This is a genomic window from Nocardia sp. NBC_01499 (genome assembly GCF_045040275.1).
GTDB lineage: Bacteria > Actinomycetota > Actinomycetes > Mycobacteriales > Mycobacteriaceae > Nocardia.
This window is the reverse complement of record NZ_CP109426.1, coordinates 3,852,848-3,968,190: the sequence shown is the minus strand read 5'-3', so window position 1 is coordinate 3,968,190 and position 115,343 is coordinate 3,852,848. Positions and strand designations below refer to the sequence as shown.

Below are 115,343 nucleotides of genomic sequence, written 5' to 3'. Positions count from 1 at the left end.
GCGCGATCCTGTTGGCCGGCGGACTGATCACGGCCGTGCTCGCAGTAGCCGCGGTGATCGCTACCGCCGCGGTTTCGGTGGTCGGGTTCGTGCTCGCCGCGGTGCTGACGCTGCCCTTCCTGATCTTCGGACCGTTCGCAGTGGTGGTGTCGACGGCACTGTCGCCGATCATCGCGCTCGCGCTGCTCGCGGTCTGGTCGCCGGTGCTGGTGGCGGGTCTCGTTGTCGCGGCGCTCGGCATCGGCATCGGCCTGTTCGGACTCGTCGGGCTGCCGGTGCTCGCGGCGATCATCGGGGTCTCGGTGGTGGCCATCACCACGGCGCTCGCGGTCACGTTGTTCGTCGGCAGCCTGCTGCTCGACTTCGCCACGCTCGGCGTCGCCACGGCGGTGCTCGCGCCGCTGATCGCTTTGGCCGGGCTCGGCGCGCTGGCGCTGCTCGCCCTCCCGGTGCTCGCGCTGCTCGCCGTGCCGGTGCTCGGCCTTGCCGCGCTCGGTGCGCTGGCTCTGGTCGCGCTGCCGGTGCTGGCCGTGGTCGCGCTGCCGGTGCTCGGGCTCGCCGCGCTCGGTGCGCTTGCGGCCGTTGCCATTCCGGTGATCGCGGTGCTGGCGCTGCCGGTACTGGCACTGCTCGCCCTGGTGGCGTTGCCGCTGCTGGCGCTGGCCGGGTTGGCCGCGCTGGCAGCGACCTTCGTCGGCGGCGCGGTCGCCGGCGCAACGGCGCTCGCGATTGCGGTGCTCGGCGTCCTCGGGATCGGCGCCACACTGGCGCTGCTGGCGATCGTGCCGCTGCTGGCCCTTGCCGCGGTGGGTGCGCTCGCACTGCTCGCGCTGCCGGTGCTGCTGATCGGTGGTGCATTGGCCGCAGTGGTCGGTGTGCCGCTGGCGGTGCTGGGTGCGATTGCGCTGCTTGCATTGCCGGTCGTGCTGATCGGTGGTGCGCTGGCCGGATTGGCCGCCCTGATCGGTGTGCCGCTGGCCGCGCTCGGTGCGATTGCGTTGCCGGTGCTGTTGATCGGAGGTGCGCTGCTCGGATTGGCCGCCTTGGTCGGCGTGCCATTGGCCGCACTCGGAGCCGTTGCGCTGCTTGCCCTTCCGGTGCTGCTGATCGGTGGTGCGTTGGCCGCGATCGTCGGCATTCCGCTCGCGGCGCTCGGCGCGCTTGCCCTTCCGGTCTTGCTGGTCGGCGGTGCGCTTGCCGCGCTGGTCGGCGTGCCGGTGCTCCTGGCCGGTGGCGCGTTGGCTGGACTCGCCGCCCTGATCGGTGTGCCGCTGGCGGCCGTGGGTGCGCTTGCCCTGCTCGCGTTGCCGGTGCTGTTGATCGGTGGCGGGTTGGCGGCGATCGTCGGCATCCCGCTCGCGGTCGGAGCGCTTGCGTTGCTTGCACTTCCGGTGTTGCTCGTCGGTGGTGCGTTGGCTGGGCTGGTCGCGTTGGTTGGTGTGCCGCTGGCCGCGGTGGGTGCGCTCGCGCTGCTAGCGCTTCCCGTCCTGCTGGTCGGTGGTGCGTTGGCCGGGCTCGCCGCGTTGATTGGTGTGCCGCTGGCCGCGGTGGGTGCGCTTGCCCTGCTTGCGCTTCCGGTGCTGTTGATCGGTGGCGGGTTGGCGGCGATCGTCGGCATTCCGCTCGCGGCGGTCGGAGCGCTTGCCCTGCTTGCCCTTCCGGTGCTGCTCGCCGGTGGTGCGCTGGCCGCGCTGATCGGCGTGCCATTGGCGGCGGTCGGTGCGCTTGCGTTGCTTGCGCTCCCGGTCCTGCTGGTCGGTGGTGCGTTGGCCGGGCTCGCCGCGTTGATTGGTGTGCCGCTGGCGGCGGTGGGTGCGCTTGCGTTGCTTGCGCTTCCGGTACTACTGGCCGGTGGAGCGCTGGCGGCGCTGATCGGTGTACCGCTGGCGGTGGCGGGTGCGCTTGCGCTGCTTGCCCTTCCGGTGTTGCTTGCCGGTGGCGCGTTTGCCGCGGTGGTTGGTCTGCCGCTGGCCGCGCTCGGGCTGTTCGCGCTGATCGAGATCCCGAAGTTGCTGATCGGTGGGGCGATTGCCGCCGCGGCCGCGGCCGTGCTGGCGCCCTTTGCCGCGGTCGGTGTGGCCGCGCTGATTGCCGCACCACTGGTCGGGCTCGCGGCGCTGATCGGTGCGCCGCTGGCCGCAGTCGGCGCTGCCGCGCTGGTCGCGCTTGCCGTCGCGATTGCCGTGCTGCTCACCCCGGGTGCGCGCGTCGGCATCATCTCCGGCATCCGGGCGGCACTGGATCGCAATGGGCCGCTTGGTGCTTCGGGTGGCGGGACGGCGTCGACCGGAACGCAGTTCCTCGACGACATCCCCGACGATCCGAGCCTGGAACAGCTCGCGGCCTCGCTGCAGAAGCTGCTCGCGCCACTACCGAGCCAGCCCGCGGCCGCGCCGGTCGCGTTCGCGGAGCTGCCCTACACCGGAAAGGGGGCTGCCGAAGCGGTGGCGCACGATCGCGCCTCGCGGCTCGTCAGCATCTCATTGTGACGAACGCTGCACTGTGACGAATCCTGCTCTGTGTCAAGCCATCTAGCGAAGGAGATCAGACATGACGAACACAACGGAAACCCTGCACCTCGAGTACCTCTACGGCCCGCAGTGGCAGGACGCCATCCGCATCATCGAGCGTTCCGGCCAGCTGAGCGCCGACGAACGGGAGAAGCTGAACGCGTCGGCCAAAAAGCTGATACAGGACAAGGTTTCGTCCCTGTCCAACGGCTCCGGCCTCGAAGGCGGTCTCAGCGGGCTACTTGCCGGGCTCGGCATGGGCGCGAATGCCCAATCGGCGGCATCGCATCCGCTGAACATCGCGGCCGCGACGGCCAAGGCGTTCGGGCGGTCCCGCAACGTACAGCTCGCGGGCATGATCGCCGGTCAGGCCGTGTCCCCGACCGCGGCGAGCAGCCCAGGCGACCTCAGCGGACTGCTCGACTCGTTCAGCTCGATCGGCGCGGTGACCGTGGTCGGTCAGGCCGTCACCGCCTCGGTGCTGAGCGACCTGGTCGGCCAGGGCGAATTCACCAAGGCCGTCTATGACGAGCTGATGCAGCCGTGGAGCAGCAATATCGACATGTAATCCGCGACGAGTACGGAAAGGGTTGGCACCATGTTCGATTCGCGAAACATCGGTTCCGGTGGCGTCGCCACCGATGCGCTCGGTGGTCTGCTCGACGTCCGATCCGCGCCCATCGCGTTCGGCTACTACGAACGCGATGAGGTCGCCGTGGCCGCCGGGGTCGAGTGGAACACCCGCTCCCGCACCGTCCCGATCGGGTGGTGGAACCGGCACCGGCACGTACAGGCAGGGTTCGGCATGGCGATCGTCATGACACTCGCCTTCGTGCCAGCGGTGCAGAACGCGATCCTCACGGCGCTGACCCATGCCGGATAACTCGCGCATGCGGCCGTCACGCCGAGGAGCGTCCCTCGGCGTGACGGCCATGACCGTGCTCTTGCTGCTCGCCGCCGCGCTGCTGAGCGCGTGCTCGAGCACCGGGTCGAACGACGCGCTCCGCAGCCGCGTCGCCAACGCGGACACCGCGGACTGCGCCCTCGGCGGCCAGGCCGTCGCCGGCCTGCGCGACACCTTCCGCAAGCTGTCCGAGCAACTCGACGGGCTCGGCCCGGCCGCCTCCCGAGGCGACCTGAACGAGGTGAAAACCCGTGTCACCCAGGGCATATGGCTGTCCAACCAGGTCTCGACGACCATCAACCCGGTGGTCGACCGGATGGGGTCACCGTTGATCGGCAGCGCCTACCGCGATGTCGCGACGGCGGGCGGCCAGCTGCACAACTCGCTGTCCGACTTCGCCACCGTCCTCGACAACGGCAACCCGGCCCAACCGGTCGCCGACTCGGTCACCGCGGCCCTGACCTCCCTCAATTCGTCCATGGACCGGATGCGCCGCACCTGCCCCGCCGTCTTCGCGGAACCGAAGGGCCCGACCTACGGCCCACCGCTCAGCGCCCGCTGAGGTGAATCAGGCTCCCGTCGAACGCCTTTCGAAGAGCCGATCCCTGGCGACCGAGAGGGCACGGGAGACCGCGCCGGTGAGGACCCCGTCGTCGCCGAGCGTGCTGGCGACGATGCGGGGGTGCAGCGGGCCGAGTTCGGCCATCCGGCGCCCGATCGCCTCGCCGAGCAGGTCGAGATTGTTGCCGATGCCGCCGCTGAGCACGACGAGTTCCGGGTCGAGGATCGAGGCGACGGCGGTGACGAGCGCGCCGATCCGGCGCCCCTCGGATTCGACCACCGCGATGGCGCGCGGGTCGCCTGCGGCGGCCTTGGTGAAGATCTCCTTGGCGGAGGCGCCGGTCAGTCCGGCCTGCTCGGCCGCGCGGGCGACTCCGCCTGCGGCGGCGACGGTTTCGGTCAGGCCGCGCTCGCGGGCGTCGAGCAGGGGAGCGTCGACCTCGGTGGCGGGCAGGAACGAAACCTCGCCCGCCGCACCGGTATTGCCGACGTAGAGCTCACCGTTGATCACGATGCCCATGCCGACGCCGGTGCCGATCGAGATGAGCACGAAGTTGCGCACGCCCGCTCCCGCGCCGTAGGTGAGCTCGCCGACGGCCGCGAGATTGATGTCGTTCTCGATGGTCGACTCGACTTCTAGGGCGTCGCGCAGCTGTCCGACGAGTCCGGCGCGGCCCCAGCCGGGCAGGTTCTGGGCGTAGTCGAGGCGACCGGTACTCGGGTTGAGCACGCCGGGACTGCCGATGACCGCGTAATGCACTGACGACCAGTCGATTCCGGCCTCACTCGCGACCTCGTCGGCCAGCGTGCGCACCCGCCGGACCAGATCGGGGGCCGAACGGGCGGTGTTGCGCACATCGCGGCGGCCGATGAACTCGCCGCGCAGGTCGGCGATGGCGAGGCGAATCCAGTTGCGGCCGATGTCGACACCCGCCACCACACCGGCGCGTACATTCACGTCGTAGAGCGCGGTTGTCGGCCCGGGTCGGCCACTCAGTGACCCGACCAGCCGCACGAGCCCCGCCTGCTCCAAACCCGAAAGTGCCGCCGACACGGTCGGTTTCGACAATCCGCTGGCCTTGGCGAGCTCGCCGCGCGAGGCGGGCCCGCTGACCCGCAGGTAGTCGAGCAGCAGCCGCTCGTTCATCGTCCGAAGGAGCTGGGGATTGCCGACCCTACTCATCAATCCTCCTGCTCGTACCACTGGACACCTCCGTGTTAGTAAACTACCTTTCTTACCAACGCTCAACCGGGCGCTCTCGCTCTCCTCTCGGCACGGTGACCTCATGCGTCGAATTCAGCTCCTCACCGCGGCGGCGGCCGCACTCGTCCTGGCGGCAGGCTGTAGCTCCGGCGACAGCACCAAAGACGCGAAATCGGGCGGCGACACCCCGACGATCGCGCTGCTGCTCCCGGAATCCAAGACCACCCGCTACGAAGCCTTCGATCGCCCGCTGTTCGAGGCGAAGGTCAAGCAGCTCTGCGACAAATGCAAGGTGCTCTACTTCAATGCCGATCAAGACGCGGCAAAACAGCAGGGCCAGTTCGAATCCGCGCTCACTCAGGGCGCCGACGTCATCGTGTTCGACGCGGTCAACGCTGATGCCGTTGCGCCGCAGGTGAATACGGCGCGGCAGAAGAAGATCCCGGTGATCGCCTACGACCGGTTGATCTCCGGTATCAGCTACGAGTACTACGTGTCGTTCGACAATGTGAAGGTCGGCAAGGTGCAGGGCGAGGCCTTGCTCGCCGAGCTGAACAAGCGCGGCACCACCGACAAGGGTCAAGTCGTGGTGATCAACGGATCGCCGACCGACCCGAGCGCGGGCGACTACAAGAAGGGCGCGCACGAGGCGCTGGACGGCAAGGTGAAGATCGGGCGCGAATTCGACACTCCCGACTGGTCTCCCGACAAGGCGCAGCAGCAGATGGAACAGGCCATCACCGCGCTGGGCAAGGACGCGATCGTCGGCGTGTACTCCGCCAACGACGGCATGGCCGGCGGCGCGATCGCGGCGCTGAAACGGGCCGGTTACGCCACGCTGCCGCCGCTGACCGGTCAGGACGCGGAACTCGCAGGCGTGCAACGGATTCTGACCGGCGAGCAGACCATGACCATCTACCTGGACTACCGGGCCCAGGCGGAGCAGGCGGCCGAACTCGCGGTGTCGCTCACGAAGGGCGAAAAGCCTACGGCGCCAGCGAAAACCAACAACGGCGCGACCGACATCCCGTCGTACCTGCTCGACGCGATCGCGGTCGGCAAGGACAACGTCAAGGACACCATCATCAAGGACGGCCTATACACCGTCGCCGATATCTGCACGCCCGATGTGGCGGCGGCATGCCAGGCCGCAGGTATCAAATGACAGCTCCCACAACGGTTCTCTCGGCGCGCGGCCTGACCAAGCGCTACGGTGCGGTACAGGCGCTCGATGGCGCGGACCTCGAGGTGCGCGCCGGTGAGGTGGTCGCGTTGGTCGGCGACAACGGCGCGGGCAAATCGACACTGGTGAAAGCGATCTCGGGCGTGACCGTCGCCGACGAGGGCGAAATCGTCTTCGCCGGTGCGACGGTGCGGATCACCCGTCCGCAGGACGCCCAGGCCCTCGGCATCACGACGGTGTTCCAGGATCTCGCGCTGTGCGACAACCTCGATGTCGTCGCCAACCTGCATCTCGGTGCCGAGACAAGGATTTGCACCGTGCTCGACGAGATCGAGATGGAGCGCAGCGCGCGCGACCTGCTCGCCTCGCTCGACGTGCGGATCAAGGACGTCCGCTCCCCGGTCTCCGCGCTGTCCGGCGGGCAGCGGCAGTCGGTCGCCATCGCACGGGCGCTGCTCGGGCGGCCGCGGATGGTGATTCTCGACGAGCCGACCGCGGCGCTCGGCGTCGAACAGACCGCGCAGGTGCTCGCGTTGATCGGCCGGCTGCGCGAGCGTGGGCTCGGGGTGCTGCTGATATCGCACAACCTGGTCGACGTGCGGTCGGTCAGTGATCGCGTTGTCGTGCTGCGGCTCGGCCGTAATGCTGGTGAGTTCGAGACCGCTACAGCGACTCAAGAAGATATCGTGGCAGCGATCACGGGAGCAGCTGTATGAGTGACGTCGTTATGAAAAGACCTGTCTGGCAGGGAAACCAGGGGCGTGGCTTAGCCGCCGCGGCAATGGATCGGCTACGCCGCGGCGAAGTCGGATCGGTACCGGTGGCGATCGGTCTCGTGATCATCGGCATCGTGTTCTATCGGCTCAACGCCCACTTTCTTTCTGCGGAGAATCTCACCAACCTGGCCTTGCAGATGGCCGCGACCGGAACGATCGCGCTCGGCATCGTGCTCGTGCTGCTGCTCGGCGAGATCGACCTCTCCGCGGGCTCGGTCAGCGGCTTGACGGCCGTGGTGATGACGCTGCTCTACGTGCGCCACGGCTGGAACGTCGTGCTCGCGGTGCTCGCCGCCATCGCCGTCGGCGCCGCGATCGGCCTGCTGCACGGGCTGATGCGCACGATGCTGAGCATGCCGTCGTTCGTCGTGACGCTGGCCGGGCTGATCGGCTGGCAGGGCATGATGCTGTATCTGCTCGGCAAGGAAGGCACCGTCAACCTGCCGTTCGATCGCGGCATCGCCACGATCAGCGATACCTGGCTACCGTCGTTGCTCGGCTGGCTGCTCGTGGTGTTGCTCGCGGGCGGGCACCTGGTCGCGAGCCTGATCACCCGGCATCAGCGGGTGCACGCCGGCCTCGACGCCACCGCGCCGGTCTGGATCGTGGTGCGTTCCGGCGGCCTCGCCGTCCTGCTCGGCGCCACCGTCGTCGTGCTGAATTCCGATCGCGGCGTTCCGCTGACCTTGGTGATCTTCGGCGGACTCGTCCTCGCGCTCGACCTGATCCTGCGGCGAACGGTTTTCGGCCGCCGCATGTACGCGGTCGGCGGCAATGCCGAGGCGGCCAGGCGGGCAGGCATCAACGTCACCCGGATCCGTATCTACGCCTTCGTCGGCTGCTCCGCGCTGGCCACCATCGGCGGCATCCTCGCGGCGTCGCGGTTGGTCGCGGTCAATCAGAGTTCCGGCGGCAGCGACATCCTGCTCAACGCCATCGCCGCCGCCGTGATCGGCGGAACCAGCCTGTTCGGCGGTCGAGGTCGCGCATACGCCGCCCTGCTGGGAATTCTTGTGATCCAATCGATTACGAACGGAATGCTGTTGCTCAACGTGGACTCCTCGGTGCGCTTCATGGTCACCGGCGCCGTGCTCGCGATCTCGGTCGCCATCGACTCGGTCGCGCGCCGCGGCGCCGAGGGAGCGCGCTGAGGTTGAGGCGATCTCACGATCGCCTGTCGGAGGGCGCCTGGGCGCGGAGGGGTTGTCTCGCGTCCAGGCGGTCCGCGATCGAATAGCTACTGAGCAGGGGTTCTCATCGCAAGACGGAGGCTGTGCTGGTTCCGGTCGAAGTGTTCGAAGAACTGACTGCGGAGAGAGTTCGGGTGCTGGAAGCGGGTTGGCTCATCGACTGGTCCGGGTTGGATGCGGATGAGAATGCCCACGCGTCCATGGCGGCGCTGCGTGGCGATACCCGACCGACGTCGGCACTTTTTCAATCGCTGGTTCGTCCGGCCTGACGCATCGCACGGAGTTTTGCTGGGACGTCGCGTCGTGGCCGGTGCTTGCCAAGGGCCTCTACGGCTGACGCGCTCGCCGACCGCAGCCGTGTGATCTAGGTCATCCTACGTAGTACGCTGCGGTCGGCATAGGGTGCGCTAAGGTTGGCTGAACAGATGCAGATATGCGCATACATGGCGGTGACGAAAGCGGGCGGCTAATGGGACATGAACACGAGCACGGGCACAGCCACGGCAACGGCAGCCATGGACACTCACACGGTGTGTCCGGTGATGCCGATCGCCGCTGGCTGACGGTCGCGCTGGCACTGATCGCCGGATTCATGATGGTCGAGGTCGTGATCGGCCTGCTGGCGAATTCGCTGGCCCTGCTCTCGGATGCGGCGCACATGCTGACCGACGCGGCGTCGATCGTGTTGGCGCTCACCGCGATTCGGCTCGCCGCCCGCCCCGCGCGCGGCAAATACACCTACGGCTTCAAACGGGCCGAGATCCTGTCCGCGCAGGCCAACGGCATCACGCTGCTGGTGCTCGCGGGATGGCTCACCTATGAGGCGATTCGCCGCCTGCTCGATCCGCCGGAGGTGACCGGTGGGCTGGTTGTCGCCACCGCGCTCGTCGGCATCGTGGTGAATGTGGCCGCGGCGTGGGCGATCAGCAAGGCAAACCGCTCCAGCCTCAATGTGGAGGGCGCGTTCCAGCACGTGCTCAACGACCTGTACGGCTTCATCGCGACCGCCGTCGCCGGAATCGTCGTGCTCGTCACCGGATTCGCCCGCGCGGACGCGATCGCCACGCTGGTCGTCGTCGCGCTGATGGTGAAGGCGGGCCTCGGGCTCGTCCGCGAATCGGGCCGCATCTTCCTCGAAGCCGCACCGGCGGGCGTGGATCCGGACGCGCTCGGCCGCCGCCTGGTAGAGATGCCCGGCATCGACGAGGTGCACGACCTGCACGTCTGGCAGATCACCTCCGGCAACGTCGCACTGTCCGCACACGTGCTCGTCCAGCCGGGCGCCGACTGCCACGGCCTACGCCAGCAGATCGAACGCCTCCTCGACCACGACTACGAAATCACCCACACCACCCTGCAGGTCGACCACTCCCAGTTGGTCTCCGCCGCCGCAAGCCCAAGCGCCGACCGCCTCCTCCCGGTACTCGAGGAACACTGCGACGAGTCCCACGGCCCAGTCCACCGCGAACGGCCAGGCGTCGACCACGCCCACGGTTAGCGAAATCCGCACCCGTACACGGGATCCGCACTCGCTCTAGGCACCCCGCAATGGGTGCGGACTCCGAGTGCGGGTGCGGATCCGGGGGATGGGCCCGGAATCCGCAACCGTGGTACCGCTGGCTGGCCTGCCTCGCTAACCCACAGGGCGTGCATACCTTTCACAGGGGATACAACCTGGTGAAGGGTATGCATGCTCTGTGAATCCCCTTCTATACCACCAGTTTTCATCACACCTGGGCTTTCGAAACGCAACCACAGCCAGATGACCACGCTGGAACCCCCACACCGCGCACCTGACGTGCACCTAAAGCCGGGTACGGCACACGACGCGCTCAGCACTACTCGATCATTCCCTGGGACGGGTACACCCACCGAGTGAGTACAGCTAAAGACTCCCAACGTAACCAGTCCAGCGAAACTGAAGACCTACCCAGGTTTTCCTGTGAGTAGTGTGGGCGCGCCGCCTGCCGTACCCGGCTTTAGGCGCACGTCGAGTGCGTGGAGTCGAGTTTCCGAGGTGGTCATCTGGCTGTGGTGGCGTGTCGAGCATTTTCAAGATCAAGCGAGTCAAATGGTCGCTGTCCGAGATCTTTTAGCGACCATTTGACTCGCCTCAACTAAGTGCGGGCATCGAGGCGAGTTGAATGGTTGCTATCTAAGATCTTTTAGCGACCGTATGACTCGCTTCGATGCTGCCACCGCGAGGCAGGTGCGCGGTGCCCGAGTTCCCCGGGGTCATCTGGTTGTGGTGGCGTTGCGGGCATTTCAAGTTCAGGTGAGTCATATGGTTGCTGGTGAAGATCGTTTAGCGACCAATTGACTCGCCTCGATGTTCGCGACGGCGGGGGAGTGCGGGCGGTCAATAGGCCTGTGAAGTGGCCCCGTCAGCCGGTATCGCCGAATCCGCACTCTGACTCGGGATTCGCACTCGGAATAGGGCGCTAAAGTCGGTGCGGATTCCGAGTTAGGGTGCGGATTTCGCTGAGGGTAGGCGGGGGAAGGGGTGTTCGGCTTCTAGGAGGTAGGCGAGTTCGAGGAGGGGGCGTTCGTTGCCGTGGGTGCCTGCGAACTGGACGCCTATGGGTAGGCCGGTGGGGGTGAGGCCGGCGGGGATGGTGATCGAGGGGGTGCCGGTGATGTTGTTGATCGGCGTGAAGGATACGTAGGTGCGCAGGCGGTCCAGCAGGTCGTCGAAGGGCACGGTGGGGCTGAGGTAGCCGAGTTCTGGGGTCTCGCGGCCTAGTGTGGGGAGTAGGACGGCGTCGTAATTCCCAAGGGCGCGTTGGTAAGTGGCGGCTGCTGCGCGTAGTCGGTACAGCATTACGGGGGCGCGCCATGCGCTGCGGAGGAAGTAGCGGCGTAGGCCGAGGGTGAGGTCGTCGAGTCGGGCGGAGTCGAAGTGGCGGTCTGCCAGCTTTCCGGTCGAGGCGGCGAAGGTAGCTAGTAGGCCCCAGTACTGCAGGAATGCCGTTTCCAGTGTGTCATCGAATGGCATCGGCACCGGCTCGATGTGGTGCCCATGGGATTCCAGTGTGGCAGCGACCTTTTCGACGGCGTCCCGGATCGGACCCGCGGGCACGGGGCCGCCGATATTGTCCAGCAACAGCGCGATCCGCAGCGGCTTCGATCCGGGCCCTGCCACGTAACCGATCGTCGGCAGCGCGGGATTGGACCAATACTGTTCCACCGCAGCGGTATACGCCGCGGTATCGCGCACCGTCCTGGTCAGCACGCCTTCGCTGATGATATTGACCGGCAGTTTGCGTGCCATCGCCGAATCGATGTGGCGGCCCCGGCTCGGCTTCAACCCGACCAGCCCGGCGCAGGCCGCCGGAATGCGGATCGATCCGCCGCCGTCGTTGCCGTGCGCGATCGGCACCACCCCCGACGCGACGAGCGCGGCGGACCCGCCGGACGATCCGCCCACCGAATAGCCGGTGTGCCAAGGGTTTCGGGTCGGACGGGCGAAGGGCGGCTCGGTGGTCGCGTTGAACCCGAACTCGGGCAGCGTGCTCTTGCCGAGCACCGTCATTCCGGCACTGAGGAATTGGCGGGCATACGCGCCGTGCTCGCGCGCCGGTTTGGCCCGGAACGCCTGGGTGCCATGGTTGGTCGGCATCCCGACGAGGTCGGCATTGTCCTTCATGAACGTCGGAACCCCGTAGAACCGGCCGGTCCGCTCGGCGGGCAGCAGCGGCTTGTCGTAACTCTCGTACGCGACCGCCGCTAACTCCTCGACCCGGCGCGCGCGTTCCACCGCCGCCGCGGCGAGCTCGCGCGGACTGCGTTCCCCGCTGCGCACCAGCTCAGCGAGCGCGACCGCGTCGTGCTCGCCGAGCGCGTCGTCGGCGAAGGAATGGATGCGGGTGGTCTGCGCGGCGTCGGTCACCCCTCGAATCTAGCGGCGTGGGCGGGCGACGGGCCGACTGTCCAGTGGCGGCCGTCACGCGCATACGGTGGAACGGCAACCCCGCTTGACGCACAGGAAGGAAGTCAATGGTCCAGTCGGTCTCCGACCCGCTGCCGCCGCAGGGCCGCATCGGCGCACTGCTGTTCGCGCTTCCGCCTGCGGGACGGCGCTGGAGCCCAGGGCTGCGGTCCGCAGTGGCCTTCGCCCTGCCCGCCGCGGTGGTCGTCGCGACAGGTCACCCGGAGCAGGCGTTGTTCGTACTCTTCGGCGCCTTCGCGGTGATGTACGGGGAGCGCAGGGCCTATCGCATGCGGGCAGGGGTGGTGCTCACCGCCGGCCTCGCGCTGCTCGCGTCCTGTGGCGTCGGCGCCATGCTCGGCCACGGGCTGTCCGGTGGGCTCGGCGCATCTCTGCTCACGGTGGCCACGCTGACGCTCGTCGCGGTGGTCGCCGTCTACGCGATCGACGCGCTGCGACTCGGCCCGCCGGGCGCCCTGCTCTTCGTGATCGCCTGCGGCGGCGCCATGATGGCCGCCGAGGCGGGCATATCGACCGCGGCGCTGTTGTCCTGCACGGCATTCGGCGTCGGCGCCTCGGTGCTGGCCTCGATGGCCGGTGTGCTGCGCGATCGACGCAAGCCGGAACGGGTCGCCGTCGAGGCCGCGATTCGCGCCGTCGACACCTACCTGTCCGCGCGGGCCGAGGGACGACCCGCCATCGATCTGCGGCATCAGGCGGGCGGCGCGGTCGCGGAGGCATGGGCCGCGGTCTATGACGCGGGACTGCCGAGCAGAGCACCGGATTCGGAATTGCTGGCCACCCTGGTCGCGGCCCGGCGCAGGCTGGCCGGTCCGGCCTACGACGACACCAACGACCTGGTCGTCGACCCGCTGATCTCGTTCGTCCGCCCCGGCGTCTGGTTCCGGCTGCGCCGATCACTGTCGTTCGATTCGCACTCCACCATCAGCGCCTTCCGCGTCGGCGTCGCCTGCCTGGCCGCCGGGGGACTCAGCGCGCTGCTCGGCCAGGACCGGCCGCACTGGGCGGTGTTCACCGCGCTGATGGTGTTGCAGATCGGCCCAGACCGGGTGCGCGGCAAGGTCCGCGGCATCCACCGCTTCGTCGGAACGATCGCCGGATTGGTGCTGTTCGGCGTGGTGCACCAGCTCGCGTTCACCGGTTACGCCCTGATCGTGCTGGTGGCCGCGCTGCTGTTCTGCATGGAGCTGTTCGTGCCACGCAACTACGCGCTTGCCGCGATCTTCATCACGCCGATCGCGCTGCTCGCGGTGGGCAAGACCCCGGACGGCGCGGTCGCGCCTCTGATCCGAGATCGCTTCATCGAGACCGTGATCGGTGTCGGCGTCGCGGTGCTCGTCCCGCACGTCGTTGTGCCGCGCGCGCACCGGCGCACCTTCCGCTGGATCGAGATTCGGGTCTGCGCCGTCGCTCGTGCGCTGCTGGAACTCTCACGGACCGAGCCAGCCGGTGCCTCCGCGGTCGCGTTGACCCAGCAGTTGCAATTCGAACTGGTCGGGGTCGCCCGCACCGGAATCGACTCGGCCACCGAGGATCCGAAGTGGACCGGCGCGCACTGGCCCGCCCACGCCGCCACCGCCCACCTAGGCTACGACCTGCTCGCCGCCTACTGGGAACTGCCACCCGGCGCGCTGCTAGCCGACCCGGACCGCTGGGACGCGGAATTCGACGCACTGACGCCCCTTTCCGACAGCCGGTAGCGAGTGCTTACTCCTGCTAGCGTTCGGGCATGCAGGACAGTGTGACAGTGCGAATGGCCGCGCCCGCCGACAAGATCTGGGAGCTGGTCAGCGATATCACGAATACCGGGCGGTTCAGTCCGGAGACCTTCGCCGCCGAATGGCTCGGCGGCGCTACCGGACCCGCCGTCGGGGTGAAGTTCCGCGGGCACGTCAACCGCAACGGCTGGGGCCTGAAGTACTGGACGGTGTGCCGGATCATCGCGTGCGAGCCGGGCCGTGAATTCGCGTTCACGGTGTACGGCCCCGGCGGGGTGCCGGTCAATACCTGGACCTATCGGTTCGAGCCGGTCGAGGGCGGCACCGATGTCACCGAGTCGTTCCAGCTACACGACCACCCGGTGCTGCGGGTGTACTCGCTGCTGGCCGGTCGGGCGCGCACCAAGACGAACGTCGAGGGGATGCGGGAGACGTTGAACCGGATCAAGGCAGTCGTCGAATAACCGATCAGTTCACGCAGGGGATCGTGCTGCCGATCGTCGTCGTGACGGGCTTGCCGGAGTCGGGAGCGGGATCGCCCGTCGTGGTGGGCGTGGTCGATGTCGAGGTTGACGTGGAGGTCGAGGTCGACGTCGTCGGAGAGCTCGAGGTCAACTCGGTGGGCATCGTGAAGTCGCTGCCGATGATGACCTGGATGTGGCCCGCCGTCACGTTCGGCGACGCGGTCGGCGTGAGTCCGCCGAGCGTCTCGGCCAACTGGGTGGCGTCCGCCTCGGCGCCCGTGCCGTAGGCCACCGTGGTCGTCACGGTGGTGCTGCCGAGATTGCCGACTTCGCCCTCGCGATAGCCGCGGCTGGTCAGCGCGGTGGACAGTTTTCCGGCAACGCCGGGCCCGCTGCCCGCGTTCTTCACATCGACTGTGCTGGTCGGCGGGTGGGCCGGTGTGCTACTCGGCGCCGCGATCCCGAACGCGGCCCGCACTTCCTTCTTGATGGCGGCCGGATCGACGATGTTGACGTCCTGATCGTTGATCGTGTCGTAGCGCAAAACCGGCAGCGTCCGGAACTCGACCGACATCGAGCCGGCACCGCCCAGGTTCTGGGCGAATTCGAGCAGGTCCCAGTTGTCGGAGAGCACCACGTCCTGATGCGCCACCTTCATCAGGTCGGAAAGCTTGGTCACGTTGGTCAGCGTGCCGGAATCCTTGAGCGACTTGGCGACCGAGGTGAGGTAGGCCTGCTGCCGGTGTGTCCGGTCGAGGTCGCCGTTGTCGAGGCCGTGCCGCTGGCGGACGAAGGCGAGCGCGTCGGAACCGTTGAGGTGCTGCGGCCCGGCCGGGAACTTGGCGCCGGAGTAGTAGCTGTCGTCGACGGCCTTGTTGAGGCACACGTCGACGCCGCCGATTGCCTCGGCCAGGTGATAGAACCCGACGAGGGCGATCTCGGCGAACCGGTCGATCGGCACGCCGGTCAGGTTGCGGACCGCGGACACGATGGACGCCCGTCCCGCCTCGCGGCCCGTGCGTTCCAGGGTGACCTGGTCCTTCTCGCCATTGGCGATGAGCTTGGCTTCCGCGGCCGCCTTCTTCAGGCCGTACGCCTCCTTGATCTTCACGTGGTCGTAGCCGGGGATGCCGGAGACCGCAACGTAGTCGTCGCGCGGGATGGAGAACGCGACGATCTTCTGCATATCCGCGGGGATGTGCAACAGGATCAGCGAGTTGGCGTTGTAGCCGCCCTCGTCGCCGTCGCCCGCGTGCAGCTGGTCGAGGATGTCCTTCGGCAGGTTGTTGCCGTTTTGATCCTTCCTGGTGTCCAGGCCGATCAGCAGGATGTTTAGGTCGCCACCGAGCGAGTGGGGCGCGTCGGCGCCGATCGCCTCGGAGCGGTTGAACCCGTTGTTGAAGTCGATCTTGGCCGACCAGGCGAACCCGGTACCGGAGAGCACGGCCAGGGCGGTGACGGAGACGACGATCCGAACCGCGATCTTCGCCGCTCGGCGGCCCCGACGCGGTTTCTCCGCTACCCGGCGGCGTTGTTTCGGCGCGACACGTTTCGGCTCGGCACGCCGATGACGTGCGTGGCGCGCTGGCGGGTCGGTGACCCGGGCGAATTCGACAGTGTCGTCATCGTGCATCGCCGCGGACTGTGTGCCCTGCGCCTTCCTCGGCACTCGTTCCACGGATCGTTCCTCGCCGTCTCGTTCCTTGTCCGACCCGTTCGAGAGTACGCACGCGCGCGCAATACCCAGATCATCGCGGGTTATATAAGCACCTTTCGCGGCCGCGTGCGAGCCGTCGCGGCGGCGCTGTCACGGCTCGCCGCTCAACGCCTGGCCGTGATCGCCGCACCCACTCTAGGCTCGAGATCATGTCTGCTCCCGTGCTTCTCGTGCTCGGCGCCGGTCCCGGTGTCGGATTGGCCGTTGCCCGACTCTTCGCCGCCGACGGTTACGCCGTGTTCCTGGCCTGTCGGCTGCCGGAGGAGGCCGAGCCGCTTGCCGAACAGTTACGCGGCGAGGGTTTCGACGCGGAGGGGGTCGGCGTCGACCTGTCCGATCCGGCTGACATCGCCGGCGTGGTGACCGCGGTGGGTAAGCAGCACGGCCGGATCGACGTGCTGCATTTCAACCCGAGCATGTTCCGGCAGTCGGATCCGCTGCAGTTGTCGGTGCCGGAACTGATCGAGGACTTCACCATCGGCGCCGCCGCGCTGCTGCCCGCGGTCCAGGCGGCCATGCCGTACTTCGCCGAGGGCGCGCGGGTGCTGGTCACCGGGAGCGCGGCCGCGGACAAGCCGTGGAATCAGGCAGCCTCGCTCGGCGTGCAGAAGGCGGCCGTCCGCAATCTGGTCACCAGCTTGGATACCACGTTGGCGCCCAAGGGTATTCGGGCCGTCGCGGTGCAGATCAACGGCGTGCTCGGCGAGGGCGCGTTCACCAGGGAACGGGTCGCCGAGGCGCTGCACGCCGCCGCGACCCGGCCACTTGACGAGTGGACGCCGCACACGTCGTACGACGGCTAGCGGGGCAGGATCGTGGCGAACTCGATCGGCATGTGCGCCGGGCCGCGCAGATTCACGTGTTCGCGATAGACCGGCGGATCGGTGGACAGCCGCGGTGCTTCGACGCGTTGCGCGAACCGAGTGAGCGCCACCCGCGCCTCGAGCCGGGCCAGCGGGGCGCCTAGGCAGAAGTGGGCGCCGAGTCCGAAGGCCAGGTGCCGGTTGTCGCGCGACGGGTCGAAGCGGTCCGGGTCGGGGAACGCCGCGGGATCGCGCTGTGCCGCGGCGATCAGCATCACCACCAGATCGCCGCGCTCGACGGCGAACCCGCCCACCGTCAGATCGTCGGCGGCGATGCGCGGAATCAACTGTACCGGCGGATCGAAGCGCAGCGTCTCCTCGATAAAACCCTGTGCCCGTTCGGGATTCGCGCGTAGCGCGGCGAGCTCGTCGGGGCGGCGCAGCAGCGCGAGGGTCGCGTTGGCGATGAGGTTGACCGTTGTCTCGTGCCCGGCGACGAGCAGCAGCGCGCAGGTGGCGATCAACTCCTCGTGGGTGAGCTTGTCCCCGGCGTCCTCCGCCGCGAGCAGCTCCGAGAGCAGGTCGGGTCCAGGCGCGGCGCGGCGGTGTTCGGTCAGCTGCTCGAAGTAGGCGCTGAGTTCGGTTCCGGCGCGCTGTAATTCGGCGGGGTCGGCGCGGAACTCGGCGGCCTGCCGCGAGGTCGGATCCAATGTGCGCGACAGCAGCGACGACCAACGGCTCAGCCGCGCTTCGTCTTCCAGCGGCACGCCGAGCAGTTCGCAGATGACGGTCACCGGCAGCGGATAGGCGAACTCGGTGACCGCGTCGAATGTCGCTGCCGCCGAGTGCTTGTCGAGAATGTCGTCGACGAGCTCGGTGATTCGCGGTTCGAGCCGCTGCACCACGCGCGGGGTGAAGGCCTTCGACACCAGCCGCCGCAGCCGGGTGTGGTCCGGCGGATCGAGGAACAGAAACGACGGCTTTGCCTGCGCCGCAGTGGTTTTCGTCGCGTCGAAGATCGGCATCGAGCCGAGTTGCAGCTTGGCCAGCGACTGGTTGACGCTCACTCTCGGATCGCGCAGCACGGCCGTGCAGTCGGCGTGGCTGGTCACCACGACGACCGGCGCCGTGCCGATTCGGAACGGCCCTGCCTCGCGTATCCGCGCGAACAGCGGATAGGGATCCGGCCGCACCGCGGGGTCGAGCAACCGGACGTAGTCGGCGATCGGCTGTGCTGCTGACGTCATCGAACTCCCACCTGAAGGGTCCGGCTGCGCTCGGACAAGTAGTATTATTCCGATACTGACGGTAGGAATGCAATACCGATGACGAATGCGAAGATATCCGGATGACCATCCGACGCCCGGCCGATGATTCGGTGACCCGTGTCGTCGAGCTGCTCGGCGACCGGTGGACCATCCTTGTCATCGCCGAGGCGTTCTTCGGCGTGCGCCGGTTCAGCGATTTCGCCCGCAATATCGGCATCACCAACCGCAACCTGCTCACCAGCCGCCTGCGCATGCTGATCGACGCGGGCATCTTCGCCCGCACCGACGAGGGCGGCGGCCGCGTCGATTACCACCTCACCGCCGCGGGCCGCGAGCTCTACCCGATCATCATCGCCATGTCGGCGTGGGGCGACCGCCACCTGGCCGAGCCGGACGGACCGCCGCTCATCCTCGAACACCGCACCTGCGGCCACGCGATCACGCCACTGCTGGTGTGCGAGCACTGCCGCACCGAACTGGACCCCCGCGACGTCGAACCGCGCCCCGGCCCCGGCTTCCGTCCGCCGCCCACCGCGGAGGCGGCGAGCTGAACGCCGCGCGCAATGCCAGCTGCCCGTCGTAAACCGTTGGTGTCACGAAGGTTTCGCGGGACTCGACCAGCGCGCCCACGCGCTCGGCCAGCGTGCAGCTGGCCACGTTGCGCCGAACCGGAGCAACCAGCCGGACCAGACCGGTCGCGGCCAGAGCTGGCTCGCCTACTTCAGCGCGCTGCCCGCCTGCCACTTATCCCACGACAGACCCCAGTCACCGTTCTGCCAGACGTCGAGCGGCGCGCCACCGGTGTTGCGGACCTCGACCACATCGCCGGGGACGGCGAAGTCGAAGAACCAGCGCGCGTTGTCCGGGCTGAGGTTCAGGCAGCCGTGTGAGGTGTCGGTATTGCCCTGCGCCCACACCGTGGACGCCAGCTCGTGCAGGTAGATGCCGTCGGTGCTGATCCGGGTCGCCCAGTTGATGGATTCCTTGTAGCCGAGCCGGGAGTTGACCGGCAGCCCGAAGGTGGACGAGTCCATGACCACCGGGTTGGCCTTGCTCATCACCGTGTAGACGCCGGGCTGGGTCCAGAACGTGATCGTCTTGCCGCCGACGTTCTCGCTGCCGCCCATGCCCATCGAGGTCGGCATGGAACGGATCATCTTGCCGTCCTCGAAGACCTGGACCTGCTTGGTGTTGTCGTCGGCGATCGAGACGTGCGAGGCGCCGATGGTGAACGAGGCCTTGGTGTCCTCCTGGCCGTACAGGCCGCCGCCGAGGTCGACCGCGTAGATGTTGGCCGAGACGGTCACCTTCGTGCCCGACGGGTAGTACTCCTTCGGCCGCCAGTGCACGTGCCGGTCGTCGAGCCAGTACCACGAGCCTTCCAGCGGGGGAGTCGTGGTGACCTGTAGCCGCTTCTCGGCCAGCGCCCGGTCGGGCACGTCCTCATCGAAGTGGGCGGCGATGACGGCACCGACGCCGAAGGTGCCGCCGTCGAGCAGCCCGCCGCCGGTGGTCTCGAAATAGACCTTGGTCTGGTTGTTCGGCGTCAGCGTGGAGAACTTCGAGGTCAGCGGGCCGCTGCGGCCGGTGATCGTGAGGCCCTCGGCGGTGATGGTGTAGCTGTGGCCGTAGCCGACCGGCTCGGTGGGCTTCCACGCCGTCTTGTCCGGCGTGAAGATGCCCTCGATGGGCTTGCCCTTCTCATTGGTCATGGTGACCGTGGTCAACATGCCGTCACCCGCGGTCACCTGAACCGGAGCCGTTGGATCGACATCCTTCGCGCCCGCCGCCGGGGTGATGGAGATAGCGGGGGGCGCCGGGTCGGCCGCTCCCGGCTTCTTCGACTCCGACGCTGAACAACCGGCAACCACCAGTGCGGTTACCAGGATGACTATCCCGGCAACACTGGATCGGAAGCGGCGACTCGACATGATTTCTCCTGTGTTCGCCGTGCGCTTCCCGCTGCGCACCCTCGACTTACTGTCCCGCTCAGCAGTTTAGCGGCCCGTGGGCGCAGGTTTGCCCGCGCGGGACGGTCGTCAGTCGCTCGGCCCGAACAGAAAGTTGATGGCCAACTGCTGGGCTGCTTGTTCGCCGAGGAATGGCTGGAGAATGACGTACAGAATCGTCGACATCGGATGGCTCCGATCAGGTAGTGCGGTACTTCTTTCGCCCCCGAGGGGTTCGCCGAGCTCGGCTTCGGTGACGTGGCTCGACCGTCACGCGAACACCTCAAGGCTATGGCCGTCCTCACCGATCGGCAAACAGGCTCGCGGCGCTGCCGGTGACAACGGGGCCGCTGACCAGTGGCGAGCACCACAGCGGATTCGCGTAATACTCATTGACGGCTCATGTTTGCTCATGATTTGCTGACTCATCTTCGAGTGATCGACCGGCGCGATAGGAAGGCTTGTGATGATCAGCATGACAACCGCTCCGCAGGACCGCAGACGTTTGGGCACCCGGAGCAACGGCACCACCGGACTACCTGACGCCGCCGTCGAACGTGCCGCGATCGAACGCTTCTACGAACTCCTTTTCCTCCAGGACCATGAGCAGATCCTGGACCTGGTCACCGCGGACGTGCGATTCCACGCACCGTGGCAGCTACCCGGCCTGCCGGACACCATCGAGGGCCGTGACGATTTAGGCGAAAGCATGCTCTGGTGGAGCACCGAACTGTGGCAGCCGGGCAGCCTGTGCCGCATCGCCGTGCGCCCGTTCGCCGCGCCGCACTGCTGGTTCGCCAATATCGAGGGCGATTTCACTGCGCTGGAGAGCCAACGCGCCTACCACGCAACGTTTCTCAGTGAGATCCGCTTTCACGACGGGCAGATCGCCGAGGTACAGCAGCATCACAACACGCTCAACCAGATCATCGCGTTGGGCGCTGATGTGCCCGGCATCAATGTCCCCGGCTACGGACCGGGCTCGCACCGCGGCTACTCGAGCGACCAGGGCGAGGCCGTCGCCTGACTCACCGTGCGGCGGGATGCGGCGCGTTGATCCGGAACGAGTCGGCCGAGGCGTAATTCCAGTCCTCGCGCCAGGCCGCCGGGGTATCGGCGAGAAGCTCACCGGGAGTGAGCCATTCGTAGAGTTCGGCGTAGGAGCGCACGCTGGTGGCCGAAACTCGTTTGCGAAGCATATGTGGCGTCAGCTCGCTCGGGTGCTGGACGCCGAGCGTGGCCATCAGCCCGACGGCCTGCGCGACCACCGCCTCGTGATAGCGCTTGACCCGAATGCTCTTCTCGGACACGTCGAGTGCGCGGGCGCGCTTGGGGTCCTGCGTGGCAACGCCGACCGGACACTTGTTGGTGTGGCAGACCATGGCCTGGATGCAGCCGACCGCCATCATCATGGCCCGCGCGGAGTTGGTGAAGTCGGCGCCCTGGATGAGGCGGATGACGATATCGCTTGCGGTGGCGACCTTTCCGCTGGCGCCGAGGGTGATCCGGTCGCGAAGCCCGGTGCCGACGAGCGCGTTGTGCACGGTCATCAGCCCATCGGTGAGCGGAAGGCCGACATGGTCCTCGTATTCCAGTGGGGCGGCGGCGGTTCCGCCCTCGGCGCCGTCGACGGTGATGAAATCCGGTGTGACGCCTTCGGCCACCATCGCCTTGCAGAAGGCGAGCACGTCGATGCGTGAGCCGACACAGAGTTTGAAGCCGACGGGTTTACCGCCGGACAGCTCGCGCAGGCGCGCGATGAACTCGATCAGCTCGCGCGGCGTCGAGAAGGCCGAATGCATCGGTGGGCTGACGCATTTCACGTGCGCGGGCACGCCGCGGAAGCCCGCGATCTCCTCGGTCACCTTCGCGGCGGGCAGCACGCCGCCGATCCCCGGTTTCGCACCTTGACTGAGCTTCACCGAGATTGCCTTGATCCGCTCGTTCGCGGCCTTGTCAGCGAACTGTGCCGGGTCGAAATCACCGGTCGCGGTGCGCGCGCCGAAGTAGCCCGATCCCAGCTCCCAGATCAGGTCCCCGCCGCCGTCGAGGTGGTAGGAGGTGAGCCCGCCTTCGCCAGTGTCGTGCGCGAAACCACCAAGGGCCGCACCGTGATTCAACGCGCGGATGGCATTGGCCGACAGCGCGCCGAAGCTCATCGCCGAGACGTTCATCAGCGACATCGCGTAGGGCTTGGTGCAATCCGGGCCGCCGACCATGACCCGAGGCGGCTCGGCGGGTTCGGGCACCGGCGCGATCGAGTGCACCAGGTACTCGCTGCCGATCGCGTCGAGGTCGCGCTCGGTGCCGAACGACTGCTCACCGTGAATTCCCTTGGCGCGCTCGTAGATCGTCGATCGGATCTCGCGGTCGTAGGGGCGTCCGTCGAAATTGCGCTCCACGAAGTACTGCTGAATCTCGGGCCGGATCTCCTCCAGCAGATACCGCAGATGCCCGAGCAGCGGATAGTTCCGCAGCAACGAATGCTTGCGCTGGATGAGGTCGTAGACGCCGAGCAGCAGCAGCGCCCCGAGCAGGACGAGCACGATCGACCAGGCCCAGCCGCCGATCGCGGCCGCGACACCGACGATCAGCATGGCGGGCACCAACGCGCCGAACAGGAAGAAACGCAGCATCGGCCATCCTTCTGAGCGAACGCGACCCGGAGTGGGAACCCCATCGACAGCGAACTCGATCTTACTGAGCGACGCCGGGCAACCGGGTGCACCGCGCCCTTGGTCAGGTCGAACGATCGAACCGGGCGGCAGCCCGCCGGAACTGGCAGGCTCGGGGCATGGATACCAAGCGGTTCATCGTGTACGGGGCGGGTGCGGTCGGCGGGAGTCTCGGCGGGCTGCTGCATCGGGCGGGACATGAGGTCGTGCTCATCGCGCGGGGTGCGCACCTGGCCGCGATCCGGTCGGACGGGCTGCGCTTGGTGACCGGCGGCGGTACGGAGACGTTGTCCATTGCCGCGGTGTCGAGTCCGGCGGAGCTCGACAGCGCACCGGGCGATGTGCTGCTGCTGGCGATGAAGAGCATGAATACCGAAGCGGCACTGCGGGATCTGGCTGCGGTGGTCGATCCGGCGACGCCGATCGTGTGTGTGCAGAACGGCGTCGCCAACGAGCGCGCCGCGTTGCGACTGTTCCCTAATGTGTACGGCGTCTGCGTGATGTTCCCATCCACCCATCTGGAGCCGGGTGTGGTGGAGCCGCGCGCGTGGCCGGTGCCTGCCATCCTCGACATCGGCAGGTATCCGGCGGAGCTCGACGAGACGGCGGAATCCATTGCGGCGGCGTTGCGTTCGGCGGGCTGCCATTCCGAGCCGAGGGCCGACATCATGCGGTGGAAGTACCACAAGCTGCTGATGAACCTCGGCAACGCGATCGATGCGACAGTTCAGCCCGGCGACGGTATCGCCGAGCTTGTCGAACTCGCGTGTGCCGAAGGGGCGAAAGTCCTTGCCGCGGCCGGTATCCCGGTCACCTCATTCGACGAGTACCGGGCAAGGCGTGGCGATATCTTGAGCACCGATCGCGCGAGCAGGTCCGGCAGCTCGTCGTGGCAGAGTCTGGTCCGCGGCACCGGCACCATCGAAACCGATTACCTCAACGGCGAAATCGTGCTGCTCAGCCGCCTGCACGGCGTGCCGACCCCGGTCAACGAGCACATCCGCCAGCTCGCCAACACCTTCGCCAGGGAAGGGCGCCCGCCCGCCTCGCTGCCCGCCGCCGAGCTACTTGCCGCCATCCACTGACGGGCGCACATCGAGGAGTTGTTCGAAGAACCCGCCGATGTTGTTGGCACGGTCGACCAGGTGGATCTCCAGAATCCAATGGCAGATCCGGCCTTTGGGATCGAGCCTGCGCATCGGCTCGGTCGATCCCGCCGCGACATACGAGGTGAGCTCGGTGCCGGAGATCTGCTTGTGCGGGAACTCGCCGACCAGATGCCCGGCGATCGCCGCGGTTAGCTCCCACCCCTGCTCGACCGCCTGCCCGGCGACCCAGGTGTAGAGCTGCTCCCCGGTGATATCGGGGTGCGCGTCGAAGTAGTCGCGCCCCTGCTCCCACAGCGGCTCGAGCGCGTCGCGCAATGCCAGCTTGGCCGGGTCGTCGCCGAGCACATAGGTGCGGCCGAAGTCGGCCTCCCATTCCGCGAAGATCGGCCCGAAGTCGAGGAAACAGATGTCATCGGCGCCGATGATCCGATCCGGCGGGTTCGCGCTGTACGGCTCGAGCGTATTGATCCCGGACCGCACGATCCGCTTGTGCCAATACCGCCGCGTGCCGAACATCTCGTCGGCGAGATCGCGCACCGCGTCGCTGACCACGGATTCCCGCACCCCCGGCGCGATGATCCCCCGCTCGATCACCTCGTCGAACAACGCGACAGCGTTGGCCTCCGCCGCAAGCAGCGCGGCAACTCGCTCGGCCTCGGCCACATTCAGCGTCTGCATAAGCTGACCCTAGATCATCTGGACGCCTGACTACTCGCCGATCCGCCAGGCGCGAGTACCTTGCGCCCGCGTCAGGTCATGAGCACGTTTCTCGCGTCGAACGCGCCGCCGACGGGAAGAATCGACGGCATGCCACTGCTGACGGACGACTTGGTCGCCGCCGAAAGATTCACCAAGGGAACGCAACCGGAGATCGCCACCGGCGACGGGCTGCTGCTTCGGCCATGGCTGGTCGATGACGCGCAGGAGGTCTTCGAAGTCTTCGCCGATCCCCTGATCCAGCGCTGGCACGTCCGCAGCGCGGGCTCGCTCGCCGAGGTACGTGACTGGATCGAACGGTGGGCGGGGACGTGGAGCGCGGTCGTCGCCGCCAACTGGGCGGTCACCGACATCGCCAGCGGACGGCTCGTCGGCCGCGCCTCGTTGAAGAACCTGGAGCTGACGGGCGGTCAAGCTGAGGTCGCCTACTGGACCGCACCCGCCGTTCGTGGACAGGCCGTCACGCCGCGCGCGGTCGCCGCGCTGACGACATGGGCCTTCGATATCGGGTTCCATCGCCTCCAACTGAGCCACTCGGTGGCGAACCAGCCGTCCTGCCGGGTCGCCACCAAGCTCGGCTACGCCCTGGAAGGGACCATGCGCAGCGCGGGACTGCACGCCGACGGCTGGCACGACATGCACCTGCACGCGCGCATCTCGGGCGGGCAACCGGCGGGTATGGGCGGACCAGACGTCTAGACGCGGCGGATCCGGGCCAGCCATGCCGGGACATCGATGGCGCTGCCAACGGGCAGGCCGAGGTCCGGCTTCTGCTCGAGGGTTGCCTCGGTGACACGGCCGCGGTAGTGCGTCAGCTGAAGGTCCTCCAATTCCCAACCGTCAGTGAATGATTCGCGGATCACCGCATCGCTGATCTGCGGCCCGAAGCCCGGTCCTGCATCGGACAGCGCGAGGATATTGACCAGGCCGCCCGGCTTGCAGAGCGCGTGCAGGCTGCGCACGTACGCCGCACGGGTGTCGGATTCGGTACCGAAGATGTGGAACAGCGCACTGTCCACGATCGTGTCGTAGGTCGGCGCGGCACTCGCGGCACCGAGGGCGATAGCGTCGCCCACCTCGAACCGAGCGGCCGGAATCTCCTGCGCGGCAGCGTTTGCCCTGGCGAATTCGACCGCGCTGGGGGACAGGTCGATACCGAGCACGTCGTACCCGAGCTTGGTCAACAGAATCGTGTGTTCGCCTGCCCCGCAGCCGGGATCGAGCACCCGCCCGCGAATCCAGCCGTCGCGCTCCAGCGCGACGATCGCGGCCTGCGGTTCCCCGATCACCCACGGGGCGATGTCATTGTCGTAAACGGAATTCCAGAAATCGACGGGTCGAGTCATGCCCCCATGCTCCACCCTGAACACGGGTTGAGGTCAACACTTCCGCGATGCTCATCTGGGATTTCCAACTGGGTGAGAACTGAACGCGCTGACACCCGGCGAGCTCGAAGTTCGGCCGAAAATGCATGGCTGAGAACAGGTTCGAGCTCGCCGGGGACGCGGGTGTCAGGCGACGGCGACCAAGCGGGCGGCGTTCGCGGACTCGTCGTCGGCCGCCTGGTTGGCGGCCAGTTCGGCCTGGACGCGGTCCCGGTAGCGGGTGAGTTCGCGCTCGGCGGTGTCGGCGTCCCAGCCGAGGCGGGCGCCGATCAGGAAGGCGACCTCGGGGGCGGCGATCAGGCCGCGATCCGATGCCTCGATGGAGATGCGGGTGCGGCGGGTGAGCACGTCGTCGAGATGCAGTGCGCCCTCGTGGGTTACCGCGTAGACGACCTCGGCAGCGAGGTACTCCTCGGCACCCGCCAGCGGCTCGCCGAGCGCCGGATCCTCGGCGATCAGCTCGAACAGGTCGTGCACGGCCGAACCGTAGCGGCCGAGCAGGTGCTCGACGGTGGCCTTCGGCAGCCCGGCCCGCTGTGCGAGACCGTCGAGGTCGGCCGCCATCTCCTGGTAGCCGACCGCGCCGAGCAGCGGCAGCTTCTCGGTCACCGACGGCGCGACAGCGCGACCGAGGCCGGCCACGGCGGCGTCGACCACGTCGGCCGCCATCACCCGGTAGGTGGTGTACTTGCCGCCCGCGATCACGAACAGACCCGGAACCGGTTCGGCCACAGCGTGTTCGCGCGACAGCTTCGCGGTGTCGCTGGACGCACCGGACACCAGCGGACGCAGCCCGGCATAGGTGCCGACGATGTCGTCGCGGGTCAGCGGCTCGCGCAGCACCGCGTTGACGTGATCGAGGATGTACTGCACGTCGGCGTTGCTCGCGGCCGGATGATCCTTGTCCAGCGACCAATCGGTGTCCGTGGTGCCGATGATCCAGTGCTGGTGCCACGGGATCACGAACAGCACGCTCTTCTCGGTGCGCATGATCAGCCCGGTGTCCAGGTCGAGGCGCTCGCGCGGAACCAGGATGTGCACACCCTTGGAAGTGCGCACGTGGAACGGGAATTCGACGCCGGTCATCCGGTTCATCTCGTCGGTCCACACGCCGGTCGCGCTGATCACCCTGCGGGCCCGCACGGTGTATTCGCACCCGGTCTCCAGATCGGTGACGTGCGCGCCGACGACCCGCTCGCCGTCGCGCAGCAGCCCGGTGACCTTGGTGCGGGTCAGCACGGTCGCGCCGTGCTGTGCCGCGGTGCGGGCGATGGTCATGGTGTGCCGCGCGTCATCGACCTGTGCGTCGAAGTAGCGGATGGCACCGGTCATCGAGTCCTCGCGCAGCGCGGGCGCCAATTCCAGTGCGCGCGTACGGGTCAGGTGCCGGTGCATCGGCAGTGCCCGTGCGCCACCGATCGTGTCGTACAGTGCGACGCCCGCACCGATGTATGCGCGCTCCCATACCCGGTGCTGCAGCGGAAGCAGGAACGACACCGGGCGAACCAGGTGCGGCGCCAGCTTGTTCAGCAACAGCCCGCGTTCCTTCAAAGCCTCACGCACCAGCCAGAAGTCGAGCTGCTCGAGGTAGCGCAGCCCGCCGTGGATGAGCTTGCTGGAGCGGCTTGACGTGCCAGCCGCGAAGTCCCTGGCTTCCACCAGGGTGACGCTCAGGCCGCGCGAGGCGGCATCCAGTGCGGCGCCGGCGCCGACCACGCCGCCGCCGATCACCAGCACATCGATCTCGTCGTCGCCCAGTGCGTCGATCGCCTCGGCGCGGTAGGTGGGGTCTAATCGTGCTGACATGAATCTCTCCTTGTTCCAGTGATATTCGCGTCGGCGACTCAGTCGTCTACGTCTATCCAGTCGAGGGTGCGCGACACGGCCTTCTGCCAGCGGGCGTAGCCGCGTTCGCGTTGCTCCTCGGACCAGGTGGGGTTCCAGCGCTTGTCCTCGTGCCAGTTCTGTACGAGTTCGTCTGTGCTGCTCCAGAATCCGACGGCCAGACCGGCCGCGTAGGCGGCGCCGAGCGCGGTGGTCTCCGCGACCACCGGCCGCGAGACCGGCACGCCGAGGAAGTCGGCCTGGATCTGCATGCACAGCTCGTTGGCGGTGACTCCGCCGTCGACGCGCAGCACATCGAGCTGTACGCCAGAGTCGGCCTGCATGGCCTCGACGACGTCACGGGTTTGGTAGCAAATGGATTCCAGCGTCGCCCGCGCCAGATGGGCGTTGGTGCTGAAGCGCGACAGCCCGACGATCGCGCCGCGCGCGTCGGAGCGCCAGTAGGGCGCGAACAGGCCGGAGAACGCGGGCACGAAGTACACGCCGCCGTTGTCCTCGACCTGCCTGGCCAGCGATTCGCTTTGCGACGCACCGGAAATGATGCCGAGCTGGTCGCGCAGCCACTGCACCGCCGAGCCGGTCACCGCGATCGAGCCTTCCAGCGCGTAGACCGGCTGCTGGTCGCCGAACTGGTAGGCAACCGTGGTGAGCAGGCCGTGCTCCGACCGCACGATGTCGGTACCGGTGTTGAGCAGCAAGAAGTTTCCGGTGCCGTAGGTGTTCTTGGCCTCGCCGGGCCGGAAGCACACCTGGCCGACCGTGGCCGCCTGCTGATCACCGAGCACACCGGCGAGCGGCACCTCGCCGCCGAAAGGCCCATCGGCCCTTGTCTTTCCGAACAGCTCCGGGTTCGACGACGGCGCGATGGCCGGCAGCATCGAACGCGGGATGCCGAAGATGGACAACAGTTCGTCGTCCCAGTCCAGGGTCTCCAGGTTCATCAGCATGGTGCGGCTGGCATTGGTCGGATCGGTGACGTGCACGCCGCCGTCCACCCCGCCGGTCAGGTTCCACAGCAGCCAGCTGTCGGTATTACCGAAGATCGCCTCGCCGCGCTCGGCCGCCTCCGCGACACCGGCGACGTTATCGAGAATCCAGCGCAGCTTGCCGCCGGAAAAGTAAGTGGCAGGGGGTAATCCGGCCTTGTGCCGGATCGTGTCGCCGTGCCCGGCGCGCTCCAGCTCGGCGGCGATACGGTCGGTGCGGGTGTCCTGCCAGACGATGGCGTTGCAGTACGGACGCCCGGTCTTGCGGTTCCACACCACGGTGGTTTCGCGCTGATTGGTGACGCCGACCGCCGCGAGGTCGCTCGCGTCGAGATCGGCCTTGGTGAGCGTGCTCTGAATGACCGCGCGGGTGCGTTCCCAGATCTCGGTCGGATCGTGCTCCACCCAGCCCGCGCGCGGCAGGATCTGCTGGTGCTCGAGCTGGTGGCGGGCGACTTCGTTGCCGCTGTGATCGAACACCATGAAGCGTGTGCTTGTGGTGCCCTGGTCGATGGCGCCGACGTACTGGCTCATCGTGGTCCTTTCGGAAGAAAACTACTGAGCAAGAGGGTGATTCAGAAAAGGACCTGTGCGGCCAGCCCGGCGAGCGCGCCGCCGAGCAGCGGGCCGACGATCGGCACCCAGGCATAACCCCAGTCGGAGTTCTTGCCCGCTGGCACGTTGGCCGGTCCCGGATCGGCCAGTGGCTCGTCTGAGCTGTCGGCGGTCGGCACCGGCCGAGCCCCCGGGCTCTTGTGCACCGGCAGCACCGCGTGCGCCAGCCGAGGCCCGAGATCGCGGGCGGGGTTGATGGCATAGCCCGTCGGCCCGCCGAGCGAAGCGCCGATACCGACCACGACCAGCGCCGCGGCCACCGGGCCGAGCCCGGTCGCGGTGTGGCCGGTGGCCAGCAGCACGAGCACGAGGGCGAAGGTGGCGATCACCTCGGTGGCGAAGTTCCATGGCAGCCCGCGGATCGCGGGACCGGTGGCGAACACGCCGAGCTTCTTGCCCGCGTCGGTTTCCTCGTCGAAGTGCCGCTTATAGGCGACATAGGCGAGATTCGCGCCGACGAACGCACCGACCAGCTGGCCGAGGATGTAGGCGAGGGTGGTGGCGACGGTGATCTCGACGCCGGGTGTGTATTCGTGCGCGCCGCTGGCCAGCACGCCGATCGTGTATGCGGGATTGAGGTGGCCGCCGGTTTTGTACGCGACATACACCCCGGCGAGCACGCCGAGGCCCCACCCGAAGTTGATCAATAACCAACCGCCGTCGAATCCCTTGGATTTGGTCAGCAATACGTTCGCGACCACGCCGACTCCGAGTAAGACCAGCATCCCCGTGCCTAGTGCTTCACTCAGGAAGATCGAGCCGAAGTTCACCGTTGAGCCTCCGTTCGCCCTGCCGGTCGCGGACGCGACCCTGCGGAACTCGACGTTACGACTCGATGAACAGGCAGCACAGAGGACGCGTTCGACAATGCTGAACGCTTGGGCTGGTTGTGGCCGCCCGGTACGGCTACTGTCGGGCGCCCGAGGTAGTCGGCATGACGCACGTCACATCGGGCCGCCGGGAGTGTTGCCTTCCGTTGACGACATGTTCGACATTGTCGAATCGAAAGGTTAGGTTTCGGTTCATGCCCGGTCCGATCCAATCGATCGAACGAGCGGCGGCCATTCTGCGGCTGCTCGCCCGCGGCGCGGGTCGCCTCGGCGTCGGCGAGATCGCGAGCGCGCTCGGCCTCGCCAAACCCACCGCGCACGGCATCCTGCGCACCTTGCAGGGCGTCGGTTTCGTCGAGCAGGATTCGGCGACCGGCAAGTATCAGCTCGGCGCGGCGCTTGTCCACCTCGGCACCAGTTACCTCGATGCCAACGAGCTGCGCTCGCGCGCGATCAACTGGGCCGACGCGCTGGCCGCGCGCACCGGCGAGTCGGTACGCATCGGCGCCCCGATGGACGGCAGCGTCGTGGTCGTGCACCACGTCTTTCGTCCGGACAACACCGAACAGGCACTAGAGCTCGGCGAACTACTGCCGCCGCACGCGACCGCGCTCGGCAAGGTGCTGCTCGCCTTCGACTCGGAACTCGCGGCCGCGGTGCGCGGCGTCGATCTGCCCTCGCTCACCCGCCGCACCATCGTCGACCGGGCCGCGCTCAATCGGGCCCTCGCCGCGGTCAGGCAGGCCGGATGGGCCGGGGACACCGAGGAATTCCGGCCGGGCGAGGCTGGCATCGCCGCGCCGATCCGCTCGCACGGCGGGCTCGTGGTCGGCGCCATCGGCATCAGCGGACCGGTCGACCGGCTCTGCGACCCGCAACTACGGCACCGTCCCGCGTTGATCACCCAGGTGCGCGACGCCGCGCACGCGGTGTCGCGTGATCTCGGCGCCGGACACTGACCACACTGATTCATAGCAAGAGAGGACGCGGATGACGCAGCGGTTTGTGCTCGCCATCGACCAGGGCACCACCTCGACGAGGTGCATCCTGTTCGATCAACGCGCACGGCTGGTCGGTGTCGCGCAGCGCGAGCATCAGCAGCACTACCCTCGACCGGGCTGGGTCGAGCAGGACGCGATGGAGATCTGGCGCAACGTCGACCGGATCGTGCCGCAGGCGCTGCGCGACTCCGGCATCACCGCCGATCAGGTCGCGGCCCTCGGCATCGCCAACCAGCGCGAGACCACTGTGGTCTGGGATCGCCGGACCGGGTTGCCGATCCGGCGGGCCATCGTCTGGCAGGACACGCGCACCGAGGAGCTGGTTCGCGAATTCGAGGAAAAGCCTGGCGCGCAACGTATTCGGGAGATCAGCGGGCTGCCGCTCGCCACCTACTTCGCCGCGCCACGGCTGCGCTGGCTGCTCGATACCATTGCGGGCCTTCGCGATCGGGCCGAACGCGGCGAGGTGCTGTTCGGCACCATGGAAACCTGGCTGATCTGGAACCTGACCGGCGGGGTCGACGGCGGCCTGCACCTCACCGATGTCACCAACGCCAGCCGCACGCTGCTGATGGACCTGGCCACCCTCACCTGGGACCCGGAACTGCTGAGCTTCTTCGGTATTCCCGCGGCGATGCTGCCGCGCATACAGCCCTCGACCGCGTCCTACGGGACGACCCGTCGTGTCGTGCCAGGCATCCCGATCGCCGCAGCACTCGGCGACCAGCATGCCGCGCTGTTCGGCCAAACCTGTTTCGCGCGTGGGGAAACCAAGTGCACCTACGGCACCGGCGGCTTCCTGATGATGAACACCGGCCGCGAATTGGTGCAGTCCTCGCACGGCCTGCTCACCACCATCGGCTACCAGATCGGCGACGAGAAGCCGGTGTACGCGCTGGAGGGGCCGATCGCGGTCACCGGCTCGCTGGTGCAGTGGGTGCGGGACAACATCGGCCTGGTCGCCAGCGCGCCGGAGATCGAAACCCTCGCGCGCACAGTGCAAGACAACGGCGGCTGCTACATCGTGCCCGCGTTCTCCGGGCTGTACGCGCCACACTGGCGCAGTGACGCCCGTGGCCTCATCGCCGGGCTCACGTCCTATATCACCAAGGGGCACATCGCCCGTGCCGTCCTGGAGGCCACGGCGTGGCAGACCCGTGAGGTGGTCGACGCGATGAACGCCGACTCCGGTTTACAGGCTCGCGCGCTACGCGTCGACGGTGGCATGACCTCCGACAACCTGCTCATGCAGATCGTCGCCGACGTGCTCGACGTCCCCGTCATGCGCCCGTTCAACGCCGAAACCGTCTCGCTCGGTGCGGCTTACGCCGCCGGGCTCGCCGTCGGCTACTGGCCGGATCTGGAGGGCCTGCGCAACAACTGGCGCCTTGCCGCGCAATGGATGCCGCAGATGGACCCGATCCACCGCGCCGACGAGTACGAGAACTGGCAACGCGCGGTGCAATTGACGTTCGGCTGGTTGCGCTCCAAGCGGCGGAGGGACGAGGCCGAAGCGCGCTGACGGCTATCCGGTGACGGCGACCGGCCTACGCAGCGAGCCCGCGATATTCGAACGCAGCCGCTGCGCGGACCGGCGCAACCGGCCGCCCTTGAGTCCGGCCTCCAGTTCCAACCGCAAGCGCCCGTTGTGCAGCGCGGTGCGCAAACCTGTTGTCACGTCGGAGATTTCGGCGACGGCGTGCGCGGCGCCGGTCTGGAACTTGCGTTCCGATGCGGTTTCCGGCGCGTCGTCGGAGGTGGCGATCAGGAAGCGGTCGGGCACCGCCAGCTTGTGGATGGTCCGCATGGTGAGTAGGTACTGACGCAACAGTGGCCCGCTGGTGTAGGGCAGGTCGTACTTATCGCACAGTGCGCGAACCCGTACCGCGATCTCGGCGTAGCGATTGCTCGGCAGGTCCGGAAACAGGTGGTGTTCGATCTGGTAGCACAGGTTTCCGCTGGCGAAGGCGAGGGTCGGCCCGGCGTCGAAGTTCGCGGTTCCGAGCATCTGACGCAGGTACCACTCGGATTTCGTCTCGTCCTCGAGCGCGGCGGGCGTGAACTTCTCCGCACCGTCGGGGAAGTGGCCGCAGAAGATGACCACGTACGTCCAGGCATTGCGCACGACGTTGGCGGTGACGTTCGCCGCAAGGGCGCGGCGCCAGCGCTTGCCGCTCAGCGCGGGGAACAGTACGTAGTCCTTGAGCGCCTGCCGGGAGATCTTCTTCAGGAAAGCCTTCGTCACAGTGGCCTTTTCGGCCTTCGTCTCGAAACGGTCGCGGTCCGCGTACAGGCCGTGCAGGCCGATGCCCCACTCGAAGGTGGTGGCCAGCAACAGGTTTTGCAGCGGCTGCAGCAGATGGCTCGGGTTCCACTCCTGATCCCTGGTCACCCGCATCACGCCGAAGCCGATGTCGTCGTCCATGTCGATGACATTGGTATAGACGTGGTGGCGGAAGTTGTGCGAGTACCGCCACTGGGAAGACAGCCCGACCATGTCCCATTCCCAGGTGCTCGAGTGGATCTCCGGGTCGTTCATCCAATCCCACTGGCCGTGCGAGACGTTGTGCCCGATCTCCATGTTCTCGATGCACTTGGCCGCGGCCAGCGCCGCCGTGCCGAGCAGCCAGGTCGCCTTGTTCCGATTCACCGCGATCAGCAGCCGGGCCGCGATGTCGAGCGCCCGCTGGAATCGAATGGTGCGCCGGATGTAGGCGGCGTCGCGGCCGCCGAGCGAGTCGCTGACGTCACGGTGGATCGCGTCGAGTTCGGTGCCGAGGGCCTCGATGTCTTCCTTGCTCAGGTGCGTGTACACGGCGATATCGGTGATGGCCATTGGTCCTCTTCGGATGGATCGGCTGCGCAGGCGCAGAAGCCCGAGTCGGGCCGCCGACGCGTGTCGTGATCGGCGTTGCTCGGCTGAACCGAGCTCGATGGTCGGCCGGAGGAAAGGCCGACAATGATTCTTGCCTCGACGGTACCAGCGCCTCGGACACCGCAACGGCAACAGCAGGAGGACGCCAGTACAACGGGACATGGCGGCACCGGATACCCGAGTCGGGACACGACAACATTCCAATTGGAGCGGGATCGTGCGTGCTTCGACGGGCCGACGGGGTTGAATAGGGGGGATTGGCTATTCGCGGCCGATCGGAGGAGGCTCGACGGATGAGTCAGGAAAGCGGGCAAGGGTCCGGGCTGTTCAGCCATGACACCATTCCCATTCAGGTGTATACGCCTGCCGAGAGCAGTGACGTACATCATCAGCCGGTATTCAGTAGAGCCGAAGATGGCTCCGGGTCTGCTGTCGGGGAGGTCAATCCGCCGCACGCCTGACGCCGGACATGACACGAGCCCCCGCATCTTCTCTAGAGATGCGGGGGCTCGAGCCGTTTCCAGGGGCGGTTTGCCGGTGTAAGTGAATCTTCCATAGCGTAATGCGCGTCACTGACCAGCGACTATGTCGATACCACTGCCAGTTAGCGGTGATGTGTTGTTCAATAAGTGAACAGCCGCTAGTCACTGTTGATGGGAACGACATGAGCAGACGCGCAGTCGTGGCCGGTGTGGGAATGATTCCGTTCAGCACACCGAGCCGCAGCAAGACCTACGACGTCATGGGCACGAGCGCGGCCCAGGCCGCGCTGCGCGACGCCGGGGTCGAATACGCCGAGATCCAGCAGGCCTACGCCGGGTACGTCTACGGCGACTCCACCTGCGGGCAGGCCGTGATCTACGGGCTCGGGCAGACCGGTATCCCGGTGATCAACGTCAACAACAACTGCTCGACGGGATCGTCGGCACTGTTCCTCGCGCGCCAGGCCGTCGAATCCGGTGCCGCCGAGGCGGTCCTCGCCGTCGGGTTCGAGCAGATGCGGCGCGGGGCGCTGGCAATGGGCTACACCGACCGGCCAAGTCCGTTCGCGCGGTTCGACGAGGTGATGGACGAGATCCAGCAGCGCGACGAATCTCCCTTCGCGGCACAGATGTTCGGCGGGGCCGGGCGGCAGTACGCGGAAAAGTACGGCACCGCACCGGAAACCTTCGCCAAGATCTCGGTGAAGTCGCGCAGGCACGCCGCCAACAATCCGTTCGCGGTGTTCCGGGATCCGGTGACGGTGGCCGAAGTGCTTGCCTCGCCGCACATCTACGGCCCGCTGACCCGGCTGCAGTGCTGCCCGCCCACCTGCGGCGCGGCCGCGGCGGTCCTCGTCAGCGAGGATTTCGCGAGGGCCAACGGCATTGATCCGTCGATCGTGATCAGGGCGCAGGCGATGACCACCGACTTCCCATCGACCTTCGCCGAGAAGGACATGACGAAGGTCGTCGGCTACGACATGTCCAAGGCCGCGGCACAGCAGGTTTACGAGGCGTCTGGTGTCTCGCCCGACGACATTCGGGTGGTCGAGCTGCACGACTGCTTCACCGCCAACGAACTGCTCACCTATGAGGCGCTCGGGCTCACCCCGGAGGGCACCGCCGAGAAGTTCGTCAACGACGGCGACAACACCTACGGCGGTCGTGTCGTCACGAATCCGTCCGGCGGCCTGCTGTCCAAGGGACATCCGCTCGGCGCGACCGGGCTCGCCCAGTGCGCCGAATTGGTCTGGCAGCTACGCGGACAGGCCGAGGGACGCCAGGTGGCCGACGATCTGAAGGTCGCCCTGCAGCACAACATCGGGCTCGGCGGCGCGGCCGTGGTGACCATGTACGAGAAGGTGAGTTGAGCCAATGCCCCTGGACCAGAGCGTAATCGGCAAACAACTGCCGCCGAGCACCTTGACAGTGGAGGCCGGACGGCTGCGGTTCTTCGCCGAGGCGATCGGCGAGCGCAACCCGATCTTCACCGATCTCGACGCAGCGAAGGCGGCTGGCTACTCGAATCTGCCTGTGCCGCCGACCTTCTTGTTCGGCATCGAACTGGACAACCCCGATTCGTTCAGCTGGCTCACCGACCTCGGTGTCGATCTGCGCCGGGTGCTGCACGGCGAACAGTCCTTCACCTACCACGCCACCGCGGTGGCGGGCGACGTACTGACCGCGACACCGGCCATCGGCAACGTCTACACCAAAAAGGGTGGCGCGCTGGAGTTCATCGAGAAGACCTCCACCGTCACCCGCGCCGACGGCACCCTGGTCGCCGAGCTGAAATCCGTGATCGTCGTGCGCAACCCGGAGGCAGCGAAATGACAACAACCGCATCCGTCGAGGTCGGCACCGAGCTGCCACCGCTGCGCGTGCAGCCGATCTCCCGAACCACCCTTGCCCTGTTCGCCGGTGCGTCCGGCGACCACAACCCGATGCACATCGACCTCGATGTGGCGAAGTCCGCCGGGCTGGACGACGTCTTCGCGCACGGCATGTTGTCGATGGCCTACCTCGGCCGGTTGCTCACCGACTGGGTTGGGCCGCAGGCGATTCGGAGCTATCGGGTGCGTTTCGCCGCCATCACGCCGGTGCACGCGCAGCCGACCGCGACCGGCAAGGTCGTGTCGATCGACACTGTGGACGGCGAACGCCGGGCCACCCTCGACCTCGCCGTCACCCTCGCCGACGGCACCGTCACCCTCACCGGCGACGCCGTCGTCGCCCTCTGAAAGGACAGGCAGCACATGGGAACTCTTGATGGCAAGGTCGCCATTGTCTCCGGCTCCGGCCGCGGCATCGGCCGCGAGATCGCGCTGAAACTGGCGAGCGAGGGCGCGAAGGTCGTGGTGAACGACCTCGACGCCGAACCGGCCAAGGAAACCGTCGCCGCCGTCGAAACCGCTGGCGGACAGGCTGTTTCGTGTGTCGGCAGCGTCACCGAGGAGGGTTTAGCCGAGCGATTCGTGCAGACCGCCGTCGACGAGTTCGGCGGCCTGGACATCATCGTCAACAACGCGGGCTACACCTGGGATTCGGTGATCCAGAAGATGTCCGACGAACAGTGGGACGCCATCCTCGACGTGCACCTCAAGGCACCCTTCCGGATCCTGCGCGCCGCACAGCCGGTGATCGCGGCGGCGGTGAAGAAGGCCAAGGCGGCCGGTGCGCCGGTGCCGTGCCGCAAGGTCGTCAACATCTCCTCGATGGCTGGCACCGGCGGCAATGCGGGACAGGCGAACTACTCCTCGGGCAAGGCAGGCGTCATCGGCCTCACCAAGGCGCTGGCCAAGGAGTGGGGCCGCTACAACGTCACGGTGAACGCCGTCGCGTTCGGCCTGATCAAGACCAGGCTCACCGAGGCGCCCGCCGGCACCGGCGGCACGATCGACGTGCAGGGCAAGGAGATCAAGGTCGGCGTCAACCCGGACCTGCTCGCGGCGATGGAGCAGATGGTGCCGCTCGGCCGCGGCGGCACACCGACCGAGGCCGCCGGTGCGGTGTATCTGCTCTGCATTCCCGAGTCCGACTATGTCAGCGCGCAGACCCTGGTCTGCGGCGGCGGCTTCAACATCTAGGACCGCCATGTATGTGACCCAATCCCTGCACCGCAATCTGCAGCAGAACCCGGATCGTCCGCTGACGATCTACGGCGATCGGGTGCGCACCGTAGCCGAATCAGCCGATCGCATAGCCAGATTCGCGGGTGCGCTGGCCGCGCTCGGTGTCCGGCCGGGGGATCGGGTCGGCATGCTCGCGCTGAATTCCGATCGCTACTACGAATACCTGTACGCGGTGCCGTGGATCGGGGCGGCGGTCAACCCGGTGAACATTCGCTGGAGTCCGGCCGAAATCAGCTACTCGCTGCGCGAATCCGATACCAGGGTGCTGCTGGTCGACGACGCGTTCGCCGCGATGATTCCCACACTGCGGCAAGAGGTTCCGGAGTTGACCGCGGTGATCTTCTGCGGCGACGGCGAACCGCCGACGGACACACTGCATTACGAGACGCTCGTCGCCGACCATGCTCCGGTCGCTGACGCCAGAACCGGCGGCGACAGCCTGGCCGGCGTCTTCTACACCGGCGGCACCACCGGGCATCCCAAAGGCGTGATGCTCAGCCACGACAACATGATCATCTCCGCGCTCGGCAGCATCGCGGGCGGCGAATTCATGACTCGGGGCGGCACCGTGCTGCACGCGGCGCCGATGTTCCATCTCGCCGATATCGCCATGTGGACCGCGGGCAACCTGGTCAACGCGACCCACGTGATCGTGCCGATGTTCACCCCGATCGGTGTCCTGCGCGCGATCACCGAGCACGGCGTCACCAATCTCCTGTTGGTGCCGACCATGATTCAAATGCTCGTCGACGACCCGGCCGCCGCGGACTTCGATCTCGGTGGCGTGCAGACGGTCACCTACGGTGCCTCGCCGATTTCCCAGGCGGTGCTCGGCCGGGCCAGAAAGGTCTTTACCGCAGCGGGATTCACCCAGGCCTACGGCATGACCGAGCTGTCGCCGGTCGCGACGCTGCTGTCGGCGACCGATCACGACAACCCGGCGCTGCAGCGCTCGGCGGGCCGCGCCACCCCGCACGTCGAGGTCCGCATCGTCGACCCCGACGACAACGAGGTGCCGCGGGGTGAGGTCGGCGAGGTCGTCGTGCGCGGCGACAACGTCATGCTCGGCTACTGGAATCGGCCGCAGGACACCGCCGTCGCCGTGCGCGACGGCTGGATGCACACCGGCGACGGCGGCCGGATGGACGAGAACGGCTACGTGTTCATCGTCGACCGGATCAAGGACATGATCATCACCGGCGGCGAGAATGTGTACTCCGCCGAGGTGGAGAACGCCCTCGCGGCCCATGCCGCGGTCGCGTCGTGCGCGGTGATCGGCGTGCCGGACGACGAATGGGGTGAGCGGGTACACGCCGTCGTGGTGCTGCTGCCCGGCGCGCAGGCCACCGAAGCGGAGTTGCGTGCGCACTGCAAGGAGCTGATCGCCGGTTACAAATCCCCGCGCACCGTGGAGTTCGCCGACGCGTTGCCCATATCGGGCGCCGGTAAGATCCTCAAGCGCGAACTTCGCAAGAAGTACTGGGATCCCAGCGACAGTCAAGTTTCCTGAGGGAGCGATATCGAATGGTGAACGGGCCGGGCCTGGTTCGTCCGGCCCGTGGCACCAGGCCGGCGAATCGGCGCGCACTGATCGTCGCGGCGGCCGCGGAACTGTTCTGCCGCAATGGATACGCGAACGTCGGCATGGGCGATGTTGCCGAGGCGGTTGCCATCGGGCCGTCCGCGCTGTACCGGCATTTCCGCGGCAAGCAGAGCCTGCTGGCGACGGTGGTCGACGAGGCGCTGACCGCGTTCGCCGCCGCGGTCGACGCGGCGGCGAACCAGCCGGACGATATCGCGATCACGCTGGCCGCGACCGTGCTCGCCCGCCGCGACGTCGGGGTGCTGTGGCGGCGCGAGGCGCGGCATCTGTCCGACGACGATCGGGCCGCGTTCCGCATCCAGGCCAGGCAGATCGGCGCCCGTCTGGCTGAGGTCATCGCGGCTCGCCGCCCTGAACTGGATCAGGCGACGGCGGATCTGCTCTCCTGGGCCACCCTGGCGGTCGGCAATAGCGTGTCCTTCCATGGTCTTTCGCTGCCCGAGCCCGAATTCAGCACGCTGCTGGGCGAATTCATCGCCGCGGTGATCGCCGCGCCGAAGCCGACGCTGGGCCAGCGCCACGATCGCGATATCGCGCGGGCGCCGCTGGCCGCGCGCTCGCGTCGCGAGGCGATCCTCACCGAGGCGACCACGCTGTTCGCCGAACGCGGTTTCGTGAGCGTCAGCATGGACGAAATCGGTGCCGCCGTCGGCATTGCCGGGCCGAGCGTCTACAACCATTTCCCCGGAAAAGTGGACATCCTGATGGCGGCCATCGTGCGCGGCGACGAATGGCTGCGCATCGACATGAACCGGGCCCTCAAGCAGGCCGCCGACCCTCGCGACGGACTCGACCGGCTGCTCGCGGGCTATGCCGCCTTCGTCTTCGAGAACCCCTATCTCATGCAGACGCTCGTCTCGGAGACCAGACACCTCCCCGAGGCGGACCGGCACCGGGCCAAGGCCGCGCAACGCGCCTACATCGCCGAATGGGTGCATCTGCTGCGCAGACTGCACCCGGACTGGGACCCCATCCCCGCCCGCATGCGAGTCCAAGCCGCGCAATCGATGCTGAACGACCTCGCCCTGACGCCGCACCTGCGCGCGTTCCCGGGCATCGTGTCCGCGTCGGCGGCGATCGGCGCCGAGGTGCTCACCATCGCTTGATCAGGCGGCAGCGCTGGATAACATCGCCATCGGTCGTACCGCGACGGCCTCGACGCCGCGCGGTCGCAGCTCACAGGTGAACACGACGGGCTGTCCCGTGGTGAGCGTCTTGAAGCCGGGGGAGTCGATGCTGGAGTATTCGACGAAGACGCCGTCCGGGTACTCCGGGGATTCGAGGAAGCCGAAGCCTTTCGCCGTGTCGAACCAGCGGACGGTGCCGCGCACCCAGGTCTCGCCCTCGATCATGACACCGCCTCGTAGGCGCTCGCGTGCCCGCTCGACCCGGGTTCCATCACCTGTAGCCACCAGGACGCGAGCGGGCTCGGGTCGGGCCATACGACGGCGGGACCGGATCGTGCGTTACTCGTAGCTACCTTGTTGGCACGAGAAAAGTTGTCTGGACGGACCACGACGGAGGATCTCCTCAGGTTCGGTACGTTGCGCGGGCACTCCGCGATAGCCGGGTGCCCGCAACGGCGTTACCGAAACTGTATGCAGCCGAACCAGTTTTCGTCGGGTGTTCATAGCCGATTGGTACTACGTCACACTCCGTCGACCGGTACGTCAGCCACCGATCAGGAGGCCCACGGCCCGATGCCGCCGACCTTGTCGATCCGGATGCGCGTCAGCAGACCGGGCGGCGCGTTGTCCGGCGGGAAGTCGACACCGGGGCTGGCCAGCGTCTTGGCCAGTTCGGCGAGGAGTTCCGGGGCACCGCCCTCGACGATGCGCGCGGTTCCGGTGACCGACAGGTACGGCCGCATGATTTCGCCGCGCTCCTTGGCCAGGATCGTCACCGCGACCCGGTTGTCGCGGCGGACATTGCGTACCTTCTTGTATTCGCCGAGATGGGCGGTGACGAGTTCGTCGCCGTCCGGTGTCGATTGCAGCGCGACCCACACCACGCTCACCTGCGGGCTGCCGTCCGGGTTGATCGTGACCAGCGTCGCGTCGGCACCGGCTCCGATGAGCGCGCGAGCATCGTCGTCGAGTTCCATGTTTTCTTCTACCACCGGGCCCACGCATTCATTCCCGCCACCAGGGAGTGCACTCGAAGACCACGTCGACGCTGTACTAACGTCGCCGGCATGCGGCTTCACGTTGGCTGTGCGATGTGGACGCACGCGGCATGGCAGGAATGGCAACCGGCGTCGGGGGATCGGCTGGCGGCCTACGCCGATCGGTGCGACGCGGTCGAGGGCAACACCACCTTCTACGCGATACCGGCGCGGCGCACGGTCGAGTCGTGGGCCGCGCAGACCGCGCCCGAGTTCCGGTTCGTGGTGAAGCTGCACAAGTCGATCACGCACGAGCGCAGGCTGACCGGAGTCGACGAGGAGATGCGCGCGTTCCTGTCCGCGATCGAGCCACTCGGCCCGCGCACGCACGCGCTATGGGTGCAGTTGCCCGGCTCGTTCGGCCCCAACGATCTCGGCGCGCTCGCCGTCTTCCTGCGGCGGCTTCCGCAGGCCTACCGCTCGGCCGTCGAAGTCCGCCACCCCGCGTTCTTCGAGAACGAGCAGGCCGCCAGGCAGCTGGAAAGCGTGCTCGCCCGGGTCGGCGCCGAATGGATACCCTTCGACACCACAACACTTTTCGACGGACTCCCGGTCACCGCCGCCGAGCAGGAGGCGTATTCGAAGAAGCCGCGCCTGCCGCGCCGGACCCGCGCGCTCACCGAGTTCCCGATCGTGAGATACCACGGCCGCGACTCGACAGAGCGCACTGTCGAGGGCTGGCAGCCGTGGCTCGGCACGGTCGCCGACTGGCTGCGCGAAGGCCGATCGCCCACCGTCTTCATCCACACCCCCGACAACGCCGAGGCTGTGCCGCTCGCGCGCCGTTTCCACGCGGAGGTGGCGGCCCTGGTGCCCGAGCTGGCACCGCTGCCCGAACCAACGCCTACGGAACCGATGACCCTTTTCTGACCATCGAGGCACCATAGGCGACGGCGAGAATCAGTACGCAGCCGATGATTTGGATCGGGGCGGGCCGCTCGCCGAGGATCAGCGCGCCGAGCAGCAGCGAGCCGACCGGCGTCAGGAGCAGCAGCGCCGCGCCGACCGCACTCGGCACCTGCGGCGAATACCGGGCGACGAGCAGCCAGCCGATCGCGCCGTTGGTGAGCGCGGTGAGTGCGATCCAGCCGAGTGCCGCATCGCCGACGTGCAGCGTCGAGGGAAATCCGCGGATCAGTGCCCAGGCGAGCGCGGCGACGGCGGGGACGGCGATCGACACGGCGTAGGTCTGCAGGGTGTGTCCCTGTTTTCCGCTGCGCCGCAACAGAAAAAGGAACCCGGAGTAGCAAATACCCGCCGCGACGGAATGCGCGGCACCGGTCAGCGGGTTCGGCCCGGTATTCCCCCGCTGGAGGACGCCGCTGGCCGCAACCAAGCCGACGATCATGACCGGCAACGCGAAAAGCGAACTTCTACTTGGCCTTTCGTGATCGACCAGAAAGGCGATCAGTGGAACGACCACCACTTGGACATTCACCAGCACGGTCGTGAGTCCGGCGCCCGCCTCCAGAATCGCCGCGCCCCACCAGAACATGTCGGCGGCGAAGAACGCGCCGCACAGCAGCGCGAGACCCCACTCGCGCCCTTCGAGCAGACCGTTGCGCCGAATCTCCAGCCATGCGACGACCGCGAGCACCGGCAACACCAACGCGCAGCGATAGAAGGTCGACACCTCGGTCGGCGCGTTCGCCAACGCGATGAACACTCCTGACGTCGAAACCGCAAGCGCGCCAACGGCAATCCCGATCGTCGCGCCGGTAGTCCCGGTCGGCGCGACGATCGGCTGCGCAGGTGCATCCGTCCGCCCGGTCATCCCACGACCATGGCACGGTCGGCCTGCTATAGCGACCGAATATCGACCCGCCCCTACTTGCTGCCGATGGGCTGTTGCAGCAGTCCGGCGAGCACCGTGCCCGCGCCTTGCAGCCAGATCGGCCAGCTCGCCGGGTCCAACGCCATCGATCCCTCGTCGTGGATGGAGCAGCCCGGCTCGGCGGGGACACCGTCGAACCGGCCTTTCATCCAGAGCAGCACCCGCGCGATGCTGTCGATTTCCAGCGTGATGTGTTCACTGAAGTGGTCGCGGGTGTAGTGGACCTGGGCTTTGGGGTCTCGGCAGTATTCGTCGACCAGCGTGTTGACCGGGCCGACCGGCGCGATCCAGTCCGGGTTGGAGTTGAAGATGAACATTGGCATCGCGGGCACCGAATGACCCATCCGCAGCGCGTCGAACACCTTGGTTGGGACGGGATCGTTCAGCGCGTTGGGTGAGTCATAGAGGCCGCCCTCGAGATTCATGAACGGGAGCAGCGCGGCGGAGTAGAGACACAGCGAGTTCTTGACCGGAGCCAACGTCTTGCCGAGCGCGTTCATGTGTTGCGCGTTGTAGGCGGCCAACTCCGGATACTCCCGCGCGACACCGAGCAGCCCCGAGAAGATCAGCCCGGCGCCGAGGTTGCCGCTCGCCATTTCGTACATCGCCTTGATGTCGGCGGGCACGCCGCCCTCCGACGCACCGACGATATTGAGTTCCGGCGCGTAGGACGCGGCCAATTCGGCGGTGTGCCCGGTGGTGATCGCGCCGCCGGAATACCCGGCCAGACCCACCTTGGTCTGGGGTGCAAGCCCCATCGGCGCGAAGTTCTCCGCCGCCCGGATGCCGTCGAGGGTGATGCGCGCGCCGAGCGGTCCGGCGGCGAAGGCGGAGTCGGGGCCCTCATGGTCCGGCATCGCCACCGCCCAGCCAGCGCCGAGCGCGGTCAGCGGCAGCACGAACTCGAACGGAATATCGAACTGACCGGTGATATTGCCCGGCACCGAGGCCTGTTGCAGCACATAGGATGCCGCGCAGTACTGCGCGTTCGAGTCCTGCGGGAACTGATACGACAGCAGCGGCCGCGGCGCGCCGCCGTTGTCGCCACGCGGCTTCATCAGCGTGGTGACGGCGGCAATCGGCTCGTCCCTGGTGTTGGTCGACCGGAACGACAGCTGCCAGGCGTCGATATTGAACGGAATGACCGAATAGAACGCCAGATGGACCTCGCGCGCCGCGATGATTTCGCCCGGTTTCTTCGAGGCGACCAGATCCGCGGGCGGTGCGTAGAAGCCTGGATCGAGTTCCGGCGGCGACGGCGGAATCGGGAACGGCAGCGGGGGTTGCACCGGAACCTGCTGCGCGACAGGGCTTTGATCGGCGGGTGCCGCGATTGCCGGTATTCCGACAGCTATTTGAACGGAACTAGCGATCAGGGCGATGAATGCCGCAGAGCGGAATCGCCCGAGCTTTCCGGGTACTACAGTATTCATAGAGCTTCTTTCGCTGGTGAGCGGTGCTGATGAGACCCGAGAACGAGTCTGTCGGGCGCAGAAATTATTCCGGCCACGACCACGCGTCCAGGAACGGCGCGCCGCGCGTAACCCACCAGAATGTCTGTAAGGCTAAGTAACAGCAAATGCTAGAACTGGTCACAGGTCCAGAGGCAAAGTACTAATTTCTGGAGTTCTCCTCTGTGCACATTGCACAATATCGCTAGTTATCGGAGGCGGATCCTCCAGTGCCGTCCTGTTAGCGCAAGACGCGATATTCATGCCGATTCGGGTGAATTGCGGCATCGAATACCCGCTGAACTCCGTCGCCGCACGGTTGCTGGCAGCCGGTGCCGGCGCGGTGGCCAGCGATGTCGGGTTGTGCTGCATAACAACTCGCGGTGTCAGCGTTGGCGGCTGGGCCAAGACTCGCAGGCACCTCGCCTGTCAGGCTCATAGGTGCGTAATCCCGGTTTTCGGTCGATGTCATTCCCGAGGAGCCCCTCTTGTCGACGCTCGTTACCGCTCGCACCCTTGATCAGGCGGACCGGTGATGCTTTCCACGATCATCCGGACGATCGATGTGAACGGCATACCGATCGGCTACACCGACACGGGCGACCCCACCGGCCGATCCGACACTCCCGTCATCGTTTTCGGCCACAGTCTGCTGTTCGGCAGCTGGATGTTTCGCGCGCAGATCAACGTGCTGCGCGAGCACTACCGCTGCGTCGCCATCGACTGGCGCGGCCAGGGCGGCACCCAGCCGACCAAGGACGGCTACGACATGGACACGCTGACCGCCGACGCGGTCGGGCTGATCCGGGCGCTCGGCCTCGCGCCGGTGCACTGGGTCGGCATCGGCATGGGCGGTTTCATCGGGCAACGCGTCGCCGCCAGGCATGGCGAACTCGTGCGGTCACTGACCCTGCTCGACACCAGCGCCGGTGCCGAGAACCCTGGCAAGGTCAGCAGATACACCCGGCTCGCCTGGGCGGTGCGATTCCTCGGCGTCGACCCGATCCGCGGCAAGCTCGCGCGACTGCTGTTCTCGCCCGCGTTCCTGGCCGACCCCACCGCCGCGGCCACCATCGACGAATGGGCCGAGCGGCTCGATCGCATCGACAGCGTCGGCACCCGCAAGGCGATGCTCGGGGTGATCGGTCGCGCTCCCGCCGATCCGGAGATCACCGCGATCACCGTGCCGACACTGGTCGCGGTCGGTGTCGACGACACGGTGACCCCGATCGCGGAAGCGTGGCGGCTCACCGAGCTGATTCCCAAGGCGCGGTTCGAGGTGATCGAGAATGCCGGGCACTGCTGTGTTTTGGAGCAACCCGGTGTCGTTGCCGCATTGGTGCAGAGCTTCCTGGCCGATATCGACGGTTGACGTCACTCAGGCAATGGCTCGATCCGGCTGTGCGGTAAGGATTTTATCGCCGTAGGTCTGCGCGCAACGCAGTGCCAATTCGATATAGGTCGCGCGTTCTTCGATGGAATGGCCGAGTAGTTCCTCGGATTGGTTGATGCGATAGCGAACTGTGTTGGGGTGCACGTTCAATTGTTGTGCCGTTGCCGGTGCGTTGCGGCCGCTGGCAAGATAAGCAAGCACTGTTTCGCGCAATCGGGCGGTGGTCTCGTCGGTGCTCGTCAACGCGCCCAATTCCCTTGTCGCCATGACCCGCATCGCCTCGACGCTGCCGTCACCGGTGGTGAGACAGACCAATTCGACGTCGGCGTAGCGGATCACCGTCGGCGCGTAATCGGTGGCGATCGCCACCCGCTGCGCGGCGAGCGCCTCGCGATGGCTCTGCCGGAACCCGGCGATATCCGGCGCCGAGGAACCGATGGCGGCGTGCAGGCCCGGCTGCACGACCGCGGGCAAGGCCGCTAGATCCGGCACGGCCGACGTGGCGATCCAGGCCCACATGCCGCGGACACCGGAGGAGAGCATCAGCGGTCGCGGCGCGTCGAGCAGCGCGGCGATGTCGTTGCCGAACTTCTCCAGCGTGCGCACCGGGTCGGGGGCGGTCGCCGACTCGTCGGCCCACAGCACGATCGCGGTCTGATAGCGGCGCAGCGAATGGCCGAGCTGCGCCTCGGCGTGATCGACGTCGACCGCGTCGCCGCGCAACAGCGAACCCGCGAGCCCGAACCGCCGGGCCAGCGCGCCGCGCTGCCACTGCTCACGCTCGTCGGTATAGACCGCGACGGAGGCCTCCACGCAGGTGTCGGTCCATTCGAGCACCCGATCCCAGAACAGCAGGAGCACCGCGCTGCGCAGCTGGTCGTCCTCGATCGCCTTGTTCAGGAAGTCGGTGATGTACTGCCAGAGCATGGCCTGCCCGACCCGATAGGTCCGCATCACCACATCGATCCCGAAGCCACGCCGGGCGACCGTGCGCGAGAGCGCGAGCACCTCCGCGGGCGGGTGCACCTCGAACACCTCTCTGCTCACCATGGCGAGGAAGCTGCGCCAGTGCGAGCGGGTCGCCGCGTGCAGCATCTCGTCGAGTTCGGCGTCGCCGGGCAGTTGCGCGTTGACCTCGTTGATCCTGCCGTCGACCAGGTCGACCAGGTATTGGGTCTGCTCGTCGTTGCGAGCCTGCGCCCCGAACTGGACGAGCCAGTCGAGGGCTTCCTGATCCAAGGCAGTCATAGAGCACATTCTGCTGCCCTTGCTGTTCGGGCGCGGCGCATTCGTTCTATCGGTGCGACGAGATGTCAAGTACCGCTGCCCTCTTCGGGCCTCGGCCGAGTTTCCGACGGCCATTACCGACTGGTCGGCATCCATGGATAGTTTTCCCTGTCTGAAAAGTTCGCGACGCACACTGTATGAATACGGCTCGACGCACGGCGGATAGGTAATCTGAGCATGTTCCGCAGCGGACGGAACAGTATTTCGATAGCGCTTGGCACTTCCGATCAGCACTGACCCAACTCCTGGAGGGCTGTAATGAACGGATCGTCGATCAGCGAACTACCGAGCTGTACTGAAACCTATCGACCGGTTTGTATATCGGGCTCGTGGGCATAACCCGCTCATGAAACCGGAGGAGGCCGCGCGCCGCTTGCTGGAGGACATTTTGGCGCGCTATACGTCGTTGGAAGAATTCATCGGCTTACTGCGTGTCGACCCCCTTGTCGATACCACGGAACTGGCGCCGATATCGGCTTACCTCTGGACCATTCCGTCGTAGGCGGCTCCCGGCCTTATCCGCGCCCGATCGAACGTGGTCGGCGCGATTCGATGTCGTGCGCGAGGTCGGTCCACTTGTTCGCGAGCGCGGCGAGCCGCGACCACGCCGCGTGTACCCGTTGTTCTGGCACGTTCTCGGCGGTCATCAGCAGGTGGTCGGCCAGGATCTGCGCGGCGGCCATCCGGTCGACGGTGCTGCCGAGGGACTCGGCCGGTCGGTCCTTCGCGCGCCGCGGTGTCACCTGCTTGGCCACCCATTCGTCGATCACGGTGACGACTTCGCTACGCCGGCAGTCGATTTCGACAAGACGCTCCGGCTGCGCGCGGCGCGTATGGTGCAGTTGCGCCAAGGCCCTTGCCAATTGGATGACGAGATGGTCGCCGGCGCGATCGCCGGTCTGCATGCGCAGCGCGGCGGACAGTTCGTGCCAGTCCGGCAGCAGCGCCCGCCTGCTGGCGTCTTCGATAGACATCGCCCGCGATCTCGGTCCCTCGGCTGTTTGCACGGTCACGTGACGGCGTCGGCGCGACCCGGCGCGTGCACCTGGCAAATGCGACCGGCTCGTGCCTCACAGCGCGAACTCGGTGTCCTGGTTCGCGCGCTACGGCGCGCGTCCCCCATCTCTCGGTGCTCGAACGGCGTGGGCAAGGTAGGCCTTCCCTAGCGACGGTTGAGGTGCATCCGACCCCGGCGACCAGCCATATTCCTCTGGGCAGACCGGTCGTTCTGCGCGTACCCGAGATAAGGGAGCGAAGCGCCCGGCGCCGGATGCACCTTCAAGTTTCGTCCTCGGGGTGGTCGTCGCGGAAGACGGATTCAGGTCATTCCGCGCGCCGTTTGGCCTCTTTGGTTATGCCCCCGCAATCCGCCGTGGCCCCCGGTGGGCGAATGACCAGGTCAGCGCGAAAAGTGCTAAGGAAGGTTGATAAAGTAGGTTTATTAGCTATCCTTAGTACTGTGACCGATGAACCGGACGCCGCAGACGTGGCCGCCGCCCTGCTGACGGGTCTCGGCGCGCTGTTGCGCCGGTTGCGTCATCTGCAGCTGGCGGACGCGCTCACGATGCCAGAACGAACCGCATTGTCGCGGCTCGATCGGGAGGGACCGGCGACCTCGGCGGAGTTGGCGCGCAAGGAACAGATCACGCCGCAGGCCATGGGCGCGACGCTGAGCGCGCTGCAGGCTCGCGGCCTGATCGAGCGTCACTCCGACCCGGCGGATCGCAGGCGAGTCGTCCTCGCGCTGACACCGGCGGGCTCACAGGTGCTGACCGAAAAACGCAGCGCCAAAACCGAATTGATGGCCCGAGTACTCGCCGAGGAGTTCACGACCGCGCAGTTGAAGCAGCTGGCAGCGGCCGCGCCGCTGATCGAGCGGCTCGCGCACGACATCTGATCCGCAACTGTCGATAGGCGCATATCTGATGATCGACCTGCAACAGCAGTGCACCGACGACCGCCCGGCCGACGGGTACAAGTGGGCCGCGCTGACCAATACCACTGCCGCGGTGTTCATGTCGGCCCTCGACGGCTCGATCGTGCTGATCGCGCTACCGGCGATCTTCCGAGGCATTCATCTGGATCCGTTGGCGCCGGGCAACATTGCCTATCTGCTGTGGATGATCATGGGGTACCGGCTGGTGCAGGCCGTGCTGACGGTCACCGTCGGTCGCCTCGGTGACATGTACGGCCGGGTGCGGATCTACAACGCCGGGTTCGCGGTCTTCACCATCGCCTCGATTCTGCTGTCGGTCGATCCGCTCGACGGCGGGCGCGCGGCGATGTGGCTGATCGGCTGGCGGGTATTGCAGGCCATCGGCGGGTCGATGCTGACGGCGAACTCGGCCGCCATCCTGACCGACGCGTTTCCGGAGCGGCAGCGCGGATTCGCGTTGGGCATCAACCAGGTTGCCGCGCTGGCCGGGATGTTCATCGGCCTGGTCGCCGGCGGACTGCTCGTCGCCTGGGATTGGCGGGCGGTGTTCTGGGTGAACGTTCCCATCGGACTGTTCTTCACCGTGTGGGCCTACCGCACGTTGCGGGAGACCAGCGGGGCAGGCGGCGGACGCATCGACTGGTGGGGCAACATCACGTTCGCGGTCGGCTTGAGCGCGGTCCTGGTGGCTGCCACCTTTGGATTGCAGCCGCACGGCGGGCATGCGATGGGGTGGACCAGTCCGGTGGTCATTGGTCTCGGCGCGGCTGGACTCGGTCTGCTCGCGGCGTTCGTCGTCATCGAGAACCGGGTCAGCGCGCCGATGATCGAGCTGAGCCTGTTCCGGGTGCGCGCCTTCACCGCGGGTAATCTCGCCAGTCTTGCCATCGCCATCGGCCGTGGCGGGCTGCAATTCATCCTGATCATCTGGCTGCAGGGCATCTGGCTGCCGCTGCACGGTTACGACTACGCCGACACTCCGTTGTGGGCAGGCATTTTCATGCTGCCGCTCACCGCGGGGTTCCTCGCGGCCGGGCCCGTTTCCGGGTATCTGTCGGATCGGTTCGGCTCGCGCGGCCTGGCCAGTAGCGGTGCGTGGCTGTTCGGTGCCAGCTTCATCGGGCTGATGCTGCTGCCGATCAACTTCAGCTACTGGATCTTCGCGGTGTTGATCGCGATCAACGGGGTCGCCAGCGGCATGTTCGCCTCACCCAATTCCTCGGCGATCATGGGCAGCGTGCCAGCGCGCCAGCGCGGCGTCGCCTCCGGTGTGCGCTCGACCTTCCAGAACACCGGCACCGCCGTGTCGATCGCGGTGTTCTTCGCCCTCATGATCGCCGGGCTGGCCAACAGTTTGCCGCACACGCTCACCAATGGCCTGCAGCAGCAAGGTGTTCCGGCGGCCGTCGCCACCCAGGCCGGTACGTTGCCGCCGGTGTCAACCCTGTTCGCCGCCCAACTCGGCGTCAACCCGATCCAGCACATGCTCGAGCCGAGCGCCGTGTTGCCGACCCTCACCGGCGCGCAGCAGCAGACCCTGACCGGTCGAGAGTTTTTCCCCCAGTTGATCTCCGGTCCCTTCCACACCGGTCTGGTCATCGTGTTCGCCTTCGGCGCGGTCCTCGCCGCACTGGCCGCCCTCGCCGTGCTGCGCGGCACTCGTCCCAAATCCACCGCACCAGAGCGGGATTCGATATCCACCGCGAACCCGGCAACGCCCAACTAGGAGAAACCCCATGGCACTCAGCACCTTCGACGCACGCACCGCGCTCGTCATCATCGACCTGCAGAACGGCATCACCGCGATCCCGGGAGCGCCGCACTCGATGTCCGAGGTCATCGACCGCTCGGTGGAACTTGCCGACGCCTTCCGCGCCAACCAGCTGCCGGTCGTCCTGGTGCGGGTCAGCGGAGCCCCCGACGGCTCCGATTTCGCGGCGGGCCGCAGCGACGCCCCGCGCCGCCAATCGGGCGCCCGCCCGGCGGGCTGGGACGTCATCGTCGACGAACTGGCCGGGCACCCCGAAGACCTCATCGTGACCAAACGCAACGTCGGCGCGTTCTACGGCACCGACCTCGAACTCCACCTGCGCCGCCGCGGCATCACCCAGATCGTGCTCGCCGGCGTAGCCACCAGCATGGGCGTCGAATCCACCGCCCGGGCCGCCCACGACCACGGCTACCACGTCACCCTGGCCACCGACGCCATGACCGACATGGACGAAACCGTCCACCAGCACAGCATCACCCGCACCCTCCCGCGTTTCGGCGAAACCGGCACCACCGCCGAGATCCTCGAACTCCTGGAGAAAACCCGCTAGTCGGTGTCGCGAGCCGACAGCGACGCGATAGCTGAGATTCACTTGACCACCCCGCCGATCCATACCCTCGGCGGCATCGAATAGTTGATGGTCATCGCCGCCATGAGACCGCTGGGGTCTCATCGTCGGTAGGAATGTCAACAGGAGGATCGATGGTCGCATCGCTGTCCAAACTGCTCGTGACAGGTTTCTCCGCGCTGCTGCTTACCGGTGGTGGTGTGGCGCACGCGGATCCTTCGGGGAAGGAACTGGTCAAGACCGCCAGCAGCAAGGAGGAGAAGCAGGCGAAGGCGCACGAGGAGACCTGGGCCACGATCGTAGAGCTTTGGTGCGACGGCATCGACGGGAAGGGAGTGCTCAATCCGCAACGCGATCTCGAGGGGTCACGCAAGCAGATGAGTAATGAGGCAGTCAGCGCCTACTACGATGCGTACCGCATATCCCCGCTGGCATTCTCGTACGATCCGGTCGAGGTCACTCTCGGCGACATGGTGCGGGGGAAGTATGCACCACCCACATCGGAACGTGGGGACAGGTTGCGCCAGTGGCGGGCCTTGTTCTGCGGTGTCGCGGACTTCAGGAGCGAATGGGTTGCTGAGCTCAAATCGAATACGGAGAAATACGCGACCAAGATGCGGCCCGGGTTCGATACAGACAAAGCGATCTTGGCTCTGTACGACGACAAGATGTGGGATATGGAGGTTGCGCTCAAGGGCGAGCAGTGCCGCCAGGAAAGCGATATCGAAATCAGATGGGGGAACGAGGAACTGCGGGACTGTGCGGTAATCCAGGCGGCCCCGGTGAAGTGAGTTCGGGATGAACGGGACATGCTCATGGTTTCGACCGTGACGTGTCCCGTTGATCGACCAGGTGAAAACCGCCGACTACCGAGTTTCGGGGAGGACGGTGAAGTGGCGAACGGTGCCCGAGAGATTGGGGAGTTCGGTGATTGCCGTCCAGGTACGGAGATCGGGGCTGTCGCTGTAAAAGTATCTGCTTGCGTCGTAGTCGTCGAAGAAGATTCGCCAGCCGCCGCCGGGCAGGGGGATGACGCATTGGCCCTCGCGTGGGGCACCCCAGTTGGCCCAATCTCCGGTCCCAACAAAGACGTACGGACCGAGCGGGTCGAAGGCGATGGCGAGTTCGATGAATTTGCTGGTTTCGTTCTTCGTGAAGGCGAAGTAGGTGCCGTCGTGGTGAACGAAGGTGGTATCGATGTAGCCGTAGCCATAACGGTCACAGGCGGCGCGGTCATCGGAGGTCACGTAGCCGGGTGCGGGGCCTAGCCCGGCCAGCGGGGTCAGGGGAGTCCACGTCCGCAGTGCCGGGTCGGTCGCGGTCATCAGGTGTGGCGTGAATCGGCACCCGTCGGACAGTGACACGATGACATTCACCCGGCCCTGCGCGTCGACGAGCCATTCCGGCGCCCAGCTCGACGTCACATTCGGGCCGTCGATATGGATCGGGAAGTCGTACATGTGCTTCCAGTTGACCCGGTCGGTGCTGCTCGCGAAGCCGATCGTCTGGCCCTCCCACGCGGTGGTGTAGGTGAGGTAGTAGACGTTGTCGACGTGGCGGAAGATGCACGGATCGCGCATCAGCCCGGTCGGCGGTCGATAGGCGGGGCCGCGCAGTAGCTGGAAATTGGTCGCGTCGGTGGATTCGTAGACATACAAATCGGATTCGCTGGCATTCGTGAACGCGGTCATCGTGTACCGCACCTGCGGCTCCTTAGCCGCGGCATGTTTCACTGCCAGCAGGCTCAGCGGCAAACCTGCCGCCAACGCCAGCGCGGACCTGCGACTCACCGTCACCAATGCCACAATCGGATTATCCCGAGCCGATTGCTATCCGCGTGCCGACACGCCGCAAATCGGCTGGCGTCGAGTAGCCCAACCCCTACCCGCGATGAGCCGGGACATGGCCGACGGCTATCTGCGGCCGACGTGCGACAACAGCCGCCGAGGTGCTCAGACCGGTCACCGTCTGAGTCGATCTTCCTCGAATGGCTGTGTCGGAGAACAAGTTACGGGACCATCCTTGGCATCCAGCCCAAGACAACGCGCCACCGCGCCTGCGACCCTCTAATCAGATAAGAGGATCCGCCCGGCACAGCACGCCGACCGCACCCGGTCACCGCCCGTGTCGACCCCCATAGGCACCAGCTCGTTTGCCGAACGCCGAATATCTGGAGTCGGAACCATGCCCGAGCCCGCAGCCCAACCGCCTCGCGGCGAGCGATCACCGTCCGCGCTACCGACCGCCCGCGAACTGCTGGACGCGATGCATGACGTTGTCCCCGAACGACATCCGGCCGCGTCGATCTTGCGCGCCGCCTGCCTGCTCGCCGCGGTCGACGAATGGATCCACCGCCACCGGGCCGCGATCGAACTGACCCCACCCGCGGTGCGCCGGGTAAACGGTCCGAGCATCGAGCGTGCGGCCCGCACCCTGCGCCGATACCTGATCGAAGGAATCACCGACGCGGCCCCCGACATCGACGGCGTCGGCACGGCGGTAGACCAACTGGCCGCCGCCTGGGTCGACTGGCGCAGCGTAACCAGCACCGACACCCTCACCCGCCAAACAGACACCCGCCAAGCCCTGCTCGCCGCCTGCGACACCTACAACAACCTCGCCGGGCACGACCCGCACCAGGCATAACCCGAACAAACTCCAGCACTGATGGATTCGCGGTAAGGCCTATCGAAGCGATACCTATCCAAGCGGGACGCAGGATCGAATCAGAGTCTGAGCGGTCGACCGACCGCAGGCTCGGACTTCGACGATGGGAACGCCACGCATATCGATCGCTTGCGAACTACCCGTGTGGCCACTGCGTGTCTCGTGGTGGCCGCGGGCTGGCTTGTTGTCTCTCCAGTGGTCCATGCTGAAGCAGCCGCAGTGCCCACCTACACGTGCGAACGGATTGACCTTGTCGGCAAGGTTGATAAAAAGTTCGGCAACGTATCGGCCCTCGTTGGGAAGAAATGTCAGTCCACAGATGCCCCGGCGGTGACGAGCGAGTTCGTCGATGTCGGGAAGGCCGACATCACCGGCAAGGTCAGCGGAAAGGTGCAGACCTACCGCTGCGGCCGGTCGTACAACAACAACATGCCGGATTCTGCACAGGGCAAAGAGTGCAAGTTGCAAAAGTGACCGGCAGGTGTAGGAACTGAGCGGGGTCCGTCGACGGCAGCCGCCGAGGCAAGCCGTCGACGGACCATGGTTACAAGCCGAGACCGGCCTTCAGTGTCGGCCACGAATCATGCAGGGCGTCTTGCCAATACGGCCAAGAATGGGTGCCGAGGGTGGTGTAGCGGATGGTGGCGGGGATGTTGTGCAGGCGCAGGTCGGCGTCGAAGGCGAGGGTGCAGTCGTGCACGACCTGTTCGATGGCGATGGCTGCGGTGAGGTCGGTGGGGTAGGCGTAGCTGGGGTCGAAGGTGAGGTCGTAGGGGCCGGGGACGCCGCTACCGGTGGAGAGGTAGATGGGTTTGCCGCGCAGGCCGTCGGTGTGCTGGGTCGGGTCGTGGGCCGGCCATTGCGGGTTGGCGATGCCGCCCCACATGTTGTCGGCATTGCCGCCCTTGTCGGCGACGGTGGTGCGGACGGTGGCTTGCCCGAGATTGCTGGAGTACAGGCAGCCGCTGTAGGCGGCGAGGGCTCGGTAGAGGGTGGGGTGGCGGAAGGTCAGTGCCGTCGCGGCCTGGGCGCCCATCGAGACTCCGGCCATGGCGTTGACGCCGTTGCCGTGCAACAGGTTATCGACCAGCGGCGGAAGTTCCTGGGTCAGAAAGGTTTCCCACTTGTTGTGCCCGAGCTTGGGGTCGTCCGCGAGCCAGTCGGTGTAGAAGGTTCCGCCGCCGCCGACGGGCATCACGACGTTGGTTTCCTTGTCGGAGAAGAAGTTCACGATGTCGGTGCGCATGGTCCAGGTGCTCAGGGTCTGGGTCTCGGTCGACCCGTTCCCGTCGAGCAGATAGAGGGTGGGATGGGGTGCCGTCTGGTTCGCGGGGAGCAGCACGTCGAGCTGGACGATGCGCCCCATCGCCGGTGACTGCACGTACACCTCTTCCCAGCGGTCGGTGCGCTTGGTGATGTGATCGACCACGGCCTCCGCGCTCGCCCGCGGCGGCGTACAGACCAGCGGCGCGACCACCGCCAGCGCCGCCGCGAGCACCAAGACGGCGCTCTGTCGCCTCGACCGTTTCGAACCTGAACCGCATATTTTCATCAGGACCGTCCTCATTCGTACTGCCTCGCGGAAACGCGGCGAAGTAACCGTGATTCGGGATCGATGGGCTTCTTGTTACTGATTCACACGAAGTGGTTGTGTGCATCGGCGTGTCACTTTTTGCGGAATGCAAGATTGCGTTTTTGCGGAGTCGAACGGTCAGCGGATCATTCCATCCGGAATCGCCACGGGATAGCGATCGGCTATGTAATCTGGTGTAGTCCCACGAAGTTCGGGACAGCTCCGCAGAGTGAGTCGTGGTCGCCCCTGCGGCTCACTATCGCTGTACACAGTCCAATGAGGTCCGGGAGATCCCCGGGCCTCATTGGTCGTGTATCGACCGGCGGATATTTGTGGCGTCGCCCCGCGTAGTCGGGCAATTCATCGGCCGGTTCGATAATTCGTGCTTAATTTTCCGATCCAGACACGCCGTGGGTCCGAATATGCCGTAGTGCCGACACGTATCTGGCTTGTTGTCGGCCGCATGTACCGCATTCGACACGACAAGGGGTTACTTATGTTTCACAAAACCGCGACCGCCGCGGTGACCGGTCTGCTTGCCGTCGCGGCGACGCTCGCCGTCGCGACCGGCGCTGCCACTGCCGCCCCGACGCAGCCATCACCGGGCAGCGGGTCGGCATCGGCCGAGCAAAGCAAGGATCCGCTCGGCATGGTCGCGCCGGAAGGCGGCAAGAAGGCCCCCAAGGGCGGCGAGGGCGCGAACGAGAAGGGCAAGGGCGGTAAGGCGGGCGAAGAGCCGACCGCCGCCGACAAGGAAGTCGTCGCCGCGCTCAATTCCCAGTTGCGGGAGTTCCTCCGTCCCCCGAACGGTGGCGCCGAAATGGGGCCCCTCGGTAAGACCAGTGACGAGTGGCTCGATTTGTTCCTCGGGCCCCAGCCCAAGACCGACGGCACCGCACCCAAGGGCAAAGCGGTCGGGTGATGAGTTGATCCGCACGCGTTAGTGATTCATCCGCCAGCAGGCAGGTCCGTGCATCGCATCGGTAAGCGATGGGACCTGCCTGTTGTCGATTCAGCCGAGAAAGTCGGTGTCCCAACCTGTTCGGACGATGCGTCGACGCCCCGTGTAGAGCAGGCAGGCGCTTTCAGAGAGGAGCAAGGCCCAGACAACGTGGCGACTCGCCTCGAGGAGCTTGGCCTTCGTTTTGGCGGATTCCGGTGGGATAAGACGGTGTGCCGGAATGGCCTTGTCTACCTTCGGAGTCGTGCCCACCTCGACGGTGGCATCCTTCGACTTCGGCGAATTCCTCGGTGCGGGAGGGGGTTCGGCGGCACTGCCGGCGGCCGGAGCTTGGGCGTCATGGCCGGGACTCGCGGCGAGCACGCTATCGGGCTGGGCGACAACCGGTTTGGGGACGTCCGGCGCGGGCTGGGCGCGGGAGAGTTCGGTGAACCAGTCGGCGACGAATTGCACCGAGGGACGATTCGCGGTGACCGCGGTGACCGCGTAGGCGCCGTGGCGCGCCACCGCGTCCTGGTACTTGTCCCAGAGATGGCTGTCGATGAGTTCGACATTGTCGTTGACCAGATTCCCGATCGCATCGAACGCCTGGGTGACCACCTGGGTGAACCGCGGCGCGGAGGAGCGCCTCGGCATGGAGGCGAACATCTTGGCGCCGAGGGTCGCCAGCCCGGCGAGCGGATCGGTCGCGCCGATGGTCCCGATCTGGCAGACGTCGTCGGGACTGAGGACAACGCCGACAATGCTGGTCAGGGTGTTCAGCGTGATGGTGGCGAGCCGCAACATCGCCGACTGCCCGGTCGGATCATCGATCAGCGAGCGCGGATCGGATGCCTCGGCGAGGCGCTGGCTGAGCGACTTGTCGCGGGACAGTACGAGACTGCCGGGGGATAGGCCGTGCAGATCCTTGTCGACCACGTCCGTCGCGGTCTTGTTGACGGTCGCGGTCAGCGCGTCGGCGATCGAGGACAGCGCGGTCAGCGGGTCGTCCAGTGGCAGCAGCGCCTGGCCCGCGATGTTGGTGATCATGTGCAGGATCGGCGCGTTGGCCGGGGAGTCGCAGGCCAGGTCGCCGTTGATGCAGAACGACGCGACGCGACCGGTGAGCGCACCGAAGTTCGGGGCGAGGTCGCGCAGCGGTCCGATGCCGCCGCCTGGGGCGGACGCGGGCTGGGCCTGTAGATCGGCGAGCCCAGCGACGATGGTGCCCGGTGGGGGATCGGGGGCGAGTTTGCCTGCGGCACCGGGGAACAGCGGTGCGCCGGGGTAGCGGGTCGGGTCGGCGAGCAAGGCGACGCCCGCGATCCGGTCGGCCGGAATGGGGGACTGGCCTCGGCCGATCTCCTGGGCGAACAGGGAGGCGATGTGTGCGCCCTGGGAGTAGCCGACAAGGGCCAGTCGAGTGTTCTGGCATCGGTCGACGACCGACTGGGCCATCGACCGCAATTCCTGCAGGCCGCCGGTCACCGATTGTGAGTACGGCACTTGCCCGCCAGGCACCGCGCCGCCGAAGCCCGCTTCGTAAGGGACGTAGGCGCGATCGGTCCGGCTCGGCTCGGCCGCCAGCATCGGCAGGAAGATCGATGACAACATGCCGTGATCGTTGGCGGGATCCGCGTCCGGGGAGGATTCGCCCGTGCCGGGTACGCCGATGGCGTAAAGAGCTGGGCAGCGCAATGATTGGCCGGTGGCCGGCTGTGCCGCGACCACGGCGACTCCGGCGTTCATAGCGAAGGCCGTACCTGCGACGAGTGTCCCTAGTCTCCGAATACCTGTTCTGGAGAACAGCATTCGACGCAACATCCCCACTTTCACATTGATCCGCTCGGCCTGAGGCTGGTTCTGGTCAAGAGAGTCTCCGGCGTCCGCCGGCCCGGGGTGGGCTTCGCCGCCACCCCGGGCCGTGTCGAATCAGCCGCCGAGCAGCGCGGTTACGACGCTGGTGAGTCCCGAGGTGAGGGCTGTGACGAGTGCGGTGAGGAGCGGTGCGATCATGTTCTCCCTTTCGTGTTCATGTGGTTACAGCCGCCCGGTCAGTCTTCGTGCGGTAAATCCGACGCTAAGTCTGAAATGTCGGTGGTGCTCCGCATCGAAACTCCAGACGGCGGGAACAGCCCGGTTGGGTGTCCAACGCTGACCATGCCGGGAACCGTCAGTGGCAGGCGTCGATAGTGTCTTCGTTACCCAGGTACGTTCGGATGGAAGAAATTTCGAACGAATTTTGAACACGCTGTGAGCTGGGGTAATGCCGGCACCGCGGCGACTGCCGCCGGGTTGAACGCGCTGGCGCAGGTGTTTTGTCCTTTTGCCGACCGGTGCGCTAGCCTTCTTCGGCGATCCAGCTCTCGTTCGACAAATGGCACCGATCCGTCAATGGCGTATCACAGGAGCAAGTCATGTTGAGTGGTCTCTTCGGTTTAGTGAACAGCGTGCTCGCGGTGGCGGAGAACCTCGTCGGGATTCTTACCTTCGGCATTTTGGGCTAGGCGGCAGGCGCGCGTTTCCGTTGGCGCCGGATCGAATTCGGACAATCCGGAGATGCGCGCCCTCCGCATTCTGTGCTGCTTCCACCGCATCCGGCCGGGTCGACCGGCGCACCATGGACGATCGAGGAGGTTCGCTGTGTCGCGTTTATCGAGGGAGCTGGCGGCTCTTGCCGCGCTGGCTGTCGTCATCTACTGCGCGGGAACGGATTCGGTGGCCTTCTGGCGCTCCGACGCCGGACCGGAAACCACCGGCTCGGACTGGTTCGACGCGAACGACGATGGCGCCGAACAGCTCGATAGCATCGGCGGATTCCATTGGTAGGAAAAATCATTCCGCTGCTACCGGGTGGCGCCCGTGGGACCGCGGTGCTGGAGGCCGACGCAACCAGGGAGTTGCTTGCCCAAGCGCATGCCAGGGCGGCCAGCGCGGCGGGCCGCGCCAGTGCCGCGGGCAGGCGAGCGGTGAATCGGGAGAAGGCCGTCGACCACGTCGCCCGCGCGCACGGCGCCACCCGTGCCGTCGCGGCCTCGGACAGCACCCGCGACGCGGCGTGGCACGCCTATGTCGCGGCCAACCACGCGCTCAAGGCCACCTTCTACGCGGTCGCCACCGCTGATGCGGCGGTCACCGTCCAGGACGCGGCCGCCACCGCGCTCGACGCCGCGAAGGCCGCCGCCTTCGCCCCGGACGACGTCACGGTCGCCAACGCTGCCGCGGCGGCCGAGGAGGCAGCCGCGCTGGCCAGCAACGGGGCCTACGGCGCACCGCCGATCGTGACGATCGATCGGATCGGTCACCAACTGTCCACCAACTGATAGGGGGCGTTCGATGGGTCGCACTCGCCGCAGGGACCGAGGTTACCGGGGGTTCAGCAATTAGTCGGTTAAGTTCTCGGTTTATGCGCACATGGACTCGGCGTGCCGCGGTAGCGCTCGCGGTCTCGATGGCCGCGTTGCTGGTGCCCGGCATGGCTGTTGCTGTTCCACCGGGGCCAGCGGCGGGGTCCACCGCGCTCGGGCCCGACTTTCTCTGGGGCGTCGCGGCATCCGGGTTTCAGTCGGAAGGGCACGCACCGGTCAGCGACGTGCCCGACCTGGGTTCACTCGACGCGGGTTCACTCGATCCGCGTTCGCCGCACCGGGATTCGCGCGAGAACGACGCGCCCGACAGCAATTGGGTTCGCTATATCGACCATCACCCCGAGTTCGACAAGTATCAGAGCTCGATCGACTTCTACGATCGGTACGCCACCGATATCGATCTGGCGAAATCCCTTGGGGTGAAGGTCTTCCGGATCGGGATCGAGTGGGCGCGGCTGCAACCGACGAGCCGACTGGAGTGGGACGCCGACGGATTCCGCTTCTACGACAAGGTGATCGCCAAGATCGTCAGCTCCGGCATGCGCCCGATGCTCACCCTCGACCATTGGGTGTACCCGGGGTGGGCCTACGACGGGGCGTTCCACGGAATACATTCCGACACCCCGGACACCGGTTGGGACAACCCGGAGATGGTGGACGCCTGGCTGACCAACATGCGCAAGGTGGTCGACCGCTACTCCGCACGAAATCCGTTGTGGGTCACCATCAATGAGCCGGTCGCCTACATCATGCACGAGGTCCGCAACAACGCGACCAACCAGCAGCGGATGGAAGACAAGGTCGCGGACGCGCACAACCAGATCTACGACTACATCCACAAGAAGCGACCCGACGCGCAGGTGACCAGCAATATCGGCTACGTCGCCGGAATAGACGACCAAGTCAACGGCCCGCTGTTCGCGAAGATCCGCAACCGCCTCGACTACGTCGGTGTCGACTACTACTTCGCTTTCGAACCGCCGTCGTCGTCCCCGCCCGCCACCGTCCGGTCCATCGCGGCCGTCGGGGCGCCAGGCATGTGGAATCTGCCGATCCGCACCGAAGGCATTTACTATGCGGTGAAACGCTATTCGGATATGTTCCCGCAGGAACCCGGCAAGCCACGCATGCCGATCTACGTGGTCGAGAACGGCATGCCGACGGAAAACGCCACCTCCGACGACAGCAACGCACCCGGCACCGGGATGTACAACCGCAGCGACCATTTGCGCGACACCGTTTACTGGCTGCAGCGCGCCAAGGCCGACGGCGTGAATCTCATCGGTTACAACTACTGGAGCATCACCGACAATTACGAATGGGGCAGCTACAGCCCACGATTCGGCCTCTACACCGTCAACGTGCGCGACGATCCCAAGCTGGAGCGCCACGCGACCAAGGCCGTCGCCACCTATACCGAGACCATCGCGGCAGGCGGAGTCCCGGACGACTATCGGCCAACGCGGCCGCCGTCCGGCTGCCTCATCGTCGACCCGACCCCGGGCTGCGCCGACCTCGTCGTTCCCTAGCGGCGGCTGGCGGTGGCTGCGCCGTAGATTCCGGCTACCACGACGCATGGCGGCGGACACAAAAACGGGATGTCCGGCAGGGGCATCCCGTTTCGTGTTCGAGTTCTGCGTTTACGCGACGACCTCGACGACGTCGCCGGGCTCGAGATGGTGATAGAACTCCTCGGCGGCATCGGGGTTCATTCGAATGCAGCCGTGCGAATTCGAATCGAGCGGCCCGATGTGGGTGGCGATATCGCCGTCGAAGAACACGGCCCACTCCATCGGAGCGTTGTGCATCGTGCTCCAGAAATGTTCGCGCTTGAAGTTGACGTTGAAGACGCCGACATGGGATTCGTATCCCGGCCTGCCGATCTCGATCGGCTTCGGACCGTAAATCGTCTTGCCATTGCCGTCCATCAGCCACGCTTCTTTGGTCGACAGCCGCATGCAGGCTTTCGCCTTCGCCGCGCCGCATGGCGCATAGACCGGCGCGGGTGGTGGCGGCTGAATGATGGCAGGCACACCGGGAATGTCCGGCCCGCCCGGCCATAGTGGATCGGCCTGTGCGGTTGCCGTCATAGCCAGTCCGGCAGCCGCGACTCCGGCGAGTACCGCGATTCTTGCCGACCAATTTCTAAAACGCTTGCTGCTCATCAAATGTCAGCCTCTCTTAGCCTTGCCGCCACGCTGCGTGTCGAAATGCCAGGGTGATAGGACTCCCTCGGTAACAAGAGCTGGAAAATCCGAGGTGCTAGCGATCATCGCCGACCTGGCGCGCCGGGTCAATCGCGGCGCGCACATGTTTCACTATCGGAGCAGACGGATCAACCGAACAGACCGCCGAGCGCGCCGCCGCTCTGTCCGGCCCGCTCGCCGCCGCCGGTGCCGCCGATGAGCCCGCCGGGCGGCAGTTCCGAGGGCTGCACGATGACGAAGCCGTGACCGGAGAACGAGAGCGTGAGCCCCTCGCCGGTGCTGCGGCCGATGAGCCTGCCGAGGCCGAACGAGTCGTTGCGCTTGATCCCGGTCTGCAGGCTGGACGACCAGGCCACCGCGGCCTGCGGGTCGGCGTAGGTCGGCTGGTCGACCTGGAGCACCACCGGCGAGCCGTGCGTGGTGATGGCGATCCGGCCGCGCCCGGTGAAGACGCAGTTGAACAGACCCGCGTTGCTGGCGATCCCGGCGGCGCCCTGCACCCGCTGGACCCGATAGGACAGCGAGGTGTCGAAGGCGAGCACGTTGGAGCCGTTGATGGTGAGGCCGTCGCTGCCGTCGAGGTCGATGATGTGCACGTCGGCGGCGCTGTCGGCGAGGAACAGATCGCCGCGGCCAGAGACGTTCATCAGCGGCACGCCCTCACCGGTGAGCCGCTGGGTGATGGCACGGCCGATGCCGCCGGCGCCGAGCGCCTTGAACTGCATGTCGCCCTGGTAGGCGACCATCGAACCGGCCCGCGCCATGACCTCGCCGTTGACGGCGACCTTGATCATCTTGCTGCCCTGCTTCTGGATGCCGACGCCATTGACCTCGGCGTGGTTCGGGTTGAACAGATCGCTCTGCATCGGAAGTGCTCCTTGCTGAGGTGATGACGGTGAGTAGGCGGGGGCCGGGGGATACGGCGGCGCGGGCGGTGGGTAGTTCGGCGCCGAAACCGGCGGGGCGACATACGGATTCGGTGCGGCAGGTGGGGAGGGCGCCGCGGGTTGGGCAGGCGGCTCGGGTTCGTCGTCGATGTTCACGCCGAACGCCGTCGCGATCCCGGCGAGCCCGTTGTCGTACCCCTGTCCGACCGCGCGTACCTTCCACGCACCGGCGCGGCGGTAGATCTCCACGCACACCACGGCCGTTTCGGTGGTGAGCCCGTCCATCGGGAAAGTCAGTGTGCCCGAATCGGATCCGATCGTCGAGAGCAGCGTGCCAGCGCCGGCGAAGGTCGGCGGTCCGCTGCCGTCGAGGCTGGCCGTGACGACGACCTTGTCGACGTCGGCGGGTAGCGCGCTGGTCTGCACGTCGACCATGTCGCCACGGCCGCTGCCGTGCCGGTAGGTGACGCCGGGACCGACTGGCTGATTGAAGAACACGAAGTCGGCGTCGGAGCGAACTCGTCCGTCCGCGCCGAGCAGCAGCGCGGAGACATCGACCCCGGCCGAGCAGGCGACGGTGACCGTCATCCGGTCGGCGGGGGCGGGCCGGTTCTCGCCGCGGGCGAGGGCGGTCACCGTCGACCGGCCCGGTCGCCGGCGATCGGGCCGAATGGCATGCGATTCACGCCGTCAAGTGTGTCCCGAGTCGGGTCAGCGCGCTACCGGGTCGGGCGCACGCCACGCCGAATCGTTAGCTGACGGAGGTGCGGTCGCACGACGGGCGCTGCTCGGTTGCCCGTCGTGTCCGTGCGAGGGCGACACCGATGGCGAAGGTCGCCGCGACGATGGCGAGCAGGGTGGTCGCGACGATGGTCGATCCGCCGACCAGGATGGTGAGGTTGTCGATGACCAGGGCTGTTATGACGAGAAGCCCCGCGGTGCCGAGGGCGGGTGCGATGACCGTGTGCCAGCGGCGTCGGTCGAGACCGGTGCGGCGGAAGAAGGCGATGATGGCGGCGCTGGTGAGCAGCATCAGCAGCAGAATCGCCACGGTGGCCAAACCGGACATCCAGGTGAACAGGTGCAGCACCGGGTCCGCGCCCGCGAGGGCGAACGTGCCGACAACGAGTGCGGCCGACAGGCTTTGGGCGAGCGAGGCCTTGTGCGGGGAGCCGTGCCGGAGATGGATGTGACCGAGGGCCGGGTGGCCGACGCCGTCGCGGGCCAGCGCGTAGCCGTAGCGGGAGATCGCGTTATGGAATGCGAGCAGGGCGGCGAACAGGCTGGTCACCAGCAGGATCGCCATGAGGTCGGCGGCGGATTCGCCGAGAAACATTCGTGCGGCGGTGAAGGTCAAGCCCTCGGGGTCAGTGCCGGCGGCCGCCGCGACGTCGTCGCTGCCGAACGCGAGCACGACCGCCCAGCTGGCCACCGCGTAGAGCACGCCGATGGTGAGCACCGCGAGGTAGGTGGCGCGCGGGATGGTGCGGCGCGGGTCGCGGGTCTCCTCGCCGTAGATCGCGGTGGCCTCGAAGCCGATGAACGACGCGATCGCGAACATCAAGGCCACGCCGGGGGAGCCGTCGAAGAACGCCGACGGAGTGAAGGAGACGATGTCGACGCCGTGCGCGCCACCCTGGATCAGCACGGCCGCGGACAACGCGACGATGATGCCGATCTCAACGACGAGCAGCACACCGAGGACCTTGGCACCGAGTTCGATATTGCGATAGCCGAGCACCGCGACGACAACCATGAAGGCGAAAGCGTAGCTGTACCAAGGCAAGTCGGGCCCGCCATAGTGCACGACGAGTTTCTCGACGGTCGATGCCGCCAGTCCATAGATACCGGCTTGGATGGCGGTATAGGTGAGCAGTGCCAGTCCGGCCGCGCCGAGTCCGGCACCGAGCCCGAGGCCGCTGCGGACGTAGGCGTAGAACGCGCCCGCCTCATCGAGGTGGCCACTCATCGCGGCGTAGCCGACGCTGAAGACGAGCAGTACCGCCGCGGCGATCAGATACGCGGTCGGCGCGCCGGCCCCGTTGCCGAGCCCGATCATGAGCGGCAACGCGCCGCCGACGGAGGTGAGTGGTGCGGCGGCCGCGATGACGAGGAACACGATGCCCGTCACCCCGATCGAACCGCGTAATCGTGCACTGGCGGTGGATGTTTCAGTCATCGGGAGCTCCATGGCAACTGGTCGGCTCGTCGCAGTGGCCGGAGCTGGTGCGAGGAACATCGAGGGTGGGATTGCGGTCGAAGAAGCCGACCGGCTTGAGCACGAATCCGGTGTAGTCGACCGGCATGATCGGCCAGTCCTCCGGTCGCGGGAAGTGCGTGAGGCCGAACGTGTGCCACACGACCAGGTCTTCGTTGTCGAGCGTTCGATCGCCGCGGACGTACTCAGGCAGCCCGGCGCCGCCGGGATGCTGATTCACGAAATCGCCTGCGGCATAACGCTGTTTCGGGTCGTACCGGGTAACCCAGAGGCTCTTCGTGGCGAAGGCGGCCCGCTTCGCGATGGAGGACTCGTCGGCGGCGAGCAGCGTTTCCTTGCCCTCCGGATGCAGTGCGTAGGACACGGATCGGCCGAGGCGGTTGGGTACCTCTGGATTGCTGATGTGCCAGGTGCGGCCGACGCGGTTGTCGGCGAACCGTTGAGCCTGTGCTTCGCTGGTCAGCGTGGTCCGTCGCAGGGTAAAAGCGTTGCCGTGCACGTTATCCGGGCCGATCGGCACGCGGACGCTCTCGACCTCTTCGACCCGATTGCGGTGCCCGTCGACCATCATGTCCAGCCTGGCGCTGAACAGGTGCTGATGAAATGGCGCGCCGAGGCCGGGCGCCACCTGCGCGGAGTACGGATGGTCGGCGCCGGGATAGCCTGCGGTGAAGACGATTCCGGTGGCCTTGACCTCGAAGCCGATGGTTCCGTCGAGGTACAGGTACCAGAAGAAGCCGTAGTCGTAGTTGCCGACCGTGGTGAAGAACGAGATGACCAGTCGACGTTGGCGGCGCACCTCGCGCGAGCCGGTCCACAGATCGGTGTGCTTCCACAGCACGCCGAAGTCCTCCTCGTGCATACAGATCGCGTTGCGCAGGGTGCGCGGGCGGCCCGCCTCGTCGGCGATGACCGCGTCGAAATAGGTGATGTCGCCGACGCAGTCGCAGCCGAGTTCGAGGGCGTTGGCGTAGCGCCCGACGAGGTACTCGCCGGTGTCGAAGTAGTTCTGCCACGAGCGAACCGGCGACGGGTCACCGTAGGGCACCACCATTTCCGCGATGGACGCGCGATGGATGATCGGCCGGAGCCGGTCGCCATCGTGAAAACCGATCTGGTGCAGGACGAGTCCCTCACGGGCGTCGAAACCTACGCGCACCGACCACTTTTCCCACTCGACGAGATTGCCGTGCACGGTGAAGCTCGGTCCATGCGGCTGGGTGATCTCGATCGGTTTCTGCGTGGTGCGCGGTGGACCGGTCACGGCGGGGTCGTCGAAGTTTCCGGATTCCGCGGGCACCTCGACCGGCCCGGTGTCGAGTACGCGCAGCACCTCGCGCGTCATGACATCGACGAACGCGACCAGGCCGTCGACCGGATGAGCCCAGGGGTGGTCCTTGTCGTGCTGCTGGTGGAACGCCAGTCCGCGCATGATGCGGCGGCCTTCCTCGCCCTGGTAGTCGAACACGCCCGCCGACAGCGGAGCCACCCGCACCTGCGCGACATCGAGTCCGCGCGCGGCCAGTGCCGTCAACCAGTCGGGGTTGCTCGACAGCAGCGCCTCGACCAGCTCGAACTCCTCGTCGAGCACGGGCAGCTGGCCGTCGATGATCGCGTCGAGGGTGCGCTCGGCGAGCACGGCCCGTCGGCCGAGCGAGACGATCAGGTCGACGGCGTTCGGGCGGTCGATGTCGTGCAGCAGCACCCGGAATCGGCGATCCAATACGCCGGACCAGTCGTACACCTCGTATTTGTCCGGTTCGTCCAGCCCGACGTAGACGAAACGTGTTGTCGGCGCGATCAATCCGGCGTCCTCGACGACGGCGCGCACCTCGGCGATCTCGGCTTCGGTGGGCAGTGCGAGCGGATGATCGGCACGTCCAGGGGTGAGCGTGGGCATGAGCCCCTCCATCTCGGTGCTGCGAACGTGGGAACAAGGGGGTATTCGCCGACTAGCTGCGTCCGCTCATCATATTCAGCAACTATCCGGACAATTTGGTCAGCGGTGCGTGTTATGTGATCGAAAGAGGATCGCCGGTATTGGTTGCCAAGCGGCGAGCCTGGAGTTACGTAACAGCAAATCATTCCTCGCCGCCGTTGTCCGAGAGGAGTGAGAACTCGACCTTGACGGTTAGCAACCGATCGGTTGCAATGTAGGAGTGAGCTACGACACGATCATCAAGGCCGGGCGCTGGTTCGACGGCGCCGGTTCGCCCTCCGCCACGCGCCACCTCGGACTTCGCGAGGATCGTGTCGTCGCGGTGTCGGCGCAGCCGCTCGACGAGACGGGCTGCCCGAACGTCATCGATGCCGAGGGCAAGTGGGTCGTCCCGGGCATGATCGACATTCACACCCACTACGACGTGGAGGTGCTGAAGACGCCCTCGCTCGCCGAGTCGGTACGGCACGGCATCACGACGGTGCTGCTCGGGTCGTGTTCGCTGTCGACCGTGCATGTCGGGGCGACCGACGCGGGCGACCTGTTCGGCCGGGTCGAGGCCATCCCGCGGCGCCACGTCATCGAGGCCGTCGAGGAGGCCAAGACCTGGCACTCGGCGCGCGAGTACATCGCGGCACTGGAGGAACTGCCGATCGGACCGAATATCGCTGCGATGCTTGGCCATTCGGATATTCGAACCGCGCTGATGGGGCTCGAGCGGGCCACCCGCAAGGACGTGCGGCCGACGGCGGCGGAACAGTCAGCCATGGAATCGGCGCTGACCGAGGCGCTCGACGCAGGGTTCGTCGGAATGTCGGCCCAGCAGCTGCTTTTCGACAAGCTCGACGGCGACACCTGCCGCTCGCGCACGCTGCCGTCGACCTACGCCAAGGCGCGAGAACGGCGCCGCCTCAACGCGATTCTGCGACGGCGGCGCCGGGTCTTGCAGGCCGGTCCCGACATCGCCTCGGTGCGCAGCATCGCCGCGATGACGCTGAGCAGTTTGGGCATCTTCCGCAAGCGATTGAAGACCACGTTGCTGTCGGCCGCCGACATCAAGGCGAACCCGGCCCTGGTCTACATCATGGGACCGATCGCCCGCACGCTGAACGCACTGGGCGGCGACTTCCGCTGGCAGCACCTGCCGGTGCCGTTCGAGGTGTACGCCGACGGCATCGACCTGGTGATCTTCGAGGAGTTCGGTTCTGGTGCCGCGGCGCTGCACCTCGCCGATCAGGTCGAGCGCAACGCGCTGATGCAGGACGAGTCGTATCGACGCTGGTTCCGCAAGGACTACGACGCCAAGTTCGGGATGCGGGTCTGGCATCGCGACTTCTTCGACGCCGAGATCGTCTCCTGCCCAGACGATTCCGTGATCGGCAAGACGTTCGGACAGGTCGGTCTCGATCGGGGCGGCGTGCACCCGGTTGACGCGTTCCTCGATCTGGTGGTCGTGCACGGCACCAAACTGCGCTGGCACACCACGATTTCCAATCATCGGCCGAAGTTCCTGACCAAGCTCGGCGCGGATCCCGGTGTGCAACTCGGCTTTTCCGACGCGGGCGCGCACCTGCGGAACATGGCGTTCTACAACTTCGGGCTGCGTTTCCTGCGTCGCGCCCGCGACGCCGAGCGGTCCGGGCAGCCGTTCATCTCGCTGGAGCACGCGGTGCACCGGCTCACCGGAGAACTCGCCGACTGGTACGGGATCGAGGCGGGCCACCTGCGCGAGGGCGATCGAGCGGACCTGGTGATCATCGACCCCGTGCACTTGGACGACTCTCTGGACGCCTACGCCGAAAGTGAGGTCGCCCAGTATGACAACCTGTCTCGCATGGTTAATCGCAATGACGGGGCGGTCTCGGCCGTCTTCATCGGCGGCAAGTACGTCTTCGGCGACGGCACGCCCGCGCCGATCCTCGGCACCGACCGCACCGGACGATTCCTCAGGTCCCAGGTGCGGTGACCGAGCCGCAGCGCCGAACCCAAGCCCAGCGCCGCGCCGCCACGATCGGCAAACTCGTCGAGGCCACCATCGAGGCCATCGCCGAGGTCGGCTATCACAATGCCTCCCTCGGTGAGATCAGCCGCCGTGCCGGCGTGTCCAAGGGCGGTATCTTCCGGCACTTCGACTCGCGGACCGACCTGGTCGTCGCCGCCGCCGAAGAGGTCGGTCGCAGGCATATGCGCGCGTTCGACAATATCCACGCGCGCGAAAACACCGACCAGCCAATGGATTTGACGCACATCCTGCACCGGGCCCGCAATCAGATCCGCCAGGAAACCAATACGGTCTGGTTCGAACTGCTGGTCGCCGCGCGCACCGAGCCGGAACTGCGGGCCAGGCTCGCCCCGGTCGCCCGCGCGCTGATCGACGATGTCGAGCGGGTCGCGGTCGCGGCCCTGTCGCCCGCCGTCCCCGCCGATATCGCCTGCCTGCTCGCCACCTCGATCGTGCACATGTTCGACGGTGAGGCGATCTTCCGCTCCACCTACCCGAGGCCCGAACTCGAAGACGCCCGAATCGAATACGTCGCCGGCACCTTCCAGCGTCTGGCAGGGGAGATCCGAGCCGAATCGGGCGCCTGAGCGACCGCTCAGGCCAGGCGCATATCCATTTGGATGGTGGTGCCGTGCACGCCGGTGTGGATGCGGACCAGGTCGGTCAGGTGGTTGACCAAAAGTAAACCGCGGCCGCCGAATTGGAATGGTTGCGGCGGTACGCGGCCAGCGAGGGGGTTGGTGATGTGGCCCGCGTCGCGGACCTGCGCGCGCAGCTGCCTGCCCTCGATCCAGAGCGCGAGCGTGCCGCTGCCGCCGCCGTGCACGACCGAGTTGGTGATCGTCTCGGCGATGACCAACTCCAGATCGATGATGCGGTCCTCGACCATGCCGGCCTGGAGGGCGTACGCGCCCGCCAGATGCCGGGTTTCGGTGAGCGAGGTGGCATCGAAGGCGATGACCCTGGCGATCGCGGGCGGCGGCGAGAGCGGCTTGTTGTACGAGGCGACGATGCGGTCGGGATCGTATGCGGCACTTGCGTGTTCGCCGCTGCGGTCGATCAGGGTCGGATGCGTCGCGTGCGCGTCGACCAGCACGGTCGGGTCGAGGCGTTCGGTGTCGTAGGGGCAAAGGATGGTGACCTCGCGCCCGGTGAACGCGGCGTTGATCAGCGCCTCGTGCTGCACGCACGCCGGATACTCCGTCGCGGAGCGCCCGGCCCAGATGGGTTCGCCGATGATCCGCACCCGGCCGGTCGGGTAGGTGTCGGCGAACGCGCGCAGCACGCCGGGAATGATCCGGCCAGGGTTGCGTCCTTCGACGGTCATGTCCATCAACCGCACCGAGGCGGCGTCGGCGCCGAGTTCGGCGCGAATCAGTTCCAGGTTCGGCCCCGGCACCGACACCGCGACCGGTTCGTTGTTGGCCAGTCCCGCTCGGATGAATCCGACGGTGCCGGCCAGGTACTCGTCGGTGTCGCTGTAGAACAGCGCCGGGTGCACGAAAGGATCGGCCGTGGGTGTTCCGGCGGCGGTAATGGTCATGCGCGGTCTACCTCGATTGTCGGAAGCGACGGCCAGAACAGCTCGAGGATGCGGACCAGCGTCACGGGTGGGTTGTGCAGCACGACCCTGCGTCCCTTCACGGCCTGATTGGTGGCTTCCACCAGTATCAGGGTGCCGTGGGTGTCGATGAACGTCAGCTCGGACAATTCCAAGTGGATGTCGGGGGCGGCGGGTAGGTCGGCCAGCGCGGATTCCCACGCGTCGTGCGTGCCGAGGTCGACCTGACCCACGCAGCGCAGGCCAGGTGGTCTGCTCGTCGAAAACGTCCGCAGCCCGGTCGAATCCGGCGGAATAACGGGACCCTGATCGGCGGGTCTCGCTGGCTCGGCCTGCACCGTCGCACCACCCCTTCTGCCTGTCAACGGCAGGGAAATTTTCTACCGAACATACGCCCTCGCCGACGCGCATCGATCAGGCGGTCAGCCGAGTCCGCGCGCCGGTCAGTGGTCGGCGGCGACGCCGTTCGCGGTGGCCGAGCGGAGGCCGTTGAGATAGTCGTCGGCGGCGCCGCTCAAATAGAGCGCCAGACCCGGGCCCACCCGCCCGATGTCCATCAGTTCGAGGCGGACGCCGTCGGAGGTCTGGTGGTAGCAGGAGGGGGAGTTGGAGGTGTTGTCGTGCGACGAGATCAGCTGCGGCAGGCCCTCGGCGCTCAGGCGCTTGGACTCTTCGAGTACGTCGTCGGCCCAGATGCCGAGGTGATGCAGGCCGGTCTCGGCCCAGATGGTGCCCGGCATTTGTTCGAGCAGTTCCAGGTAGGGCGGCCCCTGCTTGGAGTAGGTCATCCACGGCTGGATGTTCATGGTCTCGCCGTTGTGCAGCACGTCGCTGTTGTTCCTGGTCGGCGCGTGCCATTCCAGGCCGATCTTGCCCAGTTCGGCCATGGCCTGTTCGAGGTCGGCCACAACGATTCCGACGTGATACGCGGGCTGCATGGTTGGCATGTGCGGGTCCTTTCGGAGGGTCACCGCGGGTGGAACGCCGTTACGCGATGACGGTGGGTGTCCATTCAGTTGCCACTGCCGACGCTGCCGCCGACCAATATCCGCTGTGCACGTCACTCAGCCTACAATACGAACGATCGGTCGTACAGTTTGGCGTCAAGACTCGGGAAGAATCGACGGATCGGTGCAGTACGCCCGCAGTCGCCCGAGCATGGCGGCGCGCGACTGGGCGAACGCGGCGTCGTGATCCAGCAGCCGGGAGCGGGAGACCGCGGCGGAGCCGAGTGCGTCGAGTTCGAACGCGAGGATGGCGGGGTCGGTGTCCTTGCGCAGCTGTCCGGCGTCGAGTGCGGCGCGAATGATGGAGTGTATGAACGCATCCCACTGGTGGGCGAGGGCGACGAGGCGGTCGTGCACCGCCCCCGGCTGGTCGTCGAACTCGTGCTGGATGGCCACGAAGAAACAGCCGCCGGGCAGTACCAGGTCGGTATAGAACGCCAAGCGCAATTCGTGCAGCGCCCACAGCTGGGCTACTCCGGCCTTGGCTTTGAGTGCGGGAGTCACGACCTGTTCTGCCCACTGTGCTGCGGCGCGTTCGATGGCGGCTAGCTGCAGTTCTTCCTTGTCGCGCCAGAGCGAGAAGAGGCCGGACTTGCTCACGCCCGCCTCGGCCGCGACCTGGCCCATGCTCAGCGCGCAGAGGCCGGTGACGGAGGCCATCGAGACCACCGCGTCCAGTACCGCCGTTCTGGACCGATCGCCGCGCGCTCGGCGCCCGTCGGCTGGGTGCCCGTTCGTCATGTCGACATCCTATCCCAATAAGTCCGACCGATCGGTCGTAATAGCCGTAAATGGGTGCGTGGATCCGAGCTGTGGGCGTGGCAAGCGGGTTGACTGGCCGCGCGACCATCGGAAGAGTACGTCTACCGAGGCGCGGCGAAATGGGGGATTCCCCTGAGGCGGAAATGGATTCGTTTCGGATAGGTTCCGTCTATCCGTGCTTCGCACTGAAAATGGTTGCGACTCAATGTGTTAGACGATCTACCGTGATCGAAAAAGCTTCCGGTGGGAAGGGTTTGCCGGCGGACTAATCGCGCGCCGCGACCGCGCGGGCAGCCGCGGCGTCGAGGAGGCGCAGCACGGCGTCGGGTACGAATCGTTCGGCGGTGCCGAGGAGTCCCTCGATATCCATGAACCGGGCGGCGAGGCGGGCGCCGCCGGGCGAAATGCGGCCCGCCGCGCAGGCGAGTCGCGCCTCGAACGGGGTCGGCGCGACCGCGGGATTGTGCCCGGCGATCCGAACGATATTGCGCGCCACCGTTTCCGGGCTGCGCGCGACGAGCCCGGCGGCGAGCACCGAGATGTTCCTGCCGCGAATGCCCTGCTGCTCGTCGATGCCGACGATCTGCGCGTTGGGATAGAACCCGGTGTTGATGAACGCGGGCAGCACCGCGGTGACCCCGACGCCGGTGCCGGCGAACTCGAGCCGCAGGCATTCGGTCAGCATCTGCGCGGCGGCTTTGCTGGTGCAGTAGGCGGTGCTGAGCGGGATCGGCAGCACCGCCGCCGGTGAGGTCACGGTCAGAATCCGGCCGCCGCGGCCCGCGTCGATCATCTGACGGCCGAACAGCTTGCTGCCGTGCACAACACCCCAGAAGTTCACGCCCATGATCCGGTCCCAGTCTTCGGCACTGTGCCCGAGGAACGGTCCGGCGGTGGTGTAGCCCGCGTTGTTGATCAGGACGTTCGGGGCGCCGTGCTCGTGGTACACCTCGGCGGCGAAGGCGGTCATGGCCGAATCGTCTGAGACGTCGATGGCGTACGGGTGGGCCCGCCGACCTGTCGCCTCGATCGTGTCGACGGTGGCCTGCGCGGTGTCCTTGTTCAGATCGCTGACCACAACTCGGGCACCATATTTCGCGAACCTGATGGCGGTTGCCCTACCGATGCCGCTGCCTGCGCCGGTCACGATAACCAGCTTGTCGTCGAACTTGGTCATCTCATACCTCGGTTCCGATCAGCACGTCCTCGTGCTAGTGTCCCAGACAATCTATACTGTGTTACACAGTGTAGGCAACGGCAATGCAGCCGGATGAAGGAGACGCACATGCAGACCGCGCAACGGACCACTGCCTCGTCTGTGACGATCGAACTGCCGCGCCGAGCGAGTCTCGCGCTGCGCATCGCGCACCCACTGTCCTATGCGACGTTGCGGATGGGGATCAACGTCATCGTTGCCCTCGTCGGCCGCGGATTTCCCTACCGCGACGCGCGCAATTTCACCCTCAGCAACCTGCTCGACCCACTGGCCGCGCTGCTAGTGCCGCCACGCGGAACGCTGAGGCGTTCAATGCTTTTCGACCGCTTTCGGGCGGAGTGGGTGTGGCACCGCGACCTGCCGGACCCGACGCAGGTCAGAGACTGCGCCATCCTCTACTTCCACGGCGGCGGCCTGGTGGCGTGCGGCCTGAACTCGCACCGTCGCCTGGTGGCGCGGATCGGCCGGGCCAGTGGCATGCCGGTGTTCAATGTCGACTACCGGCAACTGCCGAAGGCGCACCTCATCGAGACCATGAAGGACTGCGTCGAATCCTACGAATGGCTGCTGTCGCAAGGGTTTCCGGCCGAACGCATCATCTTCGCCGGCGATTCGGCCGGTGGCGGACTGACTTTCGCGCTTGCGCTCACCGCCCGCGAGCGCGGCCTGCCCATGCCGGGCGCGATCGTGGCGATCGCGCCGTGGGCCGACTATGACTCGACCAGCCGCGCCGGGCACCCCTACGACCGCATCGATCCGATGCTCAGCGCCGCCGCGCTCGCGCTGCCGGTCCGGCTCGGCATGCTGGTCGACGGTGCGCTCGACCCGAAATGGTCACCGGTGAACCACCATTTCGCCGGGCTGCCACCGGTGCTGATCCAGGTGGGGTCCACCGAGGTATTGCTCGCGGACGCCGAAACGCTCGCGCAGCGCTGTGCCGAGGCCGGTGTGCCCTGCACGATGCAGATCTGGGACAAGGCGATTCATGTTTTCCAGGCGGGTGCCGACCTGCTGCCCGACGCCAGGCAGGCGATCGGCGAGATCGGCGCGTTCAACCAGCGCGCCGTCAACGGTGCGGCACAACGGATTCCGGCCCGCCGCCGGTTCGCCCGCCGTACCCGCGTCGCATAACACCCCCCGTCGAATCGAGGACGAACATGAAACCCTTCTATCCGAGCATCGCAGTGGTCACCGGCGCGGGCAGTGGAATCGGCCGAGGCACCGCCAAGGCCTTGGCGGCCGTCGGCGCGGAAGTTGTTGTCGCCGATATCGATCTGGATTCCGCGCGGGACGCCGTGGCCGAGATCCGTCGCCTCGGCGGTCTCGCGGTGGCGTATCGGCTCGATGTCGCCGACACCGCCGCACTCGAGGACTTCGGCGAGCAGATCCGAAGCACCTACGGGGTGCCCGACGTGGTGGTCAACAATGCTGGCATCCTCGTCGGCGGGCCGTTCCTCGACGTCCCGCTGCCGGATCTGCGTCGCATCATCGACATCAACCTGATGGCAATGATCCACGGCTGCCGCATCTTCGGAGCCCAGATGGTCGAACGCGGCCGCGGCGGGCACCTGGTCAATATCGCCTCGATGGCGGCGTTCGCCGCCGCCCCGTACACGGCGCCGTACAGCATCAGCAAGTACGCGGTGAAGCACTTCAGCGAATGCCTGCGGGCCGAGCTCGCCGCGCACCAGATCGGTGTGACCGCGGTCTGTCCCGGGCTGATCGCCACCAATCTCTCGGCCACCGCGCGTATGTCGTCCGTGCTGGACGAGGAGCGGTCCTCGACCACTCGCAAGACGATGCTGAAAGGCCAAGCGCTGCTCGGCATGCACCCGGACAAGGCGGGCCGGATCATCGTGCGGGCCATTCGGCGCAATGTCGCGATCGAGCCAATTCGCCTGGAGGCCAGGATTTCTTACCCGTTGGCCCGCTGGTTCCCTGGGCCGGTCCGCGCGTTGATGACCGCGGTGGCCAAACCCGATATCCACGCGGCGGTCGATCAGAACGGCATGCTCGATCGACTCGAGCGCCTCGCCGACCGGGTGCCGTTCCGTGCCGATCACGGTGTGGATAACCCGGATACAATAAACCCCCCACGAGAGAGACAACGACCGTGAGCTTTTCGACTCCTCTGTCAGACCAGGGCGGCGTGCCCGAACACCAGGTCGCCGTAATCGGTGCCGGGCCGGGCGGACTCGCGGCCGGGGTAAAGCTGAAGCAGGCCGGGGTCGGCGACTTCGTCATCATCGAACGGGCCGACGAGGTCGGCGGCAGCTGGCAGGAAAACACCTATCCCGGTCTCGGCGTGGATATTCCGGCCATCGCCTACCAGTACTCGTTCGCCCGCAATTCCGGCTGGAGCCGGGTGTTTCCGTACGGCGCTGAGGTCAAGCGGTACCACATGAACGTGGCCCGCGAGTTCGGCCTCTACCCGCATTTGCGGTTCAACACGAATGTCCTGCGCGAAGAGTGGGACGACACGCACAGCTACTGGAAGCTGCACACCGACGATGGCACGATCATCACCGCGCGGTTCCTGATCAGTGCGGTCGGCGCGTTCGTCCGGCCCAAGGAAGATCCGGGTATCCCGGGGTGGAAGTCGTTCAAGGGCAAGATCCAGCGCCCGTCCAGCTGGGATCACGACTATGACCACGCCGGAAAGAAGGTCGGCATCATCGGCACCGGCGCCAGTGCCGTGCAGCTCATTCCGACCATCGCGCCCGAGGTCGCCGAACTCGGTGTCTTCCAACGCACTCCGGTGTGGTCGCTGCCCAAGCCCGACTTCGCCATCCCCGACGTCGGTAAGCGCATTCTCGGCGTGCCCGGCTTGCAGGCGGTCGTGCACGGCGGTGTTCTGGTGGTCGCCGACCTCGTGTTGCGGGCCGCCGTCGCGGCACCGATGCGTGTGGTGCGCCCGACCGTGACGGCCTTCGACCGGTGGACCATTGCCGCCTATCGCAGATACCTGAACCGGATCGTCGATGACCCGACCACTCAGGCGCAGCTCGCGCCGAACTTCGGGGTCGTCGCCAAACGCCCGACCATGTCCAACGGATACCTGCGGGCGTTCAACCGCGACAACGTCACGCTGACCACCGACCCGATCGAGAAGATCACCCCGCGCGGCATCAAGACCCGTGGCGGCGTCGAGCACCCGTTCGACATGATCGTGCTGGCAACGGGTTACGAGGTGTTCTCCGATCCGGAGACCTACCGGCCGGGAACCATTGTGGGGCGCAACGGATTCGACCTCGGCAAGTTCTACACCGAGCACGGTATGCAGGCGTACCAGAGTGTTTCGGTGCCGAGCCTGCCGAACCGGTGGACGCTGGTCGGGCCGTACTCGTGGACCGGTAGCGGCTGGCATGCCTTCGTCGAGATGACCGCCGACCATGCCGTGCGCGCCATCAAGGAGGGCATCCGCCGCGGCGCGACCACCGTGGAGGTGCGCCAGGACGCGCACGACGCCTACCACCGCAAGACGCTGCAGCGCGCGGAGGCGGTGCGGTTCTATTTCAACGAACTCAACGGTCACGTGCCGACCTACTACCGAAACTCCCAGGGCGACAGCACTTATCTGCGTCCGTCGGGATTCTTCGAGGCCAGGCGCGGCAACCGCAAGTTCCCGCTCGACGACTACCGCTACGAGAAGCAGCACGTGGCCGCCGACCGGCTCGTGTCGGGAGCATAGGGAGATCTGCCGGTGACCAGGGCGGGCCGGGCGGCACCGCCGAGTTCGCCCGCGCCCGCCCAGGTGGCGCAGCCGCGACCGGAGGCCTGGAAGAATCCCGGCGTGGCAACACCAACGATCGTCGACGACATCACCGAGCAGCTCGCCTACCGCGTCGCGGCAGGCGGCTACCAGCCCGGTGAGCTGCTGCCGTCGGTGCGTCAGGTCGCCGCGGAATTCGGCGTCAGCACGCCGACCGCGAACAGCGCCCTCGGCAGACTCACCGCGCTCGGCTTCGTCGAGGCGCGTCGCGGTCTCGGCTATATCGTTCGCGACATCCAGCTCTACGGCGGCATCGACACCTGGCGCTTCCTGTTCCGATTCGCCCACCGGGTGCCCGACCGCGCCGCCGAGATCTTCGCCGACATCATCGACGTCGATCACATGCTGGTCGTGCAGGCCCTCCGTGCGGTCGCCGCCGAGCCACGCCGCTACGACATGTCGCGAGCGGTGCACGCCCTCGACCGCCTCGAACTGCTGGTCGGCGACGACGAATCCGCCCGCACCGACATCATGGCCGCCGAACTACACATGCTGCGCTGCATGTTCGCCGCCCTCGGCAAGCCGGGATTCCTGAGCCTGTTCAACACCGTCGGCGAAGTGCTGATCGCCATCCCCGAAGCGGGCCAAGCTTTTTACGACCCCGTAGCACCCGAGGGTCACGTAGTCCTCTGCCGCAAACTCCTGGAAATATGGGAGTCAGGAACCCAGATAGACCTCCCCGCAATCGACATGATCGATAGCCTGCTCCGCGAATACCACGACCAGGTAGTCCAGACCTTCAGAGACCTCATCGGCGCAAAACCAACCCCTCGACCGAACATTAGTAGCTGACCGCGTCACCCGACAGAGAGGCTCCGCGATGAATGTCAACTGCTCCAACGGGTTTCGGTGGCGGGTTGTGGGGGTGGTTGGTGTTATGGCGTTGGTGTTCGGTGTGGTCGCCGGGTGCGGTGGTGGGCGGGCGGCCGAGGCCGCGGTGGTGCAGACGCGGACCGGGCCGGTGCGGGGGGTGGTGACGGCGGATGTGCGCACGTTTTCGGGGATTCCGTTCGCGGCGGCGCCGGTGGGGGAGTTGCGGTGGAAACCGCCGGTGGCACCGGCGATGTGGTCGAAGGAGCGGGATGCGACCAAGCCGGGGGCGCAATGCCCGCAGACCGACGCCACCGGGCGGCAGGTCGGCAATGAGGACTGCTTGTTTCTGAATGTGTGGACGCCGAGTACGGCGGCCGCGCAGCAGCGGCCGGTGCTGGTGTGGATCTACGGCGGCGCGTTCGAATCGGGCTACGGCGATGCGTATGACCCGTCGCGGCTGGTGCGCGGCGGTGACATGGTGGTGGTCACGATCAACTATCGGCTCGGCGCGCTGGGGTTTCTCGGGCATCCGGCGGTGGCGCAGGAGGACGGGCAGGTCGGCAATTTCGGGCTGATGGATCAGCAGGCTGCGCTGCGGTGGGTGCATGACAATGTCGCGGCGTTCGGCGGTGATCCGGCCAAGGTGACCATCGCGGGTGAGTCGGCGGGTGCGATATCCGTGTGTGATCACCTGGTGTCGCCCGGGTCGGAAAGGTTGTTCCAGGCCGCGATTTTGGAAAGCGGGCCGTGTGAAATGCAGGTCGATCGAGCGACCGCGATCGACAAGAGCGAGCAGTACGCGTCGACGCTCGGCTGCACTGGCACCGATGCCGCCACCGCGCAGTGCCTGCGCGCGATCCCCGCGGCCACGCTGACCGCGAAGCCATTGCACTTCGCCGAATCGGACGGGACCGGTCTGCCCGGGCCGATCTTCGGCCAACCGCTGCTGCCGCAAGCCCCGCTGGCCGCTTTCCGGGCGGGCCAAGCCGCGAAGGTGCCGGTGCTGATCGGCGCGAACCGCGACGAGTACACCAGCTTCGCCGCCGCGCGGACCATCACCGCCGAGCAGTACCCCCAACTGCTGACGATGTTCGGTTCCCATGCCGACGCCGTGGCCGCGCTGTATCCACTGGACGCCTATCCCCAACCGGTGCTGGCCTGGTCGGCGCTCATGACCGACCACATCTTCGTCTGCCCCATTGCCGACGCCAGCAAGTCCCTCATCCGCACCGGCCCGGTCTACACCTACGAATTCGCCGAACAGGACGCCGTCGCGCTCCCCGGCATGCCAACACCGCCGCCGTTCCCGTTGGGCGCGTCCCACGGCTTCGAACTGCCCTACCTGTTCGACCTCCCACAGATCCCACCCCCGGCGAAGCAGGCCCAAAAAGACCTGTCCGACAAGATGGTTCGCTACTGGTCCACCTTCGCCCGCACCGGCGACCCGAACGGCCGCGGCCTGCCCGACTGGCCACGTCACACCGGCGACCAGGCCCTTGTCCTGCGGTCGGACAAGATCTCCACCACCGACACCGCCCGAAATCGCCACTGCGACTTCTGGTCCCAGATCCCCACGCCATAGGGACGGTGCCGCTGTTCAGCCGGGGAGCGGGATGGTGGTGGTGCAGGTGGTGTCGCGGAGCAGCTTCGGGGATGTGTCGACCGGGATGTCGTACCAGAGATCCATTTCGACGCGGTTTCCCGCGCCGATGTTCAGTTCGTTCGGCTGGCGCTTGATTTCCATCGCGTCGACGCTGGTGGTGTGCGGGTGATCGGCGGCGTCATCGAGTTGGTAATCGGTCGGTCGGGTGGTGTGAAATTCGTTGTCGGTATTGGTGATTGCCACCCGGATACGGATGTACTGCCCCTTGGGCAGCCACTCGGCGTGGGTGCCGAAGATGTAGCCGATGCCGGGTTCAACGGTCAGTGCGGTGACCGTCAGCTTGCTGCAGTCCAGCGGTGTGCGGACGTACTCGGCGGTCGTGGTGACCGGCGGTGGCGTTGGCGTCGTGGCCGGTTCGGCACCGCAGGCGGCGAGGGGGAGCAGCAAAAAGGGAAGAAACCGGCGCACGGATCAAGAGTAGAAGTGGATGCCCCCGTCGCACGGCAGATCAGGGACATCCAATTCACCACTGTCAGTTGACTTGTCGAGCGTGACCAGCCCAGTACGGTGCGCGCAGCGCTTTCTTGTCGACTTTGCCGGACGGATTGAGCGGTAGCGCCTCGGTGAAGTCGAGGGTCTTGGGTGCCCAGACGCTGCCTTTATGCTCCTTGACCAGGGCGATCAATTCGTCGGCGGTGACGTCGTTGCCCGGCTTGATCACCACGACGGCGTGCACGGCCTCGCCCCACTTGTCGTGCGGCACGCCGATGACGGCCGAGTGCGCGACGGCGGGGTGGGTGGCCAGTACGTCTTCGACCTGGCGCGGGAAGACGTTGAAGCCGCCGGTCACCACCAGGTCCTTCTTGCGATCGATGAGGAACACGTAGCCCGCCTCGTCGACATAGCCGATGTCCCCGGAGTGGACCCAGTTGTCGCGCAGGGCCTCGGTGTCCTTGCTGGCGTCGAGGTAGCCGGACATGCGGCCGGGCTGGCGGGCGCAGATCTCACCGGCCTCGCCGACCGGCAGGTGCTTGTCGTTCTCGTCCTGGATGGAGATGTCGACATGGAACAGCGGGCGGCCCGCGGAACTGAGCCGGGCCAGCGCCTCCGGGTTGTCCAGCCGGTGGTCCTCCTTGCGCAGGCAGGTGAGGAATCCGGGTTCGGTGCCCGCGTAGGTCTGGATGAAGACCTCGCCGAGCGCCTCGATCGCGGCCCGCAGTTTGTCCGGTGCCATCGGCGAACCCGCGTAGACGACGGTCTGTAGCGAAGACAGTTCTGCCGCAGCGAGTTTCGGGTGATTGAGCATCAGGTAGATCACCGTCGGCACGACCGCGGTCGCGGTGACCCGGTGGCGCACAACGGCATCAAGCAGGGTATCGACGTCAAGTCCGGGCAGGATCACATTGGTGCCGCCGCGCATGAAGGTCGGCAGCACGAAGACCTGGGTGAAGTGAGTCAGCGGCGCACCGTGCGCGAACACCTCACCGGGCCTGGCGTCGCCGATTTCCAGGCCCGCGGTGATCAGGTAGTGGCTCATCTGGCCGTGGGTGAACAGCACACCCTTCGGGGTGCCGGTCGAGCCGGAGGTGAACATCACGTGGGCTGGGTCGGCTTCGAACAGTTCGACGTCCGGCGCGGAATCGGCTGCGGTGTCGAATGTTTCGTGGTAATCGGCCACGTCGGAACGCGGCTGGCCGGCCAGCCGGATCAGCCTGCGCAGCGTCGGCACCTTATCCCTGATCTCGGCGACGGTGCTGTCGAACGCTTCGTGATAGATCAGCGTGGTCGCGGCGGACTCGGTGAGGAAGTAGCGGTGATCCTCGGTCGAGGCGCGTGCCGCCAGCTGGACCGGCACGGCGCCCGACTTCCAGATGCCGTGCTGGGTGGGGATGTATTCGAGCGTGTTCGGCATCAGCAGCCCGACGCGCTCGCCCTTGGTGACGCCGAGGCGGATCAGTCCGTTGCCGACACGGTTGGACAGCGACCGCAGCTGGGCGTAGGTCAGCCGCCGGTCGCCCGCTATGATGGCGACGCGTTCGGCGTAATAGGTGCACGCGCGATCGAGTACGCGGGTGACCGGACCCCACAGCGAGTTCTGGCCTGTCATCGGATGTGTTCCCTTCATCGGCACGAGATTTCGAGCAGCTGGTTGCGTGCGTCGCGGTACTGCAGGCGGACGCGTTCGATCACTTCGGTGGCGGAGCACACGTAGTGCACGCCCGAGACGCTGTGCCCCGCGCTCCATACCGTGCGGCCGTTCATCAGCCGCTCCGCCTGGAAGTCGCCCGCCGAAACCGTCGGCGCGAGTTGGGATTCCAGCCATTGCGCGAGCAGGTTCGCGGGCAGTCCGCCGACCTGTGCGGTCTGCCGGACATCGTCGAGCGACGAGGCCACCACCGCGGCCCGATAGTCCTCGGGCGCAAGGCTTTCCGTGGTCGCGATGAATCCGGTGCCCATGTAGGCGAGGTCGACGCCGAGCGCTTCGGCGGCGAGCAGTGCGTGCCCGTCGCTGATGCCGCCGGCCAGCATCAGCGGGCCGGTGAAGTGTTCGCGAACCGCGCGGGCGAAAGCGAACGGATTCGCCGATCCGGTCTGCCCGCCCGCGCCCGCCGTGAGCAGCACCAGTCCGTCGGCGCCCGCTTCGAGGGCGCGCTCGGCATGCCGGAGCGTGGCCACATCGGCGAACACCAGGCAGCCCGCGCCGTGCAGCCGGTCGACGACCGGCTCCGGCGAGCCGACGCTGGTGATCACCAGCTCGACACCGTGCGCGATGAGCCGGTCCAGGTCGGCGGTGAGGCGTTGGTTGGTGCGATGCACCACCAGGTTGGGCGCGACGGGCGCCGCGTCGGGGTGCTCGGACAGGGCGGCGCCGATCTGCGCCAGCCACTCGTCGAGCAACTCCACGGTTGCCGCATTGTGCGTCGGAAACGAGCCGATCACGCCATTGCGGCAGGTCGCCGCCACCAGATCGGGCCCGGACACACCGGTCATCGGGGCCGCGATCAGCGGTAAGGACAGCCGAGCAGCCAAATCCGCGGGTAACGTCACTGTTCCTCCACGATATGCACCATTCTCACTCCATAGTGCGCAAAGTGCACTCTGATAGCATCAGAGTGCAACTATCCAGGTTGGCTGGGTGGGTGTCAACCACGCGGGGAAGGGAGGATGGCTACCGTGAACAGCGCCGAGACCACCTCCCTGCGCGCGGCCAGTCGCGCCCTTGCCCGGCAGCGCGTGCTGGACGCCGCCCTGGAACTGGCGGGCAGCACCGGCTGGAACGCGGTCCGCATGGTCGACATCGCGAACCGGGCCGGCGTGAGCAGACGGACCGTCTTCAACGAATTCGGCTCCAAAGCCGGTGTGCTGGAGGCGATGTCGTGGCATAACACCTCGCGATACCTCGACGGCACCACGGCACTGTTGGAGCAGCACAACGACGATCCGGTCGCGGCGGTCACCGCCGTCGCCGAATTCGTCTTGCGCACCATCGCCGAAGACCCATTGGCCACGGTCATTCTCAACGCTGACCCGGAAACACCGGACGAGATGTTGCTGATGGTCACGACCCAGTCCGGGCCGTTCGTCGAGGCGGCGACGCTGCTCGGCCTCGCCTACGCCGATCAGCACTGGTCACATCTGATCAGCGCCGACATCGACCTGCGCTTCTTCGTCAACAGCCTGGTCAGGCTGCTGTTCAGCCACATGATCCAACCCGTCGAGCCGCCGGAACTGACGGCAAGATCGCTCGGGCAACTCGCGCGTCTCGCGCTAGCTGATCCGCCATAGAAAGGACTCGTCAATGATGACGAAAGCCGAACGCTCCGCGCATCCGTTCTACCGCACCGGAACTGGTGCACCGTTGGTCCTGCTGCATGGCGGTACCAGCTCGTGGCACTGCTGGGAATCGGTGGTGCCCTTGTTGAGTGGGCACCACGATGTCTTCGCGCCGAACCTGCCTGGGCACGGCGGCAGGCCAGACCTGCCGCGTCCGTACACGATAAGCGCGTTGACCGATTCGCTCGAAAAGTCCATGGACGACGCGGGATTCGAGACCGCGCACATCGCGGGGAACTCGCTCGGTGGCTGGCTGGCGATGGAGTTGGCGCGGCGCGGACGGGCGCGCAGCGTGGTCGCGCTGTCGCCGGCGGGTGCGTGGCGGACCGATGAGACGCGCGTTCCGGCGATCTTCCACGCGATGCGCAGGCAGATGCGCCTCGGCTATCCGGTGGTACCGCTGGTGATGCGCGTGCCGGCACTGCGCCGCGCCGCGCTGCGCACCGTCTGTGCGCACGGCGACCGGGTCACCGCGCAGCAGGCCATCCGCTCGAGCAGATATGCGTTGCGCTGCACGGTGATCGAGGATCTTCCGCAGGTCATCGCTACGCATTACGAACCATATGGCCCGCTCGACCTTCCGGTTCTCATCGCCTGGAGCGGACAGGATCGGATCATCCCCGCCGACCGATACGCCGAGGGTTGGCGCCGATGGGCGCCGTCGGCAACGTGGCGAACCCTGCCCGATGTGGGGCACGTGCCCATGTACGACGACCCCGCGCTGGTCGCGAACACCATCCTCGAATGGACAACGCGCGCCGCCGATATCAGCAAGGCGAACTGACCGGTCCGGGCGCTGCCAGCTACCGCGCACCGAAAGTTCCTGCTCTGGCCACGTTTCCTTATTGACAACCAGGGCGGTCGACCACAAACTGGTGGCAGGTGCGGACACTGGTGTCATGTGACACCAAAGTGGGGCGGAACCTCGGTTCGCTCTCCTGACACGGGTCATCGCGGATCCGTCGTCTGCTCGAACAGGAGACTCGATGGCTACCACCATGTACGACCACGACGCCGCGCCCGCCGATCCGCGGCCGAAACCCGCCGGGCACACCAGCACCCTGGTCGCCACCATCGAGGCCCTGACCATCGGCCTGGACTACGAAGGCGGGATGATCGGCCGGACGAAGGGCCACGACATCCTCCGATTCCGCGCTGGGACAAGGCGTTTCGTCGCATTCACCAATCCCGACTACGTCGATCACGTGCTGCACGCCGGTCGGCTGAAGTACCACAAGTCCTTCGAGTATGAGCTGCTGCGCGCGCTGCTCGGGGTCAGCCTGTTCACCGACGAGGACGAGTCATGGCAACGCCATCGGGCGATGCTCACGCCGATGTTCGCGAAGCGGCACCTGCACGGGCTGATCGATCTGATGATCGAGCCGATCGCGGCCAGCGTCGCCAGGATCGACGCACAGCACGGGCGGGTCGAGGTCGACATGGTCGGCGAGATGGTCGAACTCACCCTCAATGTCGTCGGCAACGCGTTGTTCGGCCAGCAGTTCGGACGGATCGCGGTGGGCATGTCGCACCTGGTCACCGACGGACTTCGCTTCGCCGAACGGCTGGAACGCCTGTTCATCGTCGCCGCGCCGCCGAAGCAGCTCTGGCGGGCCGCCGCCGCGGTGGCGCTGACGCCGATTCCGCTGCCGCCGCCGTTTCGCCGGATTCAGCGGGTGGCGCAGATCCTCGACAAGGAGGTCTGGGGTGTCGTCAACGAGCGACGGGCACACCCGACCGACAGCCCGGACCTGCTCAACCATCTGCTCAACGCGTCCGACGAGGACGGCGGTCTGCCGGTGCGGCGGGTCCGCAACGAGGCCCTCACCTTCATGCTGGCCGGACACGAGACCACGGCGAACGCCCTGTCCTGGATGTGGTACCTGCTCGCGCTGAACCCTGACGCGCGAACGCGTTTGCTCGACGAAGTCGACACCGTGCTCGGCGGGCGCAGGCCGACGGCGGCCGATCTGCCCCGATTGCCTTGGACCGCAGCGTGTTTCCAGGAGGCGATGCGGTATTTCTCACCCGCGTGGGCGATTCCGCGGGTGGCGATCGAAGACGACGTGATCGACGGCCACCATATTCGCAAGGGCACCACCGTGGTCATCCCGACGCACCACATTCACCATGACGCGCGCTGGTGGACCGATCCCGAGGAGTTCGATCCCGCGCGCTTCCTGCCCGGTGCGGGCCGGGACCGCGCGCGTTCGGCGTATCTGCCGTTCGGCGGCGGCAAGCGCATCTGCATCGGGTCGAGTTTCGCGGTGATGGAGTCGGTGCTGATCACGGCGATGATGAGTCAGCGGTTCGTCTTCGATCTGGTACCAGGTCATCCGGTCGCGCCCGAGGCCACGCTGACGTTGCGTCCGCGCCATGGGCTGCGAATGATCGCTCGGCGCAGGGCGACTCCCGCGATTGCCGAGTCGAGCTAGGCGTAGATGCTGTAGACCTACACTGTTGACACGGCGCTCTGGACGGCGTGTACTCAAAGAACGGCCGATTCGAGCGCTGGTTCCGGCCGGGCAACGGCCTAGGCCCGTTCGGCATCGTGGTTGTCCGGGTCCGGCGCCCATCGTCGACTTCAGCTGGATCCGAGGCAGCACTGATGACCGATACGTCGACACTGACCCGCACGCGAGTGCGACGAACCCACCGCGGCACCGATGACTACACCCAGCTGGAGCCGCTGTTCGCCCAACTCGCCACGCTCGCCGCGACCGACCCGCACCGGATAGTCCTGCGAGAAGACCTGATCACCCGATGTCTGCCACTCGCCGAGCACATCGCCCGCAAGTACGCCGGTCGCGGCGAGAACTTCGATGACCTATTGCAGACCGCCAGGGTCGGCATGGTGGCCGCGGTCGACCGCTACGACCCCGACTACGGCGCGTCCTTCGTGGCCTTCGCGGTGCCGACCATCATGGGCGAGGTCCGCCGCCATTTCCGCGATTACACCTGGGCGGTGCGCGTGCCGCGTCGGCTCAAGGACATCCAGTTGTCCATCGGACCCGCGATCGACGTGCTGTTCCAGCGACTCGGCCGGATGCCGCGAGCGGGGGAGATCGCCGCGGAACTCGAGGTCGACATCGTCGACGTCACCCAGGCGATGATCGCCCACAACGGTTATCAGACCTCGTCGATCGACGCCCCGTCGGAGAACGAGGGCGCGGGCGCGTCGCTGCTGGACGCGCTCGGTATCGAGGTGCCGGACTATCGGACCATCGAGGACATCCTCGCGGTGAAGCCGCTGATCGCCGCGCTGCCTGACCGCGAGCGCGAGGTGCTGTTCATGCGGTTCTTCGAGGCCAAGCGGCAAACCCAGATCGCCGCGCACCTCGGCATCTCCCAGATGCATGTCTCGCGCATCCTGTCCAAGACGCTGGACTCGTTGCGCGAGAAGGCTTTACGTGACTGAACGCCCGCGCGATCAGTACCAGTGATGCACCTGCCAGAAGTCCCAGGCGCCGATGGGACTGCCGTAGCGCTTGTTCATGTAGTCGTAGGTCCAGCGGATCTGCGTCACCGGGTTGAACGGCCAGTCGGCGCCGTGGGTGCCCATCTTCTCCGGCGGCAGCGCTTGGCCGAGGCCGTAGGCGCCGCTTTCCGGATTGACGGCGAAGACATTCCAACCACTTTCCCGGGTGATGATGTTGTCGAACGCCCAGAAATAGAAGGGCGGCACGATAGTCATCGCCAATGCCTTGACGGCGGCACGGGGCATCGAAAGGACGGAACCGGCGGGCTGGGTTTTCCACGTGCTCGACGGCGTCGCGCAAATCGGTGGCGCGTCGGGCGCCGCGCAGTCGGTAGCGACGGCGTTTGCCGGAGCGGCAAAGAAGAAAAGGGCACAGACGGCTGCTGCGAGGGTAGGAATGAAGTACCGCATCGTCGATTCGGTCCTTTCGTATCCATGGTTGAATCTCAAAGCCGGTAGTGCTAATTCAGCAAATCACTAGTAACGGGTGTTAGCGTGCAGCCGCTCCGGAGTGTCAGCGAAATGAATGGATTGCTGTCGAGCCGAATTTCGCGCGGCGGTGAACCGCGATGGCCCGCCGATGCCTGCCCGTCACGAAAAAGTGTGAGTTCGGCGTGTCGCGGCGCGAAAAATGGGTACGGGATTCCGGCGCGGCGCGACACGCCGGGCTCTGAGATCTTCAACCGGCGCAGGTCAGCTACTTTCGGCGTCCGTCGAAACCGCCCACTACCTGCGAAAACACTGCCGCGCGGCACCGCACGGCAGTGATGCTTTTCAGCTATTGTCCCTGTTCATGATGACTACCCCGGGTCGGACGCGAATTCGAAACCGTCTCGCCGCGTCGGTGGTGGGGGCGATCGTGGCAGTGCTGGTCTCGCCGCCGTTGGCGACCGGGCAGGCAGGGCCGGAGCCCGAGCCGAACGCGGCACCGCAGGCACCGCCGAGCGCGAAATCGGAGCCGACGCCGCCCCGTATTCGCGGCACGAACTGGGCCGGTTATGTCGTCACGGGTAACTTCAAAAGCATTTCCGCCGAATGGGTCGAACCCGAAGTCGCCTGCTCCGATACGGGCGTGATTCAGCGCGTTGTGCCATGGGTCGGGCTGAACGGGACGCTGGTCAATGGCAAGCAGGCATTGCCATTGATGCAGACCGGTTCCGAGGCAATTTGCGTGAGCGCGGCCGGCGCGCTCGCGTCGCTGCCAGGACTGGCGATCGTGAATTTGGCGAGCGCGACGGTGGCCAACAATCCCGCGTGGTTCCGCAATGCGATCAGGGCCGCGGAAGGGGTGAACCACCAGATGAGCCAGGCCGCGAACGGTGCCTGCGACACTCTCGGCACCGGTTCGGCGCCCGGCGCAGCGGCATGCGCGCAGGAGACGTATCGAATGGCGCTGTGGGAGGCGTACCCGGCGAACCCGGTGATCTACCCGGACGTGACGTCGGCCCCTGGAGACAAAATGCAGGCCTCGGTCGACTTCGACGGTCATGCCTACACCATGACGGTGGCGAACGTGACGCAGAAGTGGACGCGGACCACGGTCGCGCGTTCCGACGAGCCGGCGCAGACCGCGGAAATCATCGTCGAAGGCCAACTCAACAGTGCCCTCCCCGGATTCAGCCCGATCGTCTTCACCAATGTGAAGGTCGACGGAAAGCCGCTGTCGGCATTCAAACCGGTGAGCTACTCGATCGGCGCCACGAACGGTGAGCTGCATCCAGGACCGATCGTCAACAACGGCACCAGCTTCACCATCGCCAAATAGGTCGCTACTTGCCCGAGGGGGCCGGCGGCGTCAGCGGGCCGGACGCGTAATACGCGCGGCAAACGCCATCGCTGTCGAGGTCGGTCGCGGCTTCGAGGACGGATTTGCCGTCCGGTGCTGGCAGGAGTGCCGAGCTGTAGTTCTTGCACGGCGCGTCGGTGATGCCGTCGATGACCAGCGGCGCGGGCATTTCATACCAACTCCCTTCACCCATAGCATCGTTGGCCAATATCGTCCTGCCGGTATTCGGCGTCACCGTGCCGTCCACGCTCGACACCAGCTGACCGGACAGCAGGATGGTGCCGTTCGGTCCCGGCCCGGGACTCCAGGCCGGGTAGGGCGCGTGCTGGGTATAGCCGCCGTCGGTGCCGGTGCGCACCATCGTGCCGAGAAATCGCGGATCACCGTAATTCCAACCGTCCGTTGACTTACGGAAATAGGTCAGACACTGATGCACCTTGTCGGTGTTGCAGATCTCGTAGCTCAGGAAGTACGAACCATCCGGCAATCGGACGGCGTTGGCCATGCCGGGCCGGACGTATTTGACATCGCTGACCACCATGTCCGTCTGGTTCACCCAGTGCACGCCGTCGGGGGAGCGGATCTGCACCAATTTCTGACTGTGGTTGTTGCTGTCGGTCTCGTCGGAGTAGTAGGCGACGAGTTGTCCGTCCGCCGAAATCGACAGGCTCGGTTCCCACGCGCTCGGTAGCAGCGGCCCCCAGTCCGTGAAGCTGAACAGACTGTTCGACGTCGCGATACTGGCCACGAATTCCCAGTGCGCGCCCTGATCTCGGCTGGCCCAGAGCCGTTGTTCGACATGTCGTAGCACCACGTCGAGCACGTCGGAAAACACCGTGTCGGCCCACAGCAGGGTGCCTGCGGGCATATCGCCGACCGCGGTCGGCAGTTCGAACAGCGCCGAACAACACAGCTGGCCACTCTTCTTGGAGACGGCGTCGGTAATCGTGCCGCGCTGCTGAAAGGTCTTGCCGCCATCGGTACTCGCCATGATCGCGCCGGTCTGCCGCAGCGTATTGACACTCGCCACGATGGTGCCGTTGGCCGCGCCACTGTGCTGCAGCCGGATCAGCCTCGGATAGAAACTGCTCTCGGGATACAGCGATTGGCGGGCTGGAATGGCGGCCTGGCTCATCGGCTCCGCCCCGGCCGATGGCCAGCACACGCCGACCCCGATAACGACCAGCAATACACCGACCCGGCGCACTGATACTCCCCTCGAGTCAAACAACGATGGCTCTCAGAAATTCACGGCGGAGATCAGCGGAAATCTTACCGAACCGAGGGCCCGTATCAGCTGACCAGAACGGGTATTCGCGTGCCGTGTCCGCGCTAGTTAGCGGGTGTGGCGAGTTCGGTGGCGAGATTCGCCAACTGCTGTTCAAGGTGAACAGCCTCGGCATAGTCACGGCCGATGGCCACATACTCGATCGCGCCGGTCACCGGGTCGTCGGTGCCGACGACGATGCCGCGGCCTCGCGCCGCATCGAAGCGAATGCCAACGCGCGCAAGGTGTTCGACGAGCTGGGCGACTCTGGGGACCCGTAATCCGTTGCGGGTCAGCAGGACATGGTTGTGCAGGTAGTCCGCGCCGAGCAGGCGGCGGGCGATGGTGTCGATATTGGTGACTCCGCCTGCCCTGCCGTTGAATTCGGTGTAGGTGAGATGGTAATCGGTGCTGACGATGGCATCGATGTTGATCAGGCCGTGGTAGCCGAGGCGCTGCGCGCTGCGCGCGATCTGCTGGCTGTCGGCGCAGAATTGCGCGTGCAGGGTCGCCGGTAGATCCTGTGGGGGGAGGACGAAACCGCTCCACATCGGTTCCATCCGCATTTCGCCGTAGTTGCGTAGTACCGGCGCGCCGAATCGGGGGATGTGCAGCTCGCTGGACAGACTGCGGGAATCGGGCTGATAGACCTCGACGATGAACTTCGCGGGCGCCATGCCGCGAGGTAGGTCGAGAGTGTCGCCGAGGACGAGGTCGTTCCGGTGCAGCGCGCGCGGCAATGCGCTGGTCAGGTCGCTGTCCGCGGCGAGCCGGACCACCTGCGCGGCGCCGAACCCGATGACATCGGTGTCGATGGTGATCAGTGTGTTGCCGTAGCCGCCGGAGTTCAGGTCCTGTTTGACGATGACCGAGCCGGTCCGGTGGATGAGTTCGACGACGGTGTCGACCAGTTCCGTTCCCGCGTCGACCACATAGCCCTCGGGTATCGGCGTGCCCGCGGCTGCGGCGAGGGCGCGGAAGACGGCTTTGCTGTTGATCAGCGCGGCCAGATCCTGCGCGTACGGCGCGGCATCGGTGTCGAGGCCGAGCAGCCGTTCCCAGTGGGCGATATCGCGGTCGCGGATGTAGCACGAGACGGTCCACTCGCGCAGGTCGAAACCGCTGGCGGCGATGCGATTACCGATCTCGGCGACCAGTTCGGCGTTGTCGTGCGGATACCAGTTGGTGCCGCCGTAGTCCTGCATGCTCAGTACCGTCGGGACCGAGCCCGGCATGCCGAGCACGTCGGTGAGGTAATCCAGAAAAGCTTTGTCGACCGGGCCCGGGATGACCGCGATGTCGTCGGCGGCCAAGCTCCACAGCATCCGAGCCGCTTCGATATCGCAGCCCCGCCGCGTCTTCGCGGGCAGGTCGTCGAGCCGGGCCGTCATCGCGCGGCTGTGCGGGTTGGCCAGTACCAGTTTCGGCATTGCGGTACCTTCCTGTGCGGCTCCGGTAGGTCGGTGCCGGTCGAGATTCCCGGTCGGCCCGGCGAGTGCCGCGACCAACGCCGGAATACCCGCACGACCCTATCCAGCCGACCGGTCGACCTGCCGGTCGGTCTGCGACAATGCGCTGCGGCGCAACAGGGTTGGGTCACCAGTGGTGATCAGTCGAGGTAGATTCATGGCCGCTGGATGTAGCTCCTTCGAGACGTTGGCCGGTGAATCGTGACAGAGGTAGAACCGCTGCTCGTGTGCACGACATCCAGCAAAGGGCGAGGTGTGTTCGCCCGGCGCAGCTGGCAGGTCGGCGATCTGGTGATCAGTGCGCGAGTCACCGCACTGGCCGCTGAGCGCACCACCCACTCGTTCCAGACCTCGATCAATACCCACTGCGAATTCGACGAACCCGCACGCCTGGTGAACCACTCGTGCGACCCGAATCTCGGCATCCGCGACAACGAGTTCGGCGCATTCGATTTCATTGCCCTGCGCGCCATAGCGGATCGCGAGGAACTCACCTGGGACTACGCGACCTCCGAATATCACAGTATCGCGGTGCCCGAATGTCATTGCGGTACAGCGGTTTGCCGCCGCACGATTCCCGGCTACAAATACCTGACGCGCACCCAGCGGAGCCGGTTGACACACATAGCGGGCTATCTCGCCGACTACTGACCGTCCTACCGGCTGGAACCACCGCCACCGAAACCTTGAGATTCCACCGATATTTCAGCGATCACCTGCGCGGCGCTGATAGCGTTGGCGTCCCTGGGCCGACAGCAGTACGGCTACCCGAGACCTGGAGATCACCGTATGCCCCATGCTGGAATCAAGGAACTGATCACCCTCGGTCACGAGCAGAAGTACATCACCCACGCCGAGATCAACGAGTACGTTCCCGAGGCTGTCGGGGATCGCGATCAGTTCGTCGGCATCATCCAAATGCTGGACGCCAGGGGCATCCCCGTCTACGAGACAGATCCGGTGGACTAGCGCGCGACGCTGTCGTAGGCACGCGGCCGCCACCCGCAGGACCGCGATATCGCCGTGCACTGAGTGCGCGGCGGCCGATCCGGATGACGCTCAGGTCCGAATACGGAACAGCGGTGGTGTAGCCGGATCGGCGATCGATGCGGGGGACGGCGACGACACGATGGTGCTCGAGGGTGCGGTGGTGTCCGGCCATACCGAAGGGCCCTGGCGGCAATGTCGGGCGACGCGGGGTGCCGTCCCATCTCGCGACCAGAACTAGCCGCGCTGCCTTATGCCGGAGTGCGCCTAGTGTGATTCGCGGACTGAATCGAATGTTCGCGATTGGATTCGATATTTGCGGGGTATGCGGTCGGTAACGGGCCGTTTTCGGACTCGGCCGGGGTGTGTGCGGCCGAGTCCGGAAGCGGTAGCGGTCGGAAAAGATGCCCCCGGTATCGTCAACGGTGACGAGCCACTCAACGGCGAGCAGGCGCGGCGGGAGCGACTGAGGCTGTGCCCGTACAAGTTTCGAGAGATTTAGGCGTTGCGGTAGCTGGATACCGTGGTCGCCCCTGAGAAAGGGGACACGGTTGTCCTTTCCGCTGCAGAATCCCGATGGCAGCTGGCCGGACCATGTCGCGGTCTCCCTCGGGTGGGATCCATCGGATCAAGGCCTGTGGGTCGACGCCGACGGCACCATCACCCCGGGCAGCAGAATCGACTTGAATTCTGCGGCTTTGCTTTTCGCGGGCGAAGTCCTGGTTGACGCGGTCTATCACGAGCAGCTGGTCTCACGAGACGGATCGGTCTCGCACAGTGGCGACAGTCCGACGGGTGACGGTGTCGGCGACAACGAGGTGATCACCGTCGATCTGACCAGGATGACACCGGAGGTGACATCGGTGATCTTCCTCGTAACCTCCTACTCGGAACAGAGTTTCGCGCAGATCGAGAACGCGTACTACCGCCTCCTCGACACCACCACCGGCACCGAGATCACCCGCTACGTGCTGAGCGGTGGTCCGCACACGGGGCTGGCGATGGGCAAACTGGTTCGCACGCCACAGTGTTGGTACTTCGTCGGCATCGGTGCGGGGATCTACGCGCATCACGTAGCCGAGGCGGTCCCGCAGGTGGCGCGGTTCCTGCCATAGCTCACAGTGGTTGGTACCCGGCGCCGATATCGCCGCGCGCGTTCAGGTCATTCATGATGGAGCTGATATTGGTGCCGACCTCCGGTCCGAAGCAGCCGAGCCCGAGATAGGCGTTCACCATCCCGACCAATGTGGTGCCGATCACCACCGGCGCGCCGGAATCACCTTTCATCACACACATTTGGGTCCAGGTCTCGGTGGCGGTCGAGCGGACATCACCCCACACCACGCCGCAACTCGTCCCGCTGGTGCTGCCCCGCTTGCACACGACCGACGGGAACTGAGCGGGCCCGCCGAGGCCGGTGATGGTGGTGCCGCCGACCCGGTTCACCGGAGTCACTCGCGCCGAATCGAATTCGATGACCGCGTAGTCCAAGGTGTGGTCGGAGTAGACGATTCGCCCAACGGCCGCACCGTTGGGATCGCCTTCGGCGACGATGGTCGCGCCCGGCTCACCACAGTGTCCTGCGGTCAAACCGACCAGTCGATGAGCACTGTCTCGGCCGATGGTCGTCAGGGTGCACCCGACACGTGAGTCGACAACGATGCCGGAGCCACCGCCGACAGTCGGTGCGGCGCTGTCCGTTTGCGCTGCGGCGGAGGCGGTGCCGAGTAGCGCGGTGGCGGTAGCGGCGGCGAAGACGAGTGCGGTTCGTGACACGAGCATGACTCCTCTGGATCGATCTCCCTGTACCGTCTGGTGTGGGTATCCGCGACATTCCCGGGTTGATCGTTTCCAAACAGGCTACGCCACAACTGAATTCGTCTAGGCACTAGCGATAGCAAGTAGCAATCGCGCGCCTGCGGCAAAGGCTTCGGGGTCTTCGAGCTGTGGATAGTGGCCCAGCCCGGTGAGTTCGATCACGGTGGCCGCCGGGCGGAGGGCACGCAGTCCGTCGAGCACCGCGACGGTCGCCACCGGATCCGCAGTGCCCCACAGGAAGCCGAGCGGTTTGTCCCAGTCGCGGACCGCGCCATGCCAGCGATCGGCGTAGGTCACCCGCTCGTCGAGGTAGGCGGTGAGTAGATGCGCGATCCGATGGCCGCGCGCGTGCGCGAGCAGCGCCCACTGTGCCTCGGCCTCGCTCGCCGTCAGCGGGTGCGCGGCCGAAAACAGTTGGGCGAATTCGCGAGTGAAGACCACGCGATTCGCCAGGCGCGCCGCCACCGGTCCGAGCGGGCCGCGCAGGATCTTTTGAATCGGCCGCAGCGTCGCCTTCTCCAGGATCACGCTGCCATTGCTCAGCGCCGCGCGTTCGAGGGGGAAGGTCAGCGAGCCGTCGAGGTCACGGGCGATCAGCTCGGTGGCGACGGAGGTGCCCATGTCGTGCGCGAGCAGCACGATCGGGCCCGTCGAGTCGGCCGCGAGCACCTCCTCGACGATGTCGGCCTGCTCGAACAGGCTGTAGCGATGCGGTCGCGGCTTCTCCGACAGGCCGAAGCCGAGGAAATCGATGGCGAGCCAGGCCCGGCCGCCGAGCCGGTCGACGACCTCGCGGAAGTCGTATGAGCTGGACGGATATCCGTGCAGCAGCACGACGGTCGGCCCGTCGCCCGGCGCGGACCGAACGAACACCGAGCCCGCCCGCGTCCGCACCTGCCGCCCACCGTCGCGCCACTGCCGGACCTGGTCGAGCATCAAACGGTGAGTCCGCGGCGGGTCAACAGCGGCTCGATCTCGGGCGCGCGGCCGCGGAATGCCGCGAATGCCGCAAGCGGGTCCACCGAGCCGCCCCGCGAGAGCAGTTCGCGCCGGAACGCCGTGCCCTTCTCACGGACCGACGCGGCGCCGTCGTTGAACCAGTCCACTGTGTCCGCGTCGAGCACCTCGCTCCAGATGTAGGAGTAGTACCCGGCGTCGTATCCGCCCGCGAAGATGTGTGCGAAGTAGCCCGTCCGGTATCGCGGTGGGATCGCCTCGATCGCGACGCCCGCCTTCCGCAGCGCCTCCTCCTCGAACGCCGCGGCGTCCACACCGGCCAGCGCTTCGGGTCCGGGCACGCGATGCCATGCCCAATCCAGCAGTCCAGCGCCGAGGGCCTCGACGGTCCGGAAGCCCTCGCCGAACTGCTGGGCCGCCGTCATGCGCTCGACCAGCTCGGCGGGCATCCGCTCGCCGGTTTCGATGTGCCTCGCGTAGTTCGCCAGCACCTCCGGCCAGGCCATCCACATCTCGTTCACCTGTGACGGGAACTCGACGAAGTCGCGTGGCACCTCGGTTCCGGCGAAGAACGCATAGCGCACGTCCGAGAACAGGCCGTGCAGCGCGTGGCCGAACTCGTGGAAGAGTGTCCTGACGTTGTCCCAGGTCAGCAGGGCTGGTTCACCGGCAGCCGGCTTCGCGATATTGAGGTTGTTCACCACCACCGGCAGTGTCTCCAGCAGCCGGGATTGGACGACCAATTCGTTCATCCAGGCACCACCGTGCTTCGACGGACGGGCGAAGAAGTCGCCGAGGAACAGGCCGAGTGCGCTGCCGTCGGCATCGAACACCTCGAAGATCCTGACCTCCGGGTGGTAGCCGACCAAGTCCTCGCGTTCGCGCAGCGTGATCCCGTAGACCTGCTCGGCGGCGAAGAACACCCCGTCCCGCAGTACCCGCTCGAGCTCGAAGTAGGGGCGCAGTGCGTCGGCGTCGACCGAGAAGCGCTCGGCCCGCAGTCGCTGGGACCAGTACTGCCAGTCCCACGAGCGGAGTTCGTCGTCGGTGCCGCCCGCCCGCATCGCCGACGCCAGCTCGGTGGCCTCGCGTTCCGCGTTGGTCACCGCGGGCGGGACCAGTCGCCCGAGCATCTCCTCGACCGCCTCGGGGGTCTTGGCGGTCTGGTCGGCCACCGAGTACGTGGCGTGGTCCGGGTAGCCGAGCAATGCGGCGCGCTCGGCGCGCAGGGCGGCGATCCGGACGGCCAGGTGGCCGTTGTCGTTGTCCTCGGTAAACCCGCGTTGTAGCGAGGCCGCCATCACCCGGCGCCTCGAGTCCCGGTCGGCCAGTTCGGCGAGGACGGGCTGGTTGGAGACGTTCTGCAGGGTAAGCGCCCAAGCACCCTCGCGCCCCGCCGACCGGGCGCTCTCGGCCGCGGCCGTCACCGCCGCAGGGCTGAGCCCGGCCAGCTCGTCCGCGCTATCCACGAACACCGTCGCGGCATTTCTGGCCGCCACGTTGTTCTGCCCGAACTCCGTTGTCGCCGCGGCGATTTCCGCGTTGATCTCACGCAACCGGGCCTTACCCGCGACATCGAGTCCGGCCCCGGCCCGGACGAACTTCAGGTGATACTGCTCGACCAGCCGCAGTTCCTCGGCCGCGAGATCCAGCTCGGCGCGGCGCCGATAGAGCGATTCGATCCTGGCGAAGAGATCGGGATCGAGATGGATAGCGTCCCGGTGCGCGGCCAGCCGCGGCGACATCTGCGCCTCGATCGCATCCGTGCCCGCGCTGGAATCCGCGGAGGCGATATTGAAGAAGACATTGGACACCCGAACAAGCAGCGCCCCCGAACGCTCGAGCGCCACGACCGTATCCTCGAACGTCGCCTCCCCGTCCCCCGCCGTAATAGCCGCCACCTCAGCCAACTGCTCCGCCATCCCCCGCTCGAACGCGGGCACATAATGCTCCTCGCCGATCTCGGCAAACGGGGGCAACTGATAGGGCAGCGTGCTGCGCTCGAAGAACGGGTTGCTCGTCATACCCGAAACCCTATGCCGGATCGACGTATGGCCGTCGGCAGATCTGCGAGCCAGCCGGATGTCCGTGGTTTCACCGCATCGACAACCTCACCGGGGCGGGTTGTGGGTCGTGAGGTTGTCGACATCTCGAAAAGGGTTGATTACCAGCATGTTTAGAAATGTAACGAGTGTCTGCTCTGTCCGTGTTCGCGTTGACAGGGGGGTGGGGTGGATGGAGGCTGCTGCTGACTTGCCGTGTGCTCTCCGTGGAGCGATCGCGGTGTCCATCGGAGGAGCAGGGTTGTGCGTTTACCTCAGCGAATTGTTCGGCCTCGCACCATCAGTGGCCAACTAGGCCGAATTCTGGTTGTTTCGCTGGTCTTGGTTTCGGTGCTGCTCGGCGTGATCGTGGTCCGGGAAGTGGGGTTGTATCGGCAGAGTGGTGCGACCGTTGACGCGGTTTCGCTCGCGCTGGCCGTGCAGGACCTGGTGCAGGAGGTGCAGCGGGAGCGCGGGCTGAGCAATGGACTGCTCGGCGGCGACGCCAGGCAGGAGCGGCCGGTGGCCGATCAGCGGGTCAACACCGATCGGGCGTTGCACGCGCTCGACGGTGCCATGGGTGAGGCGCCGGGTGCGGCCCAATTACGTTCGGCGCTGGACCGATTCGCCACTCTCGCGACGACCCGCGGCCAGATCGACAGTCGCGGGATCAGCAGGCAGGCGGCCTTCCAGTTCTATACCGACGGCATCGCCGAGCTGAATCGACTGACGCTCGGGCTCGATTCGGCGCGCGACGAACAGGTCAGGCACGGACTGCGCGCGCTGTACGCGTTGGGGGACACGAAGGAACAGACGGCCAAGGAACGCGGCTTCCTCAACGGCGTCTTCGCCGCCGGCGAGTTCCGGCCCGACGAGTACGGCCAATTCCAGGAGATCCGCGCCGACAAGACGGCCGGACTCGCCGCGTTCGCGCGCGACGCGACCAACCGCCAGCAGCAGCTGCTCGACGCCGCGACGCGTAGCGAAAACGCGACCAGGGCAGCGGAATCCGAACAGATCGCCATCGCGTCGTACGCAGGCCCGCTGGTGCGCTCGGTAGATCCGGGGACCTGGTGGACGCAGATGACCGCGGTCATCGATGAGCAGCGCAGGGTGCAGCAGGCGATCGGCGACGACGTGCGGCAGCGCGCGGTGGTGCTGCGCGAGCAGGCCGCGCTGATCCTCGGCGGCGTCCTGCTCGTCGCACTGCTCGCGGTAATCGCCGAGGCGACAATGGTTTTTGTCAGTATCCGAGCGATCGTGCGGCCGCTCGCGAAGCTCGCGGTCGACGCAGGCGACGTCGCCGACCGCAGGCTGCCCGGCGTCATCGCGGCCTGGCATGCCTCCGACCAATCCCAACCGCCGCCGCCGGAGCCGGTGCGCGCCGCACCCGGTGCGAGCGCCGAGATCGCCGCTCTGGCAGCGGCATTGGACGGCGTGCAGAGCACCGCCTTCGCCCTGGCCTCGGAGCAGGCGCTGGTTCGGCGCAATACCGTCGAATCGCTGGCCAATCTCGCGCGGCGCAATCAGAACCTGGTCCGCCGCCAGCTCGGCTTGATCAGTGCATTCGAGCGCGCGGAACTCGATCCCAAGGGTCTGTCCAACCTGTTCGAGCTCGACCACCTGGCGACCCGCATGCGCCGCAACGCCGAGAACCTGCTCGTGCTCGTCGGCGAGGCAAGCCCGCGGCGCTGGGCCGAGCCGATCGCGCTCGCCGATGTGATCAGGGCTGGACTGTCCGAGGTGGACGACTATCAGCCGGTGCTGGTGCACCGGGTGGACGATGTCGCGATTGTCGGCGGGGTGGTCACCGCGCTGGCCCACATGCTCGCCGAGCTGATCGAGAACGGGCTCGCCTTCTCCCCGCCGGATCTAGAAGTGGAGATCTACGGCCGCATGCTCCCGTCCGGGTATCTGCTGGCCGTGGTCGACCACGGCATCGGCATGCCCTCGGACAGGTTGGCCCAGGCCAACGCCCGGCTGCGCGGCGAACAGGACTTCGTCGTCGCCCCGACGCGCTATCTCGGGCACTACGTGGTCGGGCGGTTGGCGCGGCGGCTCGGCATCGAGGTCGAGTTGACGGTGTCGCCGGTCAGCGGGATCGTCGCCCGATTGCACCTGCCCGCGGAAATCATTGCGACAGAGGAGGATCGGTGGGCACCCGAGGCGGATGAGCCGCTCGTGGCCGCCCTCTCCTCGAGACATGTCGATGGCGGCGGGCCCGCCGAGGGGCATGTGCCCGGCGGGATGAGTGTGCAGCGCTGATCGGCCTTCCCTATTGCGGAACAAGTAGCGTGATCGCTGGCATAGCGCTGGCATAAATATGGCGTAGGCCATATTGCCGGGCTATTGAAGTGACTGTTACCGTGCGTCACGGCAATAACGCCGATGGCGGATATCCGCGACTGATGAATCGACTGCTGCCGACGTGCGGGTGAACGAGGCCCGCACCGGAGTGCCGCGAACTCGAATAGCGGAGAAGGTCATGAAGAGTGCCTGGGTTTATGGAGTTGTATTCCTGGTTCTAGGCCTGACCGCCATGTTCATCGCCCGGTTACGGCTGAGCGAGATCCAGGACTTGGCGATCGGGCATTCGAGCAGGCCCCCGGTAGTGGGTCGCCCGATAGAAAAGGTCGTCGAGTATGAGATCGACGGTCCGAGTGGACTGCCGGTGCGGCTGTCGTATCTGGACGAACAGGGCAACGCCAAGGACGTCTCGACCGACCTGCCGTGGCGGACTTCGTTGCGTACCCACAAACTGACCCTGGCGACGGGAGTGGTCGCGCAATCGGAGGCCGATCAGGTCTCTTGCCGAATAGTCATCAATGGGCAAGCACGTGATTCGCAGACGTCGAGCGGGCGGTTCGCCGCGGTCAACTGCGCGGTGCCGGTTTCATGAGCGAACGGATGACGCGAGCTTCGATTCGTACGCGTGCGGTGCTCGTCAGAATGCGCGCGGAGTTATCGGTGCCGTTCGACCGCGCGCCAGGTCGGCCGAAGATCGCGCGGCTGCTGTATATGTTCTCGGTGCCGATCATCGCGGTATGGCTACTACTCGCCGGTGGGCTGAATCTCTTTGTCCCGCAATTGGAAACGGTGGTCAAAGGGCACGCGCAGTCGTTTCTTCCCGACCAGGCGTCGTCGGTGCAGGCGATCGTCAAGATGGGCAAATCCTTCGGCGGAGCGGGGACGAACAATTTCGTCTATGTGCTGCTCGAGGGGGACGCGCCGCTCGGCAATGACGCGCATCGGTATTACACGGCACTGTTAGATCGGCTGACGCAGGACAAAAAGCACGTCAACGCCGCGATGGACCTGTGGTCCAACCCGAACTTCTCCCCGGCGAGTGAGAGTTCCGATGGGAAGGCGTCCTATGTGCTGCTCAACCTGGCCGGGAATATGGGCACGGCCTTGGCCATGGAATCCACCCAGGCGGCCAGGGATATCATCGCCGCTTACCCGCCACCGTCGGGGATCACGGTCCATCTGACGGGTCCGTCCGCGGTCGTCAATGACGAACTCGTCTCGATCAACGATTCGATGCTTCTGCTCATCGCGGTGTGCGCCGCGCTGGTCGGCGTGGTCTTGCTGTGTGTCTATCGCTCGCCGATCACGGTGGCGATGCCGCTGCTGACGGTCGGCATGGGTTTGGCGGTGGCGCGACCCGTTGTGGCGTATTTGGGTGAGCACCAGGTAATCGGCGTATCGATTTTCGCCTCCGCGCTGCTCGCGGTGATCGTGCTCGGGGCTGGCACGAATTACGGCATCTTTCTGCTTGGCCGATATCAGGAGGCCCGCCGTGCGGGCGAGGATCCGGAGACGGCGTATTACACAGCGCTGCACGGGGTTCTGCACATTATCGTCGCATCGGGTTCGACGGTCGCCGGGGCGACCGCCTGCATGTCCCTCACCAGACTCGCGATCTTCAGCACCTCCGGCCTGCCGTGCACGATCGCGGTGAGCGTTACTCTCGCCGCCGCATTGACGTTGGGACCCGCGCTGTTGGCGCTCGGCAGTCGGCTCGGCTTTCTCGAGCCGCGTCCACAGTCAGCGCAGCGCCGGTGGCGGCGCATCGCGACCACTGTGGTTCGCTGGCCAGGACCGGTACTTGTCGCCAGCCTTGCCGTGCTCGTACTCGCAATACTGGTGCTACCGACGTTCCGGCCCAGTTTCAACGAGCGCATCGCGCAACCGAGCGATTCGCTGGCCAACCAAGGAATCGCGGCGGCGGACCGTCATCTGCCGCCGAACATCATGGCGCCGAGCATCTTTCTCGTCGAATCCGATCACGATCTGCGCAATCCGGCGGATCTGATCGCGCTCGCGAAACTGACCAACGCGGTATTGCAGGTTCCCGGAGTCAGTGCGGTGCAAGGAATTACGCGGCCGTTGACCACTCCGCTCGAAGAGGGCACGCTGACCAACCAGGCGGGCTACATCGGCAACCGCTTCACCCAAATGAAGAGCATGCTCACCCCGCGGCTCGACGACCTGACCACCCTCGCCGGGCGCGTCGATCAATTGAATCTCACGATCAACGGGGTGCAGGCCGCGCTCGACACAGGGGAACAGGGGTTCGCGCAGGTGAACAGCAACGCCGTCGCGTTGCGGTCCGCGGTTGCCGGTGTGGTGGAGAAACTGAACTCGATACGGGATACCGCCGGGCCCGCACGGCAATTCGTGAGTTCGATCCCGAATTGCCAAGACGTTCGGGCCTGTCAGGCCGCGCTTACCGGATTCTCGCTGTTCGATGATGTGGGGCGGCTCGACAATACTGTCGACGGACTCGTGAACGGCGTTCGCTCTGCGGCACAAGCACTTCCGCAGCTCGGCGCCCAGATCGCGAGCCTGCGGGACTTCATCGCGCAGGTGAACGGTGTGCTCGCGCCGCTGCGGGGGACGCTGAATATCCTGCTCCCGCAGATATCGGACATGACGCAATTCCTGGACGACATCGGCAAGGGCTTCACGGCGGGCGATCCCAACGGGTTCTTCTTCCTGCCGAGCCAGGCGTTCGACAGTCCACTGTTCAAAAGTGCTCTGCCCTACTTCTTTTCACCGGACGGCAAGATGACGCGCATGGTCGTCACACCGCAGATGGAGGGCTTCAGCCGGGAGGCCATGGACCTCAGCGCGAAGATCATTCCGGCAGCCCTGCAGTCGATGAACGGCACGTCCCTGGCCGGAAGCACGGTCAGTATCGGCGGGCCGGGCGGCACATTGCTCAATATCGAGGCCTTCGTCCGTGAGGACTTCATCACCAGTGTGGTCGCCGCGTTCGCCTTCGTGTTCTGTGTGGTCTTGATTCTGCTGCGCAGCCTCGTCGCGGCCATCGCGGTGATCAGTACCGTCGCGCTGTCCTATCTTTCCGCCTTGGGCCTGACTGTCCTTATCTGGCAACACATCATCGGCAATCCGTTGCACTGGGCGGTGGCGCCGGTCTCGTTCATCTTCCTGGTCGCCGTTGGCGCGGACTACAACATGCTGCTGGTGAGTCGATTCAAGGAAGAGCTCGTGGCCGGTATCAATACCGGAATCATCCGATCGATGGTCAATACCGGCGGCGTGGTCACCACCGCTGGACTCGTCTTCGGCGTGACGATGTTCGCCATGCTGGTGAGCTACGCGCACAATATCGCGCAAATCGGCACCACCGTCGGCATCGGGCTGTTTCTCGACACCCTCATAGTCCGATCGTTCGTTGTCCCGGCCATCGCGGCACTCGCCGGTCGGTGGTTCTGGTGGCCGATCAATATCCTTCGGATTCAGCGGTGAACGGTCAGGACCGAGTGGCGAGGTAGATCGTGTTCGTAGAACGGCCCTTGGTGAGGGGGTTGTCGAAGGCGACCTGTTCGGCTTCGACGTCGGTGAAGACCGTTTCGAGGGTCGCCAGGAATTGGTCGTCCGGAGCGTCGTCCGACCACAGGGCAAAAGTGCCGTGTGGGGCCAGATGTGCGGATAACGCCCGCAGGCCGTCCTCGGTGTAGAAGGGGGCGTGTGGGTGATGCAGTACGTGCTGTGGCGAGTGGTCGATGTCGAGCAGGATCGCGTCGTAGGTCCGGCCGGGGCTTTCCGGGTCGAACCCGGTCGTGCCCGCCGCCGCGGCAAAGAAATCCGCGCACACCAGGGTGATCCGCTTGTCCGTGGCCAATCCCGCTGTGGCGGGTAACAATTCGCGGTTGTGCCAGTCGATGACCGCGGCGGAGTACTCGACGACAGTGAGCGTCCTGATCCGAGTGTCCGCCAACGCTTCTCGCGCCGTATATCCCAAACCGAGTCCGCCGACAACCACATCCAAGTCCGCGCCAGGCGTACGCGCCAACCCCAATCGAGCAAGCTCGCGCTCCGCGACGGTGAACAGACTCGACATGAGGTACTCGTCCCCGAGCTTGACCTCATAGACATCGGTGCGCGCCGTCGGATCGAACCGCCGCCGCAAACTGATCTCACCCATCGCCGTCTGCTGCCAGCCGAGTTCCTCGAAGTGTGCGCTCATCGCAGTGACGATAGGGGGTGGGAGGAGCCCGGGCGGACTCCTCCCGTGCGGGTGTTAGTGCGGCAGGTCCATGCCCTGGGCGAGCAGGGGCCAGGAATTGTGCAGTGCCTCTTCCCAATACGGCCAGTAGTGGGTGCCTACCGGGTTGAATTGGTAGGTGGCGGGGATCTTCAGGGAGTCGAGGCGGTTCTGCAGGTTGTGGGTGCAGCCGTTGACGGCGGCCTCGATGATCACGCCGAGGCTGAGGTTGACCGCGCCGGTGGGACCTGGCGAGCTGCCGAGGTAGTAGTTGACGTCGTCGAGCACCGGGATGCCGCTACCGCTGGAGATGTACAGCAGGGTGCCGCGCAGCTTCTCCGCGTTGATGACGGGGTCGTTCTCGGCCCACAGCGGGCTGTTGTCAGGGCCGTACATGTTCTCGGTGTTGCCACCGGCCCAGGTCTCGGTGGCCAGCTTCACGAACTGCTGACCGGCCGGGTCGGCGATCTGCGCGCATCCGCTGTAGGCGGCGACGGACTGCCACAGGCCGGGCTTGGCCTCGGCCAGCTGCAACACCGAGGTGCCTGACGTGGACAGACCGGTCAACGCGTTACGGCCGGTGGACTGCAGCGCCTTGTCGAGCAGCGGGGGCAGTTCCTCGGTGAAGAAGGTCTTCCACTTGTTCATGCCGAGTGCCGGGTCGGCCTTCAGCCAGTCGGTGTAGTAGCTGCCGCGCCCGCCGATCGGCTCGATGACATTGACCTGCTTGTCGGCGAGCCACTGCAGCGCGTTGGTCTGGGCCTGCCAGCTCGCGGTTCCCTCACCGCCGTCGAGGCCGTTGAGCATGTACAGGTTCGGCGCCGGCTTGGACTCGTCGGCCGGACGCTGCACGTCGACGGGTACCTCCTTGTCCATCGACGCCGAGTAGACCGCGAGGTGCCAGGTGCGTCCCTCTTTGGTGATGGAGGCGATGGCGGACGGCTTCTGCGGCTCAGCCGAGGCAGTACCGCCGAGCAGGCTCACGGACAACATGGCGGCGAGCGCGACAACGGTGGTCCGCACCGCGGTGCTGGTGCGCGCCGTCGCCGCGGTCTGTGCCCGTGGCGATCGTCTCGGTAGTGGAACATGCATCTGTCTGATACTTCCTTACTGGCTGTGCTTCGACCGGCGCGCGGGTGCCCCAATCCCACCCGGTGAGTCTTCCGTAACGGCGAAACCGTTACACAACGGCACGTGCACACCCGCCAAGCGCCATCGATCCAGCTCGTGCCGAGCCTGCCCGATCGCTTGGATCCCAACGGGCGCAAGCAAAGTCGATCTGAACGGCATTCATCCATGGGTTACCGACGTTCGATTGCGCACGAGGTCGTGACGCTGCCTAACGAAATATGCCTACTATCGGAATGATCAATGTAATTAAATCATCAGAGAATCATAATCATACTCAAATGATATATGTGCGTTGAGTCACGGAGATGCCATGTATCCTTGGGTATAGCAAATGGTAAGCAACTCGGCATGTTCGGAAGCGTTCAAAAGTTAGACGCATGCTGTTAACCATTCCTGGCGGTGATCGCGCACGTCAGTCGGTCAAGTGCCCGCGCGGCATCGATGCGAGGTGAACCTGTTGACGGCGCGTTCACTTGGCTACGGCTAACCGAAGGTGGTGGATCTTGTTGCCGGCGAGGCGGTATGACGCGCCGATGCCGAGTGGCGCTTAGGCGTCTTTTCGGTGCCACCTGTGCACCATTACGGGTACCGTTTCAAAACGAAAGCTATTGGCTAGTTATTTCAATTGGAAGGTCCGGCGTGGCGTAAGGGGGTCGGGTTCGTGATAAGAATCCGACGATTGGGGGCGATGACGACGTCACTGATCCGAAAAAGGCTACGTTTCGCGAACTGGTCGACTGACCAACATGTAGCGGCGAACGGTGAGCAATCTGCTGAAATAAGTAATGCGTAGGAGAGATAAGTGTGAGGGACAACGCGTCCGGGCCAGTGCGGGAACCAGTACGCGCGCGCCGAGTACATCCGCGACGGCCTAAGGCAGCGACCCTGCCGCGGCTGATGGCGGTGGCAGTGGAGGCCGATCCTGACGGTACGGCCGTGCTGATGCGGGGGAGTGTGCTGCGTTATCGCGAACTCGACGCGGTGTCGTCGCGATTGGCGCGGTTACTGATCGGCCGCGCGGTCGGTCCCGGGGATCTTGTCGCGGTGGCTATCGCCTCGCCGATCGTGGCGGTGTCGGCGATGTGGGCGGTGGCCAAGACCGGCGCGGGCTTCGTCGTTGTCGACGCGAACGCACCGGCGGAGCGGGCCGAATACCTGCTGTCCGATGTACGACCGGCGATCGGCCTCACGGCGGGCTCCGGATCGAGCGCGTCCCGCGATCCGGGTGGTTCGATCGAGTGGCTGACGGTCGATGATCCAGGCATACGGCGCGAACTCGCCGAGCTGTCCGACGATCCGGTGACATACCAGGATCGGTTGCGTCCGATACAAGAGGACGACCTCGCCTACGTGACCGCCGGTTCGACGGGCGTGTTCGACGCGGTTCCGGTGACGCAGGCCGAAATAGCCGCGATCGGCGCGCTGGGGGATTGGCGTCACCTACCCGAATCGCTCAGTGCGTTCTTCGCCACGCTGTTCCCGCGCTCTGCGGCTGCCGCTCCGGCGATGACGCTCACCGAGTTGTTCGATGGCGTGGTGCTGGCGTACCCGGACGCGACCGCCGTCACCTTCGGTGCCGAGACGCTGACCTACCGCGAATTGGATGTCAGGGCAAATAGGCTGGCGCGCAAGCTGATCGCGCTGGGTGTCGGTCCGGAGCAGCTGGTCGCGGTGGCGTTGCCCCGATCGCTGGACCTGGTGGTCGCGTTGCTCGCGACGGTGAAAGCGGGCGGTGGGTACCTGCCCGTCGACCCCGCGTATCCCGCGGACCGGATCGCCCACTTGCTCACCGACGCCGAGCCGGTCTGTGCGGTGACGGCGCCGGGAATCACCCTGCCCACCACGGCACCGACGATCGTAGTGAGCGACCTCGCCGATATGGACGGATCGCCGGTCGTCGACGCGGACCGCACGGTTGCGCTGCGCCCGGACAACCTCGCGTATGTGATCTACACATCCGGTTCGACGGGACGCCCCAAAGGGGTGCAGATCCCGCACCGCAATGTCGTGACGTTGTTCGCGAACACCCGGTCGCGGTTCGACTTCGATCACCGTGATGTGTGGACGATGTTCCATTCGTACGCGTTCGACTTCTCGGTGTGGGAACTGTGGGGACCGCTGCTGCACGGTGGCACGTTGGTCGTTGTCGACTACGAGACCTCGCGAGCCGCCGACCAATTCCTCGAGTTGCTGCGCACCGAGCGGGTAACGGTGCTCAACCAAACGCCTTCGGCGTTCTATCAGCTTGCCGAAGCGGACCGCACCGCATCGGCGAGGGCCGACCTTGCCCCATTGTCGTTGCGGTACATCGTGTTCGGCGGCGAGGCGCTCGAATTCGGCCGACTCGACGACTGGCGCGCCCGCCACGGCGAGACGCGGCTGGTGAACATGTACGGCATCACCGAGACAACCGTCCACGCGACCAGCCATCGGGTTACCACGACGAACCGAAGCGTAATCGGTTCTGCCATAGACGGTTTACAGATCTGGGTGCTGGACGATCGGATGAATCCGGTCCCGACGGGCGTGCCGGGCGAGATCTACCTCTCGGGTGCGCAATTGGCCCGCGGCTATCTCGGCCACCCGGGGCTGACGGCCGGGCGGTTCGTTGCTAACCCGTTCGGCGCCTGCGGATCTCGCCTGTATCGGTCCGGTGACCTTGCCACCTGGAACGCCGACGGCGATCTCGTCTACCTGGGACGTGCCGACGATCAAGTGAAGGTGCGTGGATTCCGCATCGAGCTCGGCGAGATCGAGGCCGCCCTGCTCGCGCTGGCGTCGATACGCCAAGCTGCGGTTGTCGTCCGCGAGGATGCCCCGGGTGACCAGCGGATCGTCGCGTATCTGGTCGGCCAACCGGAGGTCGCGGCGTTGCGCACCGAGTTGGCTCGGGTGCTGCCCGATTACATGGTTCCGTCGGCCTTCGTTGTCATCGACGCGATACCGCTGACCACCAACGGCAAGTTGGATCGCAGGGCCCTGCCCGCGCCGGTGGCCGAAATCGCCGAGTTCCGTGCGCCGCAACATCACATCGAGCAGGCGGTCGCCGACGTGTTCGCGGCGGTACTCGGCGTCGATCGAACGGGCTTGGACGACAACTTCTTCGCACTCGGCGGCAACTCGCTGCTGGCCACCCAGGTCGCGGCCCGGCTCGGCGCGGCACTGGATGCGCGGGTGCCCGCGCGGCTGCTGTTCACCGCGCCGACGGTGGCCGCGCTGGCCGCCGAGGTCGAACGGCATCTGGGTGCTGGGGGTCGCCGGGCATTGGTGGCCGCGCCACGGCCGGAACACATCCCGCTGTCGATGGCACAGCAGCGAATGTGGTTCCTCAACCAGTTCGATCGCGCGTCGGCGGTCTACAACATCCCGGTGGCGGTGCGGTTCACCGGCGACCTGGAAGCGGCGGCGCTGCGCCGAGCCGTTGCGGATGTGATTGCGCGGCACGAGATTCTGCGCACGGTGTATCCGCAGGCCAATGGTGTTGCCTACCAGTCGATCCTGCCCGTCGAGGAAGCAGTGATCGACCTCACGCCGGAACCGGTCGAGGCGGCGGCCGTGCTGCCGCGGATCGTCGAGGTGGCTTCCGCCGGATTCGATGTGTCGGCCGAAATTCCATTGCGGGCCAGGCTGTTCCGGGTCGATGCCGAGGAACATGTGCTGGTGTTCGTCGCGCACCACATCTGCAGTGACGGTTGGTCGATGCTGCCGTTGACCCGTGACGTGATGCTGGCGTATGCGGCCAGATCGGCTGGCGTGGCGCCGGATTGGGCGCCACTGCCGGTGCAGTACGCGGATTTCAGCATCTGGCAGCGGGACACCCTCGGTGCCGAGACGGATCCGGACAGCCTGATCTCGCGGCAGGTCGAATACTGGCGCACCGCCCTGGCCGACCTGCCCGACGAGCTCGACCTGCCCTTCGACCGGCCCCGACCCGCGCTGCGGTCGTTCGCCGGTGGACAGGTGATGTTCTCGATCGACGGCGACGTGCGTCACGGACTGTCCGAGATCGCCCGCGAACGGCAGGCGACGCTGTTCATGGTGCTGCACACCGCGTTCGCGATATTCCTGGCGCGATGGTCGGGCACCGACGACATCGCGGTCGGTACCGCGGTCGCCGGGCGGGGCGAGTCCGAACTCGATGCCGTGATCGGCATGTTCGTCAACACGCTGGTGCTGCGCGCTCGGGTCCGCGGGCAGGAGAACTTCGGCGCGCTGCTCGACCATGTCCGCGAAGTCGATCTACAGGCGTTCGAGCATGCCGACGTTCCGTTCGAGCGGCTGGTGGAGGCGCTGAACCCGGATCGGTCGACGGCAAGGAACCCGTTGTTCCAGGTCGGGTTCGCGTTCCAGAATCTGTCGGAGGCTGCCTTCGAGCTGCCCGGATTACGCGTCGCCGCAGTCGATTTCGAGGTCGGCATCGAGAAGTTCGATCTGTCGCTCGCGATCCAGGAGACGGATTCGGGTATGGCCGCTCAGTTCTCCTTTGCGCGAGACCTGTTCGACGAAGCCACGATCCAGGCGATGGCGGACCGGTTCCCGCGGTTGCTCGCGGCGATCGTCGCGCGGCCGCAACTACCGGTGGGCGATCTCGCGCTGCTGGCCGACGACGAATACGCCGCACTGACCCGGGTCCAACCCAGCGCGGCAGGCGCGTTGATGCCGGATCTTATGCTTCGCGGGGTGCGCTGGGGACGTGACCGGATCGCGGTGCGTGACCTGGGCCGATCGGTCACCTACGGCGAACTCGACGAGTATTCGGCGCGGCTGGCGCGGGTCCTCATCCGTCTCGGAGTTGGCCCGGAAAGCGTTGTCGCACTGGCTTTTCCGCGCTCCTACGAGATGGTTTCGGCTGTGCTTGCGGTCACCAGGGCGGGTGCCGCGTATGTGCCGGTCGATCCGACGTATCCGGTGGATCGGCTGCGGCACATGGTGACCGATTCAGCGGCGGTGATCGGGTTGACCACCACCGAGTACGCCGATCAGCTACCCGACGACGTGACCTGGCTGATGCTCGATCATCCGGGCATCGAGGCGATGTGTACGCGCCGGTCGGCCGCGCCGATCACCGACGCCGACCGGATCGCCCCACTGCGCCCGCACAATCCGGCGTACCTGATCTACACCTCCGGTTCGACGGGTGTGCCGAAGGGCGTCATGGTCACCCATGCCGGGCTGGCCGGGCTCATCGAGCACACGGTGGCTGCCTTGGGGCTCGAGTCGCATCATCGTCTGCTGCACTCGATTTCGCCGAGCTTCGACCCGGCGATACTGGAGTGGTTGTGCACGTTGTCGGTTGGTGCGGCATTGGTGATCGCGCCGCCGACCGTGATCGGCGGGCCCGAGTTCGCGGCGGTGCTGCGCGACGAGCGAGTGACGCACTGCAGTGCCACCCCCGCCGTGCTGAGCACCGTCGATCCCACCGGTCTCGCGACCGAGGCGCTGCTGGTCGGCGGTGATGTCACGGCGCCGGAGTTGGTGGCGAAGTGGCAGCCGGGCCGCCGGTACATCAATGCCTACGGTCCGACCGAGGCCACCATCGCCGCGACCTGTGGTGCGCAGACCGCGGGCCGTGACATTACGATCGGCGGGCCGGTGCGCGGTGTGTCCGCGCTGGTGCTCGATCAACGGATGCATCCGGTGCCGCCCGGAGTGACCGGCGAATTGTATTTGGCCGGAGCGGGATTGGCCCGCGGCTACCATGACCGCCCGGGGCTCACGGCGGGTAGGTTCGTCGCCAATCCATGGGGCGAGCCGGGTGCGCGCATGTTCCGCACGGGCGACCTGGTCCGCTGGTGCAACCGGGCCGACGCTACTTTCGCGCAGCTGCCCTGGGAGCTGAAGTATGTGGGGCGCTCGGACTTCCAGGTGAAGATCCGTGGCTTCCGTATCGAACTCGGCGAAATCGACGCGGTGCTCGGTGGACACGAAGATGTCGACTTCGCGGTCACGATGGGGCACGAAACCGGCACCGGGGAAACGGTTCTGGTGTCGTATGTGCGTGCGGTGCCCGGCCGAGCGCTTGCCGCGGCTCGGCTCACCGAGTACGCCGAGCGCACGCTGCCGCGGCATATGGTGCCCGCCGCGATCGTGATGCTCGACGAGATTCCGCTGACCCCGGTCGGCAAATTGGATCGAAAGGCGTTGCCGGAGCCGGTATTCGAGTCCGCCAGCTTCCGTGCGCCGTCCACGGCGACGGAGGGGATCGTCGCGGAGGTGTTCGCGGAGGTACTCGGTGTCGAACAGGTCGGTGCCGATGACGACTTCTTCGCGCGGGGCGGCACCTCGTTGCTCACGCTGACACTGCAACATGCGTTGTCCGCGCGGCTAGGTGTCGAATTGCCGGTGTCGACGCTGTTCAGCGCCTCCACCGTGCGCGGCCTGGCCGCGCGGATAGCCGGTGCGGACGCACCGGTGCACAGCCCAGCGCTGATCGCCGCGGATGCCATACTCGGACCGGAGGTTTCGAGTGTCGGTTGCCTGCCGGCGTATGAGGGCCCCGCGCGTGACGTGCTGTTGACCGGAGCGACCGGGTTCGTCGGTGCGTACCTGCTGCGGGAACTGCTCGACCGTACCGACGCCGTCATATGGTGTCTGGTCCGGGCGGGCACCGCCGCTGAGGCACGCGACCGGATCAACCACGCCTTGCAGCGGTATCGGCTGTGGGGCGATGCACCGGAGTCCCGAATTGTCCCGGTGCCAGGCGATCTCGCGGAGCCTTCGCTAGGGCTGTCCGAAGACAGTCACGCATGGCTTGCCGAACGGATCGACGTCATCTACCACAATGGCGCGCACGTCAATCATCTCGAGCCGTACGCCCGGCTGCGGGCCGCCAATGTGGAGGGGACCCGAGAGGTGTTGCGTCTGGCGACAACTCACCGGATCAAGCCCGTCCATTTCGTCTCCACGGTCAACACCGTAGTCTCCACCGTCCAGGTGGGCGCACCGGTCAACGAGGCCACCCGGATCAGCGCCGACGAGCTGCCCGCACAGGGATACACGGCGACCAAATGGGCTGCGGAGCAACTAGTTCTGCAGGCGGGCGAGCGTGGTGTGCCTGCCAAGATCTACCGACCCGGGCTCGTTTCCGGTGACCTACAGGTCGGTATCAACAGTGCCGACGACTCGTTCTGGAACATGATCCGGGCGGCGGTGACCCTCGGCATGGCTCCCGACGTCGGGGCGGCGACGATCTCGCTGGCTCCGGCATCTTACGTGGCGCGCGCCATCGTGGAGATCTCCATCGGCACCGCGACCGACACCGCGTATCACCTGGTGAACACAGTGCCACTGGCGATTCGTGACATCTTCGAATGTCTGCGCAAACATGGATTGCCCATCGAGACAACCTCACTCGACACGATCCAGCTGCGGCTCGCCGAGGAAGCCAACGCCCGGTACCTGGCGGGTGACGACTCCCTGGTGCGTGCCGCGCTGCTCGGCGGCAACTATGCGGGCGGCGCGGGTGACCTGGTGGTGGACTGCGCCAACACAACACGGGCGCTTGCCGGGAGCGCGATCTGCTGCCTGCCCATCGATGAGAGCGTGCTCGACACCTATATCGGTGCCTTCATGGAGTCGGGATTTCTGCCGACTCCGATCGGGAGCCCCATCGAATAGTGCTGTGCTGGTGCATGTTTCGGCAACGGGTCCGGCTGACCCGTTGCCGGTCACTCCACTGTGCGCAGGCCTTCGATCCGCTGCCGCAGGTGATCGAGCAGCTTGTCGGGGTCATCGAAACCGGCGGGGTCGATGGGGTCGCCGAAATGGATGGTCACCCGCTGGCGGCGATCGAAGGCCGGGCCGGAGCCGCGGCTGCGCCGCATCGGCAGCACCCGATCGGTACCGGTGGTGCCGACGGGAATGATCGGAACTCCTGTTGCCAGAGCGAGTTTCGCTACACCGGGTTTGTACGGCTCGTACTCGCCGGGGGCGACAAGTCGCCCTTCCGGATAGATGAGCAGCACCCCACCGTGCCGCAGGATCTGCTCGGCCTGGGACAGCGCGGACTGCCCTGACTCGCTGTCGCGGCGCAACACCGGAATCTGGCCGAGCCGCCGCACCAGCCAGCCGACCACCGGCCAGGACCACAGTTCCGCCATGGCAATGGCGACGGCCCGCCGCCGCAGCGCGCCCCACAGGAACACCGCGTCCAACATCGAGATGTGATTGCTGGCCACGATCACCGGACCGGTCTTCGGCACCTCTGCACGGCCGATCACGGTGACGCGCACGAAATTCGACCAGGCCAGCGCGCGCAGTACGCGGCGTACCAGCTTCGTGGTCACCCATGCGCGCTTACCCAGCCCCTTTGGTCGCCGGACCGATTCCTCGCTCATTGCTACCCCGCTTGTTCGTCCGGCCTGCCAGCCCCTCGAACCAGGTTACCGAGACCGACGATGCGCTTCAGTCAACGAGAGTCGCGAGCGGCGTTCAACGACTGGAAGCCGGAACTCGTCGCCGCGCAGCTGCGTCGCTTCTTCGGTGAGTCCGGTGGCCGACAGGGCTGATTTCGCAGGAATTCGGGGCTGCACCGACGGGCCGCAGTAGGGATGAATGGAAGCTGGCTATGGTGGTCCGGCCAGGCCGGGGTGGGTTTCCGCACGTAGGTGATGGTGTGCGGGCCCGGCTCCGGTGCTCAGTGGGGAGACGGTAGGGAACGGGGGTGGCGGTCCTGAGGGAGAATACGGGCGTGAGTGACGCAATCAGGAAGAAGTTCGGAGATCAGCTCGGGGTGCCGACGGTCGTGGCGTTGACGGGTGTCATGGCACTCGTCGGGGCCTAGCTCGATGTCGGATCGGGATGTGCCGGGGCGGGGATCCGTGCCGGGGCCTGGTGAGAACAGGTTCGATGCGGTGGAACGGTTGCGCAGGAAGCTGGAAGGGTGGAAGGCGGCCGAGACCGGTCGCCCCGAGGTTGGCGACGACGCGGCGAAGCTGATCCGGCTGCCGCATCGTCCGCGGCGCATGACGGAGGATGCCAGTGAGCGTCCCCGTAAACCATGGCAATCCGAGGGCTCTGTCTTCGATCCCGCACCGACCAGGCCTGTATTGCGATCGGAACTGCAGCGTGAGACCGGGGCGTGGCCGGTCGACCCCGCCCTTCCCGCTTCGGAGGATGAACCGGCCGAGCATGACGGGAGTGTCATCGATCTCGGCGCATTGCGGCGGAAGCGAGCTGGTGACAATGGCCCGGCCGCTGGTATTCGGCGCGTGGCCAAGCCGCGCAGAATTGGACCCGACGTCCCGTAGCGCCGATGGGCGTGTTCCCCGAGACGGCACTCCGTACTTTCCGCCGCTCGCTCGATCTGCGGCTGATCGAGTCGCGAGCTCGCGCGTTGTCTACCGTCGATATGAGCGCGTGCGCTGAGTTGGTTATGCGAAGTAGCGGTTTGACGTTGGCGTGACTCCTATCGGACCGTGCGGCCCGATAGGAGTCCGCGCTGCGTCAAGAGGAGGCCAGTGCTGCGGCGCTGAGGGGGGCGAGCACCGCGGCGAGGGGGCCGAGCACCGCGCTGCCGGTTCCGGCGATCGAGCTACCGCCGTCGAGGGCCGCGCTGCCAGGGCTGAGGGCCGCACTGCCAGAGCCGAGAGCCGCACTGCCGGGGCTGAGGATCGAGCTGCCGGACTCCACGCCCTGTGCTAACGCTGCTCCCACTTTCAGTGCGCTGCTGA

General features: G+C 66.4%; 100 protein-coding genes (2 of these 100 running past the window's edge). 57 read left to right on the top strand and 43 right to left on the bottom strand.

Annotated features, from left to right (window positions below; translation table 11 throughout):
* The 4 genes from OG203_RS18250 to OG203_RS18235 all read left to right on the top strand — a co-directional run.
* Window positions 1–2,489: the final stretch of a hypothetical protein gene (locus OG203_RS18250; RefSeq protein WP_405166858.1), read on the top strand. 2,620 nt of this gene lie to the left of the window's left edge; the window shows 2,489 of its 5,109 coding nt (coding positions 2,621–5,109); the start codon falls outside the window, past its left edge; its stop codon occupies window positions 2,487–2,489.
* Between the two features lie 61 nt (window positions 2,490–2,550).
* A complete protein-coding gene (locus OG203_RS18245; RefSeq protein WP_405166857.1) occupies window positions 2,551–3,078 on the top strand; it encodes a hypothetical protein in 528 nt (175 codons plus the stop codon).
* Between the two features lie 30 nt (window positions 3,079–3,108).
* Complete coding sequence (locus OG203_RS18240) at window positions 3,109–3,393, top strand: hypothetical protein (protein ID WP_405166856.1); 285 nt, start codon at window positions 3,109–3,111, stop codon at window positions 3,391–3,393.
* 40 nt (window positions 3,394–3,433) lie between these two features.
* Window positions 3,434–3,976, top strand: a complete 543-nt coding sequence (locus OG203_RS18235; RefSeq protein ID WP_405166855.1) for a hypothetical protein — start codon at window positions 3,434–3,436, stop codon at window positions 3,974–3,976.
* A gap of 6 nt (window positions 3,977–3,982) precedes the next feature.
* Here OG203_RS18235 and OG203_RS18230 read toward each other — a convergent pair whose 3' ends face one another.
* Window positions 3,983–5,158: an ROK family protein gene (locus OG203_RS18230; RefSeq protein WP_405166854.1), complete on the bottom strand. Its 1,176-nt coding sequence runs from the start codon at window positions 5,156–5,158 to the stop codon at window positions 3,983–3,985.
* Between the two features lie 103 nt (window positions 5,159–5,261).
* Here OG203_RS18230 and OG203_RS18225 point away from each other — a divergent pair, with 103 nt between their 5' ends.
* From OG203_RS18225 to OG203_RS18205, 5 genes are all read left to right on the top strand, one after another.
* On the top strand, window positions 5,262–6,344 hold the full coding sequence (locus OG203_RS18225; RefSeq protein ID WP_405166853.1) for a sugar ABC transporter substrate-binding protein: 1,083 nt from the start codon (window positions 5,262–5,264) through the stop codon (window positions 6,342–6,344).
* Window positions 6,341–7,078: an ATP-binding cassette domain-containing protein gene (locus tag OG203_RS18220; RefSeq protein ID WP_405166852.1), complete on the top strand. Its 738-nt coding sequence runs from the start codon at window positions 6,341–6,343 to the stop codon at window positions 7,076–7,078. Before OG203_RS18225 ends, OG203_RS18220 begins: the two co-directional genes overlap by 4 nt.
* Window positions 7,075–8,289 (top strand): sugar ABC transporter permease, encoded by a 1,215-nt coding sequence (locus OG203_RS18215; RefSeq protein ID WP_405166851.1) that lies wholly within the window; start codon window positions 7,075–7,077, stop codon window positions 8,287–8,289. The genes OG203_RS18220 and OG203_RS18215 overlap by 4 nt, the downstream gene beginning before the upstream one ends.
* Window positions 8,290–8,411: 122 nt before the next feature.
* Complete coding sequence (locus OG203_RS18210) at window positions 8,412–8,597, top strand: hypothetical protein (RefSeq protein ID WP_405166850.1); 186 nt, start codon at window positions 8,412–8,414, stop codon at window positions 8,595–8,597.
* A 200-nt stretch (window positions 8,598–8,797) separates the two neighbouring features.
* Window positions 8,798–9,826 (top strand): cation diffusion facilitator family transporter, encoded by a 1,029-nt coding sequence (locus tag OG203_RS18205; RefSeq protein WP_405166849.1) that lies wholly within the window; start codon window positions 8,798–8,800, stop codon window positions 9,824–9,826.
* A 966-nt stretch (window positions 9,827–10,792) separates the two neighbouring features.
* On the opposite strand, the gene OG203_RS18200 is transcribed toward OG203_RS18205, so the two are convergent.
* Window positions 10,793–12,217 carry an amidase gene (locus tag OG203_RS18200; protein WP_405166848.1) on the bottom strand — a complete coding sequence of 475 codons (1,425 nt, stop codon included), beginning with the start codon at window positions 12,215–12,217 and terminating at the stop codon, window positions 10,793–10,795.
* Between the two features lie 107 nt (window positions 12,218–12,324).
* On the opposite strand from OG203_RS18200, the gene OG203_RS18195 reads away from it, so the two are divergent.
* Both OG203_RS18195 and OG203_RS18190 read left to right on the top strand, forming a co-directional pair.
* Window positions 12,325–13,977: an FUSC family protein gene (locus OG203_RS18195; RefSeq protein ID WP_405166847.1), complete on the top strand. Its 1,653-nt coding sequence runs from the start codon at window positions 12,325–12,327 to the stop codon at window positions 13,975–13,977.
* Between the two features lie 29 nt (window positions 13,978–14,006).
* The gene (locus OG203_RS18190) at window positions 14,007–14,459 is read left to right on the top strand and encodes an SRPBCC family protein (protein ID WP_405166846.1); all 453 of its coding nucleotides are present in this window, start codon (window positions 14,007–14,009) and stop codon (window positions 14,457–14,459) included.
* Window positions 14,460–14,463: 4 nt separating this feature from the next.
* Here OG203_RS18190 and OG203_RS18185 read toward each other — a convergent pair whose 3' ends face one another.
* Window positions 14,464–16,092, bottom strand: a complete 1,629-nt coding sequence (locus OG203_RS18185) for an LCP family protein (protein ID WP_405167903.1) — start codon at window positions 16,090–16,092, stop codon at window positions 14,464–14,466.
* Between the two features lie 233 nt (window positions 16,093–16,325).
* Here OG203_RS18185 and OG203_RS18180 point away from each other — a divergent pair, with 233 nt between their 5' ends.
* Entirely contained in the window at window positions 16,326–16,979 is a 654-nt protein-coding gene (locus tag OG203_RS18180; RefSeq protein WP_405166845.1) for an SDR family NAD(P)-dependent oxidoreductase, read from the top strand.
* On the opposite strand, the gene OG203_RS18175 is transcribed toward OG203_RS18180, so the two are convergent.
* Complete coding sequence (locus tag OG203_RS18175; RefSeq protein WP_405166844.1) at window positions 16,976–18,226, bottom strand: cytochrome P450; 1,251 nt, start codon at window positions 18,224–18,226, stop codon at window positions 16,976–16,978. The two genes, OG203_RS18180 and OG203_RS18175, sit on opposite strands and share 4 nt — an antisense overlap.
* A 101-nt stretch (window positions 18,227–18,327) precedes the next feature.
* Here OG203_RS18175 and OG203_RS18170 point away from each other — a divergent pair, with 101 nt between their 5' ends.
* Entirely contained in the window at window positions 18,328–18,798 is a 471-nt protein-coding gene (locus OG203_RS18170) for a winged helix-turn-helix transcriptional regulator (RefSeq protein ID WP_405166843.1), read from the top strand.
* Between the two features lie 165 nt (window positions 18,799–18,963).
* On the opposite strand, the gene OG203_RS18165 is transcribed toward OG203_RS18170, so the two are convergent.
* Window positions 18,964–20,178: an Ig-like domain-containing protein gene (locus OG203_RS18165; protein ID WP_405166842.1), complete on the bottom strand. Its 1,215-nt coding sequence runs from the start codon at window positions 20,176–20,178 to the stop codon at window positions 18,964–18,966.
* 493 nt (window positions 20,179–20,671) lie between these two features.
* Here OG203_RS18165 and OG203_RS18160 point away from each other — a divergent pair, with 493 nt between their 5' ends.
* A complete protein-coding gene (locus OG203_RS18160) occupies window positions 20,672–21,223 on the top strand; it encodes a nuclear transport factor 2 family protein (RefSeq protein ID WP_405166841.1) in 552 nt (183 codons plus the stop codon).
* 1 nt (window position 21,224) lies between these two features.
* Here OG203_RS18160 and OG203_RS18155 read toward each other — a convergent pair whose 3' ends face one another.
* Window positions 21,225–22,832 carry an FMN-binding glutamate synthase family protein gene (locus OG203_RS18155; protein WP_405166840.1) on the bottom strand — a complete coding sequence of 536 codons (1,608 nt, stop codon included), beginning with the start codon at window positions 22,830–22,832 and terminating at the stop codon, window positions 21,225–21,227.
* Between the two features lie 158 nt (window positions 22,833–22,990).
* Between OG203_RS18155 and OG203_RS18150 the strand changes: the two genes are divergently transcribed.
* On the top strand, window positions 22,991–23,956 hold the full coding sequence (locus tag OG203_RS18150; protein WP_405166839.1) for a ketopantoate reductase family protein: 966 nt from the start codon (window positions 22,991–22,993) through the stop codon (window positions 23,954–23,956).
* Here the strand turns inward: OG203_RS18150 and OG203_RS18145 are convergent.
* Complete coding sequence (locus tag OG203_RS18145) at window positions 23,936–24,658, bottom strand: M24 family metallopeptidase (RefSeq protein WP_405166838.1); 723 nt, start codon at window positions 24,656–24,658, stop codon at window positions 23,936–23,938. The two genes, OG203_RS18150 and OG203_RS18145, sit on opposite strands and share 21 nt — an antisense overlap.
* A gap of 129 nt (window positions 24,659–24,787) precedes the next feature.
* Here OG203_RS18145 and OG203_RS18140 point away from each other — a divergent pair, with 129 nt between their 5' ends.
* On the top strand, window positions 24,788–25,396 hold the full coding sequence (locus tag OG203_RS18140; protein ID WP_405166837.1) for a GNAT family N-acetyltransferase: 609 nt from the start codon (window positions 24,788–24,790) through the stop codon (window positions 25,394–25,396).
* Here the strand turns inward: OG203_RS18140 and OG203_RS18135 are convergent.
* The 4 genes from OG203_RS18135 to OG203_RS18120 form a co-directional block, all read right to left on the bottom strand.
* Window positions 25,393–26,043 (bottom strand): class I SAM-dependent methyltransferase, encoded by a 651-nt coding sequence (locus OG203_RS18135; RefSeq protein WP_405166836.1) that lies wholly within the window; start codon window positions 26,041–26,043, stop codon window positions 25,393–25,395. The two genes, OG203_RS18140 and OG203_RS18135, sit on opposite strands and share 4 nt — an antisense overlap.
* 165 nt (window positions 26,044–26,208) lie before the next feature.
* Complete coding sequence (glpD, locus tag OG203_RS18130; RefSeq protein WP_405166835.1) at window positions 26,209–27,888, bottom strand: glycerol-3-phosphate dehydrogenase; 1,680 nt, start codon at window positions 27,886–27,888, stop codon at window positions 26,209–26,211.
* A 38-nt stretch (window positions 27,889–27,926) separates the two neighbouring features.
* A complete protein-coding gene (glpK, locus tag OG203_RS18125) occupies window positions 27,927–29,447 on the bottom strand; it encodes a glycerol kinase GlpK (protein ID WP_405166834.1) in 1,521 nt (506 codons plus the stop codon).
* A gap of 41 nt (window positions 29,448–29,488) precedes the next feature.
* Window positions 29,489–30,298 carry an MIP/aquaporin family protein gene (locus tag OG203_RS18120; protein ID WP_405166833.1) on the bottom strand — a complete coding sequence of 270 codons (810 nt, stop codon included), beginning with the start codon at window positions 30,296–30,298 and terminating at the stop codon, window positions 29,489–29,491.
* Between the two features lie 254 nt (window positions 30,299–30,552).
* Between OG203_RS18120 and OG203_RS18115 the strand changes: the two genes are divergently transcribed.
* Both OG203_RS18115 and glpK (OG203_RS18110) read left to right on the top strand, forming a co-directional pair.
* Window positions 30,553–31,317 (top strand): IclR family transcriptional regulator, encoded by a 765-nt coding sequence (locus tag OG203_RS18115; protein WP_405166832.1) that lies wholly within the window; start codon window positions 30,553–30,555, stop codon window positions 31,315–31,317.
* A gap of 31 nt (window positions 31,318–31,348) precedes the next feature.
* Entirely contained in the window at window positions 31,349–32,881 is a 1,533-nt protein-coding gene (gene glpK / locus OG203_RS18110; RefSeq protein ID WP_405166831.1) for a glycerol kinase GlpK, read from the top strand.
* A gap of 3 nt (window positions 32,882–32,884) precedes the next feature.
* Here glpK (OG203_RS18110) and OG203_RS18105 read toward each other — a convergent pair whose 3' ends face one another.
* Window positions 32,885–34,195, bottom strand: coding sequence for a fatty acid desaturase family protein (locus OG203_RS18105; RefSeq protein WP_405166830.1), 1,311 nt, complete (start codon window positions 34,193–34,195; stop codon window positions 32,885–32,887).
* A 703-nt stretch (window positions 34,196–34,898) separates the two neighbouring features.
* On the opposite strand from OG203_RS18105, the gene OG203_RS18100 reads away from it, so the two are divergent.
* From OG203_RS18100 to OG203_RS18075, 6 genes are read left to right on the top strand one after another with little or no spacing between them, the layout of a single operon-like run.
* Complete coding sequence (locus OG203_RS18100; RefSeq protein WP_405166829.1) at window positions 34,899–36,086, top strand: lipid-transfer protein; 1,188 nt, start codon at window positions 34,899–34,901, stop codon at window positions 36,084–36,086.
* Window positions 36,087–36,090: 4 nt separating this feature from the next.
* Window positions 36,091–36,549, top strand: coding sequence for a MaoC family dehydratase N-terminal domain-containing protein (locus tag OG203_RS18095; RefSeq protein WP_405166828.1), 459 nt, complete (start codon window positions 36,091–36,093; stop codon window positions 36,547–36,549).
* Complete coding sequence (locus tag OG203_RS18090) at window positions 36,546–36,956, top strand: MaoC/PaaZ C-terminal domain-containing protein (RefSeq protein WP_405166827.1); 411 nt, start codon at window positions 36,546–36,548, stop codon at window positions 36,954–36,956. The genes OG203_RS18095 and OG203_RS18090 overlap by 4 nt, the downstream gene beginning before the upstream one ends.
* Before the next feature lie 15 nt (window positions 36,957–36,971).
* Window positions 36,972–37,802, top strand: coding sequence for an SDR family NAD(P)-dependent oxidoreductase (locus tag OG203_RS18085; RefSeq protein WP_405166826.1), 831 nt, complete (start codon window positions 36,972–36,974; stop codon window positions 37,800–37,802).
* A gap of 7 nt (window positions 37,803–37,809) precedes the next feature.
* On the top strand, window positions 37,810–39,357 hold the full coding sequence (locus OG203_RS18080; RefSeq protein ID WP_405166825.1) for an acyl-CoA synthetase: 1,548 nt from the start codon (window positions 37,810–37,812) through the stop codon (window positions 39,355–39,357).
* A gap of 14 nt (window positions 39,358–39,371) precedes the next feature.
* Window positions 39,372–40,556: a TetR/AcrR family transcriptional regulator gene (locus tag OG203_RS18075; protein ID WP_405166824.1), complete on the top strand. Its 1,185-nt coding sequence runs from the start codon at window positions 39,372–39,374 to the stop codon at window positions 40,554–40,556.
* On the opposite strand, the gene OG203_RS18070 is transcribed toward OG203_RS18075, so the two are convergent.
* Window positions 40,557–40,802, bottom strand: a complete 246-nt coding sequence (locus OG203_RS18070) for a cold shock domain-containing protein (protein WP_405166823.1) — start codon at window positions 40,800–40,802, stop codon at window positions 40,557–40,559.
* A 329-nt stretch (window positions 40,803–41,131) separates the two neighbouring features.
* Window positions 41,132–41,554, bottom strand: coding sequence for a PPOX class F420-dependent oxidoreductase (locus OG203_RS18065; RefSeq protein ID WP_405166822.1), 423 nt, complete (start codon window positions 41,552–41,554; stop codon window positions 41,132–41,134).
* Between the two features lie 90 nt (window positions 41,555–41,644).
* Here OG203_RS18065 and OG203_RS18060 point away from each other — a divergent pair, with 90 nt between their 5' ends.
* A complete protein-coding gene (locus OG203_RS18060; protein ID WP_405166821.1) occupies window positions 41,645–42,484 on the top strand; it encodes a DUF72 domain-containing protein in 840 nt (279 codons plus the stop codon).
* Here OG203_RS18060 and OG203_RS18055 read toward each other — a convergent pair.
* Complete coding sequence (locus OG203_RS18055; protein WP_405166820.1) at window positions 42,459–43,388, bottom strand: DMT family transporter; 930 nt, start codon at window positions 43,386–43,388, stop codon at window positions 42,459–42,461. The two genes, OG203_RS18060 and OG203_RS18055, sit on opposite strands and share 26 nt — an antisense overlap.
* A gap of 53 nt (window positions 43,389–43,441) precedes the next feature.
* Window positions 43,442–44,881 carry a lipase family protein gene (locus OG203_RS18050; protein WP_405166819.1) on the bottom strand — a complete coding sequence of 480 codons (1,440 nt, stop codon included), beginning with the start codon at window positions 44,879–44,881 and terminating at the stop codon, window positions 43,442–43,444.
* Window positions 44,882–45,434: 553 nt separating this feature from the next.
* Between OG203_RS18050 and OG203_RS18045 the strand changes: the two genes are divergently transcribed.
* Window positions 45,435–46,271 (top strand): alpha/beta fold hydrolase, encoded by an 837-nt coding sequence (locus OG203_RS18045; protein ID WP_405166818.1) that lies wholly within the window; start codon window positions 45,435–45,437, stop codon window positions 46,269–46,271.
* Between the two features lie 6 nt (window positions 46,272–46,277).
* Here OG203_RS18045 and OG203_RS18040 read toward each other — a convergent pair whose 3' ends face one another.
* The gene (locus OG203_RS18040) at window positions 46,278–47,540 is read right to left on the bottom strand and encodes a PucR family transcriptional regulator (RefSeq protein WP_405166817.1); all 1,263 of its coding nucleotides are present in this window, start codon (window positions 47,538–47,540) and stop codon (window positions 46,278–46,280) included.
* Between the two features lie 385 nt (window positions 47,541–47,925).
* Between OG203_RS18040 and OG203_RS18035 the strand changes: the two genes are divergently transcribed.
* Entirely contained in the window at window positions 47,926–48,081 is a 156-nt protein-coding gene (locus OG203_RS18035; protein WP_405166816.1) for a hypothetical protein, read from the top strand.
* Window positions 48,082–48,094: 13 nt separating this feature from the next.
* Here the strand turns inward: OG203_RS18035 and OG203_RS18030 are convergent, their stop codons facing one another.
* Window positions 48,095–48,553 (bottom strand): DUF4254 domain-containing protein, encoded by a 459-nt coding sequence (locus OG203_RS18030; protein ID WP_405166815.1) that lies wholly within the window; start codon window positions 48,551–48,553, stop codon window positions 48,095–48,097.
* 485 nt (window positions 48,554–49,038) lie between these two features.
* Between OG203_RS18030 and OG203_RS18025 the strand changes: the two genes are divergently transcribed.
* The 4 genes from OG203_RS18025 (at window position 49,039) to OG203_RS18010 (ending at window position 52,645) form a co-directional block, all read left to right on the top strand.
* Entirely contained in the window at window positions 49,039–49,476 is a 438-nt protein-coding gene (locus tag OG203_RS18025; RefSeq protein WP_405166814.1) for a MarR family winged helix-turn-helix transcriptional regulator, read from the top strand.
* A 28-nt stretch (window positions 49,477–49,504) separates the two neighbouring features.
* Entirely contained in the window at window positions 49,505–51,241 is a 1,737-nt protein-coding gene (locus tag OG203_RS18020; protein ID WP_405166813.1) for an MFS transporter, read from the top strand.
* Window positions 51,242–51,251: 10 nt separating this feature from the next.
* Window positions 51,252–51,836: an isochorismatase family protein gene (locus OG203_RS18015; protein WP_405166812.1), complete on the top strand. Its 585-nt coding sequence runs from the start codon at window positions 51,252–51,254 to the stop codon at window positions 51,834–51,836.
* A gap of 152 nt (window positions 51,837–51,988) precedes the next feature.
* Window positions 51,989–52,645: a hypothetical protein gene (locus OG203_RS18010; protein ID WP_405166811.1), complete on the top strand. Its 657-nt coding sequence runs from the start codon at window positions 51,989–51,991 to the stop codon at window positions 52,643–52,645.
* Window positions 52,646–52,720: 75 nt separating this feature from the next.
* Here the strand turns inward: OG203_RS18010 and OG203_RS18005 are convergent, their stop codons facing one another.
* Window positions 52,721–53,659, bottom strand: a complete 939-nt coding sequence (locus OG203_RS18005) for a glycoside hydrolase family 43 protein (RefSeq protein WP_405166810.1) — start codon at window positions 53,657–53,659, stop codon at window positions 52,721–52,723.
* 379 nt (window positions 53,660–54,038) lie between these two features.
* Between OG203_RS18005 and OG203_RS18000 the strand changes: the two genes are divergently transcribed.
* A complete protein-coding gene (locus OG203_RS18000; protein ID WP_405166809.1) occupies window positions 54,039–54,500 on the top strand; it encodes a hypothetical protein in 462 nt (153 codons plus the stop codon).
* A 240-nt stretch (window positions 54,501–54,740) separates the two neighbouring features.
* Window positions 54,741–54,995 (top strand): hypothetical protein, encoded by a 255-nt coding sequence (locus OG203_RS17995; protein ID WP_405166808.1) that lies wholly within the window; start codon window positions 54,741–54,743, stop codon window positions 54,993–54,995.
* A gap of 70 nt (window positions 54,996–55,065) precedes the next feature.
* Here OG203_RS17995 and OG203_RS17990 read toward each other — a convergent pair whose 3' ends face one another.
* On the bottom strand, window positions 55,066–56,019 hold the full coding sequence (locus OG203_RS17990; RefSeq protein ID WP_405167902.1) for an alpha/beta hydrolase: 954 nt from the start codon (window positions 56,017–56,019) through the stop codon (window positions 55,066–55,068).
* A gap of 571 nt (window positions 56,020–56,590) precedes the next feature.
* Here OG203_RS17990 and OG203_RS17985 point away from each other — a divergent pair.
* Window positions 56,591–57,016, top strand: coding sequence for a hypothetical protein (locus OG203_RS17985; RefSeq protein ID WP_405166807.1), 426 nt, complete (start codon window positions 56,591–56,593; stop codon window positions 57,014–57,016).
* Window positions 57,017–57,106: 90 nt separating this feature from the next.
* On the opposite strand, the gene OG203_RS17980 is transcribed toward OG203_RS17985, so the two are convergent.
* Window positions 57,107–58,783 (bottom strand): cutinase family protein, encoded by a 1,677-nt coding sequence (locus tag OG203_RS17980; protein ID WP_405166806.1) that lies wholly within the window; start codon window positions 58,781–58,783, stop codon window positions 57,107–57,109.
* Window positions 58,784–59,677: 894 nt separating this feature from the next.
* Between OG203_RS17980 and OG203_RS17975 the strand changes: the two genes are divergently transcribed.
* From OG203_RS17975 to OG203_RS17965, 3 genes are all read left to right on the top strand, one after another.
* Window positions 59,678–59,863: a hypothetical protein gene (locus OG203_RS17975; protein ID WP_405166805.1), complete on the top strand. Its 186-nt coding sequence runs from the start codon at window positions 59,678–59,680 to the stop codon at window positions 59,861–59,863.
* Window positions 59,857–60,357 (top strand): hypothetical protein, encoded by a 501-nt coding sequence (locus tag OG203_RS17970; RefSeq protein WP_405166804.1) that lies wholly within the window; start codon window positions 59,857–59,859, stop codon window positions 60,355–60,357. The genes OG203_RS17975 and OG203_RS17970 overlap by 7 nt, the downstream gene beginning before the upstream one ends.
* Window positions 60,358–60,440: 83 nt before the next feature.
* Window positions 60,441–61,931 (top strand): family 1 glycosylhydrolase, encoded by a 1,491-nt coding sequence (locus OG203_RS17965; RefSeq protein WP_405166803.1) that lies wholly within the window; start codon window positions 60,441–60,443, stop codon window positions 61,929–61,931.
* A gap of 111 nt (window positions 61,932–62,042) precedes the next feature.
* Here OG203_RS17965 and OG203_RS17960 read toward each other — a convergent pair whose 3' ends face one another.
* From OG203_RS17960 to OG203_RS17945, 4 genes are all read right to left on the bottom strand, one after another.
* Window positions 62,043–62,567, bottom strand: a complete 525-nt coding sequence (locus OG203_RS17960; protein WP_405167901.1) for a L,D-transpeptidase — start codon at window positions 62,565–62,567, stop codon at window positions 62,043–62,045.
* Window positions 62,568–62,737: 170 nt separating this feature from the next.
* The gene (locus OG203_RS17955) at window positions 62,738–64,132 is read right to left on the bottom strand and encodes an AIM24 family protein (RefSeq protein ID WP_405166802.1); all 1,395 of its coding nucleotides are present in this window, start codon (window positions 64,130–64,132) and stop codon (window positions 62,738–62,740) included.
* A 115-nt stretch (window positions 64,133–64,247) separates the two neighbouring features.
* Window positions 64,248–65,675: an APC family permease gene (locus OG203_RS17950; protein ID WP_405166801.1), complete on the bottom strand. Its 1,428-nt coding sequence runs from the start codon at window positions 65,673–65,675 to the stop codon at window positions 64,248–64,250.
* Window positions 65,668–67,614, bottom strand: coding sequence for a primary-amine oxidase (locus OG203_RS17945; RefSeq protein ID WP_405166800.1), 1,947 nt, complete (start codon window positions 67,612–67,614; stop codon window positions 65,668–65,670). The genes OG203_RS17950 and OG203_RS17945 overlap by 8 nt, the downstream gene beginning before the upstream one ends.
* 259 nt (window positions 67,615–67,873) lie before the next feature.
* Between OG203_RS17945 and OG203_RS17940 the strand changes: the two genes are divergently transcribed.
* Together OG203_RS17940 and OG203_RS17935 are read left to right on the top strand one after the other, a co-directional pair.
* Window positions 67,874–69,619 (top strand): amidohydrolase family protein, encoded by a 1,746-nt coding sequence (locus OG203_RS17940; protein ID WP_405166799.1) that lies wholly within the window; start codon window positions 67,874–67,876, stop codon window positions 69,617–69,619.
* A complete protein-coding gene (locus OG203_RS17935; protein WP_405166798.1) occupies window positions 69,616–70,242 on the top strand; it encodes a TetR/AcrR family transcriptional regulator in 627 nt (208 codons plus the stop codon). The genes OG203_RS17940 and OG203_RS17935 overlap by 4 nt, the downstream gene beginning before the upstream one ends.
* 8 nt (window positions 70,243–70,250) lie before the next feature.
* Here OG203_RS17935 and OG203_RS17930 read toward each other — a convergent pair whose 3' ends face one another.
* The 5 genes from OG203_RS17930 to OG203_RS17910 form a co-directional block, all read right to left on the bottom strand.
* Window positions 70,251–71,198 carry an anti-sigma factor RsbA family regulatory protein gene (locus OG203_RS17930; RefSeq protein WP_405166797.1) on the bottom strand — a complete coding sequence of 316 codons (948 nt, stop codon included), beginning with the start codon at window positions 71,196–71,198 and terminating at the stop codon, window positions 70,251–70,253.
* Window positions 71,195–71,581, bottom strand: a complete 387-nt coding sequence (locus OG203_RS17925; RefSeq protein ID WP_405166796.1) for an STAS domain-containing protein — start codon at window positions 71,579–71,581, stop codon at window positions 71,195–71,197. Before OG203_RS17925 ends, OG203_RS17930 begins: the two co-directional genes overlap by 4 nt.
* 78 nt (window positions 71,582–71,659) lie before the next feature.
* Window positions 71,660–72,163 carry a VOC family protein gene (locus OG203_RS17920; protein ID WP_405166795.1) on the bottom strand — a complete coding sequence of 168 codons (504 nt, stop codon included), beginning with the start codon at window positions 72,161–72,163 and terminating at the stop codon, window positions 71,660–71,662.
* A gap of 156 nt (window positions 72,164–72,319) precedes the next feature.
* Window positions 72,320–72,964: a TetR/AcrR family transcriptional regulator gene (locus OG203_RS17915; RefSeq protein ID WP_405166794.1), complete on the bottom strand. Its 645-nt coding sequence runs from the start codon at window positions 72,962–72,964 to the stop codon at window positions 72,320–72,322.
* 286 nt (window positions 72,965–73,250) lie between these two features.
* Complete coding sequence (locus tag OG203_RS17910; RefSeq protein ID WP_405166793.1) at window positions 73,251–74,162, bottom strand: SDR family NAD(P)-dependent oxidoreductase; 912 nt, start codon at window positions 74,160–74,162, stop codon at window positions 73,251–73,253.
* A 108-nt stretch (window positions 74,163–74,270) separates the two neighbouring features.
* Between OG203_RS17910 and OG203_RS17905 the strand changes: the two genes are divergently transcribed.
* The 5 genes from OG203_RS17905 (at window position 74,271) to OG203_RS17885 (ending at window position 80,368) form a co-directional block, all read left to right on the top strand.
* Entirely contained in the window at window positions 74,271–75,332 is a 1,062-nt protein-coding gene (locus tag OG203_RS17905; protein WP_405166792.1) for an alpha/beta hydrolase, read from the top strand.
* Window positions 75,333–75,358: 26 nt separating this feature from the next.
* On the top strand, window positions 75,359–76,318 hold the full coding sequence (locus tag OG203_RS17900; protein WP_405166791.1) for an SDR family NAD(P)-dependent oxidoreductase: 960 nt from the start codon (window positions 75,359–75,361) through the stop codon (window positions 76,316–76,318).
* A 32-nt stretch (window positions 76,319–76,350) separates the two neighbouring features.
* Window positions 76,351–77,892, top strand: a complete 1,542-nt coding sequence (locus OG203_RS17895; RefSeq protein WP_405166790.1) for a flavin-containing monooxygenase — start codon at window positions 76,351–76,353, stop codon at window positions 77,890–77,892.
* A 12-nt stretch (window positions 77,893–77,904) separates the two neighbouring features.
* Window positions 77,905–78,765, top strand: coding sequence for a FadR/GntR family transcriptional regulator (locus OG203_RS17890; protein WP_405166789.1), 861 nt, complete (start codon window positions 77,905–77,907; stop codon window positions 78,763–78,765).
* A gap of 85 nt (window positions 78,766–78,850) precedes the next feature.
* On the top strand, window positions 78,851–80,368 hold the full coding sequence (locus tag OG203_RS17885) for a carboxylesterase/lipase family protein (protein WP_405166788.1): 1,518 nt from the start codon (window positions 78,851–78,853) through the stop codon (window positions 80,366–80,368).
* Window positions 80,369–80,383: 15 nt separating this feature from the next.
* On the opposite strand, the gene OG203_RS17880 is transcribed toward OG203_RS17885, so the two are convergent.
* The 3 genes from OG203_RS17880 to OG203_RS17870 all read right to left on the bottom strand — a co-directional run bounded on the left by OG203_RS17880 (window position 80,384) and on the right by OG203_RS17870 (window position 83,437).
* Window positions 80,384–80,857, bottom strand: a complete 474-nt coding sequence (locus tag OG203_RS17880; RefSeq protein ID WP_405166787.1) for a DUF4352 domain-containing protein — start codon at window positions 80,855–80,857, stop codon at window positions 80,384–80,386.
* Window positions 80,858–80,921: 64 nt separating this feature from the next.
* The gene (locus OG203_RS17875) at window positions 80,922–82,496 is read right to left on the bottom strand and encodes an AMP-binding protein (RefSeq protein WP_405166786.1); all 1,575 of its coding nucleotides are present in this window, start codon (window positions 82,494–82,496) and stop codon (window positions 80,922–80,924) included.
* Between the two features lie 14 nt (window positions 82,497–82,510).
* Complete coding sequence (locus tag OG203_RS17870; protein WP_405166785.1) at window positions 82,511–83,437, bottom strand: NAD(P)H-dependent flavin oxidoreductase; 927 nt, start codon at window positions 83,435–83,437, stop codon at window positions 82,511–82,513.
* A 117-nt stretch (window positions 83,438–83,554) separates the two neighbouring features.
* Here OG203_RS17870 and OG203_RS17865 point away from each other — a divergent pair, with 117 nt between their 5' ends.
* The 4 genes from OG203_RS17865 (at window position 83,555) to OG203_RS17850 (ending at window position 87,641) form a co-directional block, all read left to right on the top strand.
* Window positions 83,555–84,175, top strand: a complete 621-nt coding sequence (locus OG203_RS17865; RefSeq protein WP_405166784.1) for a TetR family transcriptional regulator — start codon at window positions 83,555–83,557, stop codon at window positions 84,173–84,175.
* Window positions 84,176–84,188: 13 nt separating this feature from the next.
* Window positions 84,189–85,007 carry an alpha/beta fold hydrolase gene (locus OG203_RS17860; protein WP_405166783.1) on the top strand — a complete coding sequence of 273 codons (819 nt, stop codon included), beginning with the start codon at window positions 84,189–84,191 and terminating at the stop codon, window positions 85,005–85,007.
* Window positions 85,008–85,209: 202 nt separating this feature from the next.
* Entirely contained in the window at window positions 85,210–86,658 is a 1,449-nt protein-coding gene (locus OG203_RS17855) for a cytochrome P450 (protein ID WP_405166782.1), read from the top strand.
* Window positions 86,659–86,831: 173 nt separating this feature from the next.
* A complete protein-coding gene (locus OG203_RS17850; RefSeq protein ID WP_405166781.1) occupies window positions 86,832–87,641 on the top strand; it encodes an RNA polymerase sigma factor SigF in 810 nt (269 codons plus the stop codon).
* A 12-nt stretch (window positions 87,642–87,653) separates the two neighbouring features.
* Here the strand turns inward: OG203_RS17850 and OG203_RS17845 are convergent, their stop codons facing one another.
* On the bottom strand, window positions 87,654–87,947 hold the full coding sequence (locus OG203_RS17845; RefSeq protein ID WP_405166780.1) for a transglycosylase SLT domain-containing protein: 294 nt from the start codon (window positions 87,945–87,947) through the stop codon (window positions 87,654–87,656).
* A 547-nt stretch (window positions 87,948–88,494) separates the two neighbouring features.
* Here OG203_RS17845 and OG203_RS17840 point away from each other — a divergent pair.
* Window positions 88,495–89,466, top strand: a complete 972-nt coding sequence (locus tag OG203_RS17840) for a G1 family glutamic endopeptidase (protein WP_405166779.1) — start codon at window positions 88,495–88,497, stop codon at window positions 89,464–89,466.
* A 4-nt stretch (window positions 89,467–89,470) separates the two neighbouring features.
* On the opposite strand, the gene OG203_RS17835 is transcribed toward OG203_RS17840, so the two are convergent.
* A complete protein-coding gene (locus OG203_RS17835; RefSeq protein WP_405166778.1) occupies window positions 89,471–90,694 on the bottom strand; it encodes an exo-alpha-sialidase in 1,224 nt (407 codons plus the stop codon).
* Between the two features lie 125 nt (window positions 90,695–90,819).
* A complete protein-coding gene (locus OG203_RS17830; RefSeq protein WP_405166777.1) occupies window positions 90,820–92,184 on the bottom strand; it encodes a peptide ligase PGM1-related protein in 1,365 nt (454 codons plus the stop codon).
* A 240-nt stretch (window positions 92,185–92,424) separates the two neighbouring features.
* Here OG203_RS17830 and OG203_RS17825 point away from each other — a divergent pair, with 240 nt between their 5' ends.
* The 3 genes from OG203_RS17825 to OG203_RS17815 all read left to right on the top strand — a co-directional run bounded on the left by OG203_RS17825 (window position 92,425) and on the right by OG203_RS17815 (window position 94,325).
* Complete coding sequence (locus OG203_RS17825; protein WP_405166776.1) at window positions 92,425–92,874, top strand: SET domain-containing protein-lysine N-methyltransferase; 450 nt, start codon at window positions 92,425–92,427, stop codon at window positions 92,872–92,874.
* 138 nt (window positions 92,875–93,012) lie between these two features.
* A complete protein-coding gene (locus tag OG203_RS17820; RefSeq protein WP_150403419.1) occupies window positions 93,013–93,192 on the top strand; it encodes an RNA polymerase sigma factor region1.1 domain-containing protein in 180 nt (59 codons plus the stop codon).
* Between the two features lie 536 nt (window positions 93,193–93,728).
* Window positions 93,729–94,325, top strand: coding sequence for a TerD family protein (locus OG203_RS17815; protein ID WP_405167900.1), 597 nt, complete (start codon window positions 93,729–93,731; stop codon window positions 94,323–94,325).
* Between the two features lies 1 nt (window position 94,326).
* On the opposite strand, the gene OG203_RS17810 is transcribed toward OG203_RS17815, so the two are convergent.
* From OG203_RS17810 to OG203_RS17800, 3 genes are all read right to left on the bottom strand, one after another.
* Window positions 94,327–94,992, bottom strand: a complete 666-nt coding sequence (locus OG203_RS17810) for a serine protease (RefSeq protein ID WP_405166775.1) — start codon at window positions 94,990–94,992, stop codon at window positions 94,327–94,329.
* A gap of 99 nt (window positions 94,993–95,091) precedes the next feature.
* Window positions 95,092–95,964: an alpha/beta fold hydrolase gene (locus OG203_RS17805; RefSeq protein WP_405166774.1), complete on the bottom strand. Its 873-nt coding sequence runs from the start codon at window positions 95,962–95,964 to the stop codon at window positions 95,092–95,094.
* Window positions 95,964–98,009 (bottom strand): M3 family metallopeptidase, encoded by a 2,046-nt coding sequence (locus tag OG203_RS17800; RefSeq protein ID WP_405166773.1) that lies wholly within the window; start codon window positions 98,007–98,009, stop codon window positions 95,964–95,966. Before OG203_RS17800 ends, OG203_RS17805 begins: the two co-directional genes overlap by 1 nt.
* A 282-nt stretch (window positions 98,010–98,291) precedes the next feature.
* Here OG203_RS17800 and OG203_RS17795 point away from each other — a divergent pair, with 282 nt between their 5' ends.
* The 3 genes from OG203_RS17795 (at window position 98,292) to OG203_RS17785 (ending at window position 103,802) form a co-directional block, all read left to right on the top strand.
* Complete coding sequence (locus OG203_RS17795) at window positions 98,292–100,292, top strand: nitrate- and nitrite sensing domain-containing protein (protein WP_405166772.1); 2,001 nt, start codon at window positions 98,292–98,294, stop codon at window positions 100,290–100,292.
* A 220-nt stretch (window positions 100,293–100,512) separates the two neighbouring features.
* Window positions 100,513–100,926: an MmpS family transport accessory protein gene (locus OG203_RS17790; RefSeq protein ID WP_405166771.1), complete on the top strand. Its 414-nt coding sequence runs from the start codon at window positions 100,513–100,515 to the stop codon at window positions 100,924–100,926.
* 50 nt (window positions 100,927–100,976) lie between these two features.
* Window positions 100,977–103,802, top strand: a complete 2,826-nt coding sequence (locus OG203_RS17785; protein WP_405167899.1) for an RND family transporter — start codon at window positions 100,977–100,979, stop codon at window positions 103,800–103,802.
* A gap of 4 nt (window positions 103,803–103,806) precedes the next feature.
* Here OG203_RS17785 and OG203_RS17780 read toward each other — a convergent pair whose 3' ends face one another.
* Both OG203_RS17780 and OG203_RS17775 read right to left on the bottom strand, forming a co-directional pair.
* The gene (locus tag OG203_RS17780) at window positions 103,807–104,523 is read right to left on the bottom strand and encodes a spermidine synthase (RefSeq protein ID WP_405166770.1); all 717 of its coding nucleotides are present in this window, start codon (window positions 104,521–104,523) and stop codon (window positions 103,807–103,809) included.
* 54 nt (window positions 104,524–104,577) lie between these two features.
* Complete coding sequence (locus OG203_RS17775; protein WP_405167898.1) at window positions 104,578–105,534, bottom strand: alpha/beta hydrolase; 957 nt, start codon at window positions 105,532–105,534, stop codon at window positions 104,578–104,580.
* Window positions 105,535–106,569: 1,035 nt separating this feature from the next.
* Here OG203_RS17775 and OG203_RS17770 point away from each other — a divergent pair.
* Window positions 106,570–113,289, top strand: coding sequence for an amino acid adenylation domain-containing protein (locus tag OG203_RS17770; RefSeq protein ID WP_405166769.1), 6,720 nt, complete (start codon window positions 106,570–106,572; stop codon window positions 113,287–113,289).
* Window positions 113,290–113,339: 50 nt separating this feature from the next.
* Here OG203_RS17770 and OG203_RS17765 read toward each other — a convergent pair whose 3' ends face one another.
* Complete coding sequence (locus tag OG203_RS17765) at window positions 113,340–114,008, bottom strand: lysophospholipid acyltransferase family protein (RefSeq protein ID WP_405166768.1); 669 nt, start codon at window positions 114,006–114,008, stop codon at window positions 113,340–113,342.
* Between the two features lie 516 nt (window positions 114,009–114,524).
* Here OG203_RS17765 and OG203_RS17760 point away from each other — a divergent pair.
* The gene (locus OG203_RS17760) at window positions 114,525–114,920 is read left to right on the top strand and encodes a hypothetical protein (RefSeq protein ID WP_405166767.1); all 396 of its coding nucleotides are present in this window, start codon (window positions 114,525–114,527) and stop codon (window positions 114,918–114,920) included.
* 196 nt (window positions 114,921–115,116) lie between these two features.
* Here OG203_RS17760 and OG203_RS17755 read toward each other — a convergent pair whose 3' ends face one another.
* Window positions 115,117–115,343, bottom strand: the end of a protein-coding gene (locus OG203_RS17755; RefSeq protein ID WP_405166766.1) for a hypothetical protein. The gene runs 682 nt beyond the window's last position; only the last 227 of its 909 coding nucleotides appear in the window; the start codon falls outside the window, past its right edge — the gene reads right to left on this strand; its stop codon occupies window positions 115,117–115,119.

What these genes read in the sequence shown, in the direction of transcription:
- OG203_RS18245 (WP_405166857.1), top strand. Translation starts at nt 2,551, where the DNA reads ATGACGAACACAACGGAAACCCTGCACCTCGAGTACCTCTACGGCCCG.
- OG203_RS18240 (WP_405166856.1), top strand. Translation starts at nt 3,109, where the DNA reads ATGTTCGATTCGCGAAACATCGGTTCCGGTGGCGTCGCCACCGATGCG.
- OG203_RS18230 (WP_405166854.1), bottom strand. Translation starts at nt 5,158, where the DNA reads ATGAGTAGGGTCGGCAATCCCCAGCTCCTTCGGACGATGAACGAGCGG.
- OG203_RS18225 (WP_405166853.1), top strand. Translation starts at nt 5,262, where the DNA reads ATGCGTCGAATTCAGCTCCTCACCGCGGCGGCGGCCGCACTCGTCCTG.
- OG203_RS18220 (WP_405166852.1), top strand. Translation starts at nt 6,341, where the DNA reads ATGACAGCTCCCACAACGGTTCTCTCGGCGCGCGGCCTGACCAAGCGC.
- OG203_RS18215 (WP_405166851.1), top strand. Translation starts at nt 7,075, where the DNA reads ATGAGTGACGTCGTTATGAAAAGACCTGTCTGGCAGGGAAACCAGGGG.
- OG203_RS18205 (WP_405166849.1), top strand. Translation starts at nt 8,798, where the DNA reads ATGGGACATGAACACGAGCACGGGCACAGCCACGGCAACGGCAGCCAT.
- OG203_RS18195 (WP_405166847.1), top strand. Translation starts at nt 12,325, where the DNA reads ATGGTCCAGTCGGTCTCCGACCCGCTGCCGCCGCAGGGCCGCATCGGC.
- OG203_RS18190 (WP_405166846.1), top strand. Translation starts at nt 14,007, where the DNA reads ATGCAGGACAGTGTGACAGTGCGAATGGCCGCGCCCGCCGACAAGATC.
- OG203_RS18185 (WP_405167903.1), bottom strand. Translation starts at nt 16,092, where the DNA reads ATGCACGATGACGACACTGTCGAATTCGCCCGGGTCACCGACCCGCCA.
- OG203_RS18180 (WP_405166845.1), top strand. Translation starts at nt 16,326, where the DNA reads ATGTCTGCTCCCGTGCTTCTCGTGCTCGGCGCCGGTCCCGGTGTCGGA.
- OG203_RS18175 (WP_405166844.1), bottom strand. Translation starts at nt 18,226, where the DNA reads ATGACGTCAGCAGCACAGCCGATCGCCGACTACGTCCGGTTGCTCGAC.
- OG203_RS18170 (WP_405166843.1), top strand. Translation starts at nt 18,328, where the DNA reads ATGACCATCCGACGCCCGGCCGATGATTCGGTGACCCGTGTCGTCGAG.
- OG203_RS18165 (WP_405166842.1), bottom strand. Translation starts at nt 20,178, where the DNA reads ATGTCGAGTCGCCGCTTCCGATCCAGTGTTGCCGGGATAGTCATCCTG.
- OG203_RS18160 (WP_405166841.1), top strand. Translation starts at nt 20,672, where the DNA reads ATGACAACCGCTCCGCAGGACCGCAGACGTTTGGGCACCCGGAGCAAC.
- OG203_RS18155 (WP_405166840.1), bottom strand. Translation starts at nt 22,832, where the DNA reads ATGCTGCGTTTCTTCCTGTTCGGCGCGTTGGTGCCCGCCATGCTGATC.
- OG203_RS18150 (WP_405166839.1), top strand. Translation starts at nt 22,991, where the DNA reads ATGGATACCAAGCGGTTCATCGTGTACGGGGCGGGTGCGGTCGGCGGG.
- OG203_RS18145 (WP_405166838.1), bottom strand. Translation starts at nt 24,658, where the DNA reads ATGCAGACGCTGAATGTGGCCGAGGCCGAGCGAGTTGCCGCGCTGCTT.
- OG203_RS18140 (WP_405166837.1), top strand. Translation starts at nt 24,788, where the DNA reads ATGCCACTGCTGACGGACGACTTGGTCGCCGCCGAAAGATTCACCAAG.
- OG203_RS18135 (WP_405166836.1), bottom strand. Translation starts at nt 26,043, where the DNA reads ATGACTCGACCCGTCGATTTCTGGAATTCCGTTTACGACAATGACATC.
- glpD (WP_405166835.1), bottom strand. Translation starts at nt 27,888, where the DNA reads ATGTCAGCACGATTAGACCCCACCTACCGCGCCGAGGCGATCGACGCA.
- glpK (WP_405166834.1), bottom strand. Translation starts at nt 29,447, where the DNA reads ATGAGCCAGTACGTCGGCGCCATCGACCAGGGCACCACAAGCACACGC.
- OG203_RS18115 (WP_405166832.1), top strand. Translation starts at nt 30,553, where the DNA reads ATGCCCGGTCCGATCCAATCGATCGAACGAGCGGCGGCCATTCTGCGG.
- glpK (WP_405166831.1), top strand. Translation starts at nt 31,349, where the DNA reads ATGACGCAGCGGTTTGTGCTCGCCATCGACCAGGGCACCACCTCGACG.
- OG203_RS18105 (WP_405166830.1), bottom strand. Translation starts at nt 34,195, where the DNA reads ATGGCCATCACCGATATCGCCGTGTACACGCACCTGAGCAAGGAAGAC.
- OG203_RS18100 (WP_405166829.1), top strand. Translation starts at nt 34,899, where the DNA reads ATGAGCAGACGCGCAGTCGTGGCCGGTGTGGGAATGATTCCGTTCAGC.
- OG203_RS18095 (WP_405166828.1), top strand. Translation starts at nt 36,091, where the DNA reads ATGCCCCTGGACCAGAGCGTAATCGGCAAACAACTGCCGCCGAGCACC.
- OG203_RS18090 (WP_405166827.1), top strand. Translation starts at nt 36,546, where the DNA reads ATGACAACAACCGCATCCGTCGAGGTCGGCACCGAGCTGCCACCGCTG.
- OG203_RS18085 (WP_405166826.1), top strand. Translation starts at nt 36,972, where the DNA reads ATGGGAACTCTTGATGGCAAGGTCGCCATTGTCTCCGGCTCCGGCCGC.
- OG203_RS18080 (WP_405166825.1), top strand. Translation starts at nt 37,810, where the DNA reads ATGTATGTGACCCAATCCCTGCACCGCAATCTGCAGCAGAACCCGGAT.
- OG203_RS18075 (WP_405166824.1), top strand. Translation starts at nt 39,372, where the DNA reads ATGGTGAACGGGCCGGGCCTGGTTCGTCCGGCCCGTGGCACCAGGCCG.
- OG203_RS18070 (WP_405166823.1), bottom strand. Translation starts at nt 40,802, where the DNA reads ATGATCGAGGGCGAGACCTGGGTGCGCGGCACCGTCCGCTGGTTCGAC.
- OG203_RS18065 (WP_405166822.1), bottom strand. Translation starts at nt 41,554, where the DNA reads ATGGAACTCGACGACGATGCTCGCGCGCTCATCGGAGCCGGTGCCGAC.
- OG203_RS18060 (WP_405166821.1), top strand. Translation starts at nt 41,645, where the DNA reads ATGCGGCTTCACGTTGGCTGTGCGATGTGGACGCACGCGGCATGGCAG.
- OG203_RS18055 (WP_405166820.1), bottom strand. Translation starts at nt 43,388, where the DNA reads ATGACCGGGCGGACGGATGCACCTGCGCAGCCGATCGTCGCGCCGACC.
- OG203_RS18050 (WP_405166819.1), bottom strand. Translation starts at nt 44,881, where the DNA reads ATGAATACTGTAGTACCCGGAAAGCTCGGGCGATTCCGCTCTGCGGCA.
- OG203_RS18045 (WP_405166818.1), top strand. Translation starts at nt 45,435, where the DNA reads ATGCTTTCCACGATCATCCGGACGATCGATGTGAACGGCATACCGATC.
- OG203_RS18040 (WP_405166817.1), bottom strand. Translation starts at nt 47,540, where the DNA reads ATGACTGCCTTGGATCAGGAAGCCCTCGACTGGCTCGTCCAGTTCGGG.
- OG203_RS18035 (WP_405166816.1), top strand. Translation starts at nt 47,926, where the DNA reads ATGAAACCGGAGGAGGCCGCGCGCCGCTTGCTGGAGGACATTTTGGCG.
- OG203_RS18030 (WP_405166815.1), bottom strand. Translation starts at nt 48,553, where the DNA reads ATGTCTATCGAAGACGCCAGCAGGCGGGCGCTGCTGCCGGACTGGCAC.
- OG203_RS18020 (WP_405166813.1), top strand. Translation starts at nt 49,505, where the DNA reads ATGATCGACCTGCAACAGCAGTGCACCGACGACCGCCCGGCCGACGGG.
- OG203_RS18015 (WP_405166812.1), top strand. Translation starts at nt 51,252, where the DNA reads ATGGCACTCAGCACCTTCGACGCACGCACCGCGCTCGTCATCATCGAC.
- OG203_RS18010 (WP_405166811.1), top strand. Translation starts at nt 51,989, where the DNA reads ATGGTCGCATCGCTGTCCAAACTGCTCGTGACAGGTTTCTCCGCGCTG.
- OG203_RS18000 (WP_405166809.1), top strand. Translation starts at nt 54,039, where the DNA reads ATGCCCGAGCCCGCAGCCCAACCGCCTCGCGGCGAGCGATCACCGTCC.
- OG203_RS17985 (WP_405166807.1), top strand. Translation starts at nt 56,591, where the DNA reads ATGTTTCACAAAACCGCGACCGCCGCGGTGACCGGTCTGCTTGCCGTC.
- OG203_RS17980 (WP_405166806.1), bottom strand. Translation starts at nt 58,783, where the DNA reads ATGAACGCCGGAGTCGCCGTGGTCGCGGCACAGCCGGCCACCGGCCAA.
- OG203_RS17965 (WP_405166803.1), top strand. Translation starts at nt 60,441, where the DNA reads ATGCGCACATGGACTCGGCGTGCCGCGGTAGCGCTCGCGGTCTCGATG.
- OG203_RS17960 (WP_405167901.1), bottom strand. Translation starts at nt 62,567, where the DNA reads ATGAGCAGCAAGCGTTTTAGAAATTGGTCGGCAAGAATCGCGGTACTC.
- OG203_RS17950 (WP_405166801.1), bottom strand. Translation starts at nt 65,675, where the DNA reads ATGACTGAAACATCCACCGCCAGTGCACGATTACGCGGTTCGATCGGG.
- OG203_RS17945 (WP_405166800.1), bottom strand. Translation starts at nt 67,614, where the DNA reads ATGCCCACGCTCACCCCTGGACGTGCCGATCATCCGCTCGCACTGCCC.
- OG203_RS17930 (WP_405166797.1), bottom strand. Translation starts at nt 71,198, where the DNA reads ATGACCATTACCGCCGCCGGAACACCCACGGCCGATCCTTTCGTGCAC.
- OG203_RS17920 (WP_405166795.1), bottom strand. Translation starts at nt 72,163, where the DNA reads ATGCCAACCATGCAGCCCGCGTATCACGTCGGAATCGTTGTGGCCGAC.
- OG203_RS17915 (WP_405166794.1), bottom strand. Translation starts at nt 72,964, where the DNA reads ATGACGAACGGGCACCCAGCCGACGGGCGCCGAGCGCGCGGCGATCGG.
- OG203_RS17910 (WP_405166793.1), bottom strand. Translation starts at nt 74,162, where the DNA reads ATGACCAAGTTCGACGACAAGCTGGTTATCGTGACCGGCGCAGGCAGC.
- OG203_RS17905 (WP_405166792.1), top strand. Translation starts at nt 74,271, where the DNA reads ATGCAGACCGCGCAACGGACCACTGCCTCGTCTGTGACGATCGAACTG.
- OG203_RS17900 (WP_405166791.1), top strand. Translation starts at nt 75,359, where the DNA reads ATGAAACCCTTCTATCCGAGCATCGCAGTGGTCACCGGCGCGGGCAGT.
- OG203_RS17885 (WP_405166788.1), top strand. Translation starts at nt 78,851, where the DNA reads ATGGCGTTGGTGTTCGGTGTGGTCGCCGGGTGCGGTGGTGGGCGGGCG.
- OG203_RS17875 (WP_405166786.1), bottom strand. Translation starts at nt 82,496, where the DNA reads ATGACAGGCCAGAACTCGCTGTGGGGTCCGGTCACCCGCGTACTCGAT.
- OG203_RS17865 (WP_405166784.1), top strand. Translation starts at nt 83,555, where the DNA reads ATGGCTACCGTGAACAGCGCCGAGACCACCTCCCTGCGCGCGGCCAGT.
- OG203_RS17860 (WP_405166783.1), top strand. Translation starts at nt 84,189, where the DNA reads ATGATGACGAAAGCCGAACGCTCCGCGCATCCGTTCTACCGCACCGGA.
- OG203_RS17855 (WP_405166782.1), top strand. Translation starts at nt 85,210, where the DNA reads ATGGCTACCACCATGTACGACCACGACGCCGCGCCCGCCGATCCGCGG.
- OG203_RS17850 (WP_405166781.1), top strand. Translation starts at nt 86,832, where the DNA reads ATGACCGATACGTCGACACTGACCCGCACGCGAGTGCGACGAACCCAC.
- OG203_RS17845 (WP_405166780.1), bottom strand. Translation starts at nt 87,947, where the DNA reads ATGCCCCGTGCCGCCGTCAAGGCATTGGCGATGACTATCGTGCCGCCC.
- OG203_RS17840 (WP_405166779.1), top strand. Translation starts at nt 88,495, where the DNA reads ATGATGACTACCCCGGGTCGGACGCGAATTCGAAACCGTCTCGCCGCG.
- OG203_RS17830 (WP_405166777.1), bottom strand. Translation starts at nt 92,184, where the DNA reads ATGCCGAAACTGGTACTGGCCAACCCGCACAGCCGCGCGATGACGGCC.
- OG203_RS17820 (WP_150403419.1), top strand. Translation starts at nt 93,013, where the DNA reads ATGCCCCATGCTGGAATCAAGGAACTGATCACCCTCGGTCACGAGCAG.
- OG203_RS17810 (WP_405166775.1), bottom strand. Translation starts at nt 94,992, where the DNA reads ATGCTCGTGTCACGAACCGCACTCGTCTTCGCCGCCGCTACCGCCACC.
- OG203_RS17805 (WP_405166774.1), bottom strand. Translation starts at nt 95,964, where the DNA reads ATGCTCGACCAGGTCCGGCAGTGGCGCGACGGTGGGCGGCAGGTGCGG.
- OG203_RS17800 (WP_405166773.1), bottom strand. Translation starts at nt 98,009, where the DNA reads ATGACGAGCAACCCGTTCTTCGAGCGCAGCACGCTGCCCTATCAGTTG.
- OG203_RS17790 (WP_405166771.1), top strand. Translation starts at nt 100,513, where the DNA reads ATGAAGAGTGCCTGGGTTTATGGAGTTGTATTCCTGGTTCTAGGCCTG.
- OG203_RS17785 (WP_405167899.1), top strand. Translation starts at nt 100,977, where the DNA reads ATGCGCGCGGAGTTATCGGTGCCGTTCGACCGCGCGCCAGGTCGGCCG.
- OG203_RS17780 (WP_405166770.1), bottom strand. Translation starts at nt 104,523, where the DNA reads ATGAGCGCACACTTCGAGGAACTCGGCTGGCAGCAGACGGCGATGGGT.
- OG203_RS17775 (WP_405167898.1), bottom strand. Translation starts at nt 105,534, where the DNA reads ATGTTGTCCGTGAGCCTGCTCGGCGGTACTGCCTCGGCTGAGCCGCAG.
- OG203_RS17770 (WP_405166769.1), top strand. Translation starts at nt 106,570, where the DNA reads ATGGCGGTGGCAGTGGAGGCCGATCCTGACGGTACGGCCGTGCTGATG.
- OG203_RS17765 (WP_405166768.1), bottom strand. Translation starts at nt 114,008, where the DNA reads ATGAGCGAGGAATCGGTCCGGCGACCAAAGGGGCTGGGTAAGCGCGCA.